The 112,178-nt window shown below is 67.7% G+C and carries 105 protein-coding genes, 1 tRNA gene and 1 riboswitch (1 of these 107 running past the window's edge); of the genes, 39 read left to right on the top strand and 67 right to left on the bottom strand.

Going from position 1 to position 112,178, the window contains the following annotated elements; genetic code table 11:
* The 14 genes from DSM104443_RS21705 to DSM104443_RS00465 all read right to left on the bottom strand — a co-directional run.
* Positions 1–1,573, bottom strand: partial view of a hypothetical protein gene (locus DSM104443_RS21705; protein WP_212756854.1) — the 5' portion only. It extends 224 nt beyond the left edge of the window; the window shows 1,573 of its 1,797 coding nt (coding positions 1–1,573); its start codon is at positions 1,571–1,573; the stop codon falls past the left edge of the window.
* Between the two features lie 81 nt (positions 1,574–1,654).
* On the bottom strand, positions 1,655–2,308 hold the full coding sequence (locus DSM104443_RS00520) for an ureidoglycolate lyase (RefSeq protein ID WP_171088770.1): 654 nt from the start codon (positions 2,306–2,308) through the stop codon (positions 1,655–1,657).
* Between the two features lies 1 nt (position 2,309).
* Complete coding sequence (locus DSM104443_RS00515; protein ID WP_171088769.1) at positions 2,310–3,578, bottom strand: acetyl-CoA C-acyltransferase; 1,269 nt, start codon at positions 3,576–3,578, stop codon at positions 2,310–2,312.
* A gap of 9 nt (positions 3,579–3,587) precedes the next feature.
* The gene (gene kefC, locus DSM104443_RS00510; protein WP_171088768.1) at positions 3,588–5,366 is read right to left on the bottom strand and encodes a glutathione-regulated potassium-efflux system protein KefC; all 1,779 of its coding nucleotides are present in this window, start codon (positions 5,364–5,366) and stop codon (positions 3,588–3,590) included.
* The gene (kefF, locus tag DSM104443_RS00505) at positions 5,363–5,899 is read right to left on the bottom strand and encodes a glutathione-regulated potassium-efflux system oxidoreductase KefF (protein ID WP_171088767.1); all 537 of its coding nucleotides are present in this window, start codon (positions 5,897–5,899) and stop codon (positions 5,363–5,365) included. Before kefF ends, kefC begins: the two co-directional genes overlap by 4 nt.
* Complete coding sequence (gene ubiA, locus DSM104443_RS00500) at positions 5,887–6,759, bottom strand: 4-hydroxybenzoate octaprenyltransferase (RefSeq protein ID WP_246232429.1); 873 nt, start codon at positions 6,757–6,759, stop codon at positions 5,887–5,889. The genes kefF and ubiA overlap by 13 nt, the downstream gene beginning before the upstream one ends.
* Positions 6,756–7,499 carry a glycosyltransferase family 2 protein gene (locus DSM104443_RS21805; protein ID WP_246232426.1) on the bottom strand — a complete coding sequence of 248 codons (744 nt, stop codon included), beginning with the start codon at positions 7,497–7,499 and terminating at the stop codon, positions 6,756–6,758. Before DSM104443_RS21805 ends, ubiA begins: the two co-directional genes overlap by 4 nt.
* A complete protein-coding gene (locus DSM104443_RS00495) occupies positions 7,490–8,023 on the bottom strand; it encodes a chorismate--pyruvate lyase family protein (protein WP_171088765.1) in 534 nt (177 codons plus the stop codon). The genes DSM104443_RS21805 and DSM104443_RS00495 overlap by 10 nt, the downstream gene beginning before the upstream one ends.
* The gene (gene recG / locus DSM104443_RS00490) at positions 8,020–10,035 is read right to left on the bottom strand and encodes an ATP-dependent DNA helicase RecG (RefSeq protein ID WP_171088764.1); all 2,016 of its coding nucleotides are present in this window, start codon (positions 10,033–10,035) and stop codon (positions 8,020–8,022) included. Before recG ends, DSM104443_RS00495 begins: the two co-directional genes overlap by 4 nt.
* A 16-nt stretch (positions 10,036–10,051) precedes the next feature.
* Positions 10,052–10,429 (bottom strand): RidA family protein, encoded by a 378-nt coding sequence (locus tag DSM104443_RS00485; protein WP_171088763.1) that lies wholly within the window; start codon positions 10,427–10,429, stop codon positions 10,052–10,054.
* Between the two features lie 5 nt (positions 10,430–10,434).
* A complete protein-coding gene (locus DSM104443_RS00480) occupies positions 10,435–12,636 on the bottom strand; it encodes a RelA/SpoT family protein (RefSeq protein ID WP_171088762.1) in 2,202 nt (733 codons plus the stop codon).
* Between the two features lie 36 nt (positions 12,637–12,672).
* Positions 12,673–12,894 (bottom strand): DNA-directed RNA polymerase subunit omega, encoded by a 222-nt coding sequence (gene rpoZ / locus DSM104443_RS00475; RefSeq protein ID WP_171088761.1) that lies wholly within the window; start codon positions 12,892–12,894, stop codon positions 12,673–12,675.
* Between the two features lie 13 nt (positions 12,895–12,907).
* Complete coding sequence (gmk, locus tag DSM104443_RS00470; RefSeq protein WP_171088760.1) at positions 12,908–13,522, bottom strand: guanylate kinase; 615 nt, start codon at positions 13,520–13,522, stop codon at positions 12,908–12,910.
* Positions 13,519–14,385 (bottom strand): YicC/YloC family endoribonuclease, encoded by an 867-nt coding sequence (locus DSM104443_RS00465; protein ID WP_171088759.1) that lies wholly within the window; start codon positions 14,383–14,385, stop codon positions 13,519–13,521. Before DSM104443_RS00465 ends, gmk begins: the two co-directional genes overlap by 4 nt.
* Before the next feature lie 96 nt (positions 14,386–14,481).
* Here DSM104443_RS00465 and DSM104443_RS00460 point away from each other — a divergent pair, with 96 nt between their 5' ends.
* Genes DSM104443_RS00460 through hemW form a run of 5 tightly spaced genes read left to right on the top strand, consistent with a single transcriptional unit; the run spans position 14,482 to position 18,962 of the window.
* Complete coding sequence (locus tag DSM104443_RS00460; RefSeq protein ID WP_171088758.1) at positions 14,482–15,426, top strand: serine/threonine protein kinase; 945 nt, start codon at positions 14,482–14,484, stop codon at positions 15,424–15,426.
* A gap of 12 nt (positions 15,427–15,438) precedes the next feature.
* Positions 15,439–16,353, top strand: a complete 915-nt coding sequence (locus DSM104443_RS00455) for a PP2C family protein-serine/threonine phosphatase (protein WP_171088757.1) — start codon at positions 15,439–15,441, stop codon at positions 16,351–16,353.
* Entirely contained in the window at positions 16,353–17,084 is a 732-nt protein-coding gene (rph, locus tag DSM104443_RS00450) for a ribonuclease PH (RefSeq protein WP_171088756.1), read from the top strand. The genes DSM104443_RS00455 and rph overlap by 1 nt, the downstream gene beginning before the upstream one ends.
* The gene (gene rdgB, locus DSM104443_RS00445) at positions 17,081–17,698 is read left to right on the top strand and encodes an RdgB/HAM1 family non-canonical purine NTP pyrophosphatase (protein WP_171088755.1); all 618 of its coding nucleotides are present in this window, start codon (positions 17,081–17,083) and stop codon (positions 17,696–17,698) included. The genes rph and rdgB overlap by 4 nt, the downstream gene beginning before the upstream one ends.
* Positions 17,699–17,711: 13 nt before the next feature.
* Entirely contained in the window at positions 17,712–18,962 is a 1,251-nt protein-coding gene (hemW, locus tag DSM104443_RS00440; RefSeq protein ID WP_171088754.1) for a radical SAM family heme chaperone HemW, read from the top strand.
* Here hemW and DSM104443_RS00435 read toward each other — a convergent pair.
* Complete coding sequence (locus tag DSM104443_RS00435; RefSeq protein ID WP_171088753.1) at positions 18,928–19,608, bottom strand: FecR family protein; 681 nt, start codon at positions 19,606–19,608, stop codon at positions 18,928–18,930. The genes hemW and DSM104443_RS00435 overlap by 35 nt on opposite strands.
* Positions 19,605–20,267, bottom strand: a complete 663-nt coding sequence (gene trmB / locus DSM104443_RS00430; RefSeq protein ID WP_171088752.1) for a tRNA (guanosine(46)-N7)-methyltransferase TrmB — start codon at positions 20,265–20,267, stop codon at positions 19,605–19,607. The genes DSM104443_RS00435 and trmB overlap by 4 nt, the downstream gene beginning before the upstream one ends.
* 111 nt (positions 20,268–20,378) lie before the next feature.
* Between trmB and DSM104443_RS00425 the strand changes: the two genes are divergently transcribed.
* Positions 20,379–20,984: an outer membrane beta-barrel protein gene (locus tag DSM104443_RS00425; RefSeq protein WP_171088751.1), complete on the top strand. Its 606-nt coding sequence runs from the start codon at positions 20,379–20,381 to the stop codon at positions 20,982–20,984.
* Between the two features lie 13 nt (positions 20,985–20,997).
* Here DSM104443_RS00425 and DSM104443_RS00420 read toward each other — a convergent pair whose 3' ends face one another.
* From DSM104443_RS00420 to DSM104443_RS00400, 5 genes are read right to left on the bottom strand one after another with little or no spacing between them, the layout of a single operon-like run.
* Positions 20,998–21,831, bottom strand: coding sequence for a thiazole synthase (locus DSM104443_RS00420; protein ID WP_171088750.1), 834 nt, complete (start codon positions 21,829–21,831; stop codon positions 20,998–21,000).
* A gap of 2 nt (positions 21,832–21,833) precedes the next feature.
* Positions 21,834–22,046, bottom strand: a complete 213-nt coding sequence (gene thiS, locus DSM104443_RS00415) for a sulfur carrier protein ThiS (RefSeq protein ID WP_171088749.1) — start codon at positions 22,044–22,046, stop codon at positions 21,834–21,836.
* A 51-nt stretch (positions 22,047–22,097) separates the two neighbouring features.
* Entirely contained in the window at positions 22,098–22,856 is a 759-nt protein-coding gene (locus tag DSM104443_RS00410; RefSeq protein ID WP_171088748.1) for a LytR/AlgR family response regulator transcription factor, read from the bottom strand.
* Positions 22,853–24,013 (bottom strand): sensor histidine kinase, encoded by a 1,161-nt coding sequence (locus DSM104443_RS00405; RefSeq protein ID WP_171088747.1) that lies wholly within the window; start codon positions 24,011–24,013, stop codon positions 22,853–22,855. The genes DSM104443_RS00410 and DSM104443_RS00405 overlap by 4 nt, the downstream gene beginning before the upstream one ends.
* A 44-nt stretch (positions 24,014–24,057) precedes the next feature.
* On the bottom strand, positions 24,058–24,339 hold the full coding sequence (locus DSM104443_RS00400) for a 2TM domain-containing protein (RefSeq protein WP_171088746.1): 282 nt from the start codon (positions 24,337–24,339) through the stop codon (positions 24,058–24,060).
* Positions 24,340–24,460: 121 nt separating this feature from the next.
* Here DSM104443_RS00400 and DSM104443_RS00395 point away from each other — a divergent pair.
* Positions 24,461–24,534, top strand: a tRNA-Gly gene (locus DSM104443_RS00395).
* A 9-nt stretch (positions 24,535–24,543) separates the two neighbouring features.
* Positions 24,544–25,677, top strand: coding sequence for an A/G-specific adenine glycosylase (gene mutY / locus DSM104443_RS00390; protein WP_171088745.1), 1,134 nt, complete (start codon positions 24,544–24,546; stop codon positions 25,675–25,677).
* Here mutY and DSM104443_RS00385 read toward each other — a convergent pair.
* From DSM104443_RS00385 to DSM104443_RS00335, 11 genes are read right to left on the bottom strand one after another with little or no spacing between them, the layout of a single operon-like run.
* On the bottom strand, positions 25,577–26,197 hold the full coding sequence (locus DSM104443_RS00385) for an LON peptidase substrate-binding domain-containing protein (protein ID WP_212756851.1): 621 nt from the start codon (positions 26,195–26,197) through the stop codon (positions 25,577–25,579). The genes mutY and DSM104443_RS00385 overlap by 101 nt on opposite strands.
* A 3-nt stretch (positions 26,198–26,200) precedes the next feature.
* The gene (gene rapZ, locus DSM104443_RS00380) at positions 26,201–27,034 is read right to left on the bottom strand and encodes an RNase adapter RapZ (protein WP_171088744.1); all 834 of its coding nucleotides are present in this window, start codon (positions 27,032–27,034) and stop codon (positions 26,201–26,203) included.
* A 4-nt stretch (positions 27,035–27,038) separates the two neighbouring features.
* A complete protein-coding gene (hprK, locus tag DSM104443_RS00375) occupies positions 27,039–28,004 on the bottom strand; it encodes an HPr(Ser) kinase/phosphatase (protein ID WP_171088743.1) in 966 nt (321 codons plus the stop codon).
* Positions 27,973–28,458, bottom strand: a complete 486-nt coding sequence (locus tag DSM104443_RS00370) for a PTS sugar transporter subunit IIA (RefSeq protein WP_171088742.1) — start codon at positions 28,456–28,458, stop codon at positions 27,973–27,975. Before DSM104443_RS00370 ends, hprK begins: the two co-directional genes overlap by 32 nt.
* A gap of 20 nt (positions 28,459–28,478) precedes the next feature.
* Complete coding sequence (hpf, locus tag DSM104443_RS00365; protein WP_171088741.1) at positions 28,479–28,808, bottom strand: ribosome hibernation-promoting factor, HPF/YfiA family; 330 nt, start codon at positions 28,806–28,808, stop codon at positions 28,479–28,481.
* A gap of 38 nt (positions 28,809–28,846) precedes the next feature.
* A complete protein-coding gene (locus tag DSM104443_RS00360; RefSeq protein ID WP_171088740.1) occupies positions 28,847–30,328 on the bottom strand; it encodes an RNA polymerase factor sigma-54 in 1,482 nt (493 codons plus the stop codon).
* Between the two features lie 36 nt (positions 30,329–30,364).
* Positions 30,365–31,147, bottom strand: a complete 783-nt coding sequence (gene lptB, locus DSM104443_RS00355; RefSeq protein ID WP_171088739.1) for an LPS export ABC transporter ATP-binding protein — start codon at positions 31,145–31,147, stop codon at positions 30,365–30,367.
* Positions 31,148–31,149: 2 nt separating this feature from the next.
* On the bottom strand, positions 31,150–31,737 hold the full coding sequence (gene lptA, locus DSM104443_RS00350) for a lipopolysaccharide transport periplasmic protein LptA (RefSeq protein WP_171088738.1): 588 nt from the start codon (positions 31,735–31,737) through the stop codon (positions 31,150–31,152).
* 10 nt (positions 31,738–31,747) lie between these two features.
* On the bottom strand, positions 31,748–32,317 hold the full coding sequence (gene lptC, locus DSM104443_RS00345; protein ID WP_171088737.1) for an LPS export ABC transporter periplasmic protein LptC: 570 nt from the start codon (positions 32,315–32,317) through the stop codon (positions 31,748–31,750).
* A gap of 5 nt (positions 32,318–32,322) precedes the next feature.
* Complete coding sequence (locus DSM104443_RS00340; protein WP_171088736.1) at positions 32,323–32,844, bottom strand: KdsC family phosphatase; 522 nt, start codon at positions 32,842–32,844, stop codon at positions 32,323–32,325.
* Positions 32,845–33,849 carry a KpsF/GutQ family sugar-phosphate isomerase gene (locus DSM104443_RS00335; RefSeq protein WP_171088735.1) on the bottom strand — a complete coding sequence of 335 codons (1,005 nt, stop codon included), beginning with the start codon at positions 33,847–33,849 and terminating at the stop codon, positions 32,845–32,847.
* Between the two features lie 20 nt (positions 33,850–33,869).
* Between DSM104443_RS00335 and DSM104443_RS00330 the strand changes: the two genes are divergently transcribed.
* Positions 33,870–35,828 carry a monovalent cation:proton antiporter family protein gene (locus tag DSM104443_RS00330; protein ID WP_171088734.1) on the top strand — a complete coding sequence of 653 codons (1,959 nt, stop codon included), beginning with the start codon at positions 33,870–33,872 and terminating at the stop codon, positions 35,826–35,828.
* 54 nt (positions 35,829–35,882) lie between these two features.
* Here DSM104443_RS00330 and DSM104443_RS00325 read toward each other — a convergent pair whose 3' ends face one another.
* On the bottom strand, positions 35,883–36,533 hold the full coding sequence (locus DSM104443_RS00325; protein ID WP_171088733.1) for a prepilin-type N-terminal cleavage/methylation domain-containing protein: 651 nt from the start codon (positions 36,531–36,533) through the stop codon (positions 35,883–35,885).
* Between the two features lie 207 nt (positions 36,534–36,740).
* Here DSM104443_RS00325 and DSM104443_RS00320 point away from each other — a divergent pair, with 207 nt between their 5' ends.
* Positions 36,741–38,459: a sensor histidine kinase gene (locus DSM104443_RS00320; protein WP_171088732.1), complete on the top strand. Its 1,719-nt coding sequence runs from the start codon at positions 36,741–36,743 to the stop codon at positions 38,457–38,459.
* Here the strand turns inward: DSM104443_RS00320 and rfbD are convergent.
* From rfbD to DSM104443_RS00295, 5 genes are read right to left on the bottom strand one after another with little or no spacing between them, the layout of a single operon-like run.
* On the bottom strand, positions 38,451–39,335 hold the full coding sequence (gene rfbD / locus DSM104443_RS00315; RefSeq protein ID WP_171088731.1) for a dTDP-4-dehydrorhamnose reductase: 885 nt from the start codon (positions 39,333–39,335) through the stop codon (positions 38,451–38,453). The two genes, DSM104443_RS00320 and rfbD, sit on opposite strands and share 9 nt — an antisense overlap.
* Positions 39,332–39,877, bottom strand: a complete 546-nt coding sequence (gene rfbC / locus DSM104443_RS00310) for a dTDP-4-dehydrorhamnose 3,5-epimerase (protein ID WP_171088730.1) — start codon at positions 39,875–39,877, stop codon at positions 39,332–39,334. The genes rfbD and rfbC overlap by 4 nt, the downstream gene beginning before the upstream one ends.
* 9 nt (positions 39,878–39,886) lie before the next feature.
* Positions 39,887–40,768, bottom strand: coding sequence for a glucose-1-phosphate thymidylyltransferase RfbA (rfbA, locus tag DSM104443_RS00305; protein WP_171088729.1), 882 nt, complete (start codon positions 40,766–40,768; stop codon positions 39,887–39,889).
* Positions 40,765–41,832 (bottom strand): dTDP-glucose 4,6-dehydratase, encoded by a 1,068-nt coding sequence (gene rfbB, locus DSM104443_RS00300; RefSeq protein WP_171088728.1) that lies wholly within the window; start codon positions 41,830–41,832, stop codon positions 40,765–40,767. Before rfbB ends, rfbA begins: the two co-directional genes overlap by 4 nt.
* Positions 41,829–42,584, bottom strand: a complete 756-nt coding sequence (locus DSM104443_RS00295) for a glycosyltransferase family 2 protein (protein WP_171088727.1) — start codon at positions 42,582–42,584, stop codon at positions 41,829–41,831. Before DSM104443_RS00295 ends, rfbB begins: the two co-directional genes overlap by 4 nt.
* Before the next feature lie 29 nt (positions 42,585–42,613).
* On the opposite strand from DSM104443_RS00295, the gene waaC reads away from it, so the two are divergent.
* The gene (waaC, locus tag DSM104443_RS00290) at positions 42,614–43,636 is read left to right on the top strand and encodes a lipopolysaccharide heptosyltransferase I (protein WP_171088726.1); all 1,023 of its coding nucleotides are present in this window, start codon (positions 42,614–42,616) and stop codon (positions 43,634–43,636) included.
* The gene (waaA, locus tag DSM104443_RS00285) at positions 43,633–44,910 is read left to right on the top strand and encodes a lipid IV(A) 3-deoxy-D-manno-octulosonic acid transferase (RefSeq protein WP_171088725.1); all 1,278 of its coding nucleotides are present in this window, start codon (positions 43,633–43,635) and stop codon (positions 44,908–44,910) included. Before waaC ends, waaA begins: the two co-directional genes overlap by 4 nt.
* On the opposite strand, the gene DSM104443_RS00280 is transcribed toward waaA, so the two are convergent.
* The 6 genes from DSM104443_RS00280 to DSM104443_RS00255 form a co-directional block, all read right to left on the bottom strand.
* Complete coding sequence (locus tag DSM104443_RS00280) at positions 44,907–46,232, bottom strand: TolC family outer membrane protein (protein WP_171088724.1); 1,326 nt, start codon at positions 46,230–46,232, stop codon at positions 44,907–44,909. The genes waaA and DSM104443_RS00280 overlap by 4 nt on opposite strands.
* A 139-nt stretch (positions 46,233–46,371) precedes the next feature.
* A complete protein-coding gene (locus DSM104443_RS00275; RefSeq protein WP_171088723.1) occupies positions 46,372–47,025 on the bottom strand; it encodes a protein-L-isoaspartate O-methyltransferase family protein in 654 nt (217 codons plus the stop codon).
* 53 nt (positions 47,026–47,078) lie between these two features.
* Positions 47,079–48,206 (bottom strand): ABC transporter permease, encoded by a 1,128-nt coding sequence (locus DSM104443_RS00270; RefSeq protein ID WP_171088722.1) that lies wholly within the window; start codon positions 48,204–48,206, stop codon positions 47,079–47,081.
* A 5-nt stretch (positions 48,207–48,211) separates the two neighbouring features.
* Entirely contained in the window at positions 48,212–49,168 is a 957-nt protein-coding gene (locus tag DSM104443_RS00265; RefSeq protein ID WP_246232424.1) for an ABC transporter ATP-binding protein, read from the bottom strand.
* Positions 49,165–50,109, bottom strand: a complete 945-nt coding sequence (locus DSM104443_RS00260) for an HlyD family secretion protein (RefSeq protein WP_171088721.1) — start codon at positions 50,107–50,109, stop codon at positions 49,165–49,167. Before DSM104443_RS00260 ends, DSM104443_RS00265 begins: the two co-directional genes overlap by 4 nt.
* Positions 50,106–50,798, bottom strand: coding sequence for a TetR/AcrR family transcriptional regulator (locus DSM104443_RS00255; protein ID WP_171088720.1), 693 nt, complete (start codon positions 50,796–50,798; stop codon positions 50,106–50,108). Before DSM104443_RS00255 ends, DSM104443_RS00260 begins: the two co-directional genes overlap by 4 nt.
* Before the next feature lie 129 nt (positions 50,799–50,927).
* Positions 50,928–51,025: riboswitch (TPP riboswitch) on the top strand.
* A gap of 37 nt (positions 51,026–51,062) precedes the next feature.
* Between DSM104443_RS00255 and thiC the strand changes: the two genes are divergently transcribed.
* Entirely contained in the window at positions 51,063–52,976 is a 1,914-nt protein-coding gene (gene thiC, locus DSM104443_RS00250) for a phosphomethylpyrimidine synthase ThiC (protein ID WP_171088719.1), read from the top strand.
* Complete coding sequence (locus tag DSM104443_RS00245) at positions 52,976–55,561, top strand: tetratricopeptide repeat-containing diguanylate cyclase (protein WP_171088718.1); 2,586 nt, start codon at positions 52,976–52,978, stop codon at positions 55,559–55,561. Before thiC ends, DSM104443_RS00245 begins: the two co-directional genes overlap by 1 nt.
* Here the strand turns inward: DSM104443_RS00245 and DSM104443_RS00240 are convergent.
* Positions 55,558–56,457 carry an aldo/keto reductase gene (locus DSM104443_RS00240; protein ID WP_171088717.1) on the bottom strand — a complete coding sequence of 300 codons (900 nt, stop codon included), beginning with the start codon at positions 56,455–56,457 and terminating at the stop codon, positions 55,558–55,560. The genes DSM104443_RS00245 and DSM104443_RS00240 overlap by 4 nt on opposite strands.
* Before the next feature lie 44 nt (positions 56,458–56,501).
* On the opposite strand from DSM104443_RS00240, the gene DSM104443_RS00235 reads away from it, so the two are divergent.
* Complete coding sequence (locus DSM104443_RS00235; protein ID WP_171088716.1) at positions 56,502–57,323, top strand: undecaprenyl-diphosphate phosphatase; 822 nt, start codon at positions 56,502–56,504, stop codon at positions 57,321–57,323.
* Here DSM104443_RS00235 and DSM104443_RS00230 read toward each other — a convergent pair.
* From DSM104443_RS00230 to DSM104443_RS00195, 8 genes are all read right to left on the bottom strand, one after another.
* Positions 57,320–58,285 (bottom strand): alpha/beta fold hydrolase, encoded by a 966-nt coding sequence (locus DSM104443_RS00230; protein ID WP_171088715.1) that lies wholly within the window; start codon positions 58,283–58,285, stop codon positions 57,320–57,322. The genes DSM104443_RS00235 and DSM104443_RS00230 overlap by 4 nt on opposite strands.
* 50 nt (positions 58,286–58,335) lie before the next feature.
* Complete coding sequence (locus DSM104443_RS00225; RefSeq protein WP_171088714.1) at positions 58,336–59,196, bottom strand: helix-turn-helix transcriptional regulator; 861 nt, start codon at positions 59,194–59,196, stop codon at positions 58,336–58,338.
* A 34-nt stretch (positions 59,197–59,230) separates the two neighbouring features.
* Positions 59,231–65,173 (bottom strand): hybrid sensor histidine kinase/response regulator, encoded by a 5,943-nt coding sequence (locus DSM104443_RS00220; RefSeq protein WP_171088713.1) that lies wholly within the window; start codon positions 65,171–65,173, stop codon positions 59,231–59,233.
* A 30-nt stretch (positions 65,174–65,203) separates the two neighbouring features.
* The gene (locus DSM104443_RS00215; RefSeq protein ID WP_171088712.1) at positions 65,204–67,474 is read right to left on the bottom strand and encodes a methyl-accepting chemotaxis protein; all 2,271 of its coding nucleotides are present in this window, start codon (positions 67,472–67,474) and stop codon (positions 65,204–65,206) included.
* Positions 67,475–67,507: 33 nt separating this feature from the next.
* Positions 67,508–68,023 carry a chemotaxis protein CheW gene (locus DSM104443_RS00210; protein ID WP_171088711.1) on the bottom strand — a complete coding sequence of 172 codons (516 nt, stop codon included), beginning with the start codon at positions 68,021–68,023 and terminating at the stop codon, positions 67,508–67,510.
* A 4-nt stretch (positions 68,024–68,027) separates the two neighbouring features.
* Entirely contained in the window at positions 68,028–68,393 is a 366-nt protein-coding gene (locus tag DSM104443_RS00205; protein ID WP_171088710.1) for a response regulator, read from the bottom strand.
* Positions 68,394–68,433: 40 nt separating this feature from the next.
* Positions 68,434–68,799 carry a response regulator transcription factor gene (locus DSM104443_RS00200; protein ID WP_171096107.1) on the bottom strand — a complete coding sequence of 122 codons (366 nt, stop codon included), beginning with the start codon at positions 68,797–68,799 and terminating at the stop codon, positions 68,434–68,436.
* Between the two features lie 200 nt (positions 68,800–68,999).
* Complete coding sequence (locus tag DSM104443_RS00195) at positions 69,000–69,197, bottom strand: rubredoxin (protein WP_171088709.1); 198 nt, start codon at positions 69,195–69,197, stop codon at positions 69,000–69,002.
* A gap of 135 nt (positions 69,198–69,332) precedes the next feature.
* Here DSM104443_RS00195 and thiD point away from each other — a divergent pair, with 135 nt between their 5' ends.
* The 4 genes from thiD to DSM104443_RS00175 are packed head-to-tail and all read left to right on the top strand — an operon-like array spanning position 69,333 to position 73,276.
* Positions 69,333–70,166, top strand: coding sequence for a bifunctional hydroxymethylpyrimidine kinase/phosphomethylpyrimidine kinase (gene thiD, locus DSM104443_RS00190; RefSeq protein ID WP_171088708.1), 834 nt, complete (start codon positions 69,333–69,335; stop codon positions 70,164–70,166).
* Positions 70,163–70,825, top strand: coding sequence for a thiamine phosphate synthase (gene thiE, locus DSM104443_RS00185; RefSeq protein ID WP_171088707.1), 663 nt, complete (start codon positions 70,163–70,165; stop codon positions 70,823–70,825). Before thiD ends, thiE begins: the two co-directional genes overlap by 4 nt.
* Positions 70,818–72,107 (top strand): glutamate-1-semialdehyde 2,1-aminomutase, encoded by a 1,290-nt coding sequence (gene hemL, locus DSM104443_RS00180; protein WP_171088706.1) that lies wholly within the window; start codon positions 70,818–70,820, stop codon positions 72,105–72,107. The genes thiE and hemL overlap by 8 nt, the downstream gene beginning before the upstream one ends.
* Positions 72,107–73,276, top strand: a complete 1,170-nt coding sequence (locus tag DSM104443_RS00175) for a GGDEF domain-containing protein (RefSeq protein WP_171088705.1) — start codon at positions 72,107–72,109, stop codon at positions 73,274–73,276. Before hemL ends, DSM104443_RS00175 begins: the two co-directional genes overlap by 1 nt.
* Here DSM104443_RS00175 and DSM104443_RS00170 read toward each other — a convergent pair.
* Entirely contained in the window at positions 73,273–73,836 is a 564-nt protein-coding gene (locus DSM104443_RS00170; protein ID WP_246232421.1) for a c-type cytochrome, read from the bottom strand. The genes DSM104443_RS00175 and DSM104443_RS00170 overlap by 4 nt on opposite strands.
* Before the next feature lie 25 nt (positions 73,837–73,861).
* On the opposite strand from DSM104443_RS00170, the gene yihA reads away from it, so the two are divergent.
* Positions 73,862–74,629, top strand: coding sequence for a ribosome biogenesis GTP-binding protein YihA/YsxC (gene yihA, locus DSM104443_RS00165; protein WP_171088703.1), 768 nt, complete (start codon positions 73,862–73,864; stop codon positions 74,627–74,629).
* A gap of 171 nt (positions 74,630–74,800) precedes the next feature.
* Positions 74,801–75,769, top strand: coding sequence for a porphobilinogen synthase (hemB, locus tag DSM104443_RS00160; RefSeq protein WP_212756849.1), 969 nt, complete (start codon positions 74,801–74,803; stop codon positions 75,767–75,769).
* Here hemB and DSM104443_RS00155 read toward each other — a convergent pair.
* Both DSM104443_RS00155 and DSM104443_RS00150 read right to left on the bottom strand, forming a co-directional pair.
* On the bottom strand, positions 75,759–76,367 hold the full coding sequence (locus tag DSM104443_RS00155) for a hypothetical protein (RefSeq protein ID WP_171088701.1): 609 nt from the start codon (positions 76,365–76,367) through the stop codon (positions 75,759–75,761). The two genes, hemB and DSM104443_RS00155, sit on opposite strands and share 11 nt — an antisense overlap.
* A gap of 16 nt (positions 76,368–76,383) precedes the next feature.
* The gene (locus DSM104443_RS00150) at positions 76,384–78,702 is read right to left on the bottom strand and encodes a penicillin-binding protein 1A (protein ID WP_171088700.1); all 2,319 of its coding nucleotides are present in this window, start codon (positions 78,700–78,702) and stop codon (positions 76,384–76,386) included.
* A gap of 173 nt (positions 78,703–78,875) precedes the next feature.
* On the opposite strand from DSM104443_RS00150, the gene DSM104443_RS00145 reads away from it, so the two are divergent.
* From DSM104443_RS00145 to aroB, 7 genes are all read left to right on the top strand, one after another.
* Complete coding sequence (locus DSM104443_RS00145) at positions 78,876–79,973, top strand: pilus assembly protein PilM (protein WP_171088699.1); 1,098 nt, start codon at positions 78,876–78,878, stop codon at positions 79,971–79,973.
* Entirely contained in the window at positions 79,970–80,569 is a 600-nt protein-coding gene (locus DSM104443_RS00140) for a PilN domain-containing protein (RefSeq protein WP_171088698.1), read from the top strand. Before DSM104443_RS00145 ends, DSM104443_RS00140 begins: the two co-directional genes overlap by 4 nt.
* A complete protein-coding gene (locus DSM104443_RS00135; protein ID WP_171088697.1) occupies positions 80,566–81,210 on the top strand; it encodes a type IV pilus inner membrane component PilO in 645 nt (214 codons plus the stop codon). Before DSM104443_RS00140 ends, DSM104443_RS00135 begins: the two co-directional genes overlap by 4 nt.
* A complete protein-coding gene (locus DSM104443_RS00130) occupies positions 81,207–81,740 on the top strand; it encodes a pilus assembly protein PilP (protein WP_246232418.1) in 534 nt (177 codons plus the stop codon). Before DSM104443_RS00135 ends, DSM104443_RS00130 begins: the two co-directional genes overlap by 4 nt.
* On the top strand, positions 81,737–83,944 hold the full coding sequence (locus DSM104443_RS00125) for a type IV pilus secretin PilQ (RefSeq protein ID WP_246232415.1): 2,208 nt from the start codon (positions 81,737–81,739) through the stop codon (positions 83,942–83,944). Before DSM104443_RS00130 ends, DSM104443_RS00125 begins: the two co-directional genes overlap by 4 nt.
* 65 nt (positions 83,945–84,009) lie before the next feature.
* Positions 84,010–84,537, top strand: a complete 528-nt coding sequence (locus DSM104443_RS00120) for a shikimate kinase (protein WP_246232412.1) — start codon at positions 84,010–84,012, stop codon at positions 84,535–84,537.
* The gene (gene aroB, locus DSM104443_RS00115; protein WP_171088696.1) at positions 84,534–85,616 is read left to right on the top strand and encodes a 3-dehydroquinate synthase; all 1,083 of its coding nucleotides are present in this window, start codon (positions 84,534–84,536) and stop codon (positions 85,614–85,616) included. Before DSM104443_RS00120 ends, aroB begins: the two co-directional genes overlap by 4 nt.
* On the opposite strand, the gene DSM104443_RS00110 is transcribed toward aroB, so the two are convergent.
* The gene (locus DSM104443_RS00110) at positions 85,613–85,939 is read right to left on the bottom strand and encodes a tetratricopeptide repeat protein (protein ID WP_171088695.1); all 327 of its coding nucleotides are present in this window, start codon (positions 85,937–85,939) and stop codon (positions 85,613–85,615) included. The genes aroB and DSM104443_RS00110 overlap by 4 nt on opposite strands.
* 41 nt (positions 85,940–85,980) lie before the next feature.
* Between DSM104443_RS00110 and DSM104443_RS00105 the strand changes: the two genes are divergently transcribed.
* Genes DSM104443_RS00105 through DSM104443_RS00075 form a run of 7 tightly spaced genes read left to right on the top strand, consistent with a single transcriptional unit; the run spans position 85,981 to position 93,465 of the window.
* On the top strand, positions 85,981–87,561 hold the full coding sequence (locus DSM104443_RS00105; RefSeq protein ID WP_171088694.1) for an ABC transporter substrate-binding protein: 1,581 nt from the start codon (positions 85,981–85,983) through the stop codon (positions 87,559–87,561).
* A 48-nt stretch (positions 87,562–87,609) separates the two neighbouring features.
* On the top strand, positions 87,610–88,593 hold the full coding sequence (locus tag DSM104443_RS00100; RefSeq protein WP_171088693.1) for an ABC transporter permease: 984 nt from the start codon (positions 87,610–87,612) through the stop codon (positions 88,591–88,593).
* Position 88,594: 1 nt separating this feature from the next.
* Complete coding sequence (locus DSM104443_RS00095) at positions 88,595–89,527, top strand: ABC transporter permease (RefSeq protein ID WP_171088692.1); 933 nt, start codon at positions 88,595–88,597, stop codon at positions 89,525–89,527.
* Complete coding sequence (locus tag DSM104443_RS00090) at positions 89,524–90,492, top strand: ABC transporter ATP-binding protein (RefSeq protein WP_171088691.1); 969 nt, start codon at positions 89,524–89,526, stop codon at positions 90,490–90,492. Before DSM104443_RS00095 ends, DSM104443_RS00090 begins: the two co-directional genes overlap by 4 nt.
* On the top strand, positions 90,489–91,499 hold the full coding sequence (locus DSM104443_RS00085; RefSeq protein WP_171088690.1) for an ABC transporter ATP-binding protein: 1,011 nt from the start codon (positions 90,489–90,491) through the stop codon (positions 91,497–91,499). The genes DSM104443_RS00090 and DSM104443_RS00085 overlap by 4 nt, the downstream gene beginning before the upstream one ends.
* On the top strand, positions 91,496–92,506 hold the full coding sequence (locus DSM104443_RS00080) for an N-formylglutamate amidohydrolase (RefSeq protein ID WP_171088689.1): 1,011 nt from the start codon (positions 91,496–91,498) through the stop codon (positions 92,504–92,506). Before DSM104443_RS00085 ends, DSM104443_RS00080 begins: the two co-directional genes overlap by 4 nt.
* 2 nt (positions 92,507–92,508) lie before the next feature.
* Positions 92,509–93,465: a M14 family metallopeptidase gene (locus tag DSM104443_RS00075; RefSeq protein ID WP_171088688.1), complete on the top strand. Its 957-nt coding sequence runs from the start codon at positions 92,509–92,511 to the stop codon at positions 93,463–93,465.
* Here DSM104443_RS00075 and DSM104443_RS00070 read toward each other — a convergent pair.
* The 5 genes from DSM104443_RS00070 to def all read right to left on the bottom strand — a co-directional run bounded on the left by DSM104443_RS00070 (position 93,462) and on the right by def (position 99,017).
* Complete coding sequence (locus DSM104443_RS00070; protein WP_171088687.1) at positions 93,462–94,745, bottom strand: sigma-54-dependent transcriptional regulator; 1,284 nt, start codon at positions 94,743–94,745, stop codon at positions 93,462–93,464. The two genes, DSM104443_RS00075 and DSM104443_RS00070, sit on opposite strands and share 4 nt — an antisense overlap.
* A gap of 21 nt (positions 94,746–94,766) precedes the next feature.
* Positions 94,767–96,890 carry a sensor histidine kinase gene (locus DSM104443_RS00065; RefSeq protein ID WP_171088686.1) on the bottom strand — a complete coding sequence of 708 codons (2,124 nt, stop codon included), beginning with the start codon at positions 96,888–96,890 and terminating at the stop codon, positions 94,767–94,769.
* 7 nt (positions 96,891–96,897) lie between these two features.
* A complete protein-coding gene (locus tag DSM104443_RS00060) occupies positions 96,898–97,398 on the bottom strand; it encodes a DUF4390 domain-containing protein (protein ID WP_171088685.1) in 501 nt (166 codons plus the stop codon).
* A 175-nt stretch (positions 97,399–97,573) separates the two neighbouring features.
* Complete coding sequence (fmt, locus tag DSM104443_RS00055) at positions 97,574–98,494, bottom strand: methionyl-tRNA formyltransferase (protein WP_171088684.1); 921 nt, start codon at positions 98,492–98,494, stop codon at positions 97,574–97,576.
* Positions 98,495–98,513: 19 nt separating this feature from the next.
* A complete protein-coding gene (gene def, locus DSM104443_RS00050; RefSeq protein ID WP_171088683.1) occupies positions 98,514–99,017 on the bottom strand; it encodes a peptide deformylase in 504 nt (167 codons plus the stop codon).
* A 195-nt stretch (positions 99,018–99,212) separates the two neighbouring features.
* Here def and DSM104443_RS00045 point away from each other — a divergent pair, with 195 nt between their 5' ends.
* From DSM104443_RS00045 to topA, 3 genes are all read left to right on the top strand, one after another.
* Positions 99,213–100,385, top strand: coding sequence for a LysM peptidoglycan-binding domain-containing protein (locus DSM104443_RS00045; protein ID WP_171088682.1), 1,173 nt, complete (start codon positions 99,213–99,215; stop codon positions 100,383–100,385).
* A 124-nt stretch (positions 100,386–100,509) separates the two neighbouring features.
* Positions 100,510–101,610, top strand: coding sequence for a DNA-processing protein DprA (gene dprA / locus DSM104443_RS00040; protein WP_246232409.1), 1,101 nt, complete (start codon positions 100,510–100,512; stop codon positions 101,608–101,610).
* Between the two features lie 36 nt (positions 101,611–101,646).
* Positions 101,647–104,241 (top strand): type I DNA topoisomerase, encoded by a 2,595-nt coding sequence (gene topA, locus DSM104443_RS00035; RefSeq protein WP_171088681.1) that lies wholly within the window; start codon positions 101,647–101,649, stop codon positions 104,239–104,241.
* Positions 104,242–104,263: 22 nt separating this feature from the next.
* On the opposite strand, the gene DSM104443_RS00030 is transcribed toward topA, so the two are convergent.
* A complete protein-coding gene (locus DSM104443_RS00030; RefSeq protein ID WP_171088680.1) occupies positions 104,264–104,830 on the bottom strand; it encodes a hypothetical protein in 567 nt (188 codons plus the stop codon).
* A gap of 96 nt (positions 104,831–104,926) precedes the next feature.
* Here DSM104443_RS00030 and DSM104443_RS00025 point away from each other — a divergent pair, with 96 nt between their 5' ends.
* Positions 104,927–105,892, top strand: a complete 966-nt coding sequence (locus DSM104443_RS00025) for a helix-turn-helix domain-containing protein (RefSeq protein WP_171088679.1) — start codon at positions 104,927–104,929, stop codon at positions 105,890–105,892.
* Positions 105,893–105,902: 10 nt separating this feature from the next.
* Here DSM104443_RS00025 and DSM104443_RS00020 read toward each other — a convergent pair whose 3' ends face one another.
* The 4 genes from DSM104443_RS00020 to dnaA form a co-directional block, all read right to left on the bottom strand.
* The gene (locus tag DSM104443_RS00020; protein WP_212756847.1) at positions 105,903–107,033 is read right to left on the bottom strand and encodes a sterol desaturase family protein; all 1,131 of its coding nucleotides are present in this window, start codon (positions 107,031–107,033) and stop codon (positions 105,903–105,905) included.
* A gap of 40 nt (positions 107,034–107,073) precedes the next feature.
* Positions 107,074–109,476 carry a DNA topoisomerase (ATP-hydrolyzing) subunit B gene (gene gyrB / locus DSM104443_RS00015; RefSeq protein ID WP_171088678.1) on the bottom strand — a complete coding sequence of 801 codons (2,403 nt, stop codon included), beginning with the start codon at positions 109,474–109,476 and terminating at the stop codon, positions 107,074–107,076.
* Positions 109,477–109,529: 53 nt separating this feature from the next.
* Entirely contained in the window at positions 109,530–110,633 is a 1,104-nt protein-coding gene (dnaN, locus tag DSM104443_RS00010; RefSeq protein ID WP_171088677.1) for a DNA polymerase III subunit beta, read from the bottom strand.
* 207 nt (positions 110,634–110,840) lie between these two features.
* Positions 110,841–112,178 carry a chromosomal replication initiator protein DnaA gene (gene dnaA, locus DSM104443_RS00005; protein ID WP_171088676.1) on the bottom strand — a complete coding sequence of 446 codons (1,338 nt, stop codon included), beginning with the start codon at positions 112,176–112,178 and terminating at the stop codon, positions 110,841–110,843.

Here is a 112,178-nt window from a genome sequence, read left to right as displayed (position 1 = left end):
GCTCGCCGCGCGACATCACGATCCACAGTCCCTTGCCAGTCGCGTCGTACGTGAACCAGGTGGCGAAGAGGATATCGCCCTGGTGCGTGATGTTCACGCCCCAGCCCGATTCGGATTCGGCGGGGGAACGCCACCAGAGGTCCTGGTAATTGGGCGGATTGCCCTGCGTCCCGCCGGAGGTGCACGTGGGCACCGGCGAGGAATAGACGATGCGCGTGATGGGCTTCGACTGCGTGGTTCCGTTCACCGTGTACGTGAACGTCCCGTTGTTCGCATCGGTGAACGTGAAGTTCGCGGTGCCCACCGGCGTGGACACGACGTCGCCCTTGTTCCACGGCATGGCGCTGAAGGCCGGGCCGCGCGTGCGGAAGAGCTGGCCCGAGTACGTGCCGGTGCCGGTCTTGTCGCCGCGCGACATGATGAGCCACATGCCCGTGCCGTCCACGTCATACGTGAACCACGTCATGAAGAGGATGTCGCCCTGGTGCGAGATGTTCACGCCCCAGCCCGCTTCGGATTCGGCGGGCGAGCGGTACCAGAGGCCCTGGTAGTTGAGACCGCCCGTCGCGGGCGGCGGTGGCGGGGGCGGAGGCGGCGGCCCGCTCGTCGGCACGAGGGCTTCGCCCGAGTTGGCATTCACCAGCAGCACCGAGGTATCCACCGCTTCGAAGTTGCCGCCGGTGATGGACTTCAGTTCGTCCAGCACCTTGTCGGGCCAGCGTTCGTCGGAGACGCCCTGGAAGAACCAGTTGCTGCCGCCGTCGGCGAGCACGAGGCCGTATTTCTTGAAGGCTCTCAGCACGACCTGCGTGCGCGCATCGAAGCCCGAGATGTTGAAGTCGGCCTTGAGGCGGAAGCGCGCGCCCATCGGCGGATTGCTCGAGTTCGTGCCGCTTCCGGACCAGTGGCGAGCCGGCCACAGGAAGACGTTCTGCGAGCCCTGGCGGCCCCAGATGGGTGTTGCCGTTACGCGGATCGCATGCGCGATCTCGCCCGCGGCCACTTCGTCCCAGCGCGCGAGGCCGGGGAAGATCGCGAGGCCGGCCGCATCCGCGGAAGTCCAGCCCGAGGGACGCAGCGCATTCGAACGCAGGTCGAATTTGGCCGACGAATCCACGCGCCAGCTCGCACCGCCGTTCTGCGAGAACGCGCGATACAGCTCGTAGAGGATGCAGTTGCCGGTGTCGAGGACGATCACGTGCCGGTCGCCATCCGCCGCGTTGCCGCCTTCGACGGGGGCGTTGGGCGGGATGGGCATCGGGCCCGGGTCGCTCTCGTCGTCGAAGCCGTCGGGGCCGAACGTGATTGGCACCTTGGGCTGCGTGCCGGGGACCGTGACGAACGGGATGCCGAAGTTGTCCGCGAGGTCGTTGCCCCAGTCGGGATGGATGCGGCGCGTGGTACCCATCGAGGCCACCCACGCGTTGGAGCTCGCGTGGACGGGGAGCGTGTCGACCGGTGTGTTCCAGTAGTTGTTCGAGGGGAAGACGGGGCATCCGCCGAGCGTGGGCGCGGCCAGCGCCGTCGCCGAACAGAGACAGGAAGTGACGAAAATCGCGATGTGTTTTTTCATGGTCTCGGGGAGCGGTGATGCGCGATCACCTGCATCGCGCACGATCCCATCACTGTTGCAGGAACCGCGCCAGAAAAGGCGTCAGGGAGCCCGCTCGGTAAGATTCACGCCCAGCAGCACGCCGAACTCCTGCGCGAAGTCGCACGAGATGCGCGCGTGCACCTTGCCCTGCTCGTCGTGGAAGCGCGCCTTGTCGGCGATCGGAAAGACCGCCTCGTGCCAGATGTTCGGATGGATGTAGAGGCCGCGGCCGCCGTCGACGTAGAACGCGACGAAATCTTCCGGCTTCACGTCGTCGCCCGGCATCGCGAGCGGCGCAAGGAACGCTTCGCCGTTCCGGGGAAAGAAGAGCTGCCCGCCATCGGGGTGATAGTTCGCGTGCCACAGCAGCACCCGGTCGCGTGGCACCGTCTGTTCCTCGCGCCGGGCTCGCCACGGATCGCACGACCAGCCGAAGAGGTATTCGTTTTCGGCGACCGCATGGTTCTTGCCGTAGAGGATGTCGCCTTCCCACCAGAAATCGAACTCGCCCTTCGTGGTACCCCCTTCGTTGCCGGTGCCCTCGTCCATCTTTCGCCAACCGGGCTGGGGCCACGTGACGATCTCGACCTTGCAATCCTCGGGGCGGTCGACGAGCCGGCCGTAGCCGCGCAGGCTCTCCTCGGTGGCGCGCACCACCGGCACCTCGTGGACGATCAACGTGTCCGGGAGCTCGGGTGCGAGGTAGCTGTCCATCTCAGCTCTCCAGCAAGGCAACCGTGCCGAGGCCGCCGTCGGCGCAGATCGAGACGATGGCACGCTTGCCCTTGCCCATCGCCGCGAGCTCCTTCACCGCCTGCGAGAGGATGCGAGCGCCCGTCGCACCGAACGGATGTCCGATGGAAACGCTGCCGCCATTCGGATTCCAGCGCTCCCACGGGAACTTGCCCATCGGCGCATCCACCTTCGCCTTTTCGCGCAGGAAGGTTTCGTTCTCGAGCGCGGCCACGTTGCAAAGCACCTGCGCTGCGAAGGCCTCATGGATCTCCCACAGGTCGATCGAGGCAAGCGAAAGCCCGTGGCGCGCGAGCAAGCGCGGGATCGCGTAGGCCGGCGCCATCAGCAGGCCCTCGTTGAAGAGATCCACCGCGGCGATCTCCCAGTCGACGAGCTTCACGCGCGGCCGGTTCGCCGGAAGGCGTGCCACGCCCTCCGCGGTGCCGACCCACACACCGGCTGCGCCGTCGGTCAGCGGCGATGCATTGCCCGCCGTGATCGTGCCCTTGCCGCTGGTGCGATCGAACGCGGGCTTGAGCGTCGCGAGCTTCTCGGGCGAGGTGTCGGCGCGCGGGATGCCGTGCTTCGCCATGCCCTCGACGGGAATCACGAGGTCGTCGAAGAAGCCCGAGGCGATGGCCGCGACGGCGCGGCGGTGCGATTCGTAGGCGATGCGGTCCTGGTCGACGCGGGCGATGTTCCAGAACTTCGCCATCTCCTCGCAGTGCTCGCCCATGCTCTTGCCGGTGGCGCGGTTGGCGACACTGGGGATGTGCAGCTTGATGTCGGAGCCGCGGATCTCCATGAAGCGGTCCACGCGCTCGCCGAAGCTGCGCGCCTGCGAGAGGCGGCGGATCCACACCGAGAGGCCCTGCGTGAGGCCGATCTGCACGCGGCTCATGCTCTCCACGCCGCCGCACACCGCGAGCTGGTGCTCCGCGCCCAGCATCCCGGCCGCTTCGAACGTCGCGACCATGCTCGTGGAGCAGGCCATCACGGTGGAGAACGCGGGAACGGAGCGGTCGAGCCCGGCGTCGATCCACACCTCGCGCGCGATGTTGCTCCAGCCGAGGTTCGGGGCGACCGTGCCCCAGATGACGAGGTCGATGGCGCCCTGCGGGCAGCCGCCGGCCATGGCCTTGGCGACCGGCACCGAGAGCGCCACGGCGTCCTGGGTGCGAAGCGGGCCGTCGACGCGTGCGAAGGGTGTGGAAATTCCCGGAACGAGGAAGATGTCGTGCGTGTTCATGCCGCCAGTCTACCGCCAGGACTCGGGGTGTTCCTTCTCGAACTTTTCCCGGTCGCGGCGGAACTGCTCCTCCAGCTCCTCGCGGCCCGACTTCGCGAGCGACATCAGGCGCTGCTGGTCGCGATAGTGCGGGAGCATGTTGTCCATCAGCTGCACGTTGTGCTGGCGGAACGCGTTGGCCATGTCGCGGGCGCGGAAGGGATCGACGCCCATCGCCTCGAGCGCACGCCGCCCCGTGCGGAGCGACCCTTCGAAGAGCTCGCGCTCGACCACCTCCACGCCGCGCAGCCGCAGCTCGAAGTAGTGCGAGACATTGCGGGCGCGCGCGATGATGCGCAGGTTGGGGAAATTGGCGCGCACGCGATCCACCAGCGCCAGGCTGTCCTCCACGTTGTCGATGGCGTTCACCAGCAGCTTCGCATCCGCGGCGCCCGCGGCGCGCAGCAGGTCGAGGCGCGAAGCGTCGCCGTAGTACACGGGGAAACCGAAGTTTCGCAGCAGCTCGATCTGGTCCGGGTCGTGGTCCAGCACCACCGCGCGCATGCCGTTGGCGAAGAGCAGGCGGCCCACGATCTGCCCGAAGCGCCCGAAGCCCGCGATGATGATCGGCGCCTGCTGGTCGATCGTGTCGTCCTCGCGCTCGGTGCGCACCTTGCGCGCGATCAGCTTGTCGTGGATCACCAGCAGCAACGGCGTGGCGGCCATCGACAGCGCGACCACGATGGTGAGCAGGTCCTCCCATTCCGGCGAGAGGACGCGCGCGACCTTCGCGACGCCGAAGACCACGAACGCGAATTCGCCGCCCTGTGACAGCAGGATCGCGAAGAGCAGGCGCTGCCGGGTCGTGATCCCCAGCAGCCGCGCCACCACGTACAGCGCGCCGACCTTCAATGCGAGGAAGCCCGCGACCAGCATCGCTACCAGGCGGGGATCGCTCATCAGCAGGCCGAAGTCGATCGTCATGCCCACGGCGATGAAGAACAGGCCCAGCAGGAGTCCCTTGAACGGCTCGATGTCCGATTCCAGCGCGTGGCGGAACTCCGAGCTAGCGAGCAGCACGCCGGCGAGGAACCCGCCGAGCGCCGGCGAGAGCCCCGCCCACTGGACGAAGAGCGCGATCCCGATCACCAGCAGCAGCGAGAACGCCGTGAAGACCTCGCGCAGGTTCACGCGCGCGATCAGGCGCAGCAGCGGCCGCAGGAGGTAGCGCCCGAGGACGATGACTCCCGCGATCGCGACGAAGGCGATGCCCGCGCGCTCCCAGGCCGACATGCCGCTCGGATGCGGCGTGTGCGACACCAGCGGCACGAGCGCGATGAGCGGCAGGGCGGCGATGTCCTGGAAGAGGAGGATCCCGAAGATCGACTGCCCGGTCGGCGTGGCGAGCTCGTTGCGCTCCTGCATCGTGGAGATGGCGATCGCCGTCGAAGAGAGCGCCAACGTGATTCCCACGATCGCGGCGGCCACGGGCGGGATGCCGATCGCGTAGAGGCCGATCGACAGCACGAGCCCGCACAGGCCGATCTGTATTCCGCCGCCCACGAACACCGCGTGGCGCGTCGCTGCGAGGCGCCGGGGGTCGAGCTCGAGGCCGATCACGAAGAGCAGCAGCACCACGCCCAGCTCCGCGAGATGCAGCGTCGATTCCACGTTCGCGATGAGCCGCAGCCCCCACGGCCCGATGATGGCGCCGGCGATCAGGTAGCCCAGCACGGCGCCCAGCCCGAAGCGCTTCGCGATCGGCACGCAGATCACGGCGGCGGCGAGGAAGATCAGGGCCTCTTTCATGCTTTCGCCTGCCAGTCCTGGAGGTGCCGGTGGAAGCGCACGGCAGCATCGGCGAGCGCCGCGGGGCCGCACTCGTGCGAGCCGTGCACGACGAACGGGTCGTGCCAACGCATGCCGCAATAGCGCATCGTCTCCTCGACGGGCGCCTTGAAGTGCTCGAACGGATGGTGGTGCCGCCCCTGAGCGGAATAGGCCACGTCGTCGCCGCCCGTGGTCACGGCCCACAGGCATTCCTTGCCCGAGAGCGCGCCGCCCCCTTCGCCGTAGGCCCAGCCCTTCGTGAGCACGACGTCGAAATAGTGCTTGAGCATGCCGGGCACGGAGTACCAGTAGATCGGGTGCAGGAAGACGACGAGCTTCGCACGCTCGAGGGCCGCGCGCTCGGCGACCACGTCGATGTCGAAGTCCGGGTAGAGCGTGTAGATCGGCCGCACGTCCACGGCTTCGAGCTTCGACGCCGCCTCGACGAGCGCCTTGCCCGCGATCGAGCGGCGCGGGTACGGATGGGCGTAGACGATCGCTATCGGGGCCATTGGTCGAGGAGGACGCCGGCGAAGATGGCGGCGCCGAGCCAGTTATTGTGGCGGAACGCCTTGAAGGCGCCCTCGCGGGAGCGGTCGCGAATCAACCGATAGTGGTAGCCGGCGATCACGGCCGCCACGAGCAGGCCCCCGGTGTAGAACGGCCCGTAGCCCTGCCAGATGCCGATGCCGAGCATCGCCAGCAGGAAGAGCGCATAGCAGGCCATGACCGCGAGGACGTCGTGCTTGCCGAAAAGGATCGCCGAGGTCTTGATGCCGAGCTGCACGTCGTCGTTGCGGTCGACCATCGCGTATTCGGTGTCGTAGGCGATGGTCCAGAGCACGTGGGCCGCGAGCAGCGCCCAGCCCAGCGCCGTCACGCGCCCGAGCTGCGCGGCGAAGGCCATGGGGATGCCGAACCCGAAGGCGACGCCGAGCACGGCCTGGGGCATCGCGAAGAAGCGCTTGGTGAACGGGTAGCTCGCGGCGAGGAGCAGCGCCACGACGGAGAGCACGATCGTGAGGAGGTTAAGGCGCACCACGAGGACGAAGGCCGCGAGCGAAAGCGCCGCGGCGACCGCCAGCGCTTCCCACGGCTGGATGAGGCCGGTGGCGAGCGGGCGGTCCTTCGTGCGTTCGACCGCCGCGTCGAAGTGGCGGTCCGCGTAGTCGTTGATGGCGCAGCCGGCGGAGCGCATCAGCACCGTCCCCACGACGAAGATCCACAACGCGCGCCAGTCGGGAATGCCGGAAGCCGAGAGCCACAGGCCCCACAGCGTGGGCCACAGCAGCAGCAGGATGCCGACCGGTTTGTCGAGGCGGATCAGCTTCTCGTACGCATCGAGCCGTGCCAGGACCGCGGAGGTCTTCACTCCAGGACCCGGACGGCGCGCGACTTCAAGGCCGAGAACTCGGCTTCCTGGACCTGCGCGTCGTGCCCGTAGTGGAATCCAAAGCGGAATCTCTCGAACTCCGGACCCCCCAGGCGCGGCTTCAACGCCTGGTGGCGCCGCAGGCGATACGGCAAGCCCAGGTTCTTGTAGTGCAACAGCTTGAGGTCGTCCGCGCCGGACCCCGCTCGATAGACCTTCAACTCTCCCCGCCCCACCGGCGACGCCAGGTGCGAGCCGGGCCCGAAGTTCATGTCCACGACGCGAGCGGGGCGGAAGCAGGCCATCTTCGAATAGTTTTCCGCGGGGCTGCCCCATTGAACGCGCTCGGTGATCAGGCGCCCATCGTAGATCGGGAAATCGTCACTGACCATGTCGTAGCCTTGGGGGTGGAACACGTCCACGTCAGGGTGCCGCTGCACGAAGGCGATGAGATCGTGAGGGTACAGAAATTCGTCTATGTCGCACACCACCATGCAGTCGCATTGTTCCTGTTTCCAGCTTCGGTTGCGGATGTCCATCAAGGTCAGCTCGGACAATCTACCGCCCGTGTCGAAACTGGAGACTTCGACATTCGGGTAGGAACGGGCGATGTCGACGCTGCGGTCGGTCGACTGGTTGTCGTAGATGCGCACCTTCTTGGCCTGCGGCGCGTAGTAGGCCAGGAAATGCGGAAGCATCGCTTCTTCGTTGAAGCAGACCGTGTGCACGATCAAGTCCACGGTCGCAGCTCCAGCATTGCCGGCAGGAAGACCTCGGTCACCATCAGCGGCCGGCCGCGCTTGCGGAAGAGCGAGCGTCTCACCCACAGCGCGGGGAAGGTGCGGCCGAACACCTGGCGGGCCCGGCGCCACAGCGGATGGCGGGAATCCACGCGCGAGAATTCGATCGGCGAGCGCTTCACGAGCGGGTCGGTGAACAGCATCTCCGCGAGCGGGCGGTTGCCGAGGCCGCGCAGCGCCCGCCAAACGCCGGAGAGGTCGCGGCGCGCGGCGATCGAATGCGCGAGCACCACCGGCTGTCCATCCGCATGGAGGATCACTTCGCGCACCAGCGCGCGCTTGTGCGTGGGCCGCCCGAGCGCGAAGTACTCGTCCTCATTCGGGATGCGGAAGCGCTGCGCGATCTTCTCGACGCGAAAGCCGCGCGAGCGCTCGACGATGCGCCAGGTGAGAGAACCGCGCGACGTGAGCCACGGGCGCCAGGGATCCGCGTGCGAAGGGGCGAGGCGTTTCCACCGGTTCATGCCTTGAGATAGAAGCGCTTCGTGCCCAGCCAGCGCTCGAGGTGCTTCACGGCCGCGGGCGAGCCTTCGGCGATGAGGCGGTCGGCGACGTCGCGCGCGGTCTCGATCAGGTCCACGTCGCGCTCGAGGTCGGCGAAGCGCAGCAGCGGTGCGCCGCTTTGCCGGGCGCCGAGATATTCGCCGGGGCCGCGCATCAGGAGATCCTGGCGCGCGATCTCGAAGCCGTCCGTGTTCTCGTAGATGATCTTCAAGCGCGCCCTGGCCGCTTCCGACAACGGCCGATGATACAAGAGGATCGCGAGGCTCTCCTGCGAGCCGCGGCCCACTCGCCCCCGCAATTGGTGCAGCTGCGAGAGGCCCAGGCGCTCGGCGTGCTCGATCACCATCAGCGTGGCGTTGGGCACGTCCACGCCCACCTCGATCACCGTGGTGGCCACGAGGAGCTGGATGCGCTTCTGCTTGAAATCGTCCATGACCTGCGCCTTCTCGCTGCCCTTGAGGCGCCCGTGCACCAGGCCCACGGCGAGATCGGGGAAGGTGGTCTTCAACGTCTCGAAGGTCTCGAGCGCGGTCTTCAGCTGCAGGGCCTCGCTCTCCTCGATGAGCGGGCAGACCCAGTAGGCCTGCGCGCCCTCGGCGCACGCATCGCGCACGCGCTGCACGACTTCGTCGCGCCGCGCGTCGTCCACGAGCTTGGTGAGCACCGGCATCCGGCCCGGCGGCATCTCGTCGATCACCGAGACGTCGAGGTCGGCGTAGTAGCTCATCGAGAGCGTTCGCGGGATCGGCGTCGCGCTCATCATGAGCTGATGGGGCTCGATCCCCTTCGCGGCGAGCGCCAGGCGCTGGCCGACCCCGAAGCGGTGCTGCTCGTCGACGATGGCGAGGCCCAGCTTCGCGAAGTGCACGTCTTCCTGGAAGAGCGCATGCGTGCCGATGGCGAGCTGCGTCTCGCCCGCGGCGATCGCGTCCAGCGCCTGCTTCTTCGCGCGCGCCTTCAGGCTTCCGGCGACCCACGCGACCTTCACGCCGAGCGGCTCCAGCCAGTGGCGCAGCTTCGACTCGTGCTGCTCGGCGAGGATCTCCGTGGGCGCCATCAACGCGACCTGCCACTGGTTCTCGATCGCCTGCATGGCGGCCACCGCGGCCACGAGCGTCTTGCCGCTGCCGACATCGCCCTGCAGCAGCCTTCGCATCGGGTGCGGCTGCGCGAGGTCCTTCGAGATGGTGGCGATGGACTTCTTCTGCGCCCGGGTGAGCGGGAACGGGAGCGACTTCACCAACGCATTGGTGAGCGTGTGCTTGTCGGGCAGCTTCGGTGCCACCTTCGAGCGCCGTTCGCGGTAGGCGATGCGCATGGCGAGCTGCTGGGCGAGGAGCTCGTCGAACTTGAGGCGCCGCCAGGCGGGGTGCGTGCGCTCATCGAGGCTCGCGCGGTCGACCTTGGGCGGTGGGCGGTGGAGGAAATGCACGCTCTCGCGGAAGTGCCCCAGGCGAAGCTCCGCGAGCAGGTCGTCGTCGAGCGTGTCCTCGAGCGCGAGCTTGTCCAGCGCGCCCTCGATCATCGTGCGCAGCTCGTGCTGCGAGAGGCCGGTGGTGGTCGGGTACACGGGCGTCAGCGACTTGGGCATCGGCGTGTCCTTGCCCACGATGCGGTACTTCGGGTGGACCATCTCGACGCCGAAGAGGCCGGGGCGCATCTCGCCGAAGAGGCGCAGGCGCTTGCCGGGCTGCATCTGCTTCACCTGGCTGGGATAGAAATTGAGGAAGCGGATCCAGAGATCGCGCTCGCCGTCGGTGAGCTTCACGACGAGGGTCTTCCGCGGCCGGTATTTCACGTCGGCTTCGACCACCTCCGCCTCGACGACGACGGATTCGCCGATGCGCGCGTCCTTCAGCGGGGTGAGCTTGGTTTCGTCTTCATAGCGCAGCGGGAGATGGAGCGCGAGGTCGCGCGTGGCGCGGATGCCGAGCTTCTCGAGCTGCTTCTCGACCGCGGGGCTGAAGGGCACGCGCTCGCGGCCCCGCCTAGCGGACGAGGTGGAGGATCGCGTCGATCTCGACCTGGGCGCCGCGCGGCAGCGAGGCCACGCCGATCGTCACGCGGGCGGGAAAGGGCTCCTTGAAGCGCGCCGCCATCATCTCGTTCACCACGGAGAACTTGCCGAGGTCGACGAGGAAGATGGTGAGGCGAACGACGTGGCCGAAGTTGCCGCCCGCGGCCTTGCACACGGCCTCGAGGTTGTCGAACACCTGCTTCACCTGGTTCTCGAAACCGTCGACGAGCTGCATCGTCTTCGGGTCGAACCCGACCTGGCCGGAGAGGTACACGGTGTCGCCGGCGCGGACCGCCTGCGAATAAGGGCCGATGGCGGCCGGAGCGTCGGGTGTGGAGATCGGTTTCATGGAAGTCACTGCGGTTTGCGTTTGAGCCGCGAGATGCGCACGACCTCGGGGATGCGGCGGAGCCTGCGGAACACGTGCGCCAGGTGCATTCGGCTCTTCACCTGCACGGTGAAGACGATCGTCGTGAAGGCCGGGCTGGGCTTCTGCTCGGTCTCGATGTGGTCGATGTTCGAGTCGGCGTCGGAGATCTCGGCCGCCAGGCGCGCGAGCACGCCGCGCTGGTTGGCGGCGGTGAGCCGGACGTTCACCTCGAAGAGGCGCTCGGGCGCCGGGTCCCACTGCACGTCGACCCATTTCTCCGGATCGAAGTGGAACGGGTGGATGGCAGGGCAATCGTGCGTGTGCACCACCAGGCCCTGGCCCTTCTTGATCTGCGCGATGATCGGGTCGCCCGGGATCGGACGGCAGCACGGCGCGAACTGAACGGCCATGCCCTCGGTGCCGCGGATGGTGATCGAGTCGAGGTGCTGGTGGTGATGATCGGCCTCGCCGCCTTCGGCGTGCGTATCAGGCTTGGACAGCAGCATCTTCGCGACGACGACCGCGAGGCGCTTGCCCAGGCCGATGTCGGCGAGGACTTCCTCGCGCGTCTTCGCACTGTCGCCCTTGAAGAAGCCCTTCCAGTGCGCCTCGGAGATCTCGTCGGGATTGGCCTTCAATGAGCGCAGCGCCTGTACCAGCAGGAGCTCGCCCACTTCCGCGCTCTCCGCCGACTGCATGGTCTTGAGGTAGTGCCGGATGTGCGAGCGCGCCTTGCCCGTGCCGACGTACGAGAGCCACGCGGGATTCGGCCGCGCCTGCGGGTCGGTGATGATCTCGATGCGGTCGCCGTTGCGCAGCACCGTGCCCAGCGGCACCGGCTCGCCGTTGATGCGCGCCGAGACGCAATGGTTGCCCACGTCCGTGTGCACGGCGTAGCTGAAATCGATGGCGGTCGCACCCTTCGGCAGCGAGAAGATCTTGCCCTTGGGCGAGAAGACGTAGACCTCGTCGGGGAAGAGGTCGACCTTGATGTGCTCGAGGAACTCCAGCGCATCTCCGGACTCGCTCTGGATCTCCAGCAGCGACTGCAGCCACTGGCTCTTCAGTTGCACGCCCTTCGCATCCGTCTCGTCGGCCTTGTAGAGCCAATGGGAAGCAACGCCCGCCTCCGCCACCTTGTGCATGTCCGCCGTGCGGATCTGGATCTCCAGCGGCATGCCGAAGGGGCCGAAGAGCGTGGTGTGCAGCGACTGGTAGCCGTTGGCCTTCGGGATCGCGACGTAGTCCTTGAACTTGCCCGGGATCGGCTTGTACATCGTGTGCAGCGCGCCGAGCGCGAGATAGGCCTGCGACACGTCCGGCACGATGATGCGGAAGCCGTAGATGTCGAACACCTCGGAGAACGAGATGTTCTTCTCCTGCATCTTCTTGTAGATCGAGGAGATGTGCTTCTCGCGGCCGGTCACCTGCGCGTCGACCTTGAATTCCTTCAGCCGGTCCTTGATCTGCTCGGCGATCTTGCCCACCGCGTCGCGGCGGTTGCCGCGCGCTTTCTTCAGGGCCTTGTCGAGGACCTTGAAGCGCGTCGGGTGCATGTAGCGGAAGCCGAGGTCCTCCAGCTCGTAGTAGAGCGAGGACAGGCCCAGGCGGTTGGCGATGGGCGCGTAGATCTCGAGCGTTTCCTTGGCGACCCGCTCCTGCTTTTCCGCATGCACCGCATCCAGCGTGCGCATGTTGTGCAGGCGGTCGGCGAGCTTGATGAGGATGACGCGGACGTCGCGCGCCATCGCGAGCAGCATCTTGCGGAAGTTCTCGGCCTGCGCGTGCTGCAGCGTCGCGAACTCGATGCGGTCGATCTTGGAGACGCCGTCGACCAGTTCGGCCACGGGCTTGCCGAAGCGCTTGGCGATCTCGCTCTTGGTGGTGGGCGTGTCCTCGACCACGTCGTGGAGGATCGCGGCCATCATGGCCTGCGCGTCGAGGTGCCACTCGGCGAGGATCTTCGCGACGGCGAGCGGATGGGTGATGTAGGGCTCGCCGGACTTGCGGAACTGGCCCGAGTGCGCGGCGCGCGCGACTTCGTAGGCTTGCTCGATCTGCTCGATGTCCGCCGGCTTGAGATAGCCGAGGGCGGAGGTCAGCTCTTCGGCGCCGGGTCCGGGCAGCGCGACCCCACCGACCTTGGCTCCAGTCGCGGTGGCGGTGTGGATGCCGAGCGCGGGCATGGGCGCGAAACCGGGGTCATTGCGACCCCGATTTCATCAAAGCACCGGAGGGGTGGGCGCCGGCGGATTGAGGAGCTCGCGGCCCACTTTGCCCGCGGCGATCTCGCGCAGCGCGATCACGGTGGGCTTGTCCTTGTTGGGCTCCACGAGCGGCGTCGCGCCGAGCGCGATCTGGCGCGCGCGATTCGTGGCGGCAAGCGTGAGCTCGAAGCGGTTCGGGAGGAACTTGATGCAGTCGTCGACGGTGATGCGGGCCATGGTGAGTCTCCAGTTACCTGAACTCGTCAATGAGCTTCGAGAGGCGAACCGCCTGCTGCGCACGCGACACTCGGGACGCGCGCACCACGGACTGCAGGTCGGAAAGCGCTGCCTCGAAGCGCTCATTGACAATTATATATGGAAATTCAAGTACATGGGATATTTCCTCGCGGGCGCTGGCCATGCGTTTGTCGATCACGTCCGGAGCGTCCTTGCCGCGGGCTTCCAGGCGGCGGCGCAGCTCCGCGAGGGACGGCGGCAGGATGGAGATTCCCACCATGTTGGGGAAGATCTTCTCGACCTGGCGCGCGCCCTGCCAGTCGATTTCCAGGAGGACGTCGTGGTCGCCGGCGAGCTCCTGCTCGATCCAGCGCTTGCTCGTGCCGTAGTAGTTGCCGTAGACGCTGGCGTGCTCGAGGAAATCGCCCGCGGCGATCATCTTTTCGAACGTGGGACGGTCGACGAAGTGGTAGTCGCGCCCGTTCAATTCACCCTCGCGGGGTGCGCGGGTCGTGAACGACACCGACAGGCGGATGTGCGGGTCGAGCTCGAGGAGCTTTCCGACCAGCGTGGTCTTGCCCGCGCCGGAGGGGGCCACGACGACGAACAGGTTGCCGATACCGCTCATTCGATGTTCTGGACCTGCTCGCGCATCTGCTCGATCAGGACCTTCAGCTCGACGGCGATGCGCGTCATCTCGTTGGCCACGGACTTCGAGCCCAGCGTGTTCGCCTCGCGGTTCAGCTCCTGGCAGAGGAAGTCCAGGCGCTTGCCGCAGGCGCCGCCCTTGGCGAGCACGCGGCGCATCTCGGCGATGTGGGTCACGAGGCGCGAGAGCTCCTCGTCCACGTCGATGCGCGCGGCGTAGAGCACCACCTCCTGCTGCAGGCGCTCGTCGGTGGGTGCCGCGCCCGCCTCGGCGATCTTGGTGGCGAGCTTCTCCTGGAAGGCCTTCACCGCCGCGGGCATCAGCGGCGCGGCGTCCTTGGCGAGCACCGCCATGCTGTCCAGGCGCTCGAGGAGCAGGGCTTCCAGCTTGGCGCCCTCGCGGGCACGGGTCTGGTTCAGCTCCTTCAGCGCCGTGTCGAAGAGCGCGGCCACGTCGTCGCGAAGCTGGTCCGGGGAGAGCGACTCGTCGGCGAGCACGCCCGGCCAATGGAGCACCTCGGAGACGGTCAGCGGCGAGGCGTCCTTGAAGTGGGCGCGGACGGCGGCGGCGGCATCCTGCAGGGATTTCATCGCCTGCGCGTCGGGAACCAGCGACTTCGGGCCCGTGGACTTCGGCGTGAAGGTGAGGCGGCAATCGACCTTGCCGCGCGTCAGGCGGGCGGTGACCGCCTCGCGCATCGCCGGCTCCAGCGAGCGCAATTCGTCCGGGATGCGGCTCTGGAACTCGAGGTAGCGGTGGTTGACGGTCTTCAGCTCGATGGCGAGCTGGCCCTGCGCGCTTTCGCGGGCGCTGCTCGCGAAGCCGGTCATGCTGGCGATCATGGGGGGCGGGTATGAAGTGAGTGCGCCTTTACAAGGCGCGTAGGACTACCGATACAATGTCAGGAATTATAGCGGAACCGCCTCGCCCTCTTTCCCATGCCCCAGCAGGTCAACCAGCCGCTTCCCGCCGGCTATGTGCTGAACGGCTATCGGATCGAGAAGCCCCTCTCCTCCGGGGGCTTCAGCATCGTCTATCTCGCCCGCGACGAGTCGGGCACGCCCTTCGCGATCAAGGAGTACCTGCCGTCGTCGCTGGCGCTTCGCAGCGAGGGCGTCGAGGTCGACATCTCCGACGAGAACAACCTCTCGATCTTCCGCCACGGCCTCAAGTGCTTCTTCGAGGAGGGCCGCGCGCTCGCGATGATCTCGCACCCGAACGTGGTGCGCGTGGAGAACTTCTTCCGCGCCAACGAGACCTGCTACATGGTCATGCAGTACGTGCGCGGGCGCACGCTGCAGTTCCACATCCAGAGGAACCGCCACGAGTTCACCGAGGGCTTCATCCGCCGCCTCTTCATCCACCTGATGAATGGCCTGCGCGAGGTGCACACCAACAAGCTGCTGCACCTGGATATCAAGCCCGCCAACATCTTCCTCGCCATGGACGGCCGCCCGGTGCTGCTGGATTTCGGCGCGGCCCGCATCACCCTCTCCGAGGAGGCGCTGAAGCTGAAGCCCATGTACACGGCGGGCTTCGCGGCCCCCGAGCACTACCGCTTCAACCCGCAGGAGCTGGGCCCGTGGGCGGACATCTACTCCGTGGGCGCCACGATCTACACCTGCATCGCCGGCACGCCGCCCCAGGCCGCCGACGCGCGCGAGAAGAAAGACCAGATGATCCCGTTGAAGTCCCTCGCGCGGCAGCCGTACTCCGAGGACCTGTACGCCATCACCAACGAGTGCCTGGCACTCGACTACATGCAGCGCCCGCAAACCGCGTTCGACCTGCAGAAGCGCCTGATGGAAGAGCCGGTGGAGGAGAAGAAGTCGAGCTTCTTCGACACGCTCAGCAAGCCCGTGTCCAAGCTCTTCTCGCGGTAACCGCCCTTGCCCATGCGCTTCACGATTTTCCAGGACAGCCATACCGGCGACCGCAGCGGCAACGAGGACCGCGTCGGCTATTCGTACAGCCGGAACGTGCTCCTGTTGGTGATCGCCGACGGCATGGGCGGCCACATGAAGGGCGAGCTCGCCGCCGAGATCGCCGTGACGGAGGTCACCCGCCGCTTCCAGCAGGAGGCGCGCAACCGCCTGAAGAAGCCGCAGGAATTCCTCGTCTCGGCCATCAACTCCGCTCACCGCGCGATCGTGGCGCAGGCGGTGGAAGAGAACCTGCTGGAGAGCCCGCGCACCACGTGTGTCGCGTGCATCGTGCAGGGCAGCAGCGCGCACTGGGCCTGGGCGGGCGATTCGCGCCTGTACGTGCTTCGCAACGGCAAGCTCGCCGCGCAGACCACGGACCATTCGCGCGTGCAGCAGATGATCGACGCGGGCGCAATCACCGTGGAACAAGCCGCGCGCCATCCCGACCGCAACAAGATCTACTCCTGCCTGGGCGGCGTGGTGCCGCCGCAGATCGGCGTGGCCCGCGAGTTCAAGCTCGAGCAGGGCGACACGATCATGCTGTCCACCGACGGCTTCTGGGCGCAGATCCCGGCCACGCTGATCGGCACGCTGCTGCGCAAGCAGGACATCGTGGGCCTCATGCCCGGGCTCATCACGGAGGCGCATCGCCGCGCCATGGGCGAGTCGGACAACATCTCCGTCGTCGCGATGACCTGGGAGAACCAGGAAGACGAGAACGTGAGCGATACCACGCAGATGCTGGGCGACGAGCAGTTCACGACCTCCAGCAACACGCAGGACCTGGATATTCCCGGCGGCCCCGCAGGTGACGACGTGACCGAAGAAGACATCGAGAAGGCGATCGCCGAGATCCAGAGCGCGATCAAGAAGGTGCCGCGCTGATGGCGCGCGCGGGCCGCGCGGCGGCGGAGCTCCGGCCGATCCGTTTCCACCGCAAGTTCACCATGCATGCCGAGGGCTCGGTGCTGGTGGAGTTCGGCAATACGCATGTGCTCTGCACCGCGAGCGTCGAGGAGAAGGTGCCGGGCTTCCTCAAGGGCAAGGGCAGCGGCTGGGTGACGGCCGAGTACGGCATGCTGCCGCGCGCCACGAACACGCGAGGATCGCGCGAGGCCGCCACCGGCAAGCAGACGGGGCGCACGCACGAGATCCAGCGGCTCATCGGCCGCAGCCTCCGCGCCGTGACCGACCTCTCCGCCCTGGGCGAGCGGCAGATCTCCATCGACTGCGACGTGCTGCAGGCGGATGGGGGCACGCGCTGCGCCTCGATCACCGGCGCGATGGTGGCGCTGGCCGACGCCTGCGCGTGGCTCCGCGCCAAGGGATCGCTCACGCGCGACCCGTTGCGCGATTTCGTCGCCGCCGTCTCGGTGGGCGTGGTGGGCGGCGAGACGCTGCTCGACCTCGACTACCTCGAGGATTCAGGCTGCGACACCGACATGAATGTCGTGATGACCGGCTCGGGCCGCTTCGTCGAGGTGCAGGGGACCGCCGAGGGCGAGCCCTTCACGCGCGAGCAGGCCACGCAGCTGCTCGACATGGCGGGAGCGGGCATCGCGAAGCTGGTCGCGCTGCAGCGCGAGGCGCTCGCGCGGCCACCGGGCACGCCGTGAAGCGGGTCGTGATCGCGTCGGGCAACCCCGGGAAGCTGGGCGAGCTCACCTCCCTGCTGGAACCGCTGGGCATGGATCCGCTCGCGCAATCGATCTTCAGCGTCGACGAGATCGAGGAGCCGTTCACCACGTTCGTCGAGAACGCGCTCGCCAAGGCCCGCAACGCGAGCGCCAAGGCAGGCCTGCCCGCCATCGCGGACGACTCCGGCATCTGCGTGGCCACGCTCCAGGGGCGCCCCGGCGTGGAGTCGGCGTACTTCGCGGGCCGCGAGGGCACGCGCGCCGAGCGCGACCGCCGCAACAACGACCTGCTGGTCGAGTCGCTGCGCGACGCGAAGGACCGCTCGGCGTTCTACTACTGCGTGCTGGTCCTGGTGAATTCCGCCGACGACCCCTGCCCCGTCATCGCCGACGGCACGTGGCACGGCGAGATCACGCTCAAGCCCCGCGGAGCGCGCGGCTTCGGCTACGACCCGTACTTCCTGCTGCCGTGGCGCGGCCTCACCGCCGGCGAGCTCTACGCCGAGGAGAAGAACCGCGTAAGCCACCGCGCGCGGGCCATCGCGGCGCTCGAAGCCAAGCTCTCCGCCCTCCAGGCGCACGCCGACAACTAGGCCGCAACACGCCATGGCCTCGAGCCCCGTCGCGCTTCCCTCGCGGCCGCGCTTCGCGCAGCTTCCCCCGCTCTCGCTCTACGTCCACATCCCGTGGTGCATCCGGAAGTGCCCGTACTGCGACTTCAACTCGCACGAGAAGAAGGGCGAGCTGCCGGAGGCACAGTACGTCGATGCGCTGATCGCGGACCTCGAGGCGAGCCTGCCCGACGTCTACGGCCGCAAGCTCACGACGGTCTTCATCGGCGGTGGCACGCCCTCGCTCTTCGCGCCGGCGTCGATCGAGCGGCTGCTGACGGCCGTGCGCACGCGCATCCCGTTCGAGTTCGAGGCGGAAGTGACGATGGAAGCGAACCCCGGCACCTTCGAGGCCGCGCGCTTCCGCGGCTATCGCGACGCGGGCGTGACGCGGCTCTCGATCGGCGTGCAGAGCTTCGACGACGCGCACCTGCAGGCGATCGGCCGCGTGCACGGCGCGGCCGAAGCGAAGCGCGCGGTGGAATCCGCGCTCGCCACCTACGACACGGTGAACGTGGACCTCATGTACGCGCTCCCGGGCCAGTCACTCGAGGGCGCGCTCGCCGACGTCGCGCAGGCCGTGGCGCTCGGCGCACCCCACATCTCCGCTTATCACCTCACGCTCGAGCCCAACACGCTCTTCCACCGCTATCCGCCGAAGCTGCCCGACGACGACCTCGCCGCGGACATGCAGCTCGCCATCGAGGCGGCGCTCGGCGGCGCGGGCTACGAGCACTACGAGACCTCGGCCTTCGCGAAGCCCGGCCATCGCGCGCGCCACAACGTGAACTACTGGACCTTCGGCGACTACCTCGGCATCGGCGCGGGAGCGCACGGCAAGCTCTCGTTTCGCGACCACGTGCGGCGCGAGGCGCGGCAGCGCGCACCGAAGGCCTATCTCGAGGGCGCGCTCGCGGGCACGGCCGTCCAGGAGCGCCACGACGTGTCGCCGGCGCAATTGCCGTTCGAGTTCCTCATGAACGCGCTGCGGCTGACCGAGGGCTTTCCCGTCGCGCTCTTTTCGGCGCGCACGGGGCTGCCCATCGCCACGGTGGAACGCGATCTCGCCGCGGCCGAGCGCGATGGCTTGATCGCGCGGGATCTGGAACGCGTGTGGCCGACGGAGCGCGGACGGCACTTCCTCAACGATCTTCTCGAGCGCTTCCTCGACGACGACACGGCCGAGGCCGCGACGCCCGTCGCGCACCCGATCAATATCGCTTCGTTGGGTAAACCCCCGACTTGACGAACGGCGGCTCGCGGCCGACCAGGCCCTCGAGCAGGATCAGCTCGTCGTCGGTGTGGTTGAGGAAAGGCCCGGGCTCGGCCGTGAGCGCCGAGCCGTCGTCCATGAGCCACAGCGGCGACTCGTGGTGCTCGGTCTTAACGATCTTCGAGGGCATGTTCTTGCCGTCGATCACCGCCTCGCCGTAGCAGAGGCAGAAGTAGACGCGCTTGGCTTCCACCTCGAGGTAAGCGCCGGTGCCGCGGATGCCGATCGCGGCCGGGCCGGCCTGGATCGACATTGGCTTCTTGCCGAACACCGAGAGGAGCTTCCCGTTCAGGACGGTGAGCGCGGTGGCGATACCGCCGCTGCCTTTCGTCTCGACCGTGGTCTCGGCCCGCAGCAGGAAAGCATCGCTGCCCACGACGATGACCGCCTGGCTGGCCTTGCCCGTGGCGACGCGGTCGCCGGGCTTCACGGGCGTGCCCACCTTCGCGGGCTGCCCGTTCACGGTCGCGGTGCCCTCGAGGCGCGCGACGCCTTCGACGCCGCCCAGGGAGCCGGCGGCGAGCGCGCGCGACATCCAGCCGGACAATCCCGCGGGACCGGCGGCGCCGGCCACGGCGAGGTAGCGAATCAGTCGGCGGCGCGAAGGGTCGAGGCTCATGGCTTTTCCTTGGTGAAGTGCATGTCGGTCACGGCATGTCCGAGCCGCAGGCCGCGTTGCTCGAAGCGGGTTTGCGGACGCGTTCCCCGTTCGTCGCTCACCGGCGTGAGGCCTTGCGTCGCCGAGAGCACCGCGTGGGCCTGCTCGGCGTATTCCTGCCAGTCGGTGGCGAAATGGATGTAGCCCCCGGGCGCCAGCCGCTCGGCCAGCAGCGCGGCGAACTCGGGCTGCAGGATGCGGCGCTTGTGGTGGCGCTTCTTGGGCCACGGGTCCGGGAAGAAGATGTGGATGCCGGCCAGCGAATCGCGGGGGACCATGTTCCTCAATACTTCCACCGCGTCGTGCTGGATGACCCTCACGTTGGCGAGCGACCCCTCTTCCAGCATCTTGAGCAGGCTGCCTACCCCGGGCGCGTGGACCTCGATGGCTAGGTAGTCCGTGCGGGGATGCGCGGCCGCGATCTCGGCCGTGGCCTGGCCCATGCCCGAGCCGATCTCCACGACCACCGGGGCGGCGCGCCCGAAGACGGTGGGCCAGTCCAGGGCATCCGGGCGGTAAGCGACGCCGAAACGCGGCAGGAGGGCCTCGTAGGCCCGCTGCTGGGCCGGGGAGAACCGCCCCTGGCGGAGGACGTAGCTGCGGATCGGAGGATGGGTCATGGCGGAGTGGTTTGCGGGCGCCCGCTTACGGGGAGCGCCGGGGGCATTCTAGCCAATTGACTTTGTAGGAGGCCGGGCCTAGATTGGTTTTGAGTCGATCCCCCGCCCAAAATGACCCCCCGGAAGCTCTTCCTGGCGCTTTTCATCGCTTCGGTTTGCCCCGCGGCGATGGGCGATTACATGGCGATGCTGAAGCCGCCGCCCTCGGCGCTGCTGCCCGGCGGGATGGGCGTCTACGCCTTCGGCTCTCCGGTTTTCGTGGCCCCGGCGCCGAGTCTTTCCGATCCGGGGTTCCGCCTCAAGCTGGGCTACCAGGCCACGCGGCACCTGGCCGTGGAAGGCGATTTCGTCGATTTCGGCCGCCCGGGCTCGGCCAACCCCTTCGCAAGCCCGGCGGATCTCGCCTCGGCCTTCCGCAGCACGGGCTTCGGCGTGAGCGCGGTCGCTTCGCTGCCGATCTGGAACCGCTTCTCGCTCTATGGCCGCTTCGGCCTGTATCGCGGGGAGGCGCGGCCCGTGTTCGCGCCGTATGCGACCTCGCTGATGGCCGATTCCGCGCGCGGCACGCGCATGCGCTACGGCCTGGGCATGAGCTACGACATCACCAAGGCCTTCGGGCTGCGCGCCGACTTCGAGCGCTTCTCGTCGCTCGGCCACCCGCTCCCCACGGAATCGGACGGCGACCAGGTCTCGGTCGGCGTTCAATGGCGCTTCTAGGAAAAGCGAGGGGTCAGACCCCTTTATTCCCTGTCGAATAAAGGGGTCTGACCCCCTGATTTTCGATCATTCCAGAAGTCGGCGAGCTCGGGCTCGCCTCGTAGGGCTTCTTCGCCATGCGGCCGGCGAGGAAGGCCTCCCGCCCCGCTTCCACCGCGAGCTTCATCGCCCGGGCCATGCGCACCGGATCCTTCGCGAGCGCGATCGCGGTGTTCATCAGCACGCCGTCGCAGCCCAGCTCCATCGCGATCGCCGCATCCGACGCGGTGCCGATGCCGGCATCGACGAGCACCGGGACCTTCGCGCGGTCGAGGATGATCTGCAGGTTCCACGGATTCACGATGCCCATGCCCGAGCCGATCAGCGAGGCGAGCGGCATCACGGCAACGCAGCCCAGCTCCTCGAGCTGCAGGGTGAGGATCGGATCGTCGCTGCAGTAGGCCATCACCTGGAAGCCTTCGGCCACGAGCGTCTTCGCCGCGGCGAGCGTCTCCGGCATGTTGGGGAAGAGCGTCTTCGGGTCGCCCAGCACCTCGAGCTTCACCAGCGAGTGGCCGTCGAGGAGCTCGCGCGCAAGGCGTAGGGTGCGCACCGCGTCATCCGCCGTGTAGCAGCCGGCGGTGTTGGGGAGGATCGTAAAGCGCGAGGGCGGGATCGCGTCGAGCAGGTTCGGCTCGCCCGCCTTCTGCCCGATGTTCGTGCGGCGGATCGCTACGGTGACGATGTTCGCGCCCGATGCTTCGATCGCGCGCCTGGTTTCGTCGAAGTCCTGGTACTTGCCGGTGCCGACGAGCAGGCGCGAGTCGTAGGCCTTGCCCGCGATGACGAGACGTTCGGTAGCGGCCATGGTCAGCCTCCGCCCACGGCGACCACGACCTCGATGCGGTCGCCATCGGAGAGGCGCGCTTCCGGGAAGCGGCTGCGCGGGACGATCTCGCCGTTCACCTCGATCGCGAGGCGCTTGCCGGCCAGGGAGAGCTCATGGAGGAACTGTTCGAACGTGAGCGCCGCGGCGAACTCGCGCGGGCTGCCGTTCACGGTGACTTTGATCGGTTGCATCATGGGAAAAGTCTAGCACCGCGAAGGCTGCCGCTCCCTGACGCGAATCAACGCCTACATCTGCTTGAAGAGGTGCGCGTACGCGCGGCTCACGGTGAGCTCGGTCTTGCCGTCCTTCAGCATCACAAAGGCTCGTCCGGAGAGATCGCGGCGCGTGGAGGCGACGGCGTTCATGTTGACGATGGTGCTGCGATGCACCTGCCAGAAGACGTCGGCGTCGAGCTGGCCTGCGAGCTCGGCGAGCGGCAGGCGGATCAGCGACTCGCCCTCGCGCGTCACCACGCACGTGTACTTGTCGGAGGCCTGGAAGTAGAGCACCTCGTCCACCGCGATCTGGTGCACGACCTCGCCCTTCAGCGCGCGCACCCACCGCAGCTTCCCCGCTCCCTGCAGGTTCGGCAGCGCGCTCGCGATCTTCCCCAGCACGTCATTCAAGCCAGGCGCGGGCTCGTCGTTCGCGAGCTTCCTGCGCAGGCGCTCGAGGCACTTGCCGAGGCGCTCGTCGGTGACCGGCTTCAGCAAATAGTCCACGGCATCGCGGTCGAAGGCCTCGACCGCGTACTGGTCGTAGGCGGTGACGAATACAACGTGCGTGCCGCCCGCGCCGCGGCTCGCGACCTCGAGGCCGGTGAGGCCCGGCATGCGGATGTCGAGGAAGGCCACCTCGGGCTCGTCGTTCTCGAGGGCGCGCAGCGCATCCAGTCCGTTGGCGGCGAGCGGCAGGATCTCGAGCTCGGGCCAGAGCGCGGCGAGGCGGGTGCGAAGGTATTCGGCGAGGGCGAGCTCGTCGTCGGCGATGAGGGCGCGTGTCATGAAGGCAGGCGGATCGTGATGAGGGTTCCGACGGGCCGGTTCTCGCGGATCTCGAACGAGGCGCGGTCTCCGTAGAGGAGCTTCAGGCGGTCGCGCAGGTTCGTGAGGCCCACGCCACCGGTCGTGGTCGGCGCGAAGCCCATGCCGGTGTCGGCGACTTCGATCGCGACCTGCTCGCCTTCGCGCCGGGCGCGCACGACGACCTCGCCGCCGTCGACCTTCGGCTCGAGCCCGTGCTTGATCGCGTTCTCGACGACAGGCTGCAGCAGCATCGGCGGCAATGTGAAGCCCGCGAGCCCCGGCTCGATGTCGATCGAATAGCGCAAGCGCGAGCCCATGCGCACGGTGAGCACGTCGAGGAAAGCTCCGATCAGCTCCGATTCGGCGCCGAGCGTGGTGGACTCCGCGCGCGTGGCCGCGAGCGAGGCGCGCAGGAACCGGATGAAGCTCTCCAGCATGTGCTTGGCCTTCGCCGGATCGGGATCGATGAGCCCGGTCACGTTGGCGAGGGTATTGAAGAGGAAGTGCGGCTCGATCTGCGCCTGCAGCGCGCGCAGGTTGGCGAGCGCCGCCTCGCGCTCGATGCGCCCGGATTTCTCCCGTTCGCGCGCGAGGACCGCATCGGCCACGGCGGCGCGCTCGCGCCAGAAGAACACGGCGGAGAGCGTGAGCGAGATCACGAGGCTGCTGAAGGCGACGGAGAGGATGATTCCCGCGTTCCACGCGCCTCCGCCTTTGATGCCGAGATTCACGTGGAACGACATTACCCAGAAGCCGAACATCACCGAGACGATCGGGATCGTCGCGTAATAGACCGTTTTCGCGAAGGATCCCCTGCGCCGGACGATCGCTTCGAGCCCCGCGACCTGCCCGAGCGAGTAGAGCAGGTGGATCATGTAGCCGATCACGTTCGACATGATCATGTGGATCACGAACGCGGGCATGCCCGGGTTGCGGCCGGTGAAAACGGCGTTCAGCAGGTAGAAGCACAGGCCGAAGAGGCAGTTCCAGATGAACGTGTAGACGAGGTCGCGCTGCCAGCTGCACGGCCAGCGGCGGAAGAAGGGGATGATCTCGAGCGGATGGAACGTGCCCTGCGCCATCTGGGCCCGCACCCGCGCTACGGTCTCGTCGTCGTTCGCGACCTGCGGCGTCATGGCTTCGATGCTACGGCCTGCGAGGGCCGGGGACAACGACGCTTTCACGGACGCTTCTCGAGGTACTCGCGGATCTTGCGCTCCTCCCAGTCGGCGCCGAAGAAGTTCGGGCCGACGAAGACGCTCAAGCCGTGCGCGAGGAGGCCCATGCCCCAGCCGAAGGCCGACCAGCCAGCCCAGATGCGGCCCGGGTTCTGGATCAGGTTCAGCGTGAAGAGGCCGCCGATCACGAGCACGTAGATCAGGGCGTGGATGTACCAGCCGCGGAGGTTCCGGGCATGGCGGCGGGCTTCGCGGTAGCGGGCGTTCTGGGTGATGTCGTCCATGGGGCTCCTCCGGGGGGTGAATCGATGGCCGCAGGATAGCCAGCGGGGGTGCTCCGGAGGGACCGGTTGCGACGAACTGCGGCCGGGATTCGCCAATCGCCGGTAAAATGGCGTGGCCGGCGCGGGTGTAGCTCAATGGCAGAGCAGAAGCTTCCCAAGCTTACGACGAGGGTTCGATTCCCTTCACCCGCTCCACCCCTCCCCGTGCCCGCGAAGACCCCCTCCCCGACCATTCCCGCGTTCGCCGCCCGCATCGTGCGCTGGCAGGTGAAGCACGGCCGGCACGGCCTGCCCTGGCAGGCCTCGAACGACGCCTACCGCCGCTGGCTCTCCGAGGTGATGCTGCAGCAGACGCAGGTCGCCACCGTCATTCCCTACTTCGAGCGCTTCCTCGTCCGCTTTCCCGATGTCGCCGCCCTGGCCGCGGCGAGCGAGGGTGACGTGCTCGCCCTGTGGAGCGGGCTCGGCTACTACGCGCGCGGCCGAAACCTCCATCGCGCCGCTCGCGAGGTCGTCGAGCGGTTCGGCGGCGTCTTTCCCGTGCGATTCGACGAGCTCGAGTCGCTGCCCGGAGTCGGACGCAGCACCGCGGCCGCCATCGCCGCGTTCGCGGGCGGCGAGCGCCGCGCCATTCTCGACGGCAACGTGAAGCGCGTGATCGCGCGGCACGCGGGCATCGGCGGCGACCCGTCATCGTCGCCGGTGCTCGAAGCGCTGTGGGACGCGGCCGAGGCGCGGCTTCCCGCGAAAGGCATCGAGGCCTACACGCAGGGGATGATGGATCTCGGCGCCACCGTCTGCCTCGCGCGGAACCCGCGCTGCGACATCTGTCCCGTGCGCATCGACTGCGTCGCGGCGAACGAGGAGCGCGTGGACGAGCTTCCGGGAAGAAAGAAACGCGCGGCGAGGAAGCACCGCAGCACCGCGATGCTGGTCGCGATCTCGAAAGGCGAGGTGTTGCTCGTGAAGCGTCCGTCGCCGGGTATCTGGGGCGGACTGTGGTCGTTGCCCGAGATGCTTCCGGGCGATGTTCCGAAGCGCGCGACGCCTCTTCCCCCGTTCGAACACGCTTTCACTCACTACACACTTGCAGTGCGCCCCTTCCAGATGGACGGGGCCTCTCCGGAATTTCGTCTCTTCTTCCGAAATTCCGGAGAGGCCCCGTCCATCTGGTTGGCACTCGACGATGTAGCACAAGCAGCGTTGCCCGCACCGGTCAAGAAACTACTGCTGGAAATCACGCGATCAGCTTCTGCTGCCTCAGGAACCGGTGGAGGATCGCGAGCCGCACCGAAGCGTCGCGCAGCTCGAGCAGCTTCTGCTTCACGTCGTTCCTGAGCGGCAGGATCTCGGCCAGGCGGAAGCTCACCCAGCTCGCGTCCTCGAAGGGGTGCGGCGCGGTGAAGCGATCCTCGCCGATGCCGATGATGGCCTTGCGCAGGAACTCCGCGCTCTCCTCCAGCCCCGGCGTGTCGGCCATCTCTTCCTCGACGGCCAGGCGCTCGATCTCGCCCACGATGAGCCCGTTGGCGCCGGTCTCGGTGGAGACGATGCGGAAGCGCTCGAGGCCCTCGGCCTTCACCTTGAGGATGCCCAGCTCCTCCATGTCGGCCTCGGCGATGCGCGCGAGGCAGCCCACGGGCTCGGGCACGGCGGGCGTGCCGACTTCGGCGCCCTCCTTGATGAGGCAGACGCCGAACAGGCTGCCGGTCTTGAGGCATTCCTTCGCCATGTCCATGTAGCGCGCCTCGAAGATGCGCAGCGGCAGCAGCGCCCGCGGATAGAGCACCGTCGACAGGGGGAAGATCGGCACGCGCTCGGGCTTCCGCCCCGCTCCGAGGAGGTTGAGGATCAGCACCCGCTAGACCCTCCACACATCGCGATGGCGGAGGATCACCTCGTAGTCGGAACCGAAGCGCTCGGCGAGCTGGCCCGCGACGTACACCGAGCGGTGCCGCCCGCCGGTGCAGCCGATCGCCACGGTGAGCGAGGCGCGCTGGTCGAGCACGTACTTGGGGAGCCAGCGCTGCAGGAAGCGCTGGATATCCTCGATCACCACGCCGGCCTCGGTCTCGCGCTCGAGGAAGGCCACCACTTCCGGATCGGCTCCGGTGAGCGGCCGCAGCTTCGGGTCGTAGTGGGGGTTCGGCAGGAAGCGCACGTCGAACACGAAATCGGCGTCGAGCGGCACGCCGCCCTTGTAGCCGAACGACATCACGACGAGCGAGAGCTTCGCGCGGTCGAGGACGACGAGATCCTGGATCCAGCCGCGCAGCTGCGAGGGCGTGAGCGCGCTGGTGTCGATACGCTGGCCGATCTCGGCGACGCTCTCCAGGAGCTTCCTCTCCTGCGAGATGGCCTCGTGGATGGTGCGGCCATCGCGCGCCAGGGGATGGGGCCTGCGCGTCTCGGAGAAGCGGCGCACGAGGCTCTCATCGGTCGCATCGAGGAAGATCACGCCGACGTCGCTGCCGCGCTCGCGCTCGCGCGCCACGATCGCCGGCAGCTCGCCCAGCGTCTCGGGGCTGCGCGCATCGGCGCTGATCGCGACCTTCGGCTCCTTCCGGGAGGCGACGAGGTCGTGGATCATGCCGGCCGGAAGATTATCGATGCAGAAGAAGCCGGCGTCCTCGAGCGCCTTCAGCGCGACGCTCTTGCCGGACCCGGACACGCCGGAGAGGAGGACGAGCTGCATGCCGCTAATCCGCTTCCTCGCGCCGTGCGGCCTCCGACTCGTCGCGCATCACCGCGGCCTGGCGGGCGATGAACTCGCGCGTCGAATCGATGCCGCGCGTGAGCAGGATGTGGTTGCGCACCGCCGCCTCGACCAGCACCGCGAGGTTGCGGCCCGGAGCCACGGCGAGCGTGACCGAGGGCACTTCCACGCCGAGGATCGGCTGCGTGCTCGTGCGCGTGGAGAGCCGGTCGCGCTCCATGTTGCCGTTGGCCGGGCTCTCGAGCGTGACGATGAGGCGCAGCGTCTTCCGCGGCCGCACCGCCGTCTCGCCGAAGATCGAGCGGATGTTGAGCACGCCCAGGCCGCGGACCTCGAGGAAGTCCCTCAGCATCGGCGGGCAGCGCCCGGAGATGGTCTCGGGTCCGATCTGCTGCAGCTCGACCGCGTCGTCGGCAACGAGGCCGTGCCCGCGCGAGATGAGCTCCAACGCAAGCTCGCTCTTGCCGATGGAGGAATCGCCCGTGATCAGCACGCCGATCTCGAGCACGTCGAGGAAGACGCCGTGCAGCGTGGTGATGGAGCCCAGCTCCTGCTGCAGGTAGGGGCGCAGCACGTTGATCACCTGCTGGCTCGGCTCCGGCGAAGCGAGCAGCGGAGTTGCCACGTGCGCCGCGGCGTCCTGCAAGTTCGGAGGCACGGGCATGCCGTCGCAGACGATCACGGCGACGGTCTCGCCGCCCACGGCGCGAAGCGCCGTCATCTCGCGCGAAGCGGGATCGAGCGACTCCAGGTACTCGAGCTCGCTTCGGCCGAGGACCTGCACCATCAGCGGGTGGATGAGGTTGAGGTGGCCGATCAGCCCGATGCCCGGGCGCGCGAGCATGGTGCCGGTGATCTCTCGCGACGAGCCGGCGGCCCCCGCGATCCACTCGAGGCCGAGGCGCTCGCGCCGGTCCTCAAAGAGTTGCTGAACGCTGAGCCGGGGCATAGGGCGACCATCCGGTGATCATGCCGTGGACCGTCGCCGCATCGGGTGCGGCGAGCAGCGCGTCGCGAAAGCCCGTGTCGCTGAACATCTGGGCCAGCTCCGAGAGGATCTGCAGGTGCGCCTCGGTCGCGTGCTCGGGAACGAGCATCGCGAAGACGAGCTGCACCGGCTGGCCGTCGGGTGCTTCGAAGGGAATCGGCGTTTGCGTGCGCACGAAAGCGCACACCGGTTCCCGCAGGGCCTTGATGCGTCCGTGCGGGATGGCCACGCCGCAGCCCAGTGCGGTGGAACCCAGCTTCTCGCGTTCGAAGAAGCTGTCGAAGACCCGCGCGCGCGGGATGGCGCGCGAGTTCTCGAACAGCAGCCCGACCTGCTCGAACAGGCGCTTCTTGCTCGTGGCGTCCAGGTCGAGCAGGACGTGCGAGGCGGGCAGCAGCGGGGATACGAGGTTCACGGCGCTCTCCGGGGGGAGGCCTATTCCTCTTCGGCCTGGCGGATGGTGACCGGGTTGTGGCGCGTTGCGGATTTGAATTTCTCCTTGTGCTTCACGACCTGGCGGTCGAGCTTGTCGATCAGCCCGTCGATGGCCGCGTACATGTCGACCTCGTGGCACTCGCAGTGGATCTCCTTGCCCGCGAGGTGCACGTTCGCCTCGATCCTCTGGTCCAGCTTTTCCACCGTCATCACGACGTTCACGTCGATCACGTGGTCGAAGTGCCTCTCGATCCTTTCCAGCTTGGTGACGACGTACTGGCGGATCGCGGGGGTGATGTCGACATGGTGCCCGGTCAACTGGAGGTTCATCGATGGCTCCTTTTCGCGGTGCGGGTGACGGGAAGACTCTAGATCGACTTGCGCAGGTTCGCCGGCTGGATGTGCATCGCCTCGCGGTACTTTGCTACGGTGCGCCGCGCGACCTGGATGCCCTGTTGCGCGAGGATGTCCGAGATGCGGTGGTCGGAGAGGGGCTTCTTGCCGTCCTCCGCCGCGACGAGCTGCTTGATCAGCGCGCGGATCGCCGTGGCCGAGCAGGCGCCGCCGGTATCCGTGGAGACGTGGCTGCCGAAGAAGTACTTCAGCTCGAAGATGCCGCGCGCGGTCAGCATGTACTTTTGCGTGGTCACGCGCGAGATGGTGGATTCATGCAGGCCGACGGCCTCCGCGATCTCGCGCAGCACCAGCGGGCGCATCGCGACCTCGCCGTGCTCGAAGAAGTTCTTCTGCCTGTCCACGATCGACTGCGTGACTCGCAGGATCGTGTCGAAGCGCTGCTGCACGTTCTTGATGAGCCAGCGCGCTTCCTGGAGCTGGCCGGCCAGATGCTTGGCGCCGTTCTCGCGGGATGCCTGGAGGATATCCGCGTACATCTTGTTCACGCGCAGGCGCGGCATCGCGTCGCGGTTCAGCGCCGCGACCCAGCGCGTGCCGACGCGGCGCACGACGACATCGGGCACCACGTAGCGGATGTCGCCGCTGCCGAAGCTGCGGCCGGGCTTGGGGTCGAGCGAGACGATGAGGGCGCGGATCTCGCGCAGCTCGTCTTCGTCCACGCCCAGCGTGCGCTTGAGGCGATTGAAGTCGCGGGCGGCAAGCACGTCCAGGTGCTTGGCGCAGAGCTCGACCGCGGGCGCGAGGTAGGGCGTGTCGGTGGGCAGCGACTTCAGCTGCAGGGTGAGGCATTCGCTCACGTCGCGCGCCGCGACGCCGGCGGGGTCCATGTTCTGGACGTGCTTCAGCGCGATCGCGATTTCCTCCAGCTCCAGCTCGGCGAATTCGTCGATGGCGTTGTCGAGGAGCTCCTGGAGGGTCTGCTGCAGGTAGCCGTCTTCGTCGATGTTGCCGATGACGAGGGCGGCCAGGCGCTTGTCCCGCTCCGTGAGCGAGGTGAGCGAAAGCTGCTGGGTGAGGTGGTCGTGGAGCGTGACCTCGGCCGCGGCGAATTGCGTGAAGTCCTCGCGGTCGTCGTCGCCGCGGCGCGATCCGCTGCCGCCCATCTCCTCGCCGCCGCCGTTGTCTCGCATGGGCATTTCGTCCATGCGGTCGCTGCGCTCTTCGCGTTCCTCTCGCTCGTGCGCCTCGGCGGCGGGCTCCTCCTGGGCCGAGGAGGTCGGGGAGCCCTCGGGGGCGGCGCCGCGATCGCCGATCACGCTCGTGGGTTCGTCGGGCGCCAGGTCGGCGCGCTCCAGCAGGGGGTTCTCGGCGAGATAGCGCTCGAGCTCCTGGTTCAGCTCCACCGTCGAAAGCTGCAGCAAGCGGATCGACTGCTGCAACTGCGGCGTGAGGGTGAGGTGCTGGCTGAGCTTTAGCTGGAGGCTGTGCTTCATGAGGTGCGAAAGTGCCAGGGGATAACGGGACGTCCGCTACAGGCGGAAATTCTCCCCGAGGTAGACCTTTCGGACAGACTCATTGTAGATGATTTCCTCGGGCTTCCCGAAGGCGAGCACCGACCCCTGGTTGATGATGTAGGCGTGGTCGCAGATGCCGAGCGTCTCGCGCACGTTGTGGTCCGTGATCAGCACGCCGATGCCGCGCTCCTTCAGGAAGCGGATGATCTGCTGGATATCGAGGACCGCGATGGGATCGACGCCCGCGAAGGGCTCGTCGAGCAGGATGAATCTCGGGTTCGTGGCCAGCGCCCGCGCGATCTCCACGCGGCGGCGCTCGCCGCCCGAGAGCGCCGTGGCCGGGCTCGCGCGCAGGTGGCCGACGTGGAGGTCGTCCAGCAATTGCTCGAGACGCGTCTCGATCTCGCCCGCCTCGAGGCCCTGGAGCTCCAGCACCGCCTGGATGTTCTGCGCCACGGTGAGCTTGCGGAAGATCGACGCTTCCTGCGGCAGGTACGAAAGCCCCAGGCGCGAGCGGCGGAAGATCGGCAGGTGCGTGAGGTCTTCCCCATCGAGCATCACCTTGCCGCTGTCGATCGGCACGAGGCCCAGGATCATGTAGAAGCAGGTCGTCTTGCCGGCACCGTTGGGGCCGAGGAGGCCGACGACTTCGCCGCTTTCCACGGTGAGCGACACGTCGGACACGACGCTGCGCTTGCGATAGCTCTTCTTCAGGCCCTCGGCCCGCAGCACCGCGGGCTGCGGCTCGCTCTTCACCAGCGTGAGGTGTTCGCGCAGCGGCGCGGGCGTGGCAGCCATCGTCAATGGGTGGCGGGGCCCGAGTCGGACTTGAGGGTGAGGGGCGACGACGGCTTGGCCTCGCTCTTCGCGTCCTTCCCGTCCTTCGCGTCTTTCTTCTGCGGGACGAGCGTGGCCTTCACTCGCGATCCGGGCGTGCCGGGTTGCGCGGCGCCGACCTCGAAGAGCTCGCGGCTGGTGTCGTAGGTGATGAGGTCGCCGGTGATCTCGCCCTGCACGCTCTTCAGGCGTGCCTTGTCGAAGAGCTTCAACTTCGAGCTCTTGTCGTCGAATTCCGCGCGCGCGGCCCAGCCTTCGATGAAGTCCTCGGCCTTGTCGCGCTTCTGGCGGAAGGTGACGGGCGCGCCGTTGGCGACGTAGAACTTGTTGCGCTCCGCGTCTTCCTTCACCGTGACCTTGTTCGCGGTGATGCGCATCGTGCCCTGCGTGATGACGACGTTGCCGTCGAAGACGGTGACGCGGGCGTTGTCGTCGCCGGTGAGGAGGTCGGCGCCGATGTTGATTTCCTTCTCGCGGTCCGACTTCTCGGCGAGCACGGGCAGCGCGGCAAGCGCCAGCGCGGTGAGCAGGGTGAGGCGAAGCGTGCGCATTGCCGGTCTCCTAGCGGGCTGGAGGCTTGTACGTGGAACGCACCCGGTTCAGCTTCACGGTGCGATCCGTGTTGTTCAGCTCGAGGCCGGCGGCTGTGGCGTGGCCCGAGGGGGATTCCATCCGCACTTCGCTCGAGGTGCGCGCGATGCCTTCGTCCGGGAGCACCAGCAGGTTGTCGGTGAAGATCTTCAGGGGCTCGACGCGCGGCGCCGGTTCGCGGTGCACCACGACGTTGCCTTCGATCCACACCTCGTCGCCGCCCTTCTGCAACCGGCCCCGCTCGGCGGTGATGTTCACGCGCGGCTGCTTCGGTTGGTAAGCGTCGAAATTGAGCGTTTCCAGGAGGGAGGAATCGTCGTCGGGGTAATGTACCATCTTCCGCGCGGTGAGCGTGTAGAGCACCCGCCCGTCCTCGCCGAGCTTGCGCGCATTGAAATTCTCGACGATCAGATCGGGATCGTGACGCAGGTTCCCGTCCGCTTTCGCGGCCGCCGGCTGCACCAGCGCGTTCAGCCACAGCGTGAGCCCCACCAGCAGCGCCAGGACGCCCAGCGGCAGCCATGAGGTGGGACGAAACACGCCGATCATTTTTTCGTTCTTCCTTGCACCAGGTCCGTTCGACCGCGCGCCTCGAGCAGGCGTTCACAGAACTCGCGCACCGCGCCTTCGCCGCCCCGGGATTTCGTAACGAGATGCGCCTGCTTGCGCACGGCCAGCACGCCGTTGGCGGGCGCGACCGCGAGGCCCACGCGCCGCATGACCTCGAGGTCGGGGAGGTCGTCTCCCATGTACGCGCAGGATGCGAGATCGGACTTGTGCGCGCGGAGGATCGTGGCGAGGCGCTTCACCTTGTCCGCGACACCCTGGTGGACAGCGCCCAGGCCCAGCTCCTTCGCGCGCGTGGCGACCATCGCCGACTTGCGACCCGAGAGGATCGCGGTGGCGATGCCGTCCTCGTGGAGCAATTTCAACCCGTGCCCGTCGAGGATGTTGAAGGCCTTCAGCATCTCGCCCGAAGGCCCCATGTAGATCGTGCCGTCGGTGAGCACGCCGTCGACGTCGAAGACGGCGAGCTTGATGGCGCTCGCGCGCTTGGCGAACGACACCTAGACCACGCCCTCGGCGAGCAGGTCGTGGAAGGTGAGCGCGCCCACGAGGCGGCCCTCGCGGTCGGCGACGACGAGCCGGCCACCCATCGGGTTTTCCTCCAGCATGCGCGCGGCCTCGGCGGCCAGCTTCTCGGGCGCGATGGTGCGGGGGTTCTTCGTCATCACGTCGCCCACGCGGAGTGTCTTGATGTGATCGTGCTTCTCGAGGACGCGGCGCAGATCGCCGTCGGTGAAGATCCCGAGCAGCTTGTCGTTCGCGTCAACCACGATCGTCATGCCGATGCCCTTCGCGGTCATCTCGACGATGGCTTGCGGCAGCAGCGCGTCGGGCGCCGTGCGCGGCAAGCGCTCGCCCTTGCGCATGATGTCGGCCACGTGCACCAGCAGGCGCCGGCCGAGCGCGCCGCCGGGATGGTGCAGCGCGAAGTCCTCGCTGCGGAAGCCGCGCGCGTCGAGCAAGGCCATGGCGAGCGCGTCGCCGAGGGCGAGCGTGGCCGTCGTGCTCGCCGTGGGTGCCAACTCGAGCGGGCAGGCCTCGCGCTCGACGGCGACATCGAGGTGGACGTCGGCCTCCATGGCGAGCGCCGAAGCGGGCTTGCCCGTCATCGCGATCACCTTGGCGCCCCTGCGCTTCAGCATCGGCAGGATGGCGAGGATCTCGTTCGACGTGCCCGAGTAGGAGATGGCGATCACCACGTCCTGGTCGGTGATCATGCCCAGGTCGCCATGGCTCGCCTCGGCGGGGTGCACGAAGAAAGCGGGCGTGCCGGTCGAGGCCAGGGTGGCGGCGATCTTGCCCGCGACGTGGCCGCTCTTGCCCATGCCGGTCACGACCACGCGCCCTTTCGTGCCGAGGATGATGCGCAGCGCCTGCATGAACGGCTCGCCGATGCGAGTCTTCAGGCGAGCGACCGCTTCGGCCTCGATGTCGAGGACGTTCTTCGCGAGCTCGATGAAATGCTGCGAGTCCGAGAGGGCGTGGGGATGTAGTACATTCGACATGACCCCCGAATTATAAGTCCATGCACGACGCCCTGCCCGTAGCCGTGATCCTGCTAGGCGCCGCCGTCGCGGTGGTCGTGCTTTTCCGGCGCCTGTCGATCCCGGCCATCCTCGGCTACCTGCTGGTCGGCGCCCTGATCGGGCCCAACGCGTTCGGCGTGGTGGCCGACACCGACAGCCAGCGCGACCTCGCCGAATTCGGCGTCGTCTTCCTGATGTTCTCCGTCGGCCTCGAGTTCAGCTTGCCCCAGCTCATGTCCATGCGCCGGACCGTGTTCGGCTTCGGTGCCTCGCAAGTGGCCGTGGTTATGGCGATCGTGATGGCGATCGCGTACGCGGCGGGCATCGCGTGGCAGACCGGCCTCGTGATCGGCGGCGTGCTCGCCATGAGCTCCACCGCCATCGTCTCCAAGACCCTCTCCGAGACCAACGCGCTGCAGTCCGCCCACGGCCGCCAGATCATGGGCGTGCTGCTGTTCCAGGACCTCGCGGTCATCCCGCTGCTGATCCTGATCCCCGCGCTGGGCTTCCCGCCCGAGGCGCTGGCCCGCGAATCGTTGATCGCCGCGATCAAGGCGGCGGTGGTCCTGGTGATCGTGCTCGCCGTGGGCCAGCGCATCATGCGGCCGCTCTTCAACCTCGTGGCGCGCCAGAAGTCCTCGGAGCTCTTCGTCCTCTTCGTGCTGTTCGTGGCGCTGGGCCTCGCCTTCGTGACGCAATTGGCCGGTCTTTCCCTCGCGCTGGGCGCGTTCCTCGCCGGCATGCTCATCTCGGAGACGGAGTACCGCTACCAGGTGGAGGACTACATCCAGCCGTTCCGTGACGTGCTGCTGGGCCTCTTCTTCGTGACCATCGGCATGCTGCTCGACGTGTTCGCCGTGATGGAGCACTTCCTCGCGGTGATCGCGGTCCTCGTCCTGCTGCTCGGGATGAAGTTCGTCATCGTGTTCTGGCTCGGGCGTGTCTTCGGCAACGAGCGGCCCACCGCACTGCGCACGGCGTTGGCCCTGGCGCCCGCGGGCGAGTTCGGCTTCGTGCTGCTGGCCCTCGCGCAGAAGACCGACCGCTTCGACAACGGGCCCCTGCAAGTGGTGCTCGCCGCTTCGCTGCTGTCGATGCTCGTGACGCCGCTGCTGCTCTCGCGCATGGAGCGCATCGTGCTGTACTTCGTCGAGAGCGAATGGACGCAGCGCGCCGTGGCGCTCCACCAGCTCGCGGTGAAGGCGATGGCCCAGCGCGGCCACGTGATCATCTGCGGCTACGGGCGCAGCGGCCAGGCGCTGGCGCGCTTCCTCGAGCGCGAGAAGGTGCCCGTGATCGCCCTCGATTCCGACCCCGAGCGCGTGCGCCAGGCCGCGGCGGCGGGCGATTCCGTTGTCTACGGCGATGCGAGCCGGCGCGAGGTGCTGTCCGCCGCCGCGATCTCGCGGGCGAGCGCCGTCGTCGTGAGCTTCGCCGACACGCACAAGGCGCTGGGCATCCTCGCGCACGTGCGCGACATGCGCCCCGAGCTGCCCGTCGTCGTGCGCACCTTCGACGACACGGACGTGAGGAAGCTCAAGGACGCCGGGGCCGCCGAGATCGTGGCCGAGGTCGTCGAGGGCTCGCTCATGCTCTCCACGCAGACGATGCTGCAGATCGGCATCTCGCTCGACGTGGTGCAGTCCCGGCTGAAGGAGGCGCGCGAGGAGCGCTACCGCCTGCTGCCCGGCTTCTTCCATGGCGCCACGGACGACGGGACCTCGGGGCAGGCGCGCCTGCGCACGATGGTGGTGGGACCGGACGCTGCCTGCGAAGGCAAGACGCTCGCGACGCTGAACCTCACGATGCTGGGCGTCACCGTCACCGCGATCCGACGTCCCAACGCCGGCAACGTGGATGTCGCCGGCGACATACGGCTCAAGGAAGGCGACGTGCTGGTGCTGCTGGGCTCGCAGGAGGATCTCGCGAAGGCGGAGATCCGGCTGCTCCAGGGATAGCTGGAAAGCAAACGGCCCGCGCGAGGCGGGCCGTCGGCGTGATGCGTAGTTCGATCAGAACGCGAGGCAGACCTGGTAGACCTCGTCGTCCGTAACGGCGGTCGTGCCGGTCTCGGGAAGCGACGCCGTGGCGTTCGCGGTTCCCACGCGGACAGAACCGGTGTTGGTGTGGCCGTCGTCGATCTGCAGGTCGATCTGCTTCGCGAACTTGCCGCGCACGCCCTTCGAGCACAGGTAGTAGCTGCCGTTGAAGTTCGCGTCCGTGAAGGGTTTGTCGCTGCTCACGCCGATGCGGCCACCGTCGGTATTCGTCGGCAATCCGGCGGCCGCAGCCGTGTCACCCGTGGCCAGACCAGCCAGTCGCACGTGCTGCCAGAAAAGCGCGGACTCGGCCGTGGTCGACGTCGAGTCCCAGTCGCCTTCGATGCGGCCGTTACCCGCGGTGCCGCTGCCGCACGTACCGCTGTTGGTCGCGCCCGTGCCCACATGCGCTTGGGCATTGCAGTCGTCGCCGGGGATCGCCCGGTACTTGTCCTGGTACGCGTAGATGTAGACCGGGACATTGCGGAAATCGTTGGCGAGGGACTTCGCCTTGGCGCTGTTGATGAGCTCCTGGCCCTTGAGGATGCCGCCGAGCAGCAGCCCGATGATCACGAGGACGATCGCGATCTCGACGAGGGTGAAGCCGGATTGTTGTGATCTCATGGTTTTCTCCAGATGTGAGCGATTCTGACGCAGGATACTGAGCAAGCGCTGTGCCACTCGTTACAATTTGTTCCTTATCAACCACTTAAGCCAATATCGCCCCGTTTCGCGCCGGCCGGGATCCGGTGAAGTGTCGGCTTCGCGGACAGCACCTGTCCGGCATCCCGACACTCCGCTATTCTCGCCGCTGCCGCCAGCCAGATCCCCTTGCAGCCCACGACGAATTCCTTCCCCGCGCGCCTGAGTGCCGCCCTGCTCCGGGCGCGGCCCTGGATCGTGCTCGCGATGCTCCTGGCGCTCCACGCGGGGCTCCTCGCTCCGGTGGGCAGCGCTTTCCAGCGTGTCTGGCTGATGGTGCACTTCGGCCTCTTCCTGCTGTGGCAGCCGTTCTTCGCCACCGAGCGCGAGCTGAAGGTCTTCACGATCGTGATGCTGATGACGCTCACGGCGGCGATCCTCTGGTTCCTCTCGGGATGGATGATCGTTTCGTGGATGGTGTTGATGCTGGGCGTGCTGGGCGGGCGAGTCTTCACCGCGAAGCGCGCGGGCGCCAGCCGCCTCTACTTCCTGGTCGCGTTCTCGTACCTGCTCGCGATGCTGCTGCTATGGGCAGTGCCGACGCTCCTGCTGCCGCAGCATCCGATACCAGGGCCAGTGTCCCTCCTCGCGCGCGCGATCCTGCCGTTGCTCCTCCTGCTGCTCGCGCTGCTGCCCGGCGACTCGGAGGACGAGCCGGTGCAGGTGTTCGATTTCTTCTACGCCGTGTTCGTGTTCCAGCTCGTCGTGGTGCTGGTGCTGGGATCGCTCGCGCTGATGCGCTTCACCGACGACCGCTATTTCCCCTCGGTGGCGCTCACGATGTTCTCCTTCGGCGTCGCGCTCTTCGTGCTCGCCGTGCTGTGGAGCCCGCGCTCGGGCTTCGGCGGGCTGCGCACGTACTTCTCGCGCTACCTGCTGTCGGTGGGCATGCCCTTCGAGCTGTGGATGCGCCGCGTGGCCGAGCTGGCCGAAGCCGAGACGCAGGCGGGGCGCTTCCTCGAGGAGGCGCTGAAGGAGATCGCCACCTTCCCGTGGATGCGCGGCGGGCTCTGGAAGTCCGAGGACGGCGAGGGAAAGTTCGGTGAAACGGAGGGCCATGCCGCCACGTTCACGGAGCACGGCCTCGAGCTCACCTTCTACACCAACGTCCCGCTCTCGCCCGCCCTCTTCCTGCACGTGCGGCTGCTGGCGCAAGTGGTCGGCGAGTTCTACGAGGGCAAGCGGCGCGAGACGACGCTGAAGCGCAACGCCTACCTCGAGGCCGTGCACGAGACGGGAGCCCGCCTCACGCACGACATCAAGAACCTGCTGCAGTCCCTGTATGCGCTCACCTCTGCCGCGCCGAGCGGGAGCGACAATGCGGACGAGTACAACAGCCTGCTGCAACGCCAGTTGCCGCAGCTCACGCATCGCCTGCACGCGACCCTCGAGCAGCTGCGCGCGCCCGATGTCGCGACGCACGATCCGGAGGTCGATGCTGCGGAGTGGTGGGAGGACGTGAGGCGCCGCTTCGCCGGGGGCGACATCACATTCGAAGGTCCCGGAGGCGGCGGAGTGCTGCTGCCACCGGCTCTCTTCGACAGCGTGCTCGACAACTGCATCGACAATGCGCGCGCGAAAGTGGCGCGCGAGCCCGGCACGCGGATCACGATCGTGCTCTCGGTCGGCAAGGGCGGCGCGGTGCTGGACGTGCGCGATACGGGCAGCGCCATTCCCGATGCCGTGGCCACGAAGCTGATGCGTGAGCCTCTCGCGCGGCCGCGTGGCGAAGGGCTTTCCATCGGGCTCTACCAGGCGGCGCGCCAGGCCGTGGCGCTGGGCTACCGGATCGACCTCGCCTCGAACTCCGACGGCGCGGTGTGCTTCCGCCTCAGGGCCTCACGCTGAGGCAAGCACCGCCAGCGTTTCGTCCAGACCCTGCTCCCACGGCTCGAGCGCGATCCTGAAGGTTTCCTGCAGTTTCGCGTTCGACAGGCGCGAGTTCGCTGGGCGCTTCACCGGCGTCGGGTATTCGGAGCTCGGGATCGGAACGACTCGCGGCGCACGGAAACCCGGATTGATCTTCCCCCAGCGCTCGTAGATCTCGCGCGTGAAGTCGAACCACGTCACGTCGCCTGCGGCGCTGCAGTGATACACGCCGGTCGCCGAGCGCAATTTATCGGCGGGCTGCGCCAGCAGCGCTTGGGTCGCCCGAGCCAATTGCAGAGCTGATGTAGGTGCTCCTCGCTGGTCGTCGACGACACGCACTTCCTCGCGCGTCTTCGCGGCATTCAGCATGGTCAGCAGAAAGTTCTTTCCGCGTGGGCCGTACACCCAGCTCGTGCGCAGGATCACGTGCGGAACACCGGACGCCGCCAGCGCTCGTTCACCGGTGAGCTTCGACGCACCATAGACACTGACAGGACTAGTCGGATCGCTCTCGACGTAGGGCGTGGCCTTCGTCCCGTCGAATACATAGTCGGTCGAAAAATGGATCACCACGGCACCCACGTGCTTCGCGGCAATCCCGATGGCACCAGGAGCAACGCTGTTCGCCGCGAGCGCGGCCTGCGTATCGGTCTCAGCGCGATCCACGGCGGTGTACGCGCCGGCATTCACGATCACGTCGGGCCGCGTCTCGGCAACCACCGCCGCGATGCGCGCAGGATCCGCGAGATCGAGGCTCGCGCGGTCGTGCGCGATCACTTCCCAACTTCCCCGAAGCTGCGCGGCGACCGCAGCGCCGACCTGCCCGGCCGCTCCGGTCACCAGGACCCGGTTCACGGGTAGGTCTCGGCCTGCGAGAGCGGAGTGCCGGCGAGGTCGTTGGGCTTCAGCTGCGGGGCGCCGTCGAGCGGCCAACCGATCGCGAGCGCGGGATCGTTCCACAGCAGCGAGCGCTCGTGCTTCGGGGCGTAATAGTCGGTCGTCTTGTAGAGGAAGTCCGCGCTGTCGGAGGTCACCAGGAAGCCGTGGGCAAAACCGGCCGGCACCCAGAGCATGCGTTTGTTCTCTTCCGAGAGCGTGACGCCCAGGCTCTTGCCGAACGTGGACGACGAGCGCCGAAGGTCCACCACCGCATCGAAGACCTCGCCGTGCGCGACTCGCACCAGCTTTCCTTGCGCCTGCTCGATCTGGTAGTGCAGCCCGCGCAGCACGCCCTTCACCGAGCGTGAGTGGTTGTCCTGCACGAAGTGCACCGGGTGGCCCACCGCCTCGCCGAACGCACGCTCGTTCCAGCTCTCCATGAAGAAGCCGCGCGCGTCGCCGAAGACCTTGGGCTCGAGGATCAGTACTTCGGGGATCGCCGTGCGGATCACGTTCATGCGCGGCCCCTAGAACACGCGGTCGCGCAGGATCTCGAGCAGGTATTCCCCGTACGAGTTCTTGCGCATCGGCGCGGCGAGCTTCTCGAGCTGCCCGGCGTCGATGTAGCCCATGCGGTAGGCGATCTCTTCCGGGCACGCGATCTTCAGGCCCTGCCGGCGCTCGATCGTCTCGATGAAGTGCGCGGCCTCGAGCAAGCTCTCGTGCGTTCCGGTATCAAGCCACGCGCTGCCACGTCCCATCACCTCGACCGCGAGCGCGTTTCGCTTCAGGTACTCGCGGTTCACGTCGGTGATCTCGAGCTCGCCGCGCGGCGACGGCTTCAGGTTCGCCGCGATGTCGACGACCGCGTTGTCGTAGAAGTAGAGGCCCGTCACCGCGTAGCGCGACTTGGGCGACTTGGGCTTCTCCTCGATGCTGACCGCCGTGCCCTTGGCATCGAACTCCACCACGCCGTAGCGCTCGGGGTCCTTCACCGGGTAGGCGAATACGGAGGCCCCCTTCTCGGTGGCGCTCGCGCGCATCAGCGAATCGCCGAGATCGTGGCCGTGGAAGATGTTGTCGCCGAGGATCAGGCACGAGGGCCCGGAGCCGACGAAGTCGCGGCCGATGATGAACGCCTGTGCCAGGCCCTCGGGCTTCGGCTGCACGGCGTACGAGAGATTCAGGCCCCACTCGCGGCCGTCGCCCAGCAGCTCCGCGAAGCGCGGCGTGTCCTGCGGCGTGGAGATGACGAGGATGTCGCGGATGCCGGAGAGCATCAGCGTGGACAGCGGGTAGTACACCATCGGCTTGTCGTACACCGGCAGCAGCTGCTTGGAGACGACGCGCGTCGCGGGATACAGGCGCGTGCCGGACCCGCCGGCGAGGATGATGCCCTTGCGCTTCATGAGGCCGGCCTTTCCGCGTAGTTCTTCTCGATCCAGCGGCGGTACTCGCCGCTCCTCACCTGCGCCACCCAGTCGGCGTGCCCCAGGTACCAGCGCACCGTCTTCGCGAGCCCGGACTCGAACGACTCACGCGGGCGCCATCCGAGCGCGCCCTGGATCTTGCGGCTGTCGATGGCGTAGCGCCGGTCGTGGCCGGGACGGTCGGTGACGAATTGAATGAGCGCGCGATGGCCGCCGGATCTCGGTCGCTCCGCATCGAGGATGTCGCACAGCGTGTGCACCACCTCGAGGTTCCTGCGCTCGGCGTTGCCGCCGACGTTGTAGACCTCGCCCAGGGCGCCGCGCTCGAGCACGAGCCGGATGGCCTCGCAGTGGTCGGCGACGTAGAGCCAGTCGCGCACCTGGCGGCCGTCGCCGTACACCGGCAGGGGCTTGCCTTCGAGCGCGTTGGCGATCATCAGCGGGATCAGCTTCTCGGGGAACTGGAACGGGCCGTAGTTGTTCGAGCAGTTGGTCGTCACGACCGGAAGGCCGTACGTGTGGTGATAGGCGCGCACCAGGTGATCGGAACCGGCCTTCGATGCGGAGTACGGGCTGTTCGGGGCGTATGCGGTCGTCTCGGAGAACGCGGGGTCGTCCTCGCCGAGCGAGCCGTACACCTCGTCCGTGGAGACGTGCAGGAAGCGGAACGCCGCCTTCGCCGCCGGCTCGAGCGAGCCCCAGTACGAACGCACGGCTTCCAGCAGCGTGAAGGTGCCGACGACGTTGGTCTGGATGAAATCCGCCGGACCGTGAATGGAGCGGTCGACGTGGCTCTCGGCCGCGAAGTGCACGACGGCGCGCGGAGCGTGCGCCTTCAGCAGCGCGTCCATCGCCGCTCGGTCGCCGATGTCGCCGCGGACGAAGCGGTGGCGCTCGTCGGCTCGAAGGGATTCGAGGTTCGCGAGGTTGCCCGCATAGGTGAGCTTGTCGAGGTTCACGACCGGCTCGTCCGTGCCGGCGAGCCAGCCGGCCACGAAGTTCGAGCCGATGAAGCCCGCGCCGCCCGTCACGAGGATTGTCATCGCGAGGCTTTCTGCAGCTCGAGGAGCTTCAAGTACTTCTGGAAGGTGTTGTTGCAGCCGATGGCGACGTGCGCGAAGCCCGCCGCGCCGTCGAGGAAGCCGAGCTTGAAGAAATAGAACTTGATGAAGCGCACCAGCGGGTTCACCACGAGGCGCCAGCCCGAGACGCGCACGCCCTGCTTGAAGAGGGCCTCGGCGTGCAGCGTGGTGTAGCGATTCTGCTTGGTGAGGTACATCGCGATGTCTTCCGCGGAGTCGTGCAGCAGGTCGCCGGAGAGGCGGCCCACCTGCACGGTGGTGAGCACGGCCTCGTGCACCTCGTCGTTCGACCAGCTCGCGTGCGAGCGGTGGAAGAGCCGCAGCGACCAGTCGGGATAGCCCTCGCCGTGCGCGAGCCACACGCCGAGGAAGCGGTTGCGGCGCGCGACGCGGTAGGCGTTGTGCTTCGGCGTGGCGAAGACCTCGCGGATGGAGGCGGCGAGCGCTTCGGTCACGCGCTCGTCGACATCGAGGCACAGCACCCAGTCGTGCTTGGCCGACTGCACGGCGAACTGCTTCTGGCGGCCGAATCCCAGCCACCCGTGCTCGATCACGCGCGCGCCCTCGCGCGTCGCGAGCGCGACGGTGCCGTCGCGCGAGCCCGAATCGACAACGAGAACCTCGTCCGCGAAGCGCACGGATGCGAGGCACTCGCCGATCTGCGCTTCGGCATCGCGCGCGATGATGGCGACGGTGAGGGGAAGTTTGTCCATGGGCAAAGCGGGCTATTTTACAATGCCCCATGGCCGGGACCCGCGTGCTCTTCGTGAAGCTCTCCTCGCTGGGCGACGTGATCCATCACCTCCCCGCGGTCACGGACCTCTGCGCCCGGCGTCCGGAGGTCCGGATCCACTGGGCCGTCGAGGAGGCGTACGCCGATCTCGTACGCCTGCACCCGGCGATCGAGCAGGCCATCGCGGTGCCGTTGCGGCGCATTCGCAGCCACCTGGCCTCGCGGAGCGCCTGGCACGATCTCTCGGCCGCGCGCCGCAACCTCGGCCGCCATCCCTACGACTACGTCATCGACACGCAGGGCCTGCTGAAGAGCGCATTGGTGGCACGCCTCGCGCATGGGGCGCGTTTCGGCTTCGACCGGGCGAGCGCTCGCGAGAAGATCGCCGCCCGCTTCTACGACCAGGCGCTGCCCGTGGCGAGGGACCAGCACGCGGTCGAGCGCAACCGCCGCCTCGTGGCCGACGTGTTCGGCTACGAGGTCGACACCTTGCCCGACTACGGCATCGCGCCCCCGCCCTCCGCGCCGTCGTGGGCGCCGCCGCGCTACTACGTGGCGCTCCACGCGACCAGCCGGGCCGACAAGCACTGGCCCGAGGCGCACTGGATCGAGCTCGCGAAGCGGCTCGCGGCGCAGGGGCTCGTGGCCGTGTATCCGGGCGGCTCCGCGGCTGAACGCAACGCCGCGGCACGGTTGGCCCAACAATCCCCCGGCGCGATGCTGGCCCCGCCGATGTCGCTCGTCGAGGCGGCTGCATTGCTTTCCCAGGCGGATGGCGTCGTGGGCGTCGATACCGGCCTCACGCACCTTGCCGTCGCCCTGGACGTGCCTACGCTGGGGATCTACACCGCGACCGATCCCGCCCTCACCGGGCTGCACGGCGGCCCCAAGGCCGTGAACCTGGGCGGCAAGGGGCTGGTGCCGAGCGTGGACGAGGTCGAGCGAGCCCTCGGCTACGGATCCGCGCCGGAGGCAGAGCCCGAAGCTTCGTCCGAATCCGCGCCGGTCGACCCGGACCCCGCCGCGGGATGAGCCACCCGCTCTATACGCTCGCGTGGTGGTTGCTCGCGCCCCTCGCGGTCCTGCGCCTCGCGTGGCGCTCGCACAAGCAGCCCGGGTACCTCGAAAGGCTCGGCGAGCGCTACGGGCGCTACCGCAAGGTGACCCACGCCACGCGCATCTGGATCCACGCGGTGTCCGTGGGCGAGACGCGCGCCGCGGCGATCCTGGTCGATGCGCTCGCCGTGCGTTTTCCGGGTCACCGAATCCTGCTCACGCACATGACGCCCACCGGGCGCGCCACCGGCGTCGAGCTCTTCGGCGGTCGCGTCGATCGGGCCTGGCTGCCGTACGACCTGGGCTTCGCCACGCGCCGTTTCTTCGCGCATTTCCGCCCCGAGTTCGGCGTGATCCTCGAGACCGAGCTCTGGCCGCGCCTGCTCGAATCGGCCGCCGAGGCGGACGTACCCGTGTTCCTCGCCAATGCGCGCCTCTCCGAGCGCTCGGCCCGGCGCTACGCGAGCTTCCCGCGGCTCACGACATGGGCACTCGGGAACCTCGGCGGCATCGCGGCGCAATCGCAAGCCGATGCCGACCGCTTCACCGCGCTGGGAGCCCCCGCGCCCGAGGTGACCGGCAACATCAAGTTCGACCTCGACGTGCCCGTTGAGATGGTGGATCGCGGCCGGGCTTTTCGCGAGCGCCTCGGCGATCGGCGCGTCTGCGTGGTGGGGAGCACGCGCGATGGAGAGGAAGCGTTGGTGCTCGACGCCTGGGCCGCCGCCGCTCCGCCCGCCGACGCGTTGCTGGTGATCGTGCCGCGCCATCCGCACCGGTTCGACGAGGTCGCCGCACTCGCCACCGCCCGCGGCTTCGCGACGCAGCGCCGCAGCGCGGACGAAGCCCTGGCGCCCGAGACGCGCGTACTCATCGGCGATTCGATGGGCGAGATGCTCGCGTACTACGCGGCCGCGGACGTCGTCGTGATGGGCGGAAGCCTGCTCGACTTCGGCAGCCAGAACCTGATCGAGGCATGCGCGCTCGGCAAGCCCGTGGTGGTGGGTCCGTCGACGCACAACTTCGAGGAAGCATCGAAGAGCGCGATCGCCGCGGGCGGCGCCCTGCGCGCGCGCGACGCGGCGGCAGCGATGGGAGAGGCGATCGCGTTGCTGGACGACCCGCCGCGCCGCCTCGCGATGGGCGAGGCGGCACTCGCCTTCGCACAGTCGAATCGCGGGGCCGTGGAGCGGCTTGCGGAGTGGATCGAGGAGCGCCTCGCGGCCGCGAGGCGTCCCGTCGTGGGCTAGTTGCGCCCGAGCGTGCGGTTCACGGACTCGAGGTCGGGCTCGGTCAAGCGCCCGGCGGCGGCCTTCAGCCGCAGCGTGTTCATCAGGTAGAGATAGCGTCCCGCCTGCAGGTCGCGGCGGGACTGGAACACCTGCTGCTGGGCGTTCAGCACGTCCACGCTCGTCCGCACGCCGACGTCACGGCCCAGGACGGTGGAGTCGAGCTGGCTCTGCGTCGAGGCGACGGCGCGCTCGATCGCCTGCACGGCGGCGATGCCGTTGGTGACGTTCAGGAACTGCGTGCGCGTGAGCTGGATCACCGAGCGGCGCGTGTTCTCGAGGTCCTGGTCCGCCTTGTCGCGCAGCGCCACCGCCTCGCGCACGCGCGACGTCGTGAGGCCGCCTTCGAAGATCGGCACGCCGAGCACGATGCCGACCGCGCCGGCCCGCCCGTTGGGCGAGATGCCGTCCAGGCCGCGGATGCCCGACGGGTCCTTCGCGATGCCGTACGTGACGGAGAAATCGAGCGTCGGCAGGTAGCCCGCCTTGGCGCGGTCGACTTCCTGCTTGGCCGCCTCGGAGAAGGCTTGCGCCCCGAGGATCGTGAGGCTCGATTCCTCGGCCGCCTTGGTCCACGCGTCGATGTTGTTCGGCTCGGGGGTCACGAGTGCCAGCGGCTCCTTCAGAGGAACCACGCCGTCGATGGGCTTGCCGACCAGCTGCTCCAGCGCCCGGCGCTTCACCTCGAGGTCGTTGATGTTGACGATCTCCTGCGCGACCGTCTGGTCGTAGCGCGCCTGGGCTTCCAGCGTGTCCACGATGGTGGCGGTGCCGACCTCGAAGTTGCGCTTGGCCTGGGCGAGCTGCTGGGAGAAGGCTTCCTTCTGCGCGTTCGACAGCAGGACGGTGTCCTGGGCGAGCAGCACGTCGAAGTACGCCTGCGCCGTGCGGATGATCAATTCCTGGTTCGCGTCGCCGAGGCGCGCGTCGGCCTGGATCACGATCTTCTCGGCCTGCGAGATGGCGATCCAGTTCGGCAGCCGGAAGATCGGCTGCGAGAGGGAGAGCGAAGCCCCCTGCGTCGTGTAGTCGTAGTCCGCGAGGCCGCTGCGCTCGGTGTAGTTGCGGAACACCGAGGCGCTGCCCGTGATGAGCGGGAGGTACTGCGAGCGCGCCTGGGGCAGGCGCTCGATGGTGGCGTTGCGCTGCGAGCGCTGGGCCTGGAACACCGGATCGCTCACCAGCGCATCGCGGTAGATGTTGAGCAGGTCCGCGGCGGCCGCCGGCACGGCGGCCACGGCCAGGGCGATCGCGGCGAGGAGTTGCTTGGGCTTCATCGTCATTCGGTTTTCCGTTCTTCCTTCCCGTCCAGCCGGGTTGGATGTCCCGGCGGTGCTTTTCGGATTTAATGACCCGCGGTCAGTTACGCAAGGGGATTGTACCCCGGGCTTTTCCGGGCGGGTGCCTTCAATCCCATTCCCGTCAGAACCGGAATCGTTCCGGCTGCAGCGCGTGCTGCAGGGGCCGGAGCATCGTCTCGAACAGGGTGACCGTCTGCAGCTCCCCGCGGGCCCCCTGGCGGACGAGGGTCGCCTTCATCACCGGGGCGTCGCCGGTCACGGCGAAGAGCCGCCCGCCGGGATTCAGCCGGTCGGTGAAGGCCTGGGGCAGCACCGGCGTGGAGCCGGTGAGCACGATCACGTCGTACGACTGCTCGCCGAGCGGGGCGCGGGCGCTGTCCCCGATGAGCAGGGTCACGTTGCCCACGCCCTCGGCCTGCAGGGCGGCACGGGCGCCTTCGCCCAGCGCGGGATCGATCTCGGCGCTGGTCACATGTTTCGCGCGGCGTGCGAGCAAGGCGGCGAGATACCCGCTGCCGGTCCCCACCTCGTAGACGGTGTCCGTGGGCCGGATGCCGAGCTCCTGGACCACGCGCGCCTCGACCTTGGGCTGCCACATCGCCTCGCCGCCGCCGATGGGGATCTCGAGGTCGGCGAACGCGAGGTCGCGATGCTCGGGCGCCACGAAGCCCTCCCGCTTCACCTCGCCCAGGAGCTTGAGCACGTCCGTGTCGAGCACGTCCCAGGGACGGATCTGCTGCTCGATCATGTTGAAGCGCGCCTGTTCGATGTTCATGGTCGTCTCGCGAAAGGGGTTGGATTATAGCGCGGGGGGCTTGCCGTTCCGTCTCAATCCAGCGTCCGGTTGTAACGGCGCATGGCGGCGATGGAGACCACCGTGAGGATCAGCGCCAGGGGCCAGACGCTGGGCAGGATGTCGGTGGCGGTGCTCCCCTTCAGCAGGATGCCGCGCACGATGCGCAGGAAATGCGTGAGCGGGAACACCTCGCCCAGCCACTGGGCCCACACCGGCATGCCGCGGAACGGGAACATGAATCCCGACAGCAGGATGGAGGGCAGGAAGAAGAACATCGTCATCTGCATCGCCTGCATCTGGCTCTTGGCGATCGTGGAGAAGGTGAAGCCGATCGCGAGGTTGGCGGCGATGAAGAGCACGACCACGCCCGTGAGCAGCGTGAGGCTTCCCACCATGGGGATCTGGAACAGGAACTTCGCCGCGAGCAGGATCACCGCCACCTGCACGTACCCGACGAGGATATAGGGGACGATCTTGCCCAGCATCACCTCGAAGGGTGAGACGGGAGTCGCGAGCAGGTTTTCCATCGTGCCGCGCTCGCGCTCGCGGGTCATGGCGATGGAGGTCATCATGATCATCGTCATCGTGAGGACCACGCCCATCAGGCCCGGGACGATGTTGTATTGCGTGATCCCCTCCGGGTTGTAGCGACGGTGCACGCGCACTTCGAAGGCGGCGGGGACAGCCTTCTGTGCCGCGAGCGAACCGGTGAGGTCGTTGTCGAGCGCGTGGAGGTTCAATGCCGTGAGCGCCGAGACCGCCGGGCCGGTGGCGGCAGGATCGCTCGCGTCGGCCTCCACCAAGAGGACGGGCCGATCGCCACGCTGGATGCCGCGCGAGAAATCCTCGGGGATGTGGATCACGAACTGCACCTGGCCCGTCGCGACCAGCGCATCGGCCTCGTCGACGGTGCGCGGCTGCGCGACCACGCGGTAGTAGTCGGTGTTCTCCAGGGCCTGCACGAAGCTGCGCGCGAACGGGCTCGACTCGGCGCTCACCACGGCGGTGGGCAGGCGCTTGGGGTCGGAGTTGATCGCGTAGCCGAAGAGCACGAGCTGCATGATCGGCACGCCGATCATCATCGCGAAGGTGAGGCGGTCCCTTCGCATCTGCACGAATTCCTTGATGAGGACGGCCAGGAAGCGGTGCCAGGTGAGCATGATCGTCAGGCCTTCGGCTGGTTCGTGCGCATCATGTGGATGAAGACGTCCTCGAGGCTCGACTCGACTTCGCGGACGGTGAGCCCGGGGCGCTTCGCCACGCCCTCGAGCGTCGCCTTCAGCGCCGCGGCGTCGGTGCCGCTCACGTGCAGGCGGTTGCCGAACGGCACGGCCATCTCCACGCCAGGGCTCTTCTCGATCTCGTGGGTGAGCGCGAAGAGTGCTTCGGCATCGGCGCTTTCGATCTCCCACGTCGCGAGCCCCGCCTCGGCGACCACCTCGGGAATCGTGCCGTGGGTGAGCAGCTTGCCGTAGGCGATGTAGGCGAGCTCGTGGCAGCGCTCGGCCTCGTCCATGTAGTGCGTGGAGACGAGCACGGTCATGCCCTCGCCGGCGAGGCGGTGGATCTGGTCCCAGAAGTCGCGCCGCGCCCCGGGGTCCACGCCCGCGGTGGGCTCGTCGAGCAGGAGCAGCTGCGGGTCGTGCAGCAGGCACGCGGCGAGCGCCAGGCGCTGCTTCCAGCCGCCGGAGAGCGTGCCCGCGAGCTGCGCCTTGCGCGACGTGAGGCCCAGGCGCTCGATCGTCTCGACCACGCGGCGCGGTCGGTCGGCGACGTCGTACATGCGCGCGACGAAGTCCAGGTTCTCCTCGATCGAGAGGTCCTCGTAGAGGCTGAACTTCTGCGTCATGTAGCCCACCTCGCGCTTGATCTTCGCGCTCTCGGTGAGGATGTCGTAGCCCAGGCACGTGCCCTGCCCTTCGTCGGGCGTGAGCAGGCCGCAGAGCATGCGGATGGTCGTGGTCTTGCCGCTGCCGTTGGGGCCGAGGAAGCCGTAGATCTGGCCGCGCATCACCTGCAGCGCGAAGTGGTCGACGACCGTCTTCTCGCCGAAGCGCTTGGTGAGCCCCGAGACGTCGATGACGACCTCGTTCGCGGGCTTCGACTGCAACCGGGCGTTCACTTGAGGACCACGTCAACCGGCTGTCCCGGGTGGAGCTTCACCGCGTCTTCCTTCGACGGGCGAGCCTCGACGAGGAAGACCAGCTTCGCGCGGCTATCGCGGCTGTAGATCACCGGCGGCGTGAACTCGGCCTGGGGCGCGACGAAGGAGACCTTCGCGGGGATCGTCGCCGAGCAGCCGTCGCAGCTGAGCTCGACAGCCTGGCCGACCTTCACCGCACCGAGGCGCGGCTCGGGGACGAAGAAGCGCACCTTCACGTTTTCAGGCGGAAGGATCGCGACGATCGGTGCGCCGGCCGCGACCCACTCGCCCTGCACGAAATTGGTGTCGGTCACGACGCCGTTCACGGTGGAGGCGACGGTCTTCTGGCGCAGGCGCCAGTCGGCCTGGTCGAGGGAGGCCCGCGCGGCGCGCACTTCGGATTCGGCGGCGCGGACCTGATCGGCGCGCCCGCCCAGCCCCGCGGTGACGATCTGGGCGTCGAGCTCGCGCACGCGCTGGGCGCTGCTGTCGCGAGTCGTGCGAGCCTCGTCGAGCTTCTGCGGCGAGAGGAAGCCCTTCTTCACCAGGTCCTCGGCGCGCACGTATTCCTTCACGGCGAAGGCGGCGGCGCTCTGCGCCTGCGCGAGCTGTGCCTTCAGCGCTTCCATCTCGCTGGGACGCACACCCTTCAGCAGGTTGTCGCGCTGGGCTTCGGCCTGGCGCACGCGGTCTTCCGCTTCGCGGCGTCCCGCGGCTTCGTTCTCCTGCTCGAGCGCGAAGAGAGGTGCGCCCGGGGTGACCGACGCGCCGCGCGCGACTCTGAGCTGGACCAGGTTGCCGGCGAAGGGCGCGGCCACGCGGACGTAATCGCCCTCGGCGTAGCCCTGCAGCGATCCGTTGTCCTTGGCGCCGCAACCGGCGATCACCACGGCGGCGAGGAGGGAAAAGGCGGTTCTCATGACGTGCCTTTCTTTTTCTTGCTGGCTTTCGGAGCGGCCTTGCGGGTCGCGGGAAGGGGAGTGCCGAGCGCGTGCAGCACGAGCTCGATGCGCTCGTCGACGGCCGCCGCGGAAAGCACGGCGGCTTCCAGCGAACGCTTGCGCGGCGCCGGCAACATTCCCGAATCGACGACCGTACCCACGGCGATCAACGGCAGCGAGATGGCGCCGGCGCAGAACGCCATCGCCTGCGGAAGCGGCATGGCGCGAAGCGCACCCGCCTGCTGAGCCGCCGCGATGATCTGGCCCACGCGCTCGAGGTGGCGCGGGAAGTTCGCGGCGAAGAAGCTGCGCGCGACCGGGTCGTGCGCCATGCAGTCGGCCAGCAACCGGGCGATGAAGCCCCGGTGCTCGCGCGACCAGTGGCCCAGCGCCTTCAGGGCGTGGCGCAGCAGGTCGGTGTGCGAGAAGTCGCGCGCGAGCTGCTCCGTCACGACGGGCAGGCGCGAGAACATGTCCTCGTAGTTCGCCTCCAGGACGGCGCGCAGGAACGCTTCGCGCGTCTTGAAGTGGTAGTGGAACATGCCGATGTTGACGCCGGCCGCGTCGGCCACCTGCCGGATCGTAAGGCCGGCGCACCCGGTGGACGGGTAGAGCGCCTGGCCCGCGGCGATCAGCGCGCGGTCGAGGTTGCGGGAGGGCCTGGCCATGGTTTTCCGGGTCGGTTGCGTCGTCGAGGATCGAAACTGTACGCTTGCGTAATTACTCGGTCAAGTAGTTTCTTTCCGCGCCCTTGCGCCGGGTCATTTGTGGCCCCCCTCTCCTTCCGGTAACGTGGGGGCTGCACGCAGGGGTCCGGGACGCTACGTTCCGGTGAGACAAACCCTTCGAACCTGATCCGGATCATCCCGGCGTAGGGAGCGTGGCCCGGATCCCTCGGAGCCCCTCCACGCCGTCTTCAAGGAGTGAGCTCCATGAACGCCAATCCCAAATTCATCGCCGCCGCCGCCCACGTGGACGAGGCCGCGGTCCAGCCGCTGCCCGCCTCGCGCAAGGTCTACGTCCAGGGCTCGCGCGCGGACCTCCGAGTGCCGATGCGCGAGATCTCGCAGTCGGATACGCCGGCCTCGTTCGGCGCCGAGAAGAACCCGCCGATCTGGGTGTACGACTGCAGCGGGCCCTACACCGACCCCGCCGCGAAGATCGACATCCGCTCGGGCCTGGCGCCGCTGCGCGAGAAGTGGATCGAGGAGCGCGGCGACACGGACCGTCTTTCCGGCCCCTCGTCGCGCTACGGCCAGGAGCGGCTCGCCGATTCCAAGCTCGCGGAGCTGCGCTTCAATTTGAAGCGGGACCCGCGCCGCGCGAAAGCGGGCGCCAACGTCTCGCAGATGCACTACGCGCGTAAGGGCATCATCACGCCGGAGATGGAGTTCGTCTCGATCCGCGAGAACCTGCGACGCGCGGAATACCTGGAGTCGCTGCTCGCCACCGGGCCCATGGGCAAGCGCCTGCACGAGCTGATGGGCCGGCAGCATCCCGGCGAGTCCTTCGGCGCCTCGATCCCGAAGGAAGTGACGCCGGAGTTCGTGCGCTCGGAAGTCGCCCGCGGCCGCGCCATCATCCCGAACAACGTGAACCACCCCGAGAGCGAGCCGATGGCGATCGGCCGCAACTTCCTCGTGAAGATCAACGCCAACATCGGCAACTCCGCGATCGGCTCGTCCATCGCGGAAGAGGTCGACAAGATGACGTGGGCCATCCGCTGGGGCGGCGACACGGTGATGGACCTCTCCACGGGAAAGCACATCCACGAGACGCGCGAATGGATCGTGCGCAACTCCCCCGTACCCATCGGCACGGTGCCGATCTACCAGGCGCTGGAGAAAGTGGACGGCAAGGCCGAGGAGCTCACCTGGGAGATCTTCCGCGACACGCTGATCGAGCAGGCCGAACAGGGCGTGGACTACTTCACGATCCACGCCGGCGTTCGCCTGCCGTACATCCCCATGACGGCCAACCGCATGACGGGCATCGTCTCGCGCGGCGGCTCGATCATGGCCAAGTGGTGCCTCTCGCACCACAAGGAAAGCTTCCTCTACGACCATTTCGAGGACATCTGCGAGATCATGAAGGCGTACGACGTCGCCTTCTCGCTCGGCGATGGCCTGCGCCCCGGCTCGATCTACGACGCCAACGACGAAGCGCAGCTCTCGGAGCTGAAGACGCTCGGCGAATTGACGACGCTCGCGTGGAAGCACGACGTGCAGGTGATGATCGAGGGCCCCGGCCACGTGCCGATGCAGCTCATCAAGGAGAACATGGAGCTCGAGCTGGAGGCCTGCCATGAGGCGCCCTTCTACACGCTCGGGCCGCTCACCACCGACATCGCGCCCGGCTACGACCACATCACCAGCGGCATCGGCGCGGCGCAGATCGGCTGGTACGGCACCGCGATGCTCTGCTACGTGACGCCCAAGGAGCACCTGGGCCTGCCGGACAAGGACGACGTGAAGGACGGCATCATCACGTACAAGATCGCCGCGCACGCCGCCGACCTCGCGAAGGGTCACCCGGGCGCGCAAATTCGCGACAACGCCCTCTCGAAGGCGCGGTTCGAATTCCGCTGGGACGACCAGTTCAACCTCGGCCTCGATCCGGACAAGGCGAAGCTCTTCCACGACGAGACGCTGCCGCAGGAAGGCGCCAAGCTCGCGCACTTCTGCTCCATGTGCGGCCCGCATTTCTGCTCGATGAAGATCACGCAGGACGTGCGCGACTTCGCCGCGAAGCACGGCGTGTCCGACCAGGCCGCGCTGAAGAAGGGCATGGAAGTGAAGGCCGTGGAGTTCGTGAAGTCGGGCGCGGAGATCTACAAGAAGGCCTGATGGATTTCTACGCCACCGACGCGCAGGTCGAGGAGCTCGAACGCACGGCGGGCGCCGCCTCGGGCGGCGGGCGCCTCGAGCCCCTCGTGGCACTCGCGTGGCACCTGCGGCAGCGCGATGTCGCGCGAGCCGCCCGCGTGGCGCGCGAGGCCGAGGCGCTGGTGGACGCGGGACGCGGCGAGAGCCCGCAGCAGGGACCGCTGCCCGCACGCATCGCCCTCACGCTCGCCGAGTGCGCCCTGCTCAATTCCCACGTCGAGGAAGCGACGGCGCTCTGCCAGCGGGCCCGCTCCCAGTTCGAAAGCTGCGGGGATGTCGCGGGCGTGGGTGACGTGGCGTTGCTCGCCTCGCGCATCGCGGAGGTCGATGGAATGCGCGAGCGGGAGCTCGGCTTCTACCGCGAGGCGCTCGACGCCTACCGCGCCGCGGGCGACGTGCAGCGCATCGCGCACGCCCGCCTCTGGACCGTGCTCGCCAGCGGCTTTGGCGACCCCGGCTCCGTCGCCTCGGAGCTGCGGCTGATCCGCTCCGAAGTGATGCGGCCTTCGCCTTCGGTCGAGGCGCACCTTCGCTTCATCGAGGGCGTGCTCGCCTTCCAGCAGAACGCGTTCCTCGAGGTCGTGCCGATCTTCAGCGAGGTCGTTCCCTCGGCCCGGGCTTGCGGCATGCTCGAGCAGGCCTTCCGCGCCGAAGCCGGCCTGGTCTCCGCGCACTCGAACCTGGGCGACCGCGAAGCGAGCTGCGCCACGGCCGAGCGCCTGCTCGCGAGGGCCCGGCAACTGGGATGGCCGCGTGCCATCGGACATGCGCTCGCGAATTTCGCACGCCAGCTCTCCGACACCGGACAGCCCGAGCGCGCCATCGAGCTGCTCGCGGAAGCGCGCAGTGTCCTCGGCGACCATCCGCGGGCCCGGGGCTATGCCATTGCCACGTACTACCTCGGGGACGCCTGCCTGGCGTTGGGTCGCAACGAGGAGGCGCTGGAGCACCTGCGCCACGCCGAATCGATCATGCGCGACCTGGGCTCGCAGCCCGAGGTGGCGTGCCTGCTCGCGATTGGCGCGCAAGCGCTCTCGCGGCTGGGGCGAGCCCGCGAAGCGCTGGATAGCGCCAATGCCGCGCTCGAGCTCGCACGCAGCACCAAGGCGCGCCTGTGGGAAGTGGAAGCGCTGCGCTCGCTGGCGGAGATCTACGGCACGCACGGCACCGAGCTGGGCGAGCCCGACAACGTCGCCCTGGCGCTTCGTCACCTGGAACAGGCGCTGGAGGTGGTCGGTTCGATCGGCGGCCACCACGAGAAGAGCCAGCTCCACACCGAGATCGCGCGCGCCCATGAAGCGGCGGGCGATTTGTCGCGTGCGCTCGCGGCCGAACGCACCGCGCGCGCCGAGGAAGTGAAGGAAAAGGACCGGCGGGCCGTGAACCAGCTCCTGCTCGCGCAGGAGCGCCACGAGACCGAACGCGCGAAGGAGCGTGCGCGCGACCTCGAGTCGGCGCTCTCGACCCTGGAGAACCTCCGGCTGGTGGGCCAGGACATCACGTCGCACCTCGACCCGGCCGAGATGCTCGAGGCGATGCACCGGCACCTCGGCCGCTTCGCCGACGTCACGTTCACCGGCGTCTTCGTGTTCGACGCGGCCGGCGCACGCCTCACGCGCTACGCGATCGAGCGCGGACGACCGCTGCCGATCTCCGACGTGCAGCTCGCCGACTTCGAGAGCTATGCCGCGCGGGCCGCCCGCGAGCGCGTGGAGATCTGCATCGAGGCCGAGGAAGGCGCGCGCGCCGCGGCGCGGATCCCCGGCACCGAGCCCACGCGCACCTTCTGGTTCGCGCCCATGGTGGTGAAGGACCAACTGCTGGGTGTGCTCACGGTCCAGACCACGACGTTGGGCGCGTATGGTGAGCGCGAGAAGCTCGTCTTCCGCACGATCTGCGGCTACGCGGCCGTCGCCTTCGCCAACGCTCGCGCCCACGGGCAGCTCGAGGAGAAGCACCGCCGCCTGGGCGAGACGGAGTCCGAGATGCGCAAGCTCGCGACCACCGATCCGCTCACGGGGCTGGCCAACCGCCGGCGCTTCTTTGCCACCGCCGAGAGCGAGGTGTCGCGCGCCATCCGCTACGGCGGGGCGATCGGCGTCGTCATGGCGGACCTCGACCGCTTCAAGTCGATCAACGACCAGGGCGGCCACGGCGCCGGCGACCGCGTGATCTCCGCGGTCTCGACGGTGCTTCGCGCGCAGCAGCGCCCGCACGACGTGATCGGGCGGATGGGCGGCGAGGAATTCGCGTTCGTGCTCCCCGGGGCGGACCTCGAGGCGACGATGAAGGCGGCCGAGCGCATCCGCGTCGCGGTGGAAGCGCTGGAGGTCGAATACGCGGGGGCTCCCTTCCGCGCCACGATCAGCCTGGGATGCGCGGCGGTCGTCGATGCGCAGACGCTGCGCGGCAGCAGCGCGGCGGAGCTGGAAGACCTCCTGCGCGCCGCGGATGCCGCGCTCTACGAGGCGAAGCGGCTGGGCCGCAACCGCGTACACGGAGCGCCCGACGCACTGCAACGGCGCGCCGAGGCGCGCGAGGCTTAACCGCGGTCGAACTCGGCGGCGATGCGCTTGCGAAGCGCCGCGTCCGGCAGCGGCCCCGTGAGCGCCGCCATGTTCTCCTTCAGGTGCGGCAACTGCGACGTCGCGGGAATGGCGACCGTGACGGCCGGATGCCCCACGATCCACTTCAGGAACACCGCGGCCCACGTCGTCGCACCGATCTCCGCGGCCCAGCCCGGCAGCGCCTTGCCCTTCATGCGTCCGAACTGCGCGCCGCCGTCGAACGGGCGATTGATGATCACGGCCGTTCCACGCTCCGCCGCGAGCGGCAGCAGCCGCTGCTCCGCTTCGCGGTCCGCAAGGTTGTACGTCACCTGGAAGAAGTCGAGGCGCTCGCGCTGGATGAGCTCCTCGCCCAGGTCGTGGCGCCGGCCGTGCGAGGTGGTGACGCCGACGTAGCGCAAGCGCCCGTCGGCCTTCATCGCCTTCAGCGTAGGTAGGTGCGTGTCCCAGTCGAGGAAGTTATGGACCTGCAGGAGGTCGAAGCGCGGCACCTTCCACAGGGTGCGCGAGCGTTCCATCTGGCGGCGGCCGGCGAGGCCGCCCACGGTCCACACCTTGGTGGCCGCGAAGAGCGAAGGCGGACGGCCGATGCGTTCCAGCCCCACGCCGATCGTCTCCTCCGACGACCCATACATCGGAGAGGAATCGACGAGCCTCCCGCCCGACTCGAAGAACGCGCGCAGGATCGCCGCGCGCGTTTCCCGGCCGGGGGCATCCGTGACGTCGAAGGTAATCCAGGTGCCGAGGCCGATCGCGGGGATGCGCTCGCCGCTCGAGGGCACCGCGCGGGTGAGCGGTGCGTCGGCCGCAGCGGCACCCAGCGCGGGCAGGGCACCGAGTGCGGCGGCGGCTTTCAGCAGGGAGCGTCGATCCATCGGGGGCCAGCGGGATGCAATGATCCCGATGTTAGACTCGCGCGATGGATTTTGTTCCGGCCTGGCACGCGCTCCTCCTCGGGCTCGTCGAGGGACTCACCGAGTTCCTTCCCGTCTCCTCCACCGGTCACCTGATCATCGTCTCCGACTGGCTCGGCGCGAACGACGAGAAGGGCAAGGTGTTCGACATCGTGATCCAGCTTGGCGCCATCCTCGCCGTGTGCTGGGAGTATCGCGCGCGGTTCGCCAAGGCCTTCTCCGGCATCGCCTCCGACCCGGTGCAGCAGCGCTTCGCGGCCAACCTCTTCGTGGCGTTCCTCCCGGCGGCGATCGTCGGCCTCGCGTTCCAGTCGAGGATCAAGGAGCACCTGTTCAACCCGGTGAGCGTGGCGATCGCGCTCATCGTCGGCGCCTTCGCGATCTTCGCGATCGAAGCCTGGTACAAGCGTCACGGCGCCCCGCGCGTCACGGCCGTGGACGCGATGACGTGGAAGGACGCGCTGAAGGTCGGCCTCGCGCAGTGCCTCTCGCTCATCCCCGGGACGTCTCGCTCCGGCGCCACCATCATGGGCGGCATGGTCTTCGGCCTCTCGCGCCAGGCGGCCACCGAGTTCTCGTTCTTCCTCGCCGTGCCGATCATGTTCGCGGCGAGCGGGTATCAAGTGGTGAAGTACCGCGCGCTCTTCAGCGCCGGCGATCTCCTGCCCTTCGCCATCGGCTTCGTGGTGAGCTTCGTCTCCGCGCTCGTCGCGGTGAAGGCGCTGATCCGCTTCGTCGCGAGCCACGACTTCAAGGGCTTCGCGTGGTACCGGATCGTGCTCGGCGTCCTCGTGCTCGCGTATTTCTGGGGGCAGGCGCCGCACTAGGCGCTGCGGCCCTCGGACCACAGGAACTCCCACAGCGGCGAGAGCAGCGCCTGCGGCCGGTCCTCCGGAAAGAAGAGCTTCGCACCCGGCAGGGCCACGACTTTCACGGTGCCGGGGATCGTGCGCCCGAGCCAATGCGCCCACTTCACGTCGAAGAAGACGTCGTCCAGCGCCCAGACCACCAGGGTAGGTACGTGCAGCTCGCGCAGGCGCGATTCGATGCGCACTGTCTGCACGTTGTCGAACGACGTCCAATAGCGATGGAAGTTGTCGCGGCTCTCGGCCGTGGCGCGAAGCGGGTCGATATACGCGCGGTAGATCTCGTCGGTGAGCACGCGGGGGTCGGCGTAGGCGCGCGCGAAGCGCTCGTAGCGCAGCTCCGGCTCGTCTATAAGACGCTCGTAGCGCTCGATCAGCGTGCCGTTGCGGGCGGCGAGGATCGACGGCTTGATGAGCTCGGGCGGCCAGTTGTCGTGCACGTCGCAGTTGGTGAGCGTGAGCGTGCGCAGGCGCTTCGGGTTGTCCACCGCGAAGAGCTGCGCCACGGCGCCGCCGCTGTCGTTGGCGATCAGGTCCACCTGGTCGATGCCCAGCGCGTCGATGAATTCGCGCACCATCTGCGCCTGGGCCACGAACGACACGTCCTGCCCGGGAGCGATGCGGGTGTAGCCGAGGCCCATCAGGTCGAGCGCGATGCAGCGCCGGACGCCGTGCAGCTCGGCCATCACATTGCGCCAGTGCAGCCCGTTCAGGGGCACGCCGTGGATGAAGAGGGCCACGCGCCCCTGGCCCTGCTCGACATAGGCGATGTCGCCGGAAGGCGTGGCGGCGAAGCGGCGGCGTGCGTGGAAGGTTGCGACGTCCATCGCCGCGCCGCGTCCCGTGCCCGGCGTACCGCAGCCGCCCGCGACCACCGTGGCCGTCGCGGCCAGTACTCCGAAGAATTTCCTCCTGCCCATCATGTCGTCCACCCCACGTTGCGTGAAGGGAGCGACTGTAGGGCGGAGCGGCCCTAGCGCGCTGTCACGATCTTGCGAAGCTCGGCGGGCCGGGAGCCGACGCCGCGGCGCAGCGCCGCGGGCGTCACGCCGAAGAGCGTGCGGAAGTGCAGGGTGAAGTGGCTGTGGCTGGCGAAGCCCGCGTCGAGGGCGATGGTGGTGATGTCGGTGTCGGAGTCCACGACCGCCGAGAGCGCCTGCGCGAGGCGCAGGCGAAGGACGTACGCATAGACCGGCATGCCCACTTCCTGGCGGAACACATGGGCGAGATGGTAGGGCGACATGCGCGCGATTTCCGCAAGATCGGACAGCGTCCATTTGCGGTCGGGTGCGAGCGCCACCGCTTCCTTCACGCTCTCGATGCGGCGCGGGCCGGGGGGCTGCGCTTCGCCGATGCGAAGGCACGAGCGCAGCAACTCCGCGCACAGGCCCTCGATCTCCAGCGGGTCGCCTTCGCCGCGCGCGAGGCGGCGGTGCAGCACGCTCCGGCGGACCATCTGGCCGGGCTCGAGGAGGTCGTTGGAGGCGGCCATGGCGAGGAAGCGCTCCTCGGCGCGGGGCAGCTTCGTCACGAGCGCTTCGCTCGACCATTGCAGCACGAGGACGTCGTCGCCGATGCCGCCGGGAAAGCTCACGCGATACGGCTGGTCGGCCGGAAATGCGACGACGTGATTCGCGGTGGCGACGAGCTCGCGCCGCGGCGACGGGTGGCGGGCGAAGACGCCCCTCAGCGGAAAGGCGAGGACGTTGGCGCCGGGGGCCTCGACGTCCATGCAGCCGGGCGACACGGGGCGCGCCGCCACCTGGCCGACGCGAAGGCCGCCCGCGTCGTAAAGAACACGACGCGTCATCACCGGGATGTGGGATCCGTCCATGCGCGGGCTCGCCCGTTGCGGGAAGCCCGGGATGCTACGCGAAGGCCGACTCTTCCGTGTAACGCTTTATGAGCGCCAGGAGCTGGTCTTCCTGGTAAGGCTTGCCCATGTACTCGTTCACGCCGATCTCCAGCGCGTGGTTGCGGTGCTTGTCCGCGGTACGCGAGGTGATCATGATGATCGGGATGTGCTTCGTCTCCGCGTCCGCGCGCACGTTGCGCGCGAATTCGAAGCCGTCCATGCGCGGCATCTCGACGTCGAGCAGGATGCAGTCGGGCTTCACGTCCTGCAGCTGCTGGAGCGCATCGACGCCATCCTTCGCCGTGATGAACTCGTAGCCTTCGCGCGCGAGCATGCGGCCCGTGATCTTGCGCACGGTGAGCGAGTCGTCCACCACCATGACGAGGGCGGAGCCGGAGCGCTGGTCCACGACGAGCGCTTCCTGCGCCGGTGCGGCGACGACCGAGATCGTGCCCGCAGCCATCTCGCGATGCACGAGCTGCACGGGGTTGAGGATCAGCACCACCTGGCCGTTACCCAGCACCGTGGCGCCCGCGATACCGGCGAGGCGCGAGAGCTGCGGACCGATGGTCTTCACGACGACCTCGCGGTTGCCGATGATCTCGTCGACGCGGATCGCCGCGCGCTGCACGCCGCTCTTCAGCAGCAGCACCGGGATCTGGCGCGCGGGCGTGGGCGTGTCGATCTCGCCCAGCAGCGGCAGCAGCGAGCGCAGCGCGTACGTGTTGTCCTTCCAGCGGACCTCGCCGGCGCCGATCACTTCCGCGTACGGCGCCGCCTTGTATTCCTGCACCTGCTCGATCATCACCGAGGGGACGGCGTAGATGGTCGTGCCCGCGCGCAGCATCACCGCCTGCGTCACGGCGAGCGTGAGGGGGAGCGAGATCGTGAACGCCGTGCCGCGGCCGGGCGTGCTCGAGATCTCGACGCGGCCGCCCAGCGAGGTGATCTCGTTTCGCACCACGTCCATGCCGACGCCGCGGCCCGCGATCTGCGTGACCTCGCTCGCGGTGGAGAAGCCCGCCATGAAGATGAACTGGGCAAGCTGCGAGTCCGGGAGGTCCACGTCCGGCGCGAGCAGCCCTGCCTCGATGGCCTTCTCGCGGATGCGCTTGTAGTTGAGGCCGGCGCCGTCGTCGGAAACGGTGAGCACCACCTCGTTGCCGCGCTGGGCCGCGTCGATCAGCAGCTCGCCGATCTCGGGCTTGCCGCGCTTCACGCGCTCTTCCGGCATCTCGAGGCCGTGGCCCACGGCGTTTCGCAGCAGGTGCTCGAAGGGGCCGGTGATCTTCTCCAGCACCGAGCGGTCGAGCTCCACGCGCGAGCCTTTCAGCTCGAGGTTGGCCTTCTTGTTCAGTTCCTTCGCCGTCTGGCGGACGACGCGATAGAAGCGGTCTTGCAGGTTCGCCAACGGCACGAGGCGCACACCCATCAAGCCCTGCTGCAGCTCGCGGTTCAGGCGCGCCTGCTGGTGGATGGCGAGCTCGGTTTCGTCCAGGTTCTTCTGCAGCGACTGCTGCAGGGTGATCACGTCGCCCAGGCTCTCGGCCAGGAAGCGCGTGAGCTCCTGCATGCGCGAGAAGCGGTCGAGCTCGAGCGGGTCGAAATGCTCGCCGTGCTCTTCCTTCAGCTTGATCGCGCTCTGCATCTGCGTCTCGGAGGCGATCTCGATCTCGCGCAGCTGGGCGCGCATGCGCGAGACGTTGTCGGTGAGGTCGATCAACGCGCGCTTGAACGCCGTCATCTCGCCCTCGATGCGCGAGCGCGCGATGGACAGCTCGCCCGCCTCGTTCACGAAGCGGTCGATCATCTCCGCGTTGACGCGCAACAGCGCGACGCGGGCCTCGCGAAGCTCCGGCGGCAGCGCGGCTTGCTCGCGCACTTCCTGCGCGGCGGCGGCCATGACGGCGATCGCGCCTGGCTTGTCCCTCTGCTGCTCGAACACGGCGGAGACGGGAACCTCGACCGGCTCGATGCCTTCCAGGTCCTCGCCGCGCGCCAGGCGCTCCAGCGCGACCGAGAAGCGGTCCACCCTTTCCTCGAGCTCGTCGAACTGGCGCACGGTGGGCGACGGATCGCCCTCCATCGTGATCACGCGCGTCTCGAGCACGTGGGCCAGCTCGCCCAGGCGCATGAGGCCCGCCATGCGCGCGCTGCCCTTCAGCGTGTGCAGGTGGCGATGCAGGTCGGCGACAGGCGCGTGGTCCGACGGGGCGCCCTTCCAGTGCCGCACGCTTTCGGAGACGAGCGGGATGATCTCCTTCGCCTCGTCCAGGAAGATGGGCAGCAGGTCGAGGTCGACGTCGTCCTTGATCTTGCGTTGGTCCTTGCCGGCCTCGAACTGGGCCTCGGCGGGTTCTGCCACGGGCGCGGGTGCGGCGGCGGGCGCTTCGGCGGCCGCGGCTCGGGCATGCTCGATCGGACCCGGGGGCGGAACGACGACCGGCTTCTCGGGCTCGGGAGCCGGCGGCTCGAAAGAGAACGGCTTCGTCTCGACCTGCGTGGGCGGTGCTTCGACCGGCGCGGGCGGCTGGAAGGTCTCGGCCGGAGCCTCGAACACCGGCTCGGGCGGCGCGGCCTCGACAACGGGCTCGGGAGCCGGCGGTTCGGCCACGGGCTCTTCGAAGAGCGCGATGGGTTCCTCGACCGGCTCGGCGGGCGGCTCGGCGGACGCGAGCGCTTCCTGGCGGGCTTCGAGCGCTTCGCGCACGACACCCGGCATCTTGATGTGCGTGCCCTCGCCGGTCTTGCGCGATTCCTTGAGGCCTTCGCGAAGCGCGGTGAGCTCGACGATCACGTCGTCGCGCGGGAAGGGCTCCGCACGGCCGCGCACCGAGTGGACCATCGCGGTCAGCGCATCGACGGCGCGGCGCGTGGCGGCGAGGCGGTGGGCGTCGAACTCGGGCGGGAAATCGATCGCGTCCGACAGCCACTTCTCGAGCGCGGAGGCGACGTCGGCGATGAGGTCGAAGCTGGTGGTGCGCGAGCTGCTGGTGAGCGTGTGCGCGGCGCGCATGAAGTCGTGGCTCACCGGCGTCACCGGGTCGGCCTCGATGGCGGACATCTCGCGCTCGAGCGTCGCGATGTGCTCCTCGCATTCGCCGATGTAGATCGCGAAGAACGCCGGCGACAGCACGATCGAGCCGATGACGACGTCGGATTCCTCGGTGGTCTCCTCGATGCGCTCTTCTTCGGCAGGCTCGGTCGCGGCCGGCGGGGCTTCCGCTGCCGGGGCGAGGATGTCGTCGAACGAGAAGGCGAGGGCCTCTTCCTTCGTGATCTCCACCGCGGGCGGCGCGGCATCGGCCGCGGACGGTGCGGGAGTGAGATCGAGGGAGGCGAAATCGAGCGCGGGCACCGATTCGGCCGGAGCGGGTGCTTCCGCGGCCACCGGCGCGGGCTCTTCGAACGACGGCGCAGCCGCGGCCTCGGCGGTTGCCGTCGAGGCGGGTTCCACCTCGGGCAGCGACTCGAACACGGCGGGTGCGGATTCCGGCTCCTCGCCGCTCTTCAGCTGCTCGGCCCGGTGGGCGAGCTCGCTGCCGTCGATGTTGGACGGGGCGCCGCTCTTCAGCACGCCGATCCAGCCGCCGAAGGAATCCTGCGCGAGGTCGATGAAGGAAAGCAGCCCCGGCGTGGCGGGCCTTTCTTCCTTCAGCCATTTGTTCAGGACCTGCTCGCATTGCCACGCGACTTCGCCGAGATCCGTGAGGCCCACCATGCGGCCGGAGCCCTTCAGCGTGTGGAACCCGCGGCGGATCGTCGTGAGCGCCTCGCGGTCGTGCGGCACGTCGCGGCACACCATGAGGTTGCCGTAGATGGTCGCGACGACCTCGCTGGCTTCCTCGAGGAAGATCTCGAGCAACTCCTTGTCGATCTCGGCGCCGGGCGCGTCGACCAGCTGCACCATCTGCGGCGTGGGATCGGCGGGCGCCTTGTCGGGGGCCACGCCCTGGATCGCCTGGAAGACGCCGGTCTGCTGCGCGCCCTCGCTGCCCTGGATGGCGGCGAGCACGGCGTCGGCCTTGATCGCGAGCGTCGACTCGGACATCACGGCGGCGTCGCGCTTGAGATCGCCGACCGCCTGCTCGAGGCGTTCCTTCGTTTCTTCCTTCTCGGCCTTCGGCGCTTCCTGCCAATCCTCGTAGAGCGCGGCGACCTTCTGCTTCTGCACGTCCAGGTCGCCCGGCGAGACGGTCGCGGTGCGGCGGATGACGGTGTCGGCCTTCTTGGCCGGAGCCTCGGCGAGGCCGTAGCGGATCAGCGCGGGCATGAGCACCTCGCGCGGGTTCGCGGCGCCCTGCTGCAGCGCGTTGATGTAGAGGCCGAGCGCGGAAAGGCCGTCGGCGACCATCTCTGCCGCCTCGCCCACGCCGTCGGCGGAGCCCTCGGCGAACTGCTGCACGCGCGCCATCACGGCGGCGTTGAGCCCCGCGGCGTCGTGCAGCTCCATGATCATCAGCGCGCCCTGCACCTGCGCGAAGAGGCCCGGCAGGCCCTTCAGCTCGGGGCGCTTGGCGGCGTCGCGGAAGAAGGCGTCGAGCGCCTGCTCGATGTTCTGCAGGTTCACCTGCACTTCCTGGCCCACCTGGAAGATGAGCAGGCGCTCCTGGGCGCGGCGCGTCATCTCGTCGAGGAGGCCGCCTTCGAGCGCGTCCATCGGCGGGAGCACGTCGCCGGCCATGGCGATGCGCAGGCGTTCGGTGACGGTCTTCGACTGGCGCGCGAAATCGGTGCCGAGCTTGAAGTAGTTCTCGAGCGAGGCCTCGATGAACAGCATCGCGGTCGCGACCTCGAGGGCCTGCGCTTCCGACGGCGGGATCGCCTTCGCCTTCAGCGTGGGCGCCACGTCGGTGAGGCGCACGAGCACGAGCTGGATGTCGCGGTTCGGCAGGCGCTGCGCCTTCTCGGCGAGGGCCAGCGACTGCTTGCCGAAGGGCTCCAGCGCGGCGCGGTTGCCCGAGGTGTACTTGAGCCAGGTGTCCTTCTGCTGCGCCGTGAGGTCGCGCATCTCGCGCAGCAGGCCCGCCAGCTCCTCGTCGCCGGAGTCGCCGTGCGGCGCTTCGGGAGTCGTCATGAGCTGCGGGAGGTGATAGGCGTCGTGCGCGAGCGCGACGCGGTCGGTCACGGGACGCGCGCGGCCGACGGAGAGCAGCAGGTCGCGGAACAGGCGCTCGGGCACCTTCGCCGAACCCTCGATCATCTGCTTGATCTGCTGGTCGACCTTCGCGTAGAGCGGCTTGGCTGAGGCGCCGGGCTCGAGGCCGCCGAAGACGAGCGCGTCGAAGAACGCGGCGGCGGCGGTCCAGAACGGGCGCGTGTTGGTCGTGGCCTGCAGCGACTCGATCGCGACGACCGCGCCGTGCATCTGGCGCAGCGCATCCGAGATGTCGCCGCCCTTCAGGACCTTCAGCAGGCCCTGCTGGTATTGCGAGCGCTGGTGCGACAGGGCCTTGGCGAGCACCGCGTCATCGAGCACCGCTTGCGCCGGCTCGACGGGCGGAAGCTCGAGCGACAGGTTCGGGTAGAAGAGGTCGCCCTCGTTCGCATCGGCTCCGCCGCGCGCGCGATTCAACTCGAGGTACGCGGCAAGCAACGTCATCGGCCGGTCGGGATCCCCGGCCAGCAGCGAGTCGAGGTACGACGAGAGCGCGGAGATGCCCTTCTTCGCGACGCCGACCGTGCCGCCGATGCGCCCCGCGTCCTCGCCCTCGAGGTACGCGACGAGCTTCTCCAGCTCTTCGTTGAAGCGCGTGGCCGCGCCGAGGCCCACCATCGCGAGCGCGCCCGTGGCCTGGTGCAGGTGCGTGAGGATGTACTTCACCGGCGCGCGGTCGGCCGGATTCGCCGTCAGCTTGTCGAGGTTCTCGCGCGCCTGGTTCAGCGAATGGTCGATCTCGGTCTTGACCCAGGTGAGGGGGCCAAGATCGAAGCTGGTCACGGGGATCGCCGCCATCGCAGTGCGTGTGTCTTTCGGAGCCGGTTCTTAGAGCTTGAAGCCCGCGACAGAGCTCTTGAGCTCCTGGGCCACCGCGGCGAGGTCTCGAATCGAGCCCGCCGTCTGCTGCGTGCCGCGCGTGGTCTGCCGCGTGATCTCCAGGATGTCCTGCATGTTCTGCGCCACCCGGTTCGTCGCGTTCGCCTGCACCTGCGTGGCGGTCGAGATGTTCTGGATCAGCTGCGCGAGGTTCTTCGTCACCGAGTCGATCTCGGTGAGCGCCTGGCCGGCGGCGTCGGACAGCTTCGCCCCTTCGACCACGCCCTGCGTCGACTTCTCCATGGCGGCCACCGCGTCCTGCGTGTCCGCCTGAATGGTCTTCACGATCGCGCCGATCTGCTTCGTGGCTTCGCCGGAGCGTTCGGCCAGTCGCTGCACCTCTTCCGCAACCACCGAGAAGCCGCGTCCCGCTTCACCGGCCGATGCCGCCTGGATGGCGGCGTTCAGCGCCAGCACGTTCGTCTGTTCCGTAATGTCGGAAATCAGTTCGACGATCTCGCCGATCTCCTGCGAGCTTTCGCCGAGCCGCTTGATCCGCTTCGACGTCTCCTGGATCTGCTCGCGGATGTCGTTCATGCCCGAGATCTGGTTCTGCACCGCGAGGCGCCCCTTGTCGGCGGCGGCCAGCGAGCGTTGCGCGACTCGAGCGCCCTCTTCGGCGGTGGTCGACACTTCCGAGATCGACTTCGACACCTGCAACACCTGCGACGTCGTCTCTTCGATTTCCTTCGACTGGCGTTCCGCGGCGGAGAGGAGCTCGTTCGAGATCGACTGCGCCTGCGCCGTCTTCTGCGTCACCTGGATGGCCGCGTTGTTCACGCCCGTCACCAGGTTTCGCAGCTCGTCGATGGTGTAGTTCATCGAGTCGGCGATGGCGCCCGTGATGTCCTCGGTCACCTGCGCCTTGATCGTCAAGTCACCGTCGGCCAGGTCGCCCATCTCGTTCAGCAGCCGCAAAATGGCTTCCTGGTTGCGGCGGTTTTCCGTCTCGGCTTCGGCCGCGCGGCGGCGGGTGTCCGCAAGGAACACCAGCACCATCAGCACCAGCACGATGAAGAAGAGCCCGGCGAAGGCGATCACGGCGACCAGCGAGGCCACCGGCTTCTCGCTGGTGAGCGTGTCCTGCAGCTTCGCCACCGAGTTCTGCAGCGACTCCGATGCGGAGACAAGTTGCGCGCCGGCCTGGCGGGCGGAGACGAGCTTCTGCAGCTCGCGAAGGATGGGGCCCACGCTCTTCTCGAAGAGGGCGAACTGGTCCTTCAGCTGCGTGAGCTTGGCCTTGGTCTCGGGGTCCTTGATCGCGAGGATGCCGAGCGGCTCGCTGCCGGCCTCGAGCGCGCGGATGAGACCGCGCAGGTCGTTCGTGTCCTTGCCGATCAGGAACGGCACCACCGGGTCGATGATCTCCGAGCCCAGGATCTCCGCGGAGCCGCGGCCCAGGCGCTCGGCGAGGAACGTGAGGCGGTTGGCGCGCAGCACCTGCGCGGGCGGCGAGCCCGACTGCGTCATGAGGCCCGTCAATTCCTGCGACAGCGTGGCCATCTCTTCCGAGCCGACGCGGATCTGCGCGATGTTCTCGGCGAGCGCGACCAGGTCGCGCTGCGCCGCGAGGATCGCCGTGGCGGCGTTGGCCGACTCGGGCCAGCGCTGTGCCAGCTCCTCGAGGCGGCTCTTCAGCTCGTCGTTGTGCGCGGCCGAGGGAACGTCGTTGCCGAACGCGAAGCCGCCGTTCTGCAGGATCGCGAGGTAGTTCGCGAACTCGTCGCGGCTGTCCTGCACCTGCGGGAACGCGAGCTGCAGGCCGCGCGCCGCCTGGCCGGCGGCCTTGGCGAGGCGCTGCGTGTGGTACTGCATCTGCGAGGCGATCGTGACGTAGGTCGAGTTCTCCGAGCGCGACTTGGTGTCCATGAACACCAGGCCGCCGGTGACCACCAGCAGCACGAAGGCGATGGCGCCGAGGATCTGGATCTGCGTCGTGACCGGCCGGGCGCCGATGATGGGCATGCGGAAGCGCGCGATGCCTTCCCCGCCGGGGCGCACGGCCTTCTTCGCCTGCAGCGGCTTGGTGCCGGTGCGCGGGCTGGCGCCACCCGTGGTCTGGGCCTGGATGTTGGTGAGCGTCGAGGAAGAGGCTGCGGGACGCGCGGGCGCGGCCTTCGGCTTGGAGGCCGTCAGGCTCTTGAACCAGGCGCCGATGCCGCCTCCGCCGCTGCTGCTGCTCGCGCTGCTCTTCGATTTGGCTGCTTGTGCTTTCGCCATGTCCCGCTCTCCCTCTGTATTTCCGTTTTCTTCTTAGGCGCCGACTTCAAGGAATCCGGGCTGGCGAACCAGCTCCGGCAGATCCAGCTCCATCCACCTCGTGCCGCCCGCGGCCTCGTATACGCCGCCCACCCACGGCGCCGCATCCGCGGGCCGCTCGAGTTTCGTGAATTGATCGGGGTTGCGCAGTCCCAGCATCCTCGAGACCACGAAGCCCGCGCCGCCCAGCAGGCGCTCGGAGATCAGGATCACCCGTCGCTCCATCCCGGCGGTCACGACCTCGCGGCCCTGGAACGCCTGGAAGTCCACGATGCTGTACAGGTTGCCGCGGACGTTCGCGACGCCGCGGAACCACGGTTGCGTGAGCGGCACCGGCACCGCGTTGGGAACCGGGATCACTTCGCTCACCTGGTGCAGGGCCACGAACCAGTTGTCGCTGCCGACCTGGAAGCCCAGCCGCGACGACAGCGCGGCGCGCGTCGTCGCCGTTCGCAGCCGCTCGCCGAGCGAGAGCTGGAATTCACGGAGGCTCCGGGTGCGGCGCGCCATGGTGTCAGCCCAGCGCCTTGATCTTCTCGATCAGCTCGCTCTCGTTCAGCGGCTTGGTCACGTAATCCTTCGCGCCCTGGCGCAGGCCCCAGATCTTGTCGGTCTCCTGGTCCTTCGTCGTGCAGATGATCACGGGGATGTGCTTGGTCGATTCGTCACGGGTGATCGCGCGCGTCGCCTGGAAGCCGTTCAGGCCGGGCATCACCACGTCCATCAGGATGAGGTCGGGCTGGTCGGCCTTGGAGCGCTCGATCGCGGTCTCGCCGCTGTCGACGAGGACGACCTCGTAGCCCCGCTTGGTCAGCATGCCCTGCATGTACGCGCGCTCGGTGGGCGAGTCGTCCACCACCATGATTTTCTTGATCGCCATTTTCGTGTCACTCCGTTCGTTGTATCAGGCGTAGCTCCCGCTACGCCGCGTTTCTGTGCGCCAGGTGCGCTTCCACCGCCTTCAGCAGGCTTTCCTTCGTGAAGGGCTTCGTGAGGTACTCGTCGCTGCCCACCATCCGCCCCCGCGCGCGGTCGAACAGGCTGTCCTTCGAGGACAGCATGATCACCGGCGTCGAGCCGTGCTTGCCGCTCTTCTTGATCAGCGCGCACGTCTGGTAGCCGTCCAGGCGCGGCATCATGATGTCGACGAAGATCAGGTCCGGCTGGTGATCGGCGATCTTCGCGAGCGCGTCGAAGCCGTTCTCCGCCAGGATCACCTGGCAGCCCGCCTGCATGAGGAATATCTCCGCGGATCGCCGGATCGTATTGCTGTCATCGATCACCATCACGCGTACACCCGTGAGGTTCTTGGAGTCCGCCACGCATTCCCCGTTTATTGAAGCGGCAAGGCCATCCCTCCCCGGATAGGCCCGGACTGAAGCCGCTTGTTATCGTCCGAGGAGATTAGTCCTTTTATTCAACCAAAACAACCGTTAAGTCCCGCCACTTGAAGCCGTTTCCGAGGTTAGGACAGCGACTTCCGAACCTAGAATTCGACCATCTCGAAATCTTCTTTGCGGGCGCCGCATTCCGGACAACACCAACCGCCCGGAACATCCTCCCAGCGGGTGCCGGGCGCGAGACCATCCTCGGGCCAACCCTCGGCTTCGTCGTACACGAGGCCGCAGACGTTGCACTTCCAGGTCTTGAAGGGCTCGGAGGCCTGCTCAGCGTGGGATGCCATGGGGCTTGCCGGGGGTCGATGAATGTAGAATGCGGACACGCGCCGCGAGCCCGAAACGATGGTAGCGACCCCCGGTTCACGGGCGCAATCGAGGCGCGGTTTCAAGTGTAACCCCCCCACGCAACCGCGTTTTCCATGCCCGATCCCGCCTTCGCGACACCCCCCGCCGTCATCACGTTCGCCGCCTCCGATCCGACCAGCGGCGCAGGCCTCCAGGCCGACATCCTCACGCTCGCGAGCATGGGTTGCCACCCGCTCTCGGTGATCACGGCGATCACCGTGCAGGACACGGCCGGCGTCGAATCCTTCCTCGCGATCGACCCCGACTGGGTCGCCGACCAGGCGCGCTGCATCCTCGAGGACATCCCGGTGGCCGCCTTCAAGATGGGCGTGCTCGGCTCCACCGAGATCGTGACGATGGTGGCGGAGGTGGTCTCGGACTATCCCGACATCCCGCTCGTGCTGGACCCGGTGCTGGCTTCGGGCCGCGGCGACGAGTTCGCGAGCGACGAGATGCTGATCGCGATCCGCGAGCTGCTGGTGCCGCAGAGCACCGTGGTCACGCCGAACATCCCGGAGCTGCGCCGCCTCGCCGAGGACGACGAAGGCGACATGAGCCTCGCGGATTGCGCGCAGGCGCTGCTCGACAGCGGCTGCGAATACGTCCTCGTGACCGGTACGCACGACTCGACCGCGGACGTCGTGAACACCCTCTACCACCGCGGCGGCGTCCTGCGTTCGGACACCTGGCAGCGCCTGCCCGGCAGCTACCACGGCTCGGGCTGCACGCTGGCCTCGGCCCTCGCGGCCAACCTCGCGCGCGGCCTCGACATCGCCGACGCCGTCTACGAAGCGCAGGACTACACCTGGCAGGCGCTCTCCAAGGCGTACCGGCCGGGCATGGGGCAGCACATCCCCGACCGCCTCTTCTGGGCCCGCGACGACGCCAAGGAGAACGAGGACAAATGAGCGCGGATCCCGCGCTCGCCCGGCGCCTGAAGGGCCTCTATGCGATCACGCCCGAGCGCGAGGACACCGAGCGCCTCGCGCGCGAAGTGGAACAGGCGCTGGAAGGCGGCGCGGCGGTGGTGCAGTACCGCGCCAAGCATGCGGATGCCGCCCTCGCCCTCGAGCAAGCCCGGCGGCTGCGCGATCTCTGCCGCGCCTTCGGCGCCCCGCTCATCGTGAACGATTCCCTCGACCTGGCCCTCGAGATCGCGGCCGACGGCGTTCATCTGGGCCGTGACGACGGCGACGTGCGTGCGGCGCGCGTGGCCATGCCGGGCCGGTTGATCGGCGTCTCCTGCTACGACGATCCGATCCGCGCACGGCGCGCGGCCGAGGATGGCGCCGACTACATCGGCATCGGCAGCGTCTTTCCCTCGACGACCAAGCCGCAGGCGGTGCGCGCGGCGCTGGATCGCCTGGGCGACGCGCGGCGCGCGAGCGCGATCCCGGTCGCGGCCATCGGCGGCATCACCGCGGCCAACGCCGCGGTCGCGATCTCCAGCGGCGCCGACATGGTCGCGGTGATCTCCGCGGTCTTCGATGCGCCGGACGTGCGCGCGGCCGCGCGTTCGATCGCCGTGCTCTTCCCCCTCCCCGAAACCGGCACCCCGCATGCGTGAGCGCAGCCGCGATCTCTTCGAACGATCCCTTGCCCTGATTCCGGGCGGCGTGAATTCCCCCGTGCGCGCCTTCGCGAGCGTCGGCGGCACGCCGGTGTTCTTCCGCGAGGGCCGCGGAGCGCGGCTCACCGACGTCGACGGCCACGAGTACATCGACTATGTCGGCTCGTGGGGTCCGCTGATCCTCGGCCACGCGCATCCGGAAGTCGTCGCGGCCGTGACCGCGGCGGCGCAGAAGGGACTTTCCTTCGGCGCCCCCACCGAGCTCGAGCTCGAGATGGCCGAGCTCCTCACGCGGGCCCTGCCTTCGCTCGAGCAGGTGCGCCTGGTGAGCTCGGGCACCGAAGCGGTGATGAGCGCGCTCCGGCTCGCGCGCGGCTTCACCGGGCGCTCGCTGCTGGTGAAGTTCGAGGGCTGCTATCACGGCCACAGCGATTTCCTGCTGGTGAAGGCCGGTTCGGGCGCGCTCACCTTCGGGCATCCGACCTCGGCCGGCGTTCCGCCCGAGCTGGCCGCCCAGACGCTCGTGCTGCCATACAACGATCCCGCGGCCGTCGTGGAAGTCTTCGCGCGCCATCCGGACCAGATCGCCGGCATCGTGCTCGAGCCGATCGCGGGCAACATGAATTTCGTGCGCCCCTCGATGGAGTTCCTGCGCACGCTGCGCGAGCAGTGCACGAAGCACGGAGCCCTGCTCGTCTTCGACGAGGTGATGACCGGCTTCCGCGTGGGCGCGGGCTCCGCGCAGGGCCTCTTCGGCATCACGCCGGACTTGACGACGCTGGGCAAGGTGATCGGCGGCGGCATGCCCGTCGGCGCCTTCGGAGGCCGACGTGACGTGATGGCGAAGCTCGCCCCCCTGGGGCCTGTCTACCAGGCGGGCACGCTCTCCGGCAATCCCGTCGCGGTGAGCGCGGGCCTCGCGACGCTGAAGCGCGTGCTCGAGCCCGGGTTCTTCGACAAGCTCGGGCGCGCCACCAAGTCGCTGGTCGAAGGCCTCGTGCGCGAGGCGAAAGCCGCCGGCATCCCGTTCAGCGGCGACAGCGAAGGCGCGATGTTCGGCCTCTTCTTCCGCGCATCGCCGCCCGCTTCGTTCGCCGAGGTGATGCAGTCGGATCGCGAAGCCTTCAACCGCTTCTTCCACGCCATGCTCGATCGCGGCGTCTATCTCGCTCCCTCCGCGTACGAGGCGGGTTTCGTTTCCTCCGCGCACGGTCCCGCCGATTTCGAGGCGACGTTCGCCGCCGCACGCCAGGCCTTCGCGGCCCCCCGTTCCTCCTGATGGGCGTGGGTCTGTCGCTTCCGTCGGCGAGCCGGCTTGCCGCGCTGATCCTCGTGATCGCAGCGGTCACCATCCTCGTGCTCGCCGTGCTGGTCGTGGCCGACGTCCGGCTCGAGACCGACCTCAACCGCGAGGTGATCGGTGCGCAGCAGGCGAAGGACGGCCTGGAGTCGCTGCGCACGCGCCTGCACGAGTTGCGCCACGCCGCGAGCATCTACGCGCTCACCGGCAGCCCGGAAGCGGCGCAGACCGTCGAGCGCCGCGCCGTCGAGGCCGATGCGGATCTCGACTACCTCGAGGAGCGTTCGCGCTTCGACGCGACGCTCGCCACGAACATCGGCCCGCTCTCGGAAGCCACCAAGGCATTCACCGTGCACAGCCGCTCGCTCGCGTCGCTCGCACGCACACGCGGCTCACCCGCCGCCGCGGTGCTCGATGCAGAGCGCTCGGCCATGGAAGCTCGCGCGTGGTCGGCCCTCGAACGGGCGCTCGAGGCGCAGACGCGCCTCATCACCGACCGCTCGCTCCAGCAGATCCGCATCGGCGAGCACCTGAACGGCTACGTGATGTGGATCCTCGCCGGATCGGTCACGCTGCTGGGCGGCCTCTTCGCGATCTTCCAGCACACGCAGGCCCGCAGCCGCGAGGCGCAGCGCCGCATCGAGCGCCTCGCGCACTACGACGTCGTGACGGGATTGCCGAACCGCAGCCTGCTGGCCGACCGGCTGCAGCAGGAGCTCGCGCGGTCGGCGCGCTCCAACGAGCCCTTCGCGCTCGCGATGTTCGACCTGGACGGCTTCAAGGCCGTGAACGACTCCATGGGCCACGCCGCAGGCGACAAGCTGCTCGCGCAAGTGGCGTACCGCGCGAAGGAGAGCGTCCGCGCCTCCGACACGCTGGGAAGGCTGGGCGGCGATGAATTCCTCGCGGTGCTTCCGCGAACGACGCGGGACGGCGCGATCCAGGCGGCCGAGAAGATCCGTGCCGAGCTGTCGCGCCCCTATGAGGTGAACGGCAAGGAAGCGTTAGTGAGCGCGAGCGTGGGCGTGAGCATCTTCCCCGATCACGGGGCCGATCCGGATACGCTCCTCCGGGCGGCGGATGCCGCGCTCTACGTCGCGAAGCGCGAGGGGAAGAACCGCTCGCGCGTGGCCCGCGGGCCGGCCTAGCGAAGGCCGGAGGCGTACTCCGCGACGGCTTTCATGTCGGCCTCGTTCATCTTCGAGGCGACGACTCTCATGATCTCGCTGGGACGCTCGCCCGAGGCGAAGGCCTTGAGCCAGCCCAGGAGCAGCTCCGGGCTCTGGCCGGCGATCGCCGGGAATTGCGCGGACATCCCGCGGCCGGCGGCACCGTGGCAGCCCGCGCAGGCCGGAACCGCGGTCGCCTTCACGCCGGCGCGCCAGATCTTCTGGCCGCGATCGGCGAGCGCCTTGTCGCGAGCCGCCGTCTGGGCGGGCTTCTGCGACGAGTAGTACGCACCCACGGCGAGCATGTCTTCCGGCGAAAGGCCGGCGGCCATGCCCTGCATGATCGGGCTCGGGCGGGCGCCGGACTTGAACGCCGTCAGCTGGCGCTGGATGTAGTAGGCGTCCTGGCCGGCGAGGTTCGGGTTGGGTGCGGTGCCCACGCCATCCGCTCCGTGGCAGGCCACGCAGACCGACGAGGCGATCTGCTTGCCGCGCGCGAGGTCCGGCTTCGCGGCCGCGGGGGCGGAATCGGCCGCCACGGTGGCGCCTGCGTAAACTAGCGCCATGAGCGCAAAGCCCGAGAAGGATCGCATTCGAAAACCTCGCCTGAAAGACGTGAAGGAAAAGGGCGTCAAGGAAAAGCGGACGCGTAAGCCGGACGATTTTACCGTAGGCACCCCCCGGGTCGCCAGCAGCGGCTCCTCGAAGGCCCTCAACCTCGCTTCGGCGGCGTTCGCGATCTCCGTGCACGACACGGAGCTGCTCCCCGCGCCCGGGGCTCCCGAAGTCGCCTTCGCGGGCCGCTCCAACGCCGGCAAGTCGAGCGCCATCAACACGCTCACCGGCCGGCGGCGCCTGGCCTTCGCGAGCAAGACGCCGGGACGCACGCAGCTCATCAACTTCTTCACGCTGGACGGCGCGGCCTATCTCGTCGACCTGCCCGGCTATGGCTACGCGGGCGTGCCGCTCGAGGTGCGCAAGCATTGGGAGGTCCTGGTGGGGCGCTACGTGGCGGAGCGCGAGTCGCTCGCCGGCGTCGTGCTGATGATGGACGCGCGCCATCCGCTCACGCCGCTCGACCACGAGCTGCTCGCGTGGCTCGCGCCCTCGAACCGTCCGGTGCATGTGCTGCTCACCAAGTCGGACAAGCTTTCGAAGCAAGCCGCGCAACGCACGCTGCAGCAGACACGCTCGGGCCTTTCGAAACTCCATGGAAACTCGACGGTGCAGCTTTTCTCCAGCCTGAAGCGCGAGGGCCTCAGCGAGGCGACCGCGAAGATCACCGAGTGGGTTCGCGACGCAAAAAACAAAACCCCGCCTAAAGGGGAGTAAAGGCGGGGTCAAAAAGCCTTAATTGGGATTAAGGCGCCCGCTCAGGGAGGAGAAGCGGGGAAGGCGTTAGCCTTCACAGGATAAGAGCGGACGCACCGTGCTAAAGTTCCCGGCCTTTTTTGCAATCCAGACGCGATGACCACAGGAATCGGAAGGTTTCCGGACCGCCGCATGCGCCGAGCGCGCCGCGATGATTTCTCGCGCCGCTTGGTGCGCGAGAACGGCTTGTCGCCGGACAATCTCATCCTGCCGGTCTTCGTGCTCGACGGCGCGAAGAAGACCGAGCCCGTGGCCTCGATGCCGGGCGTGCTTCGCAGGACCGTCGATGAGCTTCTGCCCGTCGCCGAGCAAGCCCTCACTTTGGGCATTCCCGCGCTCGCGTTGTTCCCGGTCATCGAGCCGGGCCTGAAGACGGCCGGCGCCGAGGAGGCCTGGAACGCGAAGGGCCTCGTGCCGCGCGCCGTCCGCGAGCTGAAGAAGCGCTTCCCCGAGCTGGGCGTCATCACCGATGTCGCGCTCGACCCGTACACCACGCACGGACAGGATGGCTTGATCGACACATCCGGCTACGTCGTGAACGACGAGACGCTGGTCGCGCTGTCGAAGCAAGCACTGGCTCACGCTGAAGCGGGCGTCGACATCGTCGCGCCCTCGGACATGATGGATGGGCGTGTCGCCGCATTGCGACGCGCGATGGACGAGAAGGGCTTCATCCACACACGCATCCTCGCGTACTCGGCCAAATACGCATCGGCTTTCTACGGACCGTTCCGCGACGCCGTCGGCTCGGGGACGAGCCTGGGCAAGGGCGACAAGAAGAACTACCAGATGGACCCCGCGAACTCCGACGAGGCGCTGCACGAGATCGCGCTCGACCTCGAAGAGGGCGCGGACTACGTGATGGTGAAGCCGGGGATGCCCTACCTCGACATCGTGCGGCGAGTGAAGGACCGCTTCGGCGTTCCGACCTTCGTCTACCAGGTGAGCGGCGAGTACGCGATGCTGCAGGCCGCCGCGGCACAAGGGTGGATCGACGGCGAGGCCTGCATGATGGAAGCGCTGCTGTCGTTCCGCCGTGCCGGGGCCGACGCGATCCTCACCTACTTCGCGATCGACGCGGCCAAGCGCCTCAAGGGTTAACACCCAGCAAGGCTTCGACCTCGGGCAAACGGGCGCGCTGCGCGTCCGGCTCGCTGCGCGAGCGCCCCGCGAGCCGCTCGTGGTCGCGGTCGAGCACCGTGAGCGTCACCGGGACGCCTTCCACCTCGAGCAGGAACTGCGGCACGTCCACGTACCCGTCGCCGCGCCGCACGCGGCGTGCGCCCTCTTCGTACTTGTAGCGGTGGTTGAGCAGGAAGAGCGTGAGCGCCTTCGCGTCGTCGGCGTAGAGGTGCAGGTTCACGTCCGAGAACTTGTTCGCGGTGCCGCTCAGCACCGAGCCCACGAGCGCGGGATTGAAGTGGCTGAATTCGCGCATCACGCGCACGGCGACCTCGCGCATGCGCCGCAGCTGCGCCGGTTGATCGTCGGCCTGGTAGAGCGACTGGTATTCGCGCAGGGCCGCTTCGATTTCCTGGTTGTCCGGCAGGAGCTTCGCGTCCAGCAGGCCCGCCTGGCGCGCGGCCTTCTGCTTGGCGGCTCCATAGTCGGCCACGCCGTCCTCGGCCATCAGGCGGGCGGCGAGGTACGCGATGTGGCTGCGGATGTTCGTGTCCTTGCGGGACCGGGCCTTGCTCATGCGGCTATTGTCGCTTCTAGAAGATCTGGTTCTTCACTTCCTCGGGCGGCCGGCTCGAATCGCGCGCGAAGGCGCCCTCCTCGCCGGTGCCGGGCTGTGTCTCCGCATAGAAGTATTCCACCGTCTTGCCGCCCGTCTCGCGGAAACCGGTCGCGGGGTTGATGGCCACGGCCACCACGCCCGACGGTACGTCCAGCTCCGCTTCCGGCACGCCCTTCAGCGCGCCTTGCATGTAGCCCATCCAGATCGGCAGCGCGGCGACCCCGCCCGTCTCGTTCGGCCCCAGGCCCGCGGGCGTGTCGAAGCCGATCCACGCCACCGCGACCAGGGTCTGCTGGAAGCCGGCGAACCACGCGTCGACATGCTCGTTGGTCGTGCCCGTCTTGCCCGCGAGGTCGTTGCGGCCGAGCTTCATCGCGGGCGTGGCGGTGCCGTAGCGCACCACGTCGCGCATGAGGCTGTTCATCATGAAGGCATTGCGCGGGTCGAGGACGCGCTCGGCATCCTCGCCGGCGACTTCCGGCTTCGCGGCATAGAGCGTCTCGCCGCGGTCGTCGACGATCTTCGCGATGAACCACGGCTTGATGCGGTAGCCGCCGTTGGCGAACGTCGAATAGGCCGCGGCCATCTGCAGCGGCGTGGCCGAGCCCGCGCCCAGCGCCATCGTGAGATAGGCCGGGTGCATCTTGGGATCGAAGCCGAAGCGCTGGATGTAGTCCTGCGCGTAGCCGGGACCGATCGCCTGCAGCAGGCGGATCGAGATCATGTTCTTCGACTTCGCGAGCCCCGTGCGGAGCCGCATCGGCCCTTCGTACTTGCCGTCGTAGTTCTTCGGCTCCCAGAGCTGGCCGCCGGTCTTGGCCGCCTCGATCACGAAGGGCGCGTCGTTCAGCACGGTGGCCGCGGTGAAGCCCTTCTCGAGCGCGGCCGAATAGATGAACGGCTTGAAGCTCGATCCCGGCTGGCGCCACGCCTGCGTCACGTGGTTGAACTTGCTCGCATTGAAGTCGAATCCGCCGGCCAGCGCTCGGATCGACCCGTTGCGCGGATCGACGGCGACCAGCGCCGCCTCGACCTTCGGCGTCTGCGCGATGTTCCACGCGCCCTTGTCGCCCGGCTGCAGGCGGATGATCGATCCGCGGCGCAGCGCCCGGTCCGGGTTGCCGCCGGCCAGCGAGCGCGCGGCGAACTTGAGCCCGTCGCCCGAGATCTTCACCACGTCGCCGCGGCGCATCACGGCGGTCACTTCCTTCGCCGATGCGGCGAGGACCACCGCGGGGACCAGGTCGGCCACCGCCTCGCGGTCCTGCAGCGCTTCCTCGACGGCGTCGTCCAGCTCGGAACCGGCCTGGTCGGGCAGGTCGGCCCGGCCCTCGGGGCCGCGATAGCCGTGGCGCCGGTCGTACTCGAGGACCCCGGCGCGGAGGGCCGCGTTGGCGTCCTCCTGGTCCTTGCGCTTGACCGTCGTGTAGACCTTGATCCCGCTCACATAGGCCGGCTCGCCGTACTGCTCGAAGACGGCGGCGCGCGCCATCTCGGCCACGTAGTCGGCCCGGAAAGCGTAGGTGTCGCGAAGGTCGGTGTTCAGGCGCAGCGGCTCGGCGAGCGCCTTCTTGTACTGGTCGGGCGCCAGCCATCCGAGGTCCGCCATGCGGCGCAGGACGTATTGCTGGCGCTGCTGGGCCCGCTTCGGGTTGACGAGGGGGTTCTGCCGCGACGGCGCCTGGGGCAGGCCGGCCAGCATGGCGGCTTCGGCCGGGCTGATGGCCTTCAGGTCCTTGCCGAAGTAGATCTGGGAGGCCGCGGCGAACCCGTAGGCCCGCTGGCCGAGGAAGATCTGGTTCAGATAGAGCTCGAGGATCTGGTCCTTGGTGAGGTTGGCCTCGATCTTGAAGGCGAGCAGCACCTCGGAGAGCTTGCGGGCGAAGGTCTTCTCCCGCGTGAGGAAGAAGGTGCGCGCCACCTGCATGGTGATCGTGCTGGCGCCCTCCCGCCGGCCCTGCAGGTTGGCGACGGCCGCGCGGGCCACGCCCACGTAGTCCACGCCGCCGTGCTGGTAGAACCGGTCGTCCTCCGCGGCGAGGATCGCCTGCTTCATCACCTGGGGCACGTCGTCCAGCCGGACCAGCGCGCGCTTCTCCTCGCCGAATTCACCGATCAGGTCGCCGTCCGCGCTGTAGACCCTGAGCGGGATCTTCGGCCGATAGTTTGTAAGGACGTCCAAACCCGGAAGGTTTGGCCACAGCAGGACGACCGTGAGCGCCCCCACGCCGGCCGCGACAAGGGCCAGGGAGACGAAGATCAGGGCGGGGTAGAACCACCAGCGAGAGGTCATGGAATCGGGGGAAAGCCGGGCAGCGGGCCCGGACAAAAGGCAGGGATCGGAAGGATGACGCCATTATAAGGTCGGGCCGCCCAGAGGAGCCCTTCCCGAAAAGGCTTTACACACCTAGGACTTGTTGCTAGCATCTAAAGTAGATTCTCCGCAGTGGGTGCTAACCTTCCACTATGATTAAAGAAAAATTAGCGGCCCAATTCGATTTCCTTAAAGCCAAGACGCCGCCCCTCGTTGGGTGCGACATCAGCTCGTCCTCGGTCAAGCTGGTGGAAATCGTCGAGGCCGGCCGGAATGTCTATCGCGTCGAGCGCTATGCGATCGAACCGCTCCCCAAGGACACGGTCGTCGATGGAAACATTGCAAACATCGAGGCCGCGGGCGAGGCGCTGAAACGCGCCCACAAAGCCCTCGGGTCCCGGATCAAGAACGTCGCCCTTGCCCTCCCGGCCGCGGCCGTGATCACCAAGAAGGTGATCCTGCCCGGCGGCCAGCGCGAGGAGGACATGGAAGTCCAGGTCCAGGGCGAGGCCAACCAATACATTCCTTTCTCCCTGGACGAGGTCAACCTCGACTTCCAGGTCCTCGGCCCGGCCCCGTCCGGCGAGGACGAGGTGGAAGTCCTGATCGCCGCCTCCCGCAAGGAAAAGATCGAGGACCGCGTGGCCGCCACGGAAGCCGCCGGCCTGAAGACCATCGTCATGGACGTGGAGTCCTACGCGTCCCAGACGGCGTTCGAGCTGATTTGCGGTGGAAATTCCGGCATCTCCGAGAGTGACGTGACGGTGGTGGTCGACATCGGCGCCACGATCACGCGCGTGACGGTCCTGCACAACGGCCAGACGGTCTATACCCGCGAGCAGCAGATCGGCGGAAACCTTCTGACCCAGGACATCGCCCGCCAGTTCGACATGCCCCCCGAAGAAGCCGAGGCGGCCAAGCGGGTCGGCAACCTCCCCGAGAACTTCGGGCCGGACGTCCTGCAGCCCTTCAACGAGAAGATCGTGCTGGAAATCCAGCGCGCCCTTCAGTTCTTCTTCACCTCGACCCAGTTCAACAAGGTCGACCACATCCTGCTCACGGGCGGCTGCGCCATGCTCGACGGGCTGGAGGAGATGGTCGCCCAGCGCACCCAGGTCCACACGATCGTCGCGAACCCGTTCGCGAACATGGCGCTGTCCTCGCGGATCAAGCCGCGCCAGCTCACGATCGACGCGCCCTCGCTCATGATTGCCTGCGGCCTGGCGATGCGGAGGTTCGACCCGTCATGATTCGCATCAACCTCCTACCGCACCGCGAAGAAAAACGGCGGCTGCGACAGAAGCAGTTCGCCGCCTTCGCCGGCATCACGATCGCCTTCGGCCTGATGGCGGCGTTCCTCGTCTGGTTCTTCCTGGACCAGCAGGTCCAGCAGCAGCAGACGAACGTCAACTACATGAAGACCGAGATCTCCAAGCTCGACAAGCAGATCGAGGAGATCCGCAAGATCCGCGAGGAAACCGCCTCGCTGCTCGCCAAGAAGCAGGTGGTCGAAGGCCTGCAGAGCAACCGTTCCGAGCCCGTGCAGCTGCTGGACCAGCTGCTGCGCCAGCTCCCCGAAGGCGTCTACCTCAAGTCGGTCAAGCAGACCGGCACCAAGGTCGGCGTGACGGGCTACGCCCAATCCAACGCGCGCGTCTCGACCCTGATGCGCAACCTCGGTGCCTCCCCGTACCTCGAGAATCCCGAGCTGGTCGAGATCAAGGCGGTGCCGGCGCCCGCCAACCCGAACGCACGCGTGAACGAATTCCTGATGAACATCTCGATCAAGCGAGCCAAGGCCGATGACGGCAAGGTCGCGCCGAAGCCGGCAGCGGGGGCCAAATGAGCCTGATCGACGACCTGAAACAGCTGGACCCGAAGCAGCCCGGCAACTGGCCGGTCGCCATCAAGATCGGCGCCTTCGTGCTGATCTTCCTCGCCATCCAGATCGCCGCCGGCTTCCTCTTCTGGAAGGACCAGAGCGACGAGATCGAGAAGGGCCGCCAGGACGTCGACGCGCAGAAGCAGACCTTCCTCGAGAAGAAGAAGCTCGCCGTGAACCTCGACGCCTACAAGCAGCAGCGGGCCGAGATCGAGCAGTCGTTCGGCGCGCTCCTGAAGCAGCTGCCGAACAAGAGCGAGATGGACGCGCTGCTGATCGACATCAACCAGGCGGGCCTGGGCCGCGGCCTGGCCTTCGAGCTGTTCAAGCCGGCGCCGACCGAGAACTTCACCGAGTTCTACGCGGAGCTGCCGGTGAACATCAAGGTCACCGGCAACTACCATGACCTGGGCGCCTTCGCGAGCGACGTCGCGAAGATGCCGCGCATCGTGCTGCTCACCGACATCAAGCTCGACCCGCCGAAGGATGGCGTCCTCGCGATGGAAGCCGTCGCGAAGACCTACCGCTACCTCGACGAGGAAGAAGTCGCCAAGCAGCGCAAGACCGCCAAGGACAAGGCGGCGAAGGCGGGAGCGAAGAAATGAACAAGCGCTGGATGCTCATTCCCGCGGCCGCCCTCGTCGTGGCCGGCTGCAGCTCCGAGCTGGACGAGCTGAAGCAGTTCGTGCGCGACTCCGAGAAGGGGCTGCCGCGCAAGATCGACTCGCTCCCCTCGGTGAAGCCGTTCGAGCCGTTCACGTACGAAGGCTTCGACCTTCCGGATCCGTTCAAGCCCCGCAAGCTCACCCCGCCGAAGGACCAGGGGGCGGGCGGCGGCGTGGCGCCGGACCTGAACCGACGCAAGGAACCGCTGGAAGCGTTCCCGCTGGAGCAGCTGAAGATGGTGGGGACTCTCTCGCAGCTGAATGAAACGTTTGCCCTCGTGCGCGCGGACAAGACGCTTTACCGCGTGAAGAAGGGCAACTACATGGGACAGAACTTCGGCCTGATCACCGACGTGAACGAAGGTGAGATCAAGCTCAAGGAAATCGTCCAGGACAGCGCCGGCGACTGGGCCGAGCGGCAAAGTGTTCTGCCGCTCCTGGAAGAAGCCAGCAAAGGGGACAAAAAGTGAACTCGAACCTCATCCGAACTCCCATGCAGCTCGTCGCCTTCGTGGGCGCGCTCGCGCTGGCGCTCTGGGCGCCCCTTGCCGGGGCGCAGGCGAAGAACTCGCTCGAATCCATGACCTTCTCGTCCATCCAGGGCGGAAAGATCATCATGAAGGCCGCCTTCAAGGAGCCCCTGAAGGGCGTGCCGCAGGGCTTCGCGGTCACCAACCCGCCGCGCATCGCGATCGACCTGCCCGACACCATCAACGGCATGGGCAAGACCCAGGTCGACGCCGGCGAAGGCGACCTTCGCAGCGTCTCGGTCGTCCAGACGGCGAACCGCACGCGCCTGGTGATGAACCTCACCCGCAACCTCACCTACACGCAGGCGCTCGACGGCAACATGCTGGTCGTCACGATCGACGGCTCGCAGGCGGTCACCACGACGGGTTCCGCGGCCACCACGCCGTCGCCCGGCGCGACCACCTTCGCCGAAGCGGCGGCCGGCACGCAGGTCCGCTACAACCTCCGCGACGTCGACTTCCGCCGCGGCAACATCTCGGAAGGCCGCGTCGTCGTCGACCTGTCCTCGTCCAACGTCGGCATCGACATCCGCCGCCAGGGCCAGCAGCTCCTCGTCGACTTCCTCAGCACCAACGTGCCGCGCAACCTCGTCCGCCGCCTCGACGTGGGCGACTTCGGCACCCCGGTGAAGTACGTGGACACGTTCGAGCAGGGCGGCAACGCCCGCATGGTGATCGAGCCGCGCGGCATCTGGGAATACTCGGCCTACCAGACCGACACCCAGTTCATCGTCGAGGTGAAGCCGGTCAAGGAAGACCCGAACAAGCTGATCCAGGGCTCCGCTCCCGGCTACTCCGGCGAGAAGCTCTCGCTCAACTTCCAGAACGTCGAAGTGCGCGCGGTGCTCCAGGTGATCGCGGACTTCACGGGCCTGAACATCATCACCAGCGACACGGTGGGCGGCAACCTGACGCTCCGCCTGAAGGACGTGCCCTGGGACCAGGCGCTCGACATCATCCTGCAGGCCAAGGGCCTGTCGAAGCGCAAGAACGGCAACGTGGTGCTGATCGCCCCGACCGACGAGCTGGCCGCCAAGGAGAAGCTGCAGCTTGAAGCCCTGGCCGCGGTCTCCGACCTCGAGCCGGTGCGCACCGAGTCGTTCGCGCTCTCCTACGCCAAGGCCGAGGACCTGAAGAAGCTCCTCTCGGACAAGGATGCGAAGATCCTCTCGAAGCGCGGCAATGCCACGATCGACGAGCGCACCAACACGCTGTTCGTGCAGGACACCGGTGGCCGCCTCGAGGAGGCCCGCCGCCTGATCCAGCAGCTCGACGTGCCGGTTCGCCAGGTGCTGATCGAGGCGCGCATCGTGATCGCGGACGACAAGTGGGGCCGCCAGCTGGGCGCGCGCTTCGGCACGCAGTCGGCGTTCAACACGAACAACTACAACATCGGCGTCTCCGGCTCGCTCGTGGACACGGTCCAGCCCCTGTCGAACAACCCGGCCTCCCGCGGCGCGGCCTCGCTCGTGTATCCCGGCGCGCTCCCCGGCAACTCCGGCTTCTTCAGCGGCACGGGTTCCTCCGGCCTCATCCCGATCGGCGCGCAGCCCGACCAGCTCAACGTGAACCTGCCCGTGACGGGAGCGGCCGGCCAGCTGGCCCTGTCGATCCTGAACCTGGGCAGCGGCAACCTCGTGAACGTCGAGCTCTCCGCGCTCGAAGCCGACAACCGCGGCAAGGTGGTTTCCAGCCCGCGCGTGATCACCGCCGACAAGAAGAAGGCGATCATCTCGCAGGGCACGGAGATCCCGTACCTCACGGCTTCGGCGAGCGGCTCCACGACGGTGACCTTCAAGCCGGCGGTGCTCGAGCTGGCAGTCACGCCGCGCATCACGCCGGACGACCGCATCATCATGGACCTCGAGGTGAAGAAGGACGCCGTCGGCCAGATCTTCTCCGGCATCCCCTCGGTGGACACGAAGAAGGTCTCGACCCAGGTGCTCGTCGACAACGGCGACACGATCGTCCTGGGCGGCATCTTCGAGCAGACGACGCGCACCACGGTCGACAAGGTCCCGTTCCTGGGCGACGTCCCGTTCGTGGGCTTCTTCTTCAAGCGCACGATCAAGCAGGACGACAAGACCGAGCTCCTGATCTTCGTCACGCCGAAGATCGTCAAGGACACGCTGATGGTTCGCTGAGCCGAACCCCCGAAACCCCAGCCCCGGCCGAGCGCCGGGGCTTTTTTTTCCGCTATCCTCGGCGTGTGGCAACCGGGAACATCTTCCTCGTGGGCATGATGGGCGCAGGCAAGACCACCATCGGGCGCGCGCTCGCGCGCAAGCTCGGCCTGGTCTTCGCCGACGCGGACAAGGAGCTCGTGACCCGCACCGGCGTCGCGGTCGCCACCATCTTCGAGATCGAGGGCGAGGCGGGCTTCCGCAAACGCGAATCCACCCTGCTGGTCGAGCTCGCGGCCGGGGAGAACGCCGTCATCGCCACGGGTGGCGGCGTGGTCCTCGATCCCGAGAACCGCAAGGTCATGCGCGAGCGCGGCACCGTGGTCTACCTGCGCGCCCGCCTCGAGAGCCTGTGGGAGCGCACGCGCCACGACACCAGCCGGCCGCTGCTCGCCACGCCCGATCCGAAGGCCACGCTCGCCACGCTGCTGGAACAGCGCGAGCCGCTTTACATGGAATGCGCCCACCTGGTGGTCGACACCGGCCCGCAGAGTCCCTCGGCGCTCGCGACCCGGCTCGCCGCCACGCTCCGGCAGCACGCCGGATCCGCATGAGCAACGAGACCCTCCACGTCGCGCTCGGCGATCGCAGCTATCCGATCCACATCGGAGCCGGCCTGCTCGCCCGCGCCGAGCTCTTCGCGCCGCACGTGCGCTCGCGGCGCGTGGCCATCGTCACGAATGCCGCGGTGGCGTCCCGCTATGAGCGGCGCCTGCGGCAGACGCTCGAGAGCGCCGGGGCGAAATCCTTCTCGATCGCGATGCCCGACGGCGAAGCGCACAAGGACTGGAAGAGCCTCGACGCGATCTTCGCGCGCCTGCTCGAGGAGGGCGCCGACCGCAAGACCGTGATCGTCGCGCTGGGCGGCGGCGTGGTGGGCGACGTCGCGGGATTCGCGGCGGCCACGTACCAGCGCGGAGTGCCCTTCCTCCAGGTCCCCACGACGTTGCTCGCGCAGGTGGACTCGTCGGTGGGCGGCAAGACCGCGATCAACCACGCGCTGGGCAAGAACATGGTGGGTGCGTTCCACCAGCCGCTTGCAGTGGTCGCCGACACGGACACGCTCGCCACGTTGCCCGAGCGCGAGCTCGCGGCCGGGCTCGCCGAAGTCGTGAAGTACGGCTTCATCGCCGACGCGGCGTTCCTCGACTGGATCGAGGCGCACGCGGCACAGCTCGTCGCACGCGATGCCTCCGCGCTCTCGTATGCGATCCGCCGCTCCTGCGAGATCAAGGCGGCGGTGGTCGCCGAGGACGAACGTGAATCCGGCGTGCGCGCGATCCTGAATTTCGGCCACACCTTCGGCCACGCCATCGAAGCCGCGATGGGCTACGGGGAGTGGCTGCACGGCGAGGCGGTCGGCGCCGGCATGGTGCTCGCGGCTCGCCTCTCCGCCGCGCAGGGACGCATCGCGAATTCCGATGCGCTCCGCGTCGAGCGCGTGGTCGCCGCACTCGGGCTTCCCGTCGCCGCGCCCGCGATCGGCGTGGAGGACTGGCTCACGCACATGGGCCGCGACAAGAAGAACGAAGAGGGACGGGTGACGTTGATCCTGCTCGACGCGCTCGGCAAGGCGGCGATCGTGCGCGACACGCCGGCGGCCGCGATCCGGAAGATCGTCTCCGCGTCCTAGACCGCCGGAGGCGCCTTCTCGAGGCGCTTCAGGAACACGGCCATCTCCTTCGCGGCCTGCTTGTCCCCGTGGCCTTCGGCCGCGTCGATGCCGCGGCGGTAGGCTTCCTTCGCGCCTTCGGCGTCGCCGCTTTCGGCGAGCGCCTTGCCGAGAGCCTTCCATGCGGCCGAGTACGACGCCTCGTGCGCGACCGCGGCGCGCAGGTGCTCCACGGCCTTCGCAACCGCTCCGGCCTTCAGGTGCTCGGTGCCCAACGTGAACCGCAGCAAGGCGTTGTCCTTGCCGCCGGCGAGCAGGGCTTCGAATCGCTCGATCAGGGACATTCACGGTATTATCGCCCGAGGATCCCCAGGAGAAATTTCCCATGCTGCGCACCCTCCGCGTCGCGCTCGCCGCGTTCGCCCTTGGCGCCTTTTCCCTCGCCCACGCCGCCCCGGAACGCTCCGTGTCGATCGGCCTGCAGGCCGCGATCACGTCCATCGACCCGCACTACCACAACCTCTCGCCGAACAACTCGATGCTGATCCACATCTTCGAGCCGCTCATCGCGCGCGATCCCAACCAGAAGCTGGTGCCCGCGCTCGCGACCTCGTGGAAGGCGATCGACGACCTCACCTGGGAATTCAAGCTGCGCAAGAACGTGAAGTTCCACGACGGCTCGGCCTTCACCGCCGACGACGTGGTCTTCACCCTGAACCGCGTGCCCAACGTGCCCAACAGCCCCTCGTCGTTCGCCACGTTCACCAAGCCGATCGTCGACGTGAAGGTGGTCGACCCGCACACCCTCATCTTCAAGACCGCCTCGCCGCACGTGCTGCTGCCGAGCGACCTCGCCTCGGTGCTCATCGTCTCGAAGCTGAATGGCGAGAAGGCCACGACGGCCGACTACAACTCGGGCAAGGCCGCGATCGGCACGGGCCCCTACAAGTTCGTCGAGTACATCCAGAACCAGCACGTGCTGCTGAAGGCGAACTACGGCCACTGGGCCGGCGAGCAACCCTGGGACAAGGTCACCTTCAAGATCCTCTCGAACCCCGCGGCGCGCGTCGCGGCCCTCCTGTCGAGGGACGTGCAGATGATCGAGACGGTGCCGACGTCCGACATCGCGAAGTTCGAGAAGGACGCGAACTTCATGCTCGCCGACAAGGTCTCGAACCGCGTGATCTACGTCCACCTCTGGCAGTGGAGCGACAAGTCGCCGCCGTTCGTCACCGCCAAGGACGGGAAGCCCCTGGACAAGAACCCGTTCAAGGACGCGCGCGTGCGGAAGGCGTTGTCGATGGCCATCAACCGCGACGCGATCTCCGATCGCGTGATGGAGAAGAAGTCCGTGCCCGCCGCGCAGCTGCTGGCCGACACGTTCTACGGCACCAGCAAGAAGCTGAAGCCGCAGAAGTACGATCCGGAAGGCGCCAAGAAGCTGCTGGCCGAGGCCGGTTATCCGAACGGCTTCGCGATGACGGTGCACGGAACCAACAACCGCTACATCAACGACGACAAGATTGCCCAGACCATCGCGCAGTTCTACTCACGCATCGGCATCGACACCAAGGTGGAGACGCTTCCCGCCGGCACCTACTTCAGCCGCGCCACCAACGGCGAGTTCGGCTACATGCTGCTCGGCTGGGGCACGGAATCGGGTGAGCAAGGCTCGAGCCTGCGTTCGCTCCTCGCCACCCGCAATCCCGAGAAGGGCATGGGCGTGAACAATCGCGGCCGCTACTCCAACCCGGCCATGGACGAGCAGCTGGTAAAGGCCCTGGTCACGATGGACGACAAGAAGCGCGAGGGGCTCATCCAGGCGGCGGCGGAAACGGCGATGAACGACACGGCGCTGATCCCCATCCACTACGAGGTGAGCACCTGGGCCACCGCGAAAGGCTATCGCTACACGCCGCGCACGGACCAGTACACGCTCGCCATGGACCTGAAGCCCGTCAAGTAACCGTCCCACGGAGCGGCGCGCGAGCGCGGCTCCCCGCCACCCCGCCCCATGCTCGCCTTCGCCATCCGCCGCCTCGGGCAGAGCTTCTTCGTCCTGGTGGTGATGTCTTTCATCGTGTTCCTCGGCGTGTTCGCCGTCGGGAATCCGATCGAGCTACTGGTGAACCCGCAGGCCGACGAAGCCGAGCGCCTGCGCGCCACGGTCGCCCTGGGCCTCGACAAGCCGATCCTCGAGCAGTACGCGGTGTTCCTGAAGGGCGCGGTGACGGGCGACCTCGGCCGCTCGTTCGTGTTCAACGTGCCCGCGATCCAGCTCATCCTGCAGAAGCTGCCCGCCACCATCGAGCTCGCGCTCGCGGCGATGTTGATCGCGGTGGGATTGGGCATTCCGCTGGGGCTGCTGGCGGGCCTGCGGCCGCACTCCTTCGTGGGCCGCTCGATCATGGCGCTGTCGATCGTCGGCTTCAGCCTGCCGACGTTCTGGGTGGGCCTGGTGCTCATCATGCTGTTCTCCGTGCACCTGGGCTGGCTGCCGTCCAACGGGCGCGGCGAGACCGTGATGCTGCTGGGCGTTCCCGTGAGCTTCCTCACCTGGGACGGCCTGCAGCACCTGGCCATGCCGGCGCTGAACCTCGCGCTCTTCAAGCTCTCGCTGCTCATACGGCTCACGCGCGCCGGCGCCCGCGAGGCCGTGCTCCAGGACTACGTGAAATTCGCCCGCGCCAAGGGCCTGGGCCCGCGGCGCGTGATCGGCGTGCACGTCCTGAAGAACATCCTCGTGCCGATCGTGACGGTGATCGGCCTCGAGCTGGGCTCGGTGATCGCGTTCGCGATCGTGACCGAATCGATCTTCGCGTGGCCCGGCTCCGGCAAGCTGCTGATCGATTCGATCAACCTGCTCGACCGCCCCGTGATCGTGGCGTACCTGATGGTGATCGTGACGCTCTTCATCGCCATCAATTTCTTCGTCGACGTGCTCTATTCGATGCTCGATCCCCGCGTGCGCCTCGGCTCCGCGTCGACGGCCCACTGACATGCACGACACGACCCCGCCTTCGCAAACGCTCGCCCCCGCGACGGCACCGGAGGCTCCGGTGGAAAGCCCGTGGCGCCGCCTCATGGCGGAGTTCGCCGAGAGCAGGCTCGCCCTCGCCGGCCTGGGCATCCTGCTGGTCGTGGTCGTGATCGCGCTCACCGCGCCGTGGCTCTCGCCGCAGAACCCGTACGATCTCGCGCAGCTGGACGTCATGGACTCCAAGCTCGAGCCGGGAAGCCCGTCGGCCACCGGCGGCACCTACTGGCTCGGCACCGACGACCAGGGCCGCGACATGTTGTCGGGCATCTTCTACGGGCTGCGCATCTCGCTCGCGGTGGGCGCGGCGAGCACCGTGCTCGCGGTGGCGATCGGCGTCGTCTTCGGCCTCGCCGCGGCGTACTTCGGCGGATGGGTCGATGCCGTCATCATGCGCATCGTCGACATCCAGCTCTCGTTCCCGGCGATCCTCGTGGCCCTCGTGCTGATGGCCACGCTGGGCCAGGGCGTGGGCAAGATCATCCTCGCGCTCGTGACGGTGCAATGGGCGTACTACGCGCGCACCGTGCGCTCCTCGGCGCTGGTGGAGCGGCAGAAGGAATACGTCGAGGCCGCGCGCGTGCTGGCGCTGCCCCAATGGCGCGTGGTCTTTCGCCACCTGCTGCCCAACTGCCTGCCGCCGCTGATCGTGGTGGCCACGGTGCAGGTCGCCCACGCGATCACGCTCGAGGCGACGCTGTCGTTCCTGGGCCTGGGACTGCCGATCACCGAACCCTCGCTGGGGCTGCTGATCTCCAACGGCTTCCAGTACCTGCTCTCCGGCAAGTACTGGATCAGCTTCTATCCCGGCGTGGCGCTGCTCGCGACCATCATGGCGATCAACCTGGTGGCCGACCAGATGCGCGACGTCCTCAACCCGAGGCTCAAGCGTTGAGCGCGCCGCTGCTCGAGGTCGAGGGCCTGCGCATGCACTTCTTCACGAAGGCGGGCGTGGTGAAGGCGGTCGACGACGTGAGCTTCCGCCTCGAGCGCGGGAAGATCCTCGGTATCGTCGGCGAGTCCGGGTCCGGCAAGTCGATGACCGGTTACTCGATCCTCGGGCTGGTCGATGCCCCCGGACGCATCGTCGCCGGGCGCATCGCGCTCGACGGGCGCGATCTCACGACGCTCGACGAGACGGAATGGCGCAAGCTCCGCGGCAACCGCATCTCGATGATCTTCCAGGATCCGATGATGACGCTGAACCCGGTCCTTCGCATCGACACGCAGATGATCGAAGCGGTGCAAGCCCACCACGACGTGTCTCGCGACGAAGCGCTGCGCCGCTCGCGGGAGGCGCTGGTGCGCGTGGGCATCGCCTCGCCCGACGAGCGCCTGCGCGCCTATCCGCACCTCTTCTCGGGCGGGATGCGCCAGCGCGTCGCGATCGCCATCGCGCTGCTGAACAAACCCGACCTCGTGATCGCCGACGAGCCCACCACGGCGCTCGACGTGACAATCCAGGGCCAGATCCTCCACGAGATGCAGACGCTGTGCCGCGAGAGCGGAACCGGCCTCATCTGGATCACGCACGACCTCTCGGTGATCTCCGGCCTCGCCGACGAGGTGTGCGTGATGTATGCCGGCCGCGTCGTGGAATCGGGCACGGTCGACGAAGTGCTCGACCAGCCTTTGCATCCGTACACGCGCGGCCTCCTCGACTCCGTGCCGAGCCGCAACGTCCGTGGGCGCCCGCTCGCGCAGATCCCGGGCATGACGCCCTCCCTGCTGGGGCTCGGCGCCGCCTGCTCGTTTCGCGATCGCTGCCCCCGCGCCCAGGCCGATTGCGCGGAGGCGCCCGCGGCTACGCGGCCCGCACCGGGCCGCACGCTCCGCTGCCGGCATCCGGCCACGCCATGAGCATCGCGCCCCCGCCCCTTCTCGAGCTGCGCGGCGTCTCGAAGCGCTTCGACAAGAAGCTCGACCTCGCGGGGCGCATCGCGCGCAAGCTGGGCTCGCGCATCTCGGACCAGACCGTCCACGCGGTCGACACCGTGAATCTCTCCGTGGCCGAGGGCGAGGTCGTGGGCCTCGTCGGGGAATCAGGATGCGGCAAGTCCACGCTCGGCCGCGTCGTCTCGCGCATCCTCGAGCCCACGACGGGCGAGCGTTTCTGGAAGGGCCGGCCGTACAGCACGTATGACAACGCCGCGGATCGGTCCGAACGGCTCGCGGTGCAGATGATCTTCCAGGACCCGTACGCGTCGCTGAATCCGCGCCTGCGCATCGTCGACATCGTGGGCGAAGCGCCCGTCGTCCACGGGCTCGTTCCGCGGCGCGAGCAGGCGGAGTACGTCGCCCACACACTCGGGCGTGTCGGCATGGACGCCTCGCTGCTGCGGCGCTTCCCGCACCAGTTCTCCGGCGGCCAGCGCAGCCGCATCGGCATCGCCCGCGCGCTCGCCGTGAAGCCGCGCTTCCTCGTGTGCGACGAAGCCGTCGCCGCGCTCGATGTCTCGATCCAGGCGCAGGTGCTGAACCTCTTCATCCGGCTGCGCGAGGAGCTCGCCCTCACGTATCTCTTCATCAGCCACGACCTCGGCGTGATCCGCCACGTATCGGACCGGGTCGTCGTGATGTACCTGGGCCGCGTCGTGGAGACCGCCAGCGCCGCCGAGATCTTCGATCGGCCCAACCATCCGTATACGCAGGCCCTGGTCGCCGAGGTGCCGCGCATCGACGTGCGCCGCCGCCACTTCGTGCCGATCCGCGGGGAGATCCCCTCGCCGCTGGATCCGCCGCGAGGCTGTCATTTCCACCCCCGTTGTCCAAAGGCTTTCGACCGTTGCCGCTCCGAGGCACCGCAACTGCGCGAGGTCGCTCCGGGGCATCATTCTGCTTGTCACCTGAACGATCGGCCGTCATGAAACCGCATCCCGCCTACACCTTGCTGCAACCTTCCGGCACCGTGGCTCCCCTGGTGCTGGACTCCCCGCACAGCGGAACCGACTACCCGCCCGATTTTCGCCCGGCGCAAACGCTGGAGGCGCTGCGCTCCGCCGAGGACAGCTACGTCGACGAGCTCTACGGCGCCGCGCCTTCGCTGGGTGCCACGCTCATCGCGGCCCGTTTCCCGCGCTCGTACATCGATCCGAACCGATCCGTGCTCGACATCGACACGTCGCTGCTCGAGGCGCCCTGGCCCGGCCCGGCGCAGGCGAGCCGCAAGACGGAGCTCGGCATCGGCCTCATCTGGCGCGTGATGGACTCGGGCGAGCCGATCTACGACCGCAAGCTCACGCTGGACGAAGTGAAGCGCCGCATCACGCAGTTCCACCAGCCCTACCAGAAGGCCGTGCAGGAAACGCTCGACGCCACGTACGCGCACTTCGGCGTGGTCTATCACGTGAACTGCCACTCGATGCCGGCGACGAGCAGCCGCATCTCCGAGGAAGGCCCCGGCAAGCCCCGCGCCGACTTCGTGCTGGGCGATCGCGACGGAACGACCTGCTCGCCGGACTTCACGGCGCTCGTGGCCGGCACGCTGAAGGGCATGGGCTACACCGTGAAGGTGAACGATCCCTACAAGGGCGTGGAGCTGGTGCGGGCGTATTCCGATCCCGCCGCGAACCGCCACAGCCTGCAGATCGAGGTGAATCGCCGCCTCTACATGGACGAGCGCACGCGCGAGAAGAGCGCCGGGTTCGAGGAGCTGCGCACGCGCCTCGGCCGCCTGGTCACCGTGATCGCGGAGTACGCCACCGAGCGCGGCTCGCACGCGTGCGCGGCAGGACACGATCACCACGACCACGGCCATGTGCACGGCCCGGGTTGCGGGCATGACCACTCCCACGACCATCACCACGATCACGACCACGACCACGGCCACGATCACGGCCATGGCCACGACCATTCCCACGGACACAAGCACTGACCATGACCACGATCCCGTTCCCCGTCGAGCTCGACGCTCCCGACATCCAGCCCCATCGCCGTTCCGGCACCGGCACCGACTTCATCCACACGTTCGAAAGCGGCAAGCCCGGCCCGCACGTGATGGTGAACGCCCTCACGCACGGCAACGAGATCTGCGGCGCCATCGCCGTCGACCGCCTGCTGCGCGAAGGGCTGCGGCCGACCCGCGGCACGCTCACGCTGGCGTTCGCCAACGTGGAGGCGTACTCGCGCTTCGATCGCGAACGGCCTTTCGCCACGCGCTTCGTCGACGAGGACTTCAACCGCGTGTGGACACCTTCCACGCTGGATGGGCCACGCCGCAGCGTCGAGCTGGATCGCGCCCGGCAGCTCCGGCCGTTCGTCGACGCGGCCGATTTCCTGCTCGACATCCATTCGATGCTCGAGCCCAGCCCCGCGGTGATGATCTGCGGACCGCTCGACAAGGGCATCCGCTTCGCCTTCGACATCGGCCTCCCGGAGCACGTGGTGAGCGACACGGGCCACGCGAACGGCACGCGCATGCGCGACTACGGCGGATTCGGCGACCCCTCGAGTCCGAAGAACGCGCAGCTGATCGAATGCGGGCAGCACTGGGAGAAGAAGGCCGCCGTCGTCGCCTGGCAGACCACGTGGCGCTTCCTGCGGGCGCTCGATGTCGTGGACCGCGAGCGTGCCGCGAAGGAGATCGACGAGAACGTCGCGCCGCAGAAGCTCGTGCGCGTGACCGATGCGGTGGTGGCCAATTCGCCGGCGTTTCGCTTCGCGCGCGAGTTCACCGGCCTCGAGGTGATCGAGCGGCGTGGCGATGTGATCGCCTGGGATGGGGAAAACGCGGTGCGGGCGCCCTACGACAACTGCGTGCTGATCATGCCGGTCCCGCACAACATCAAGACCGGCCTCACGGCCGTGCGCCTCGGGCGCATCGAGACCCGCTAGCCGACGACGTCCTCGCCCTTGCCCGAGGGCCGGATGCCGAGCTGCTTCAGCTTCCGGTAGAGGTGCGTGCGCTCGAGGCCGACGCGGTCGGCCACGCGCGACATGTTGCCTTCCTCGCGGCGGATGTGGTGCAGGAAGTACTGCTTCTCGAACTGCTCGCGCGCATCGCGCAGCGGCAGGTCGAGCGAGACGCCCACCTCGGTGGTCGCCTGCTCGCGCGGCGCCAGGTTGAATTCCTTCGCCACGCGGTTCACGTCCTCGCCGGCGATCTCGTTGGCGAGCGCCGTGAGGGCGAGCGTCTTCACGACGTTCTGCAGCACCGGAAGATTGCCCAGCCAGTCGAGGTTGCGCATCACGTTGAGCGCGCCCACGGTGAGGTTGCGCAGCGGCACCTCGTTCGCGTCCACGAGCTGCGTGAGCAGCGTGGCGGCGATGTCGGGAATGTCCTCCGGATGGTCGGCGAGCGACGGCACGCGGATCGTGAGGCCCGAGAGCTGGTGGTACAGGGCCGCGTCGAAGCGCCCGTCGTCGGCCATCGCGGCCAGCGGGCCGGTGGAGGCGCAGATCAGCCGGACGTTGAATTTCTCGAGCTTCGACAGCAGTTGCGAGAGCCCCTTCTGCTCGGCCTTGCCGAGGTTGCCGATCTCCTGGAGGAAGAGCGTTCCTTCACGAGCGTCGTTCAGGGGCTCGAACGGGTTCGAGGCGAGCCACTCGCTGCTCTCGGGGGAAACCCAAGGCGTATTCGGCAGGTGCAGGTGGCGGGCGCAGACCTCGAAGCCGCACCCGGGCTCGCCCACGAGGAGCACGGGCGTGCGCAGGCGGTTCACCTGCTCCAGGCGCTGGCGGAGATCCTGGACGACGCGCGCCTTGCCGAGATTGACCAGCGACAGGCCCGTCTTCGGCAGGACACGGCCGCCAGCCAGCGCCTTGCCGACCGTGGCGAGGAGCTTGGGCAGGCTGATGGGTTTTTCGAGGAAGTCGAAGGCGCCGATGCGGGTGGCCTCGACGGCGGAATCGATGGTGCCGTGGCCCGACATCATCACCACCGGCATCGTGAGCAGGCCCGAGCCCGCCCATTCCTTCAGCAGCGTGATGCCGTCGGTATCGGGCATCCAGATGTCGAGGAGTACGAGGTCCGGGCGCATCTCCTTGCGCGCGGAGCGTGCGGTCTGGGCGTTCTCGGCCAGCCGAACGCCGTAACCCTCGTCACGGAGGATCTCGAAAAGCAGTTCGCGGATGCCGACTTCGTCGTCGACGACTAGGATCTGGTTGGCTGACATGTATTGCTAGTTGCGTGCGGTTCAGGCGGCCTTGGGGGGCAAAACGATGCTCACGTTGGCCCCGTGGGGCTTCACATTCTCGACCAGGATCCGTCCCTGGTGCTCGTCGACGATCTTCTTCACGATCGCGAGCCCCAGACCGGTCCCTTTCGGCTTCGTCGTGACGTAGGGCTCGAAGATCCGGCCCATGACGCCCTCGGCGATTCCAGTCCCATTATCGCGCACTGTGAGCAATACGCCCGCGGCGCCCAAACTCGTGGCGACCAGGATGCGCGGATCGTCCACTCCGGTGAGCGCGTCGATCGCGTTCTGGAAGAGGTTGTGGAGCACCTGGCGCAGCATCGCCGGGTCGGCGAAAACGGACGGAAGGTTCTCGCCCAGGCGCGGCTCGATGGAGATTCCCATCGATTCGTAGAGGAACAGGACCTCGCGGATCACGTCGTTCAGCTGCACCGGGCGAGCGTTCATCCGGGCGGCGTGCGCGTACTGGCTGAAGTCATCCACCATGCCCTTCAACGCCGTCACGTGCGTGACGATCGTGCTGGTGGAGCGGGCCAGCATCTCCGCCTCCGCGGGCGGAAGCATCTTGGCCAGCTTGTGCTGCATGCGCTCGGCCGCGAGCTGGATCGGCGTGAGCGGGTTCTTGATCTCGTGCGCAAGGCGCCGCGCGACCTCGCCCCAGGCGGCGTCGCGCTGCGCCTGGATCAGGTGGGTGATGTCGTCGAAGACGACGACATAGCCGTCGTCCGCGGGCCCGCCGGGGCCGCCCAGGCGCGTGCCCCGCACGAGCAGCGTGCGCTGGCTGCCGTCGGCACGCCGGTACTCCATCTGCTCCTCCCACTGCGCGCCTGTCCCCGACGTAAAGCGGCGCAGCGCCACCTCGGCGAACGGTGCCACCTCGGGCACGACGCGCGGCCATTCGGGGAGCTTCACCCCGTGGAAAGCGTTGGGCGCCACGGCGAGGATGTCGCTGCCCGCGCCGTTCAGCGTCTTCACGTAGAAGCGCTCGTCGAACGTGAGCACGCCCGAGGTCAGGTTGGAGAGGATGCTCTCGAGGTAGGTCTTGGCGTTCTCGAGCTGCAGTTGGTTGCGTTCCATCGCCTCGGTGGCGTCGGCGATCTGGCGCGTCATCGTGTTGAAGGACTGCGTGAGGACGCCGAATTCGTCGCGGCTCTTCACCGGATTCAGCTTCGAGTAGTCGCCCTTCGCGATGGCTCGCGTGGCCTCGGCAAGCGCGGAGAGCGGTGCCGACAGGCGCTCCGAGAGCACGAAGGCGAGTGCGAAGGCGGAGAGCAGGGTGAGGAGCATCGCCAGCGTAAGCGTGAGGCCGAAGATGCGCTTCAGGTTCACGCGCGCCAGGAGCAGCTGCTGGTAGTCGGCATTGCCGCCCTCGATCACGCGCGCGGCCTGCTCGATCGACGGAGGCACGCGCTGCAGGACCTGGAGGATGCGGATGTCGTCGGCGATCGTGAGCACGTTGACCGGCACGATCACGCGCAGGTAAAGGCCGCGCTCGGGAATCGATTCGGTCTGCTTGACCGGCTTCTGGGCGCGCACCTGGCGAAGCATGTTGGCGTTCGGCAGGTCCTGCAGCAGGGAGATGGGCTCGGAGCTCGATTGCGAGATGACCTTGCCGCGCGACGTCATCAGCGTCGCCTCCTCGACCGCGTATTGCTCGCGCAGCCTGTTCAGCGCGTTCGGTTCGGCCGACGTCTCGAGCGCGCTGGCCATCGAGTCCGCTTTCTTGCCCAGCTCCTTCAACGAATTGTCGAGCGCGCCTTGTGCCAGCGTGAGGCCCGATTCAAGGGCCTTGTCGACGCGCACGTCGAACCAGGATTCGATCGACTTCTGGAGGAACTGGAACGACACCGCGTACATCAGGCCGCCGGTGATGATGGCCATCAATGCGAACACCATCACCAACCGCAGCGTGAGGGTGGAGCCGAACACGCGCTCCTTCAGCTTGCGGCGCAAGACCACGAGCTGGTAGATGATCAGGCAGAGGAAGCCGAGCGAGAGCGCGCCGCCCAGGTAGAGGAGCGGGATGTAGTGCTGGTTGAGAACCTCGCTGTTGGACGTGGCCTGCGAGAGGAGATACACCAGCGCGGCGCCGGCGACCACACACAGGAAAATCAGCGGCTTCATGGCCCCTTCAGGGGGTGACCGTCCAGCGCTGCCACTCGGAGTTGAGCGACCAATCGCTCGAGGCGATGGCGTTCAGTTGGAACGGTTTGGGCAGCTGGCCCGTATCCAGGCGCATGCGCAGGTTCGCCTGGTAGACGCCTTCGCCCTTGACGGCACCCTTGTCGGCCACGTGCAGGCCGCGGACGCGCGAAAGGACGCGCTTCACCTCATCGAAGCGCGTGAAGTTCTGGTACAGGTTGCCCACCGAGAGCCGGTACTGGCGCAGCAGCGGGGTGTACGTGATCTTGTAGGTCTGCGATTGCTTGACCGGTTTCTCGTCGAACCAGTACCAGCGCGGGCGGGAGAGCTCGAACTCCATCACGAAGTAGAGCGGCACGCCTCGCGTCACCGCTTCCTCGAGCTTGGGGCTGAACTGGATGTCGAAGTCGGCGTTCAGCTTCCAGCCGTCTTCCGTCTGCTCGAGCGCCGCATTGGGGATCGTGATGCCTTGTGCGCTGGCGAAGGGCATGGCCGCGAAAAACAGCAAAGCCGCCAGCGCCATCCGCAAAAGGGATGGCAGCGGGTTCCCAGTCACGGACCGGGAAAGCGAACTGAATGCCGCCGCGGTGTTCATTGGGTTTCTCGACGCACGACTCCAAAGGTGTTGTTAATTTACCACTTTTGTTTTCATATTGCCACACTTTTCAAATCCCGAAGAGACCCCCGGCTTCCAAGGGGTAACCCCGCAGAAAGTCCCCGGCACCCAATCTTTTGGACCCCTGGCGCTGGATTTCGAGCGCCGCCAGGGCCCCCTCGCCACAGGCTATCACCAAGCCCTCGGGGCCCGAACCCAGCAGGGTCCCGGGGGGGCCGGACCCGGTGGCCGGCAGCGCCTCCCAGATCTTCAGGGATTGGCCCTTCCAGGTCGTTTCGGCGCCCGGGACGGGGTTGAACGCGCGGATTTGCCGGTCCACGTCCCGGGCGCTCCGGGTCCAGTCGATCCGGGCCTCGGACTTGTCGATCTTGGCGGCGTAGGTCGCCCGGGTGGCGTCCTGGGGCTTCGGCGCCAGGCTCTCCAATCGGCCCAGGGCATCGACCAGGGCCTCCGCCCCGAGGGCCGCGAGCGAACGCGTGAGCCCCGCAGCGGTGTCACGCGGTGCGATCGGGATGCTGCGTTCGAGGAGGACTGGCCCCGTATCCAGGCCCGTCTCCATTTGCATGATGCAGACGCCCGTCTCGGGGTCCCCGGCGAGGATCGCGCGCTGGATGGGCGCGGCGCCCCGCCAGCGAGGCAGCAGGGAGGCGTGGATATTGATGCAGCCCTTGCCGGGCATGGCGAGGACCGCGGCCGGGAGGATCAACCCATAGGCCGCGACGACCATCACGTCGGGCATCGCCTCGCGGATGGGGCCCTGCGACTCGGGAAGCTTCAGGGAGGGGGGTTTATAAAGCGCCAGGCCGTGGCGGGCGGCGCATTCCGAGACCGCGCTGGCGGTCAGGCGCAACCCCCGGCCGGCCGGCCGATCGGGCTGGGTGAGCACCAAGGGAACGTCGTGCCCGGCCGCAAGCAGGGCTTCGAGCGCGGCAACGGCGAACGGCGGGGTGCCGGCGAAGACGACGCGCAAGAAGGCGGCCGGCCCGCGGTCAGGCGGCTTTGCGCTGGCGCTTCTTGAGCTTCGCGCGGATGCGGTTCTGCTTCAGCTCGGACAGGTACTCGACGAAGACCTTGCCCTGCAGGTGATCCATCTCGTGCTGGATGCAGGCGGCGAGCAGCCCGGAGGCGTTCAGCGTGAAGCGCGAGCCGTTCTTGTCCAGCGCCGTGACGGTGACGCTGTCGGCGCGTTCCACGTTGTCGTAGATGCCGGCCACGGACAGGCACCCCTCCTGATTCATCGCCAGGCCTTCGCGGCGCGTGATCTCGGGGTTGATGAAGACGCGCAGGTCGCTGCGGTCCTCGCTCACGTCGATGACGATGATCTGCTTGTGGACGTCCACCTGGGTGGCCGCGAGGCCGATACCGGGTGCGGCGTACATCGTTTCGGCCAGGTCGTCGACGAGCTTGCGAGTCTTGGCGTCGATGTTTTCGACGCGCTCGGCGGGCGTATAAAGCCGGGGGTCCGGGTACTGGAGGATCTCGAGAATGGCCATGAATGCTTGCTAATTGAATAGTTTATGTGCAGAATCTACCGCACTACTTGAAAAAGGGGACGTAACCCTTTTTCGGAATATGGGTCCCGAGCACCATATCCACAAGTGAGCCCAGCCATGCGAAAAGCAATTATATCTTTAGTCGTCGGAGGGGTCTGTTTGGTTCCGGCGACCCTTTGGGCCAATGGTGACGGGATGCCCCCGGACGCCAAGCGCGAGCGCGCCGAGGCCAAGGGCGATCCCTCCAAAGTCACCATGGCCGACCTGGCCGCGGACGCCCCCGACGCCTACACGGTGGTCAAGGGCGATACCCTTTGGGGCATTGCCGGACGTTTCCTGAAGGATCCATGGAAATGGCCGCAGATCTGGCAGCTGAACCGCGACCAGATCAAGAACCCGCACTGGATCTATCCGGGCGACGTCATCCGCCTGGATCGTTCCGGCGCCAATCCCTCGCTCAGCATCTCCTCCGGCGGGGCCGGTGGGACGGGCCCGAGTGGCGGGACCGCCGCGGATGCCGCGGGCAACATGCAGAAGGTGGCGCCCCGAATCCGGGTGGAACCCCTCGCCTCGGCCGTTCCCAGCATTCCGGGATCCGCCATCGGGCCGTTCCTGACCCAGCCCCTGGTGGTGGAAGCGGACGGCCTCGACAAGGCGCCGACCATCCTCGCCACCGAGGAAAGCCGAGTCGTCGTCGGTTCGGGCAACACCATATATGTGGACCGCATCGGCGAGCGCGACGGCATCAACTGGCAGGTCTTCCGCCAGGGTGAGGCTCTCCGCGACCCGGAAACGAACGAGATCCTGGGCTACGAAGCCAAGTACGTCGGCGACGCCCGCGTGAAGCGCTTCGGCAACCCGACGACGCTCGAGATCACGAAGGCCAAGGAAGAGATGAACCGCGGCGATCGCCTCGCCCCGGCACGCGAAACCAGCTTCCCGAGCTACGTGCCGCGTGCGCCCGACAAGCCGATCAAGGGCGTGATCATGTCCGTGGACGGTGGCGTGGCCGAGCTCGGCCAGTTCTCGATCATCACCATCAACCGCGGCTCGCGCGACGGCATCGAAGTCGGCCACGTGCTCGCCTCGTACCGCAAGGGTGAGGTCGTCGACGCCACGGGCCGTCCGGTCGTCACCGGCTTCGGCTCCGACTGGTGGGCGACGATCAAGAAGAACTGGTACACCTCGGAAGCCGACAAGACCGCCGCGACCGCCGAAGGCGAGTCGCTGCAAGGCGCCGTCGTGAAGCTGCCGGATGAACGCAACGGCCTCGTCTTCGTCTTCCGCGTCTTCGAGAAGATGTCGTACGCGATGGTGATGCGCAGCACGCGACCGATCTACATCGGCGACGTCGTCCAGACGCCTTGAGCGTCGTACACATAAGGTGAAATCGGGGGCTTCGGCCCCCATTTCTTTTTTCCGGCCCGGTCAGCGGCACGTGACCGCGCTCCGTTTATCGGGCATCCTCCCGATCCCCGGCAGCACCACCCCCTTGGAATCGCAACCTGCATCGCGTGGCAACCTCGCAGCCTGGCTTCGCTTCACCCTCGCACCCGGCGTCTTCGAACGCTGGCAGCGCACGTTGCTTCAGGCCTTCGGCACACCCGACAACGCCCTCGGCGCCAGCACGCGCTCGGCGAAATGCGTCGTTCCCGAGCACGTCGCGCAAGGCCTGGCCCGCGGCCCGTCGGACGACGTCATGGCCACCGCGCTGCGATGGCTCGACAAGCCCGGGCACCATCTCGTCGCGATCACCGATGCGCAATACCCGGAGCTCCTCCGCCATATATACGATCCCCCGACGGTGCTCTATGTCGTGGGCCGGCTGGACCTCCTCAACGCTCCATGCCTCGCCGTGGTCGGCAGCCGCAACGCAACGCCCCAGGGACTCCAGGACGCGCAGGTGTTCTCGCAAGCGCTCTCCGACGCGGGGCTCACCATCGTGAGCGGCCTCGCCCTCGGCATCGATGCGGCCGCGCATCGCGGCGGCCTCGCAGGCAGCGCTTCGAGCATCGCGGTGCTGGGCACGGGAGCCGATCGCGTCTACCCGCGCCGCAACGCCGCGCTGGCCGCCGATCTCGCCGCGCAAGGCGCGATCGTGAGCGAGTTCCCGCTGGGCACGCCCCCACGGGCCGAACACTTCCCGCGCCGCAATCGCATCATCAGCGGGCTGTCGCGCGGCGTGCTGGTCGTCGAGGCCGCGTTGGGCAGCGGATCGCTCATCACCGCGTACGAAGCCGCCGAACAGGGCCGCGATGTCTTCGCCATTCCGGGCCCGATCCACTCCCCGCTTTCCCGCGGATGCCACAAGCTCCTCAAGGACGGCGCCGGACTCGTCGAATGCGTCGGCGACGTGCTCGAGGAACTTCGCATTGAATCCGCCGCTCCGAATCCGGTCGGTGCCGCGCGGCCCGAATGCACGCAGCAGCAGCGCCTGATGCTCGAAGCCATGGGTTACGCGCCCGTGACAATCGATGCGATCGGTGCCGCATGCGGACGGAATATCGCGGAGGTCACAGCAACGCTCTCGGAGCTCGAGCTCACGGGCCACGTATCGAGCGTTGCCGGAGGCCTTTTCCAGCGCATGGCATAGCGCGTTATAGAATGAACCGAGAAGACCCATAAGCCCATGGCATCCCACCTGCTCATCGTCGAGTCGCCTTCGAAGGCGAAGACCCTCAAGAAATACCTCGGCAAGGATTTCGAGATCCTCGCTTCGTACGGCCACGTGCGCGACCTGGTGCCGAAGACCGGCGCCGTCGATCCGGACGACAACTTCCGCATGACGTACGAGCTGATCGACCGCAACACGAAGCACGTCGACAGCATCGCGCGCGCCGTGAAGGACGCGGACGTGATCATGCTCGCGACGGACCCGGACCGCGAAGGCGAGGCCATCGCATGGCATTTGTCCGAGATCCTCAAGTCGCGCAAGGCGCTGAAGAACAAGACGCTCAACCGCGTCGTGTTCTACGAGATCACGGAAGGCGCGGTCACCGAGGCGGTCAAGAACCCGCGCGAGATCTCCATGGAGCTCGTGAACGCGCAGCAGGCGCGCCGGGCGCTCGACTACCTGGTCGGCTTCAACCTCTCGCCGCTGCTGTGGAAGAAGATCCGCCGCGGCCTCTCCGCCGGCCGCGTGCAGAGCCCGGCGCTGCGCCTGATCTGCGAGCGCGAGAACGAGATCGACGCATTCAAGAGCCAGGAGTACTGGTCGATCCATTTCGACGGCGAGAAGGACCGCCTGGGCTTCACCGCGCGCCTCACGCATTTCAACGCCGACAAGCTCGACCAGTTCGCCGTCCCCGATGCGAAGCGCAACGAGGAGATCATCGCGTTCCTCGAGTCGCACGGCCACGGCACGGCCAAGGTCCGCGAGGTCGAGAAGAAGCGCCGCCTCAAATCGCCGGCAGCGCCCTTCACCACCTCCACGCTGCAGCAGGAAGCCGTGCGCAAGCTCGGCTTCTCGACCGACCGGGCCATGAAGGTCGCGCAGAGCCTTTATGAAGGCGTGAACATCGGCCGCACGGTCACCGGCCTCATCACCTACATGCGCACGGACTCCGTCACGCTCTCCAAGGAGGCGATGACCGACATCCGCGGCTTCATCACCAAGAATTACGGCGCCGAATACCTGCCCAAGGCCCCGGTCTTCTACGCCAACAAGTCGAAGAACGCGCAGGAAGCGCACGAGGCGATCCGTCCCACGTCCATCTCCCGCACGCCCGATTCGGTCGCGGGCTTCCTGAACGACGAGCAGCGCAAGCTCTACGAGATGATCTGGAAGCGAGCCGTCACCTCGCAGATGATGCCGGCGCAGTTCGACACCGTCGCGGTCGACTTCAACGTGGGCGGCGACGGCAACGTCTTCCGCGCCACCGGCCAGACGATGATCTTCCCCGGCTTCTACGCCGTGTACCACGAGGACCAGGACGACGCCCCCTCCGACGACGAGGAAAAGCGCCTGCCCGCCTTCAAGGAAGGCGACACGGTCGGCATCAAGAAGCTCTACGGCGAGCAGCACTTCACGCAACCGCCGCCGCGCTTCTCCGAAGCGAGCCTGGTGAAGGCACTCGAGCAGTACGGCATCGGCCGCCCGTCGACGTATTCATCGATCATCTCGACACTCCAGCGCCGCGAGTACGTCATCCTCGACAAGAAGCGCTTCACGCCCACGGACGTGGGCCGCGTCGTGAACAAATTCCTCTCCGAGCACTTCGCCCACTGGGTGGACTACGAGTTCACCGCGAAGATGGAGGATGAGCTCGACGACATCTCCAACGGCAAGGAAGAGTGGGTTCCGGTCCTGGCGCGGTTCTGGAAGGACTTCTCCGCGCAGGTCGGCCTGAAGGAATCGGTCTCGCGCAAGGAAGTCACGCAGGAAGAGATCGACGAGATGTGCCCGAAGTGCGGCAAGCACAAGCTCACGCTGCGCCTCGGCCGCCGCGGCCGCTTCATCGGCTGTCCCGGGTATCCGGAGTGCGACTACACGCGCAACGTCGACGGCGCCGAGGGCGCGGCCAACGAGAAGCGCGAGATCGGCGTCGATCCCAAGACGGGCATGGTCATCACGCTCCTGTTCGGTCCTTTCGGGCCCTACCTGCAGCTGGGCGAGATGGAAGGCGACAAGAAGCCCAAGCGCGTCTCGGTGCCGAAGAACATCCTCCCCGACAACGTGAACCTCGAGATCGCCGAGCAACTGATGGCGCTTCCAAGGGACCTCGGTCCGCACCCCGAAGACGGCAAGAAGGTGAACGCGAACATCGGCCGCTTCGGCCCGTACGTGAGCTACGACGGCCAGTTCAAGTCGATCCCCAAGGCCGAGAGCGTGTTCGACATCACGCTCGAGCGCGCCGTGGCGCTGCTGAAGGAACCGAAGGCCGCCGGCGGCCGCGGTGCCCTCAAGGTCCTGGGCAAGCACCCCGAGGACGGCCAGGCGGTCTCCCTCTACGCGGGCAAGTACGGCCCGTACGTGAAGCATGGCAAGGTCAACGCCACGCTACCCGACGAGAACATGATCAAGACGGTCACGCTCGAGGAGGCGCTGGAGCTCCTCGCGGCGAAGGCCGGCAAGAAGGGCGGGAAGGCGAAGCCGGCCAAGGCCGCCAAGCCGCCCGTGAAGGCGAAGCCCAAGCTCAAGATCGTGACGAAGGTGAAGACCGCCGTCACGAAGCCGAAGGCCAAGGCCGCCTCGGCAAAGAAGAAGAAGAAAAAGGCGGGCTAGCGGGTATCCGGGATGCGCGCCGTCAGGCGCGCGTCCAATCCATGATCCACGTGTCCTGCCAGGTTTTCCCGCCGTCGCGCGAGATGCCCTGGCGCCAGCGGCACGTGGTCGCGGTGATGCGGTCCCACACGCCGCGCACCTTGATCGGCTGGCCCTTGTCCTCGCCGTCGGAGATGAAAGTCCCGACGCCATCGCGGAAGACGCCGTCCGTCGGGGGCCCGACGATCACGCCGTCGCGAGCGTTCGACCAGTAGTCGCCCCAGACGCGCTGCTTCGTGTCGAGCAGCCGGATTCCGAGGCCGGCGAAATTCCGCGCCGGGATGCGCAGCTCCTCGATGCTTCCCGCGCCGCCGAGGATCGTCCAGCAGGTCGCCTCGCCCTCGAAGGTGTCCCACTCCTTGCCCTTCAGCTGCCGGTGCGCGATGCGCCACTTGCCCTCGAGGAAGTTGAACTCCCCGATTTTCGCGGGCGCATCGGCGCCGGCCTTTTCCGGGGCGGCCGCAACGTCGAGGCCCAGCGTGCTCGCGGCGAGCCCCGCGGCGGCTTGCAGCATCGCTCGACGCGTGGCGTCGTCAGGTCCGTTCGTCATGGCGCTCTCCTCGCAGATCTTGGTTCATGACTCTACGAGGGGTCCCTCGTCCCAGGGAGTGGCCAAAATGACAAGGTCCGGTAAGATTTGGCCAACATGAAGCGCCCCGGCTCCTTGGCCATCGTCGCCTACGATGGCCTCCGACATTTCGAGTTCTCGATCGCCGCCGAGGTGTTCGCGCTCGACCGGCCCAGCCTGGGCGTCCCCTGGTACGAGACGATGATCGTCTCGGCCGACCGAGCGCGGCCGCGCGGCATCGCGGGCATCCAGGTCGTTCCCACCGCGCCCTTCGAGCGGATCGACGAGGCGCGCACGATCGTGATTCCGGGATGGCGGGACACGGAATCACCGCCGCCGATTCCGCCCCGGCTCCTGGAAGCGCTGCGGCGCGCCGTCCGGCGCAAGGCTCGCATCGTCTCGATCTGCTCGGGCTCGTTCGTGCTCGCCGAAGCCGGCCTCCTCGACGGCCGGAGCGCCACCACGCACTGGCTCTATGCCGATCTCTTCCGCGAGCGCTATCCGCTCGTGAAATACGCGGACGACGTGCTCTACGTGGACGAAGGCGAAATCGTCACGTCGGCCGGTTGCGCCGCCGGCGTCGATGCCTGCCTGCACATCGTGCGGCGCGATTACGGAGCCCGCATCGCCAACATGGTGGCTCGCCGCATGGTGGTCGCCCCCCATCGCGAAGGCGGCCAGGCCCAGTACGTGGAGACGCCGGTCGCGGTGCGCCCGGGACGCGGCATTGGAGCGGCATTGGACTGGGCACGGCGCCGGCTCGACCAGCCCATTGTCGTCACGGAGCTCGCGCAGCGCTCCGCCATGAGCCCCAGGACCTTCTTCCGCCGGTTCACCGACCAGATGGGGGTGTCGCCCAACGCGTGGCTTCAGAACGAGCGCATCTCACGTGCCCGGGCATTGCTGGAAGCGGGCGAGATGAGCCTCGAGGATACCGCCACGCAATGCGGCTACGACTCGCTGGAGACCTTCCGTGTCGCGTTCAAGCGGGTGACCAGCGTGGCGCCGGGCGAGTATCGCCGCCGCTTCAAGACCTCGGCGTAGCTCGCTCGATCTACGCCTTTGGAGGCGGTGGCGGCGGCTCGCTGTCCCACGTGAACGGAAAGGCCTGCTGCTTCAGGAACCCGTTCGGGACATAGTCGCCGAGCACACCGTAGCGCTCCGGCCATTCCTGGTCGGAACGCACCGCGGTGCCAAACAAGTAGTCGATGAAGGCGAAGTGCGCGGCGTAGTTGCGGTCGAGCGCGGCCTTGTCCTGCGAGTGGTGCCAATGGTGGAAGTTCGGCGTCACGATCACGTAGCGCAGCGGGCCCAGCCGCACGCTCACGTTGGCGTGGTTGAAGACCGCCTGGAAGCCCACGATGATGATGTAGGCGTCGATCACGCTCTTGTCGAATCCGAGCACGTAGATCGGCGCGAGGATCAGCGAGCGCGTGAGGATGAGCTCGAGGATGTGCTGCCGGGAGCCCGCCAGCCAGTCCATGCTCTTGGCGCTGTGGTGCACGGCGTGCAGCCGCCAGAGGACCGGCACCTCGTGGTACGCACGGTGCGTCCAGTACTGCACCAGGTCGGCCACCAGGAGGATGAGGATCAGCTCCAGCCAGAACGGCTGGGCCCGCACCCACTCCTGGAGCGTCGTGCTGATCGCCCAGTCGAACCCCGTGTGCACGAGCTTGTTCGTGGCCAGCAGGATGAAGCCCACGATGAGGTGGTTCACCAGGAAGTGGTGGAAGTCCGTCTGCCACTCGGCGCGGAACACGGGTTGCTTCCTGTAGAGCGGGAAGAGCTTCTCGATGAAGATGAAGATCAGCGTCGAGCCCAGCAGGTCGAGGATGAACCAGTCCAGCCCGATGTACGGCGTGTTGGCGGCGTACTCCTGCACCGGCACCTTGTGGCCGCCCAGGAGCGCGGTGACCGCCACCAGCGCGAAGGCCGTGGTCGCGACCCAGCGGGCGCGGTTGAGGATGATGCAGGCGAGCGAGGCGCCGCCGGAGACCACCATCGCGGTGAACATGATGGCCCGCACCGTCTCGACGTTGTAGGCCTTCCGCAGCTCCGGGGTCGTGAGGTACGCGGGGAAGTGGAACGCGAGCACGCCGAGGAAGCAGAGGATCGCGAGGACCAGCGCGACGATCGCCGTGGTGAGGCCGGTACCCAGCCGCAGCTCGCCGTGCGACTCGCTCAAGCGGTTCAGCTTGTCGAGGCGCTCCAGCGGACCCGGCTTCTCAGACGTCGAGATTGGACGCTCCGAGGGCGTTCGCCTCGATGAACTGGCGGCGGCGCTCGACTTCCTCGCCCATCAGGGTGGAGAAGATGTTCTCGGCGCTGATCGCGTCCTCGATCTGGACCTTGAGCAGGATCCGTTGCTGCGGATCCATCGTCGTTTCCCAGAGCTGCTCCGGGTTCATCTCGCCCAGGCCCTTGTAGCGCTGGATCGACATGCCGCCGCGTGCTTCGGCGAGCAGCCAGTCGAGGCCTTCCTTGAAGCTGCGGATGGCGTGCGTGTTCTCGCCGCGCTTCACCTGGGCCCCCTCGCCGATGAAGCCGGTGAGGATCCGCGACATCTTCTCGATCTGCGCATAGTCGCCGCCCTCCGCGAAGGCGTGGTCGATGACCGTCTCCACCTTGTTGCCGTGGACGACCTTCTCGAGCCGCAGGCGCCAGCCGTCGGACGTGGGGTCACGCTCGATGTGGGCCTTCGGCGGGCTCGGCTGCAGCGCGTCGTAGAGCGCGCGCGAGACCTGCGCGGTGCCTTCCTTGCTGTCCAGCGCGATCTTCGGGATGTGGAGCATGGCGCGGAGCACCGATGCATCCATGGCCGCGGAGAGGCGCTCGATCACGGCTTCCGTGGCGAGGTACTCGGAGGCGATGCGCTCCAGCGCATCTCCGGAAAGCGGCGTCGCGTTGATGCCGGGCAGGAGCGTCGCGCCATTCAGCGCGCGGCGCAGCTGGTGCTGCTTCAGCTCGTGCTCGTCCTTGAGGTAGCGCTCGTCCTTGCCCTGCTTCACCTTGAAGAGTGGCGGCTGCGCGACGTAGATGTGGCCGCGCTCGAGCAGCATCGGCATCTGGCGATAGAAGAACGTGAGCAGCAGCGTGCGGATGTGCGCGCCGTCGACGTCCGCGTCCGTCATGATGATGATGCGGTGGTAGCGCAGCTTGTCGATGTTGAACTCGTCGGCGATGCCGGCGCCCAGCGCGGTGATCAGCGTGGCGACTTCGTTCGACGTGATGATCTTGTCGATGCGCGCGCGCTCGACGTTGAGGATCTTGCCCTTGAGCGGCAGGATCGCCTGGTTGCGACGATCGCGGCCCTGCTTCGCGGAGCCACCGGCGGAGTCGCCCTCCACCAGGTACAGCTCGCACAGCGCGGGGTCCCGCTCCTGGCAATCGGCGAGCTTGCCGGGAAGGCCGCTGCCATCCAGCACGCCTTTCCTGCGCGTGAGCTCGCGCGCCTTGCGCGCGGCTTCTCGGGCGCGGGCGGCCTCGACGATCTTCGTGCAGATGATCTTGGCGTCCTGCGGGCGCTCCATCAGGAACTCGGCGAGCTTCTGGCCGACGATCTCCTGCACGACGGGCCCGACCTCGGAGGACACGAGCTTGTCCTTCGTCTGCGACGAGAACTTCGGCTCCGGCACCTTCACCGAGAGCACGCAGGTGAGGCCTTCGCGCATGTCGTCGCCGGTGGTCTCCACCTTCGCCTTCTTGGCGATCTCTTCCTTCTCGATGTAGTTGTTGATCGTGCGCGTCATCGCCGTGCGCAGGCCCGTCAAGTGCGTGCCGCCGTCGCGCTGCGGGATGTTGTTGGTGAAGCACTGGACGGACTCGCCGTAGGAGTCGTTCCACTGCATCGCCACCTCGACGGTGATGCCGCCGGCGTTCTCGCCGATCGCATAGAACACGTTGGGATGCAGCACCGTCTTCGCTTCGTTCATGTACTCGACGAAGCCGCGGACGCCGCCGGCGTGCGAGAAGTTCTCGCTCTTGCCGCTGCGCTGGTCGATCAGCTCGATCTTCGTGCCGTTGTTCAGGAACGAGAGCTCGCGCAGCCGCTTGGCGAGGATCTCGTAGTGGAACTCGATGTTGTTGAACGTTTCCTTCGAGGCGAAGAAATGCACTTCGGTGCCGCGGCGATCGGTCTCGCCGGTGACCTTCATCGGCTCGACGGCCACGCCATCGCGGAATTCCATGAAGTGCGTCTTGCCGTTTCGCCACACGCGCAGCTTCAGCCACTCCGAGAGGGCGTTCACGACGGAGACACCCACGCCGTGCAGGCCGCCGGAAACCTTGTACGAGTTCTGGTCGAACTTGCCGCCCGCGTGCAGCTCCGTCATGACGATCTCGGCGGCGGAGCGCTTGAACTCGTCGTCCTGCTTCACGTCCGTCGGGATGCCGCGGCCGTTGTCGACGACGGAGATCGAGCTGTCCGTGTGGATCACGACCTTGATGTCGTCGCAATGGCCGGCAAGGGCTTCGTCGATCGCATTGTCGACGACCTCGAAGACCATGTGGTGCAGGCCCGTGCCGTCCGAGGTATCCCCGATGTACATCCCCGGACGCTTCCGGACGGCCTCGAGGCCCTTCAGGATCTTGATGGAAGACGAGTCGTAGTCTTCCGGACGACCGTTCATGCGGGGATCTTGCGGAGCAGCTGCCATGCGTTGATTCCTGGTGCGTTAGGGGTTCAGATGCGCATCGGCATGACGACGTACTTGAAGTCGTCGCGGCCGGGGATCTGGATGAGCGCGCTCGAATTCGAGTCGCCCATCGTGACGGACACCTGGTCCGAGTCGACATGGTTCAGCACGTCGAGCAGGTACGAGATGTTGAAGCCGATGTCGAGCGGATCGCCGTCGTAGTCCAGCGCCAGGCCTTCCTCGGCCTCTTCCTGCTCGTTGTTCGTGCAGATGATCGACAGGGCGTTCTTCGTGAACACGAGCCGCACGCCGCGGATCTTCTCGTTGGAGAGGATCGCCGCGCGGTTGAGCGATTGCGCGAGCGTCGCGCGGTCGATGCTGACCTGGTTCTTATGTTGGGCCGGAATCACTTTTTGGTAGTCCGGGAACTTGCCCTCGACGATCTTCGAGACGATCTCCAGGCCGCCGAACGTGAAGCGCACCTGGTTCGAGCCCATGGCGATCGACACCGTCTCGTCCGTGTCGCCGAGGAGCTTGATCAGCTCGATCACGGTCTTGCGCGGCAGGATGGCTTCGACGTTGCCGTGGTCGCTGCCCAGGTCGCGGCTCGCGAACGAGAGGCGATGGCCGTCGGTGGCCACGACGCGCAGCGTGTTCTTGTCGACGGAGAAGAGCACGCCGTTGAGGTAGTAGCGGATGTCCTGGACGGCCATCGCGAACTGCACCAGGCCCAGCGCTTCCTTGAGCGCGTTCTGCGGGACCGTGAGGGTCCGCGACGCGTCCTTGGCCTCGACCATCTTCGGGAAATCGCCCGCGGCAAGCGTCTGCAGGTTGAAGCGGCTCTTGCCCGCCTTCACGGTCATGCGGTTGTCCTTCGCCTCGAGGGAGACGTCGGCATCCGCGGGCAGTGCCCGCAGGATGTCGAAGAGCTTGCGGGCACCGACCGTGACCGCGCCTTCGGCGCCGCCGTCGAGCTCCGCCCGCGAGGTGATCTGGACCTCGAGGTCGGTGGCGAGGAAGTCGACATGACCGCCGCCTGCCGTGATGAGCACGTTCGACAGGATCGGCAGCGTGTGCCGGCGTTCCACGATCCCCGTGACCTGCTGGAGAGGGCCCAGGAGCTTCTCGTTGCTGGCTTTTATCTTCAACATGATTTTAGGTAATTCAAAACCGTTAACAGCTAATAGGAGAGCCCCGGGAGCGGGACAGTTCTTGAATGCCGTTCGTGCTCAATGGCTTGCAGGGTGTTTCGGGTGGGGATGAAAGTTCTCGATACCCGCCGGAACCTGTGGACAGAAACGGCCCTTTTGGGACGGCCCCAAACGGTCCACAGGTATTAAAGAAGGCATACAGGGTCCTCATCCCAACAGGATCTGCTGGATCTGGGCGTAATCGCGCGCGAAATCCGGGTCGCCTTCGCGCAATTCTGCCGTCTTCCGGCACGCATGCAGGACGGTCGTGTGATCCCGGCCGCCGAACGCCTCGCCGATTTCCGGAAGGCTCTGCTGCGTGAGCTCCTTGCTGAGCGCCATGGCGATCTGGCGGGGCCGGGCAACGGACCGGAACCGCTTCTTGGAATACATCTCCGCGACCTTGATCTTGTAGTAGTCGGCGACGGTCTTCTGGATGTTCTCGATCGAGACCTGGCGGCTGATCACGGCCAGCAGGTCCTTCAAGGCTTCGCGCGCGGTGGCCACGGTGACCGGCGCGTTGTTGAAGCGCGCATACGCCAGGACGCGCTTCATGGCGCCTTCCAGCTCGCGTACGTTCGAGCGGATGTGCTTGGCGATGAAGAAGGCGACGTTCTCGTCCACGCGCACACCGTCCTGCTCCGCCTTCTTCAGGAGGATGGCCACGCGCATCTCGAGCTCCGGCGGCTCGACGGCGACGGTGAGGCCCCAGCCGAAGCGGGAGATCAATCGGTCCTCGATGCCCGTCAGCTCCTTCGGGAAGGAGTCGCTCGTGATCACGACCTGCTTGTGGGCTTCGAAGAGCGCATTGAACGTATAGAAGAACTCTTCCTGCGACCGCGACTTGCCGACGAAGAACTGCACGTCGTCGATCAGGAAGAGGTCGAGGGAGCGGTAGTAGCGCTTCAGGGAGTCGAAGCTCTTGTGCTGGTAGGCGCGCACGACGTCGGCCACGAACTGCTCGGCGTGGATATAGCGCACCTTGGCCTTCGGGTTGCGCTTGAGGAGGTCGATGCCGATGGCTTGCAGCAGGTGCGTCTTGCCCAGCCCGGTGCCCCCATAGATGAAGAGGGGGTTGTACGCGGTGCCGGGATTCTCGGCGACCTGCAGGGCGGCCGCGCGGGCAATCTGGTTCGCCTTGCCGTTCACGAAGTTGGTGAACGTGAAGGAAGAGTTGAGCCGGTGTTCGTCGCGCGTGCGCTCCATGGACGGCGCGGCGGCGGGCGTCACGGGCAGAGGCTCGGGAACGACCATCTCGGCCTCGCCCGGCTTCTCGTCGAGCACCAGGTCGATGCTCAGGCCCGAGCCCCCGACCCGCTCGGCGCGCGACTCGATGCGCGAAAGCAGGTTGGACCGCACGTAGCGCAGCACATGGTGGTTCGGCGCGAGCAGGACCAGCTGGTTGCCGTGGCGCTCGGCGCGCAGCGGCTTGATCCAGGTGTCGTACTGCTGTGACGGAAGATCTCTTTTGAGTTCCGCGGCGAGCGACGGCCAGAGTGAATCCAT

Origin of the sequence: Usitatibacter rugosus (genome assembly GCF_013003965.1) — a bacterium.
Lineage (GTDB): Bacteria > Pseudomonadota > Gammaproteobacteria > Burkholderiales > Usitatibacteraceae > Usitatibacter > Usitatibacter rugosus.
This window is presented reverse-complemented; position numbering and strand designations above follow the sequence as displayed.

Coding starts and splice junctions, on each gene's coding strand:
- DSM104443_RS00030 (WP_171088680.1), bottom strand. CDS start 104,830: ATGACGAACGGACCTGACGACGCCACGCGTCGAGCGATGCTGCAAGCC.
- DSM104443_RS00140 (WP_171088698.1), top strand. CDS start 79,970: ATGATTCGCATCAACCTCCTACCGCACCGCGAAGAAAAACGGCGGCTG.
- DSM104443_RS00405 (WP_171088747.1), bottom strand. CDS start 24,013: ATGACGCCGCAGGTCGCGAACGACGACGAGACCGTAGCGCGGGTGCGG.
- DSM104443_RS00075 (WP_171088688.1), top strand. CDS start 92,509: ATGACCACGATCCCGTTCCCCGTCGAGCTCGACGCTCCCGACATCCAG.
- hprK (WP_171088743.1), bottom strand. CDS start 28,004: ATGCCCCGGCTCAGCGTTCAGCAACTCTTTGAGGACCGGCGCGAGCGC.
- hemB (WP_212756849.1), top strand. CDS start 74,801: ATGCGCCGAGCGCGCCGCGATGATTTCTCGCGCCGCTTGGTGCGCGAG.
- rapZ (WP_171088744.1), bottom strand. CDS start 27,034: ATGCAGCTCGTCCTCCTCTCCGGCGTGTCCGGGTCCGGCAAGAGCGTC.
- topA (WP_171088681.1), top strand. CDS start 101,647: ATGGCATCCCACCTGCTCATCGTCGAGTCGCCTTCGAAGGCGAAGACC.
- DSM104443_RS00155 (WP_171088701.1), bottom strand. CDS start 76,367: ATGAGCAAGGCCCGGTCCCGCAAGGACACGAACATCCGCAGCCACATC.
- DSM104443_RS00275 (WP_171088723.1), bottom strand. CDS start 47,025: ATGAACATCGAACAGGCGCGCTTCAACATGATCGAGCAGCAGATCCGT.
- rfbB (WP_171088728.1), bottom strand. CDS start 41,832: ATGACAATCCTCGTGACGGGCGGCGCGGGCTTCATCGGCTCGAACTTC.
- dnaA (WP_171088676.1), bottom strand. CDS start 112,178: ATGGATTCACTCTGGCCGTCGCTCGCCGCGGAACTCAAAAGAGATCTT.
- kefC (WP_171088768.1), bottom strand. CDS start 5,366: ATGAAAGAGGCCCTGATCTTCCTCGCCGCCGCCGTGATCTGCGTGCCG.
- DSM104443_RS00045 (WP_171088682.1), top strand. CDS start 99,213: ATGCCCCCGGACGCCAAGCGCGAGCGCGCCGAGGCCAAGGGCGATCCC.
- gmk (WP_171088760.1), bottom strand. CDS start 13,522: ATGAGCGGTATCGGCAACCTGTTCGTCGTCGTGGCCCCCTCCGGCGCG.
- DSM104443_RS00150 (WP_171088700.1), bottom strand. CDS start 78,702: ATGACCTCTCGCTGGTGGTTCTACCCCGCCCTGATCTTCGTCTCCCTG.
- DSM104443_RS00335 (WP_171088735.1), bottom strand. CDS start 33,849: ATGTCGAATGTACTACATCCCCACGCCCTCTCGGACTCGCAGCATTTC.
- DSM104443_RS00110 (WP_171088695.1), bottom strand. CDS start 85,939: ATGTCCCTGATCGAGCGATTCGAAGCCCTGCTCGCCGGCGGCAAGGAC.
- thiC (WP_171088719.1), top strand. CDS start 51,063: ATGAACGCCAATCCCAAATTCATCGCCGCCGCCGCCCACGTGGACGAG.
- thiD (WP_171088708.1), top strand. CDS start 69,333: ATGCCCGATCCCGCCTTCGCGACACCCCCCGCCGTCATCACGTTCGCC.
- thiS (WP_171088749.1), bottom strand. CDS start 22,046: ATGATGCAACCGATCAAAGTCACCGTGAACGGCAGCCCGCGCGAGTTC.
- DSM104443_RS00330 (WP_171088734.1), top strand. CDS start 33,870: ATGCACGACGCCCTGCCCGTAGCCGTGATCCTGCTAGGCGCCGCCGTC.
- gyrB (WP_171088678.1), bottom strand. CDS start 109,476: ATGAACGGTCGTCCGGAAGACTACGACTCGTCTTCCATCAAGATCCTG.
- rfbC (WP_171088730.1), bottom strand. CDS start 39,877: ATGAACGTGATCCGCACGGCGATCCCCGAAGTACTGATCCTCGAGCCC.
- DSM104443_RS00215 (WP_171088712.1), bottom strand. CDS start 67,474: ATGGCGAAAGCACAAGCAGCCAAATCGAAGAGCAGCGCGAGCAGCAGC.
- def (WP_171088683.1), bottom strand. CDS start 99,017: ATGGCCATTCTCGAGATCCTCCAGTACCCGGACCCCCGGCTTTATACG.
- DSM104443_RS00145 (WP_171088699.1), top strand. CDS start 78,876: ATGATTAAAGAAAAATTAGCGGCCCAATTCGATTTCCTTAAAGCCAAG.
- DSM104443_RS00095 (WP_171088692.1), top strand. CDS start 88,595: ATGCACGACACGACCCCGCCTTCGCAAACGCTCGCCCCCGCGACGGCA.
- DSM104443_RS00060 (WP_171088685.1), bottom strand. CDS start 97,398: ATGCCCTTCGCCAGCGCACAAGGCATCACGATCCCCAATGCGGCGCTC.
- hpf (WP_171088741.1), bottom strand. CDS start 28,808: ATGAACCTCCAGTTGACCGGGCACCATGTCGACATCACCCCCGCGATC.
- DSM104443_RS00485 (WP_171088763.1), bottom strand. CDS start 10,429: ATGAAACCGATCTCCACACCCGACGCTCCGGCCGCCATCGGCCCTTAT.
- DSM104443_RS00230 (WP_171088715.1), bottom strand. CDS start 58,285: ATGATGGGCAGGAGGAAATTCTTCGGAGTACTGGCCGCGACGGCCACG.
- DSM104443_RS00200 (WP_171096107.1), bottom strand. CDS start 68,799: ATGGTGATCGATGACAGCAATACGATCCGGCGATCCGCGGAGATATTC.
- DSM104443_RS00515 (WP_171088769.1), bottom strand. CDS start 3,578: ATGAACACGCACGACATCTTCCTCGTTCCGGGAATTTCCACACCCTTC.
- DSM104443_RS00325 (WP_171088733.1), bottom strand. CDS start 36,533: ATGAGATCACAACAATCCGGCTTCACCCTCGTCGAGATCGCGATCGTC.
- DSM104443_RS00255 (WP_171088720.1), bottom strand. CDS start 50,798: ATGGCCAGGCCCTCCCGCAACCTCGACCGCGCGCTGATCGCCGCGGGC.
- DSM104443_RS00270 (WP_171088722.1), bottom strand. CDS start 48,206: ATGCTCACCTGGCACCGCTTCCTGGCCGTCCTCATCAAGGAATTCGTG.
- DSM104443_RS00135 (WP_171088697.1), top strand. CDS start 80,566: ATGAGCCTGATCGACGACCTGAAACAGCTGGACCCGAAGCAGCCCGGC.
- DSM104443_RS00210 (WP_171088711.1), bottom strand. CDS start 68,023: ATGGCGCGCCGCACCCGGAGCCTCCGTGAATTCCAGCTCTCGCTCGGC.
- DSM104443_RS00480 (WP_171088762.1), bottom strand. CDS start 12,636: ATGCCCGCGCTCGGCATCCACACCGCCACCGCGACTGGAGCCAAGGTC.
- DSM104443_RS00420 (WP_171088750.1), bottom strand. CDS start 21,831: ATGGCCGCTACCGAACGTCTCGTCATCGCGGGCAAGGCCTACGACTCG.
- DSM104443_RS00130 (WP_246232418.1), top strand. CDS start 81,207: ATGAACAAGCGCTGGATGCTCATTCCCGCGGCCGCCCTCGTCGTGGCC.
- lptA (WP_171088738.1), bottom strand. CDS start 31,737: ATGCGCACGCTTCGCCTCACCCTGCTCACCGCGCTGGCGCTTGCCGCG.
- DSM104443_RS00175 (WP_171088705.1), top strand. CDS start 72,107: ATGGGCGTGGGTCTGTCGCTTCCGTCGGCGAGCCGGCTTGCCGCGCTG.
- DSM104443_RS00085 (WP_171088690.1), top strand. CDS start 90,489: ATGAGCATCGCGCCCCCGCCCCTTCTCGAGCTGCGCGGCGTCTCGAAG.
- DSM104443_RS00070 (WP_171088687.1), bottom strand. CDS start 94,745: ATGTCAGCCAACCAGATCCTAGTCGTCGACGACGAAGTCGGCATCCGC.
- yihA (WP_171088703.1), top strand. CDS start 73,862: ATGAGCGCAAAGCCCGAGAAGGATCGCATTCGAAAACCTCGCCTGAAA.
- DSM104443_RS00240 (WP_171088717.1), bottom strand. CDS start 56,457: ATGGATCGACGCTCCCTGCTGAAAGCCGCCGCCGCACTCGGTGCCCTG.
- DSM104443_RS00220 (WP_171088713.1), bottom strand. CDS start 65,173: ATGGCGGCGATCCCCGTGACCAGCTTCGATCTTGGCCCCCTCACCTGG.
- rph (WP_171088756.1), top strand. CDS start 16,353: ATGGCGCGCGCGGGCCGCGCGGCGGCGGAGCTCCGGCCGATCCGTTTC.
- hemW (WP_171088754.1), top strand. CDS start 17,712: ATGGCCTCGAGCCCCGTCGCGCTTCCCTCGCGGCCGCGCTTCGCGCAG.
- DSM104443_RS00400 (WP_171088746.1), bottom strand. CDS start 24,339: ATGGACGACATCACCCAGAACGCCCGCTACCGCGAAGCCCGCCGCCAT.
- thiE (WP_171088707.1), top strand. CDS start 70,163: ATGAGCGCGGATCCCGCGCTCGCCCGGCGCCTGAAGGGCCTCTATGCG.
- DSM104443_RS00435 (WP_171088753.1), bottom strand. CDS start 19,608: ATGAGCCTCGACCCTTCGCGCCGCCGACTGATTCGCTACCTCGCCGTG.
- DSM104443_RS00195 (WP_171088709.1), bottom strand. CDS start 69,197: ATGGCATCCCACGCTGAGCAGGCCTCCGAGCCCTTCAAGACCTGGAAG.
- DSM104443_RS00295 (WP_171088727.1), bottom strand. CDS start 42,584: ATGGACAAACTTCCCCTCACCGTCGCCATCATCGCGCGCGATGCCGAA.
- rpoZ (WP_171088761.1), bottom strand. CDS start 12,894: ATGGCCCGCATCACCGTCGACGACTGCATCAAGTTCCTCCCGAACCGC.
- DSM104443_RS00100 (WP_171088693.1), top strand. CDS start 87,610: ATGCTCGCCTTCGCCATCCGCCGCCTCGGGCAGAGCTTCTTCGTCCTG.
- DSM104443_RS00280 (WP_171088724.1), bottom strand. CDS start 46,232: ATGACGATGAAGCCCAAGCAACTCCTCGCCGCGATCGCCCTGGCCGTG.
- lptB (WP_171088739.1), bottom strand. CDS start 31,147: ATGGCTGCCACGCCCGCGCCGCTGCGCGAACACCTCACGCTGGTGAAG.
- dnaN (WP_171088677.1), bottom strand. CDS start 110,633: ATGTTGAAGATAAAAGCCAGCAACGAGAAGCTCCTGGGCCCTCTCCAG.
- trmB (WP_171088752.1), bottom strand. CDS start 20,267: ATGACCCATCCTCCGATCCGCAGCTACGTCCTCCGCCAGGGGCGGTTC.
- DSM104443_RS00455 (WP_171088757.1), top strand. CDS start 15,439: ATGCGCTTCACGATTTTCCAGGACAGCCATACCGGCGACCGCAGCGGC.
- DSM104443_RS00065 (WP_171088686.1), bottom strand. CDS start 96,890: ATGAAGCCGCTGATTTTCCTGTGTGTGGTCGCCGGCGCCGCGCTGGTG.
- aroB (WP_171088696.1), top strand. CDS start 84,534: ATGAGCAACGAGACCCTCCACGTCGCGCTCGGCGATCGCAGCTATCCG.
- DSM104443_RS00245 (WP_171088718.1), top strand. CDS start 52,976: ATGGATTTCTACGCCACCGACGCGCAGGTCGAGGAGCTCGAACGCACG.
- waaA (WP_171088725.1), top strand. CDS start 43,633: ATGAGCCACCCGCTCTATACGCTCGCGTGGTGGTTGCTCGCGCCCCTC.
- hemL (WP_171088706.1), top strand. CDS start 70,818: ATGCGTGAGCGCAGCCGCGATCTCTTCGAACGATCCCTTGCCCTGATT.
- DSM104443_RS00410 (WP_171088748.1), bottom strand. CDS start 22,856: ATGACACGCGCCCTCATCGCCGACGACGAGCTCGCCCTCGCCGAATAC.
- waaC (WP_171088726.1), top strand. CDS start 42,614: ATGGCCGGGACCCGCGTGCTCTTCGTGAAGCTCTCCTCGCTGGGCGAC.
- rfbA (WP_171088729.1), bottom strand. CDS start 40,768: ATGAAGCGCAAGGGCATCATCCTCGCCGGCGGGTCCGGCACGCGCCTG.
- DSM104443_RS00360 (WP_171088740.1), bottom strand. CDS start 30,328: ATGAAGCACAGCCTCCAGCTAAAGCTCAGCCAGCACCTCACCCTCACG.
- DSM104443_RS00465 (WP_171088759.1), bottom strand. CDS start 14,385: ATGATCGCCAGCATGACCGGCTTCGCGAGCAGCGCCCGCGAAAGCGCG.
- DSM104443_RS00235 (WP_171088716.1), top strand. CDS start 56,502: ATGGATTTTGTTCCGGCCTGGCACGCGCTCCTCCTCGGGCTCGTCGAG.
- DSM104443_RS00105 (WP_171088694.1), top strand. CDS start 85,981: ATGCTGCGCACCCTCCGCGTCGCGCTCGCCGCGTTCGCCCTTGGCGCC.
- DSM104443_RS00205 (WP_171088710.1), bottom strand. CDS start 68,393: ATGGCGATCAAGAAAATCATGGTGGTGGACGACTCGCCCACCGAGCGC.
- DSM104443_RS00460 (WP_171088758.1), top strand. CDS start 14,482: ATGCCCCAGCAGGTCAACCAGCCGCTTCCCGCCGGCTATGTGCTGAAC.
- DSM104443_RS00080 (WP_171088689.1), top strand. CDS start 91,496: ATGAAACCGCATCCCGCCTACACCTTGCTGCAACCTTCCGGCACCGTG.
- DSM104443_RS00520 (WP_171088770.1), bottom strand. CDS start 2,308: ATGGACAGCTACCTCGCACCCGAGCTCCCGGACACGTTGATCGTCCAC.
- DSM104443_RS00260 (WP_171088721.1), bottom strand. CDS start 50,109: ATGAGAACCGCCTTTTCCCTCCTCGCCGCCGTGGTGATCGCCGGTTGC.
- DSM104443_RS00225 (WP_171088714.1), bottom strand. CDS start 59,196: ATGGACGGATCCCACATCCCGGTGATGACGCGTCGTGTTCTTTACGAC.
- DSM104443_RS00425 (WP_171088751.1), top strand. CDS start 20,379: ATGACCCCCCGGAAGCTCTTCCTGGCGCTTTTCATCGCTTCGGTTTGC.
- kefF (WP_171088767.1), bottom strand. CDS start 5,899: ATGGCCCCGATAGCGATCGTCTACGCCCATCCGTACCCGCGCCGCTCG.
- DSM104443_RS00025 (WP_171088679.1), top strand. CDS start 104,927: ATGAAGCGCCCCGGCTCCTTGGCCATCGTCGCCTACGATGGCCTCCGA.
- DSM104443_RS00495 (WP_171088765.1), bottom strand. CDS start 8,023: ATGAACCGGTGGAAACGCCTCGCCCCTTCGCACGCGGATCCCTGGCGC.